This window comes from Azospirillum sp. 11R-A, assembly GCF_049472615.1.
GTDB classification, from domain to species: domain Bacteria; phylum Pseudomonadota; class Alphaproteobacteria; order Azospirillales; family Azospirillaceae; genus Azospirillum; species Azospirillum palustre.
In genome coordinates this window covers 115344-230515 of sequence record NZ_JBCEBL010000009.1, presented here as the reverse complement: position 1 = coordinate 230515, position 115172 = coordinate 115344, and the positions used below count along the sequence as shown (strand labels likewise).

General features: G+C 69.4%; 78 protein-coding genes and 1 rRNA gene (1 of these 79 only partly in view). 57 read left to right on the top strand and 22 right to left on the bottom strand.

Annotated elements, in window-relative coordinates:
* Together VH569_RS15275 and VH569_RS15270 are read right to left on the bottom strand one after the other, a co-directional pair.
* A 16S ribosomal RNA gene (locus VH569_RS15275) occupies positions 1–195 on the bottom strand; the annotation flags it as partial.
* A 547-nt stretch (positions 196–742) separates the two neighbouring features.
* Positions 743–1663 carry a LysR family transcriptional regulator gene (locus tag VH569_RS15270; RefSeq protein WP_423316112.1) on the bottom strand — a complete coding sequence of 307 codons (921 nt, stop codon included), beginning with the start codon at positions 1661–1663 and terminating at the stop codon, positions 743–745.
* A gap of 209 nt (positions 1664–1872) precedes the next feature.
* Between VH569_RS15270 and VH569_RS15265 the strand changes: the two genes are divergently transcribed.
* The 9 genes from VH569_RS15265 (at position 1873) to argE (ending at position 13313) form a co-directional block, all read left to right on the top strand.
* On the top strand, positions 1873–3282 hold the full coding sequence (locus VH569_RS15265; RefSeq protein WP_423316111.1) for an MmgE/PrpD family protein: 1410 nt from the start codon (positions 1873–1875) through the stop codon (positions 3280–3282).
* Between the two features lie 291 nt (positions 3283–3573).
* The gene (locus VH569_RS15260) at positions 3574–5076 is read left to right on the top strand and encodes an ABC transporter substrate-binding protein (protein ID WP_423316110.1); all 1503 of its coding nucleotides are present in this window, start codon (positions 3574–3576) and stop codon (positions 5074–5076) included.
* A 72-nt stretch (positions 5077–5148) separates the two neighbouring features.
* A complete protein-coding gene (locus tag VH569_RS15255; RefSeq protein WP_098738323.1) occupies positions 5149–6105 on the top strand; it encodes an ABC transporter permease in 957 nt (318 codons plus the stop codon).
* A gap of 1 nt (position 6106) precedes the next feature.
* The gene (locus tag VH569_RS15250; RefSeq protein WP_423316109.1) at positions 6107–6991 is read left to right on the top strand and encodes an ABC transporter permease; all 885 of its coding nucleotides are present in this window, start codon (positions 6107–6109) and stop codon (positions 6989–6991) included.
* Between the two features lies 1 nt (position 6992).
* Positions 6993–9134, top strand: coding sequence for a dipeptide ABC transporter ATP-binding protein (locus VH569_RS15245; protein ID WP_423316108.1), 2142 nt, complete (start codon positions 6993–6995; stop codon positions 9132–9134).
* A 110-nt stretch (positions 9135–9244) separates the two neighbouring features.
* Entirely contained in the window at positions 9245–9664 is a 420-nt protein-coding gene (locus VH569_RS15240) for a RidA family protein (RefSeq protein WP_109049875.1), read from the top strand.
* Between the two features lie 54 nt (positions 9665–9718).
* On the top strand, positions 9719–10678 hold the full coding sequence (locus VH569_RS15235; protein WP_098738319.1) for an agmatinase: 960 nt from the start codon (positions 9719–9721) through the stop codon (positions 10676–10678).
* 30 nt (positions 10679–10708) lie between these two features.
* The gene (locus VH569_RS15230; protein ID WP_423316107.1) at positions 10709–12106 is read left to right on the top strand and encodes a formimidoylglutamate deiminase; all 1398 of its coding nucleotides are present in this window, start codon (positions 10709–10711) and stop codon (positions 12104–12106) included.
* 43 nt (positions 12107–12149) lie between these two features.
* Positions 12150–13313: an acetylornithine deacetylase gene (gene argE, locus VH569_RS15225; RefSeq protein ID WP_423316106.1), complete on the top strand. Its 1164-nt coding sequence runs from the start codon at positions 12150–12152 to the stop codon at positions 13311–13313.
* Between the two features lie 33 nt (positions 13314–13346).
* Here the strand turns inward: argE and VH569_RS15220 are convergent, their stop codons facing one another.
* From VH569_RS15220 to VH569_RS15165, 12 genes are all read right to left on the bottom strand, one after another.
* Complete coding sequence (locus tag VH569_RS15220) at positions 13347–14054, bottom strand: ABC transporter ATP-binding protein (RefSeq protein ID WP_423316105.1); 708 nt, start codon at positions 14052–14054, stop codon at positions 13347–13349.
* A gap of 5 nt (positions 14055–14059) precedes the next feature.
* Positions 14060–14833 carry an ABC transporter ATP-binding protein gene (locus tag VH569_RS15215; protein WP_423316104.1) on the bottom strand — a complete coding sequence of 258 codons (774 nt, stop codon included), beginning with the start codon at positions 14831–14833 and terminating at the stop codon, positions 14060–14062.
* Positions 14830–15870, bottom strand: coding sequence for a branched-chain amino acid ABC transporter permease (locus VH569_RS15210; RefSeq protein WP_423316103.1), 1041 nt, complete (start codon positions 15868–15870; stop codon positions 14830–14832). The genes VH569_RS15215 and VH569_RS15210 overlap by 4 nt, the downstream gene beginning before the upstream one ends.
* Positions 15863–16756, bottom strand: coding sequence for a branched-chain amino acid ABC transporter permease (locus VH569_RS15205; protein ID WP_098738313.1), 894 nt, complete (start codon positions 16754–16756; stop codon positions 15863–15865). The genes VH569_RS15210 and VH569_RS15205 overlap by 8 nt, the downstream gene beginning before the upstream one ends.
* A 26-nt stretch (positions 16757–16782) precedes the next feature.
* Positions 16783–17967: an ABC transporter substrate-binding protein gene (locus VH569_RS15200; protein ID WP_423316102.1), complete on the bottom strand. Its 1185-nt coding sequence runs from the start codon at positions 17965–17967 to the stop codon at positions 16783–16785.
* Between the two features lie 58 nt (positions 17968–18025).
* Positions 18026–18835, bottom strand: a complete 810-nt coding sequence (locus VH569_RS15195; protein WP_423316101.1) for an enoyl-CoA hydratase/isomerase family protein — start codon at positions 18833–18835, stop codon at positions 18026–18028.
* A gap of 28 nt (positions 18836–18863) precedes the next feature.
* On the bottom strand, positions 18864–20435 hold the full coding sequence (locus VH569_RS15190) for an AMP-binding protein (RefSeq protein ID WP_423316100.1): 1572 nt from the start codon (positions 20433–20435) through the stop codon (positions 18864–18866).
* Entirely contained in the window at positions 20428–20958 is a 531-nt protein-coding gene (locus VH569_RS15185) for a (2Fe-2S)-binding protein (RefSeq protein ID WP_423316099.1), read from the bottom strand. The genes VH569_RS15190 and VH569_RS15185 overlap by 8 nt, the downstream gene beginning before the upstream one ends.
* Positions 20946–21782: an FAD binding domain-containing protein gene (locus VH569_RS15180; protein WP_423316098.1), complete on the bottom strand. Its 837-nt coding sequence runs from the start codon at positions 21780–21782 to the stop codon at positions 20946–20948. Before VH569_RS15180 ends, VH569_RS15185 begins: the two co-directional genes overlap by 13 nt.
* Entirely contained in the window at positions 21779–24838 is a 3060-nt protein-coding gene (locus tag VH569_RS15175) for a xanthine dehydrogenase family protein molybdopterin-binding subunit (RefSeq protein ID WP_423316097.1), read from the bottom strand. The genes VH569_RS15180 and VH569_RS15175 overlap by 4 nt, the downstream gene beginning before the upstream one ends.
* 124 nt (positions 24839–24962) lie before the next feature.
* Positions 24963–25838: an AraC family transcriptional regulator gene (locus VH569_RS15170; protein ID WP_423316096.1), complete on the bottom strand. Its 876-nt coding sequence runs from the start codon at positions 25836–25838 to the stop codon at positions 24963–24965.
* Positions 25839–25980: 142 nt separating this feature from the next.
* Positions 25981–26892, bottom strand: a complete 912-nt coding sequence (locus VH569_RS15165) for a LysR family transcriptional regulator (RefSeq protein WP_109051129.1) — start codon at positions 26890–26892, stop codon at positions 25981–25983.
* Between the two features lie 273 nt (positions 26893–27165).
* Between VH569_RS15165 and VH569_RS15160 the strand changes: the two genes are divergently transcribed.
* The 30 genes from VH569_RS15160 (at position 27166) to VH569_RS15015 (ending at position 80022) form a co-directional block, all read left to right on the top strand.
* On the top strand, positions 27166–27951 hold the full coding sequence (locus VH569_RS15160) for a 5-oxoprolinase subunit PxpA (RefSeq protein ID WP_377806175.1): 786 nt from the start codon (positions 27166–27168) through the stop codon (positions 27949–27951).
* An 89-nt stretch (positions 27952–28040) separates the two neighbouring features.
* Positions 28041–28277, top strand: coding sequence for an acetyl-CoA carboxylase (locus VH569_RS15155; RefSeq protein WP_098738303.1), 237 nt, complete (start codon positions 28041–28043; stop codon positions 28275–28277).
* A 5-nt stretch (positions 28278–28282) separates the two neighbouring features.
* Positions 28283–29662 carry an acetyl-CoA carboxylase biotin carboxylase subunit gene (locus tag VH569_RS15150; protein ID WP_423316095.1) on the top strand — a complete coding sequence of 460 codons (1380 nt, stop codon included), beginning with the start codon at positions 28283–28285 and terminating at the stop codon, positions 29660–29662.
* A 9-nt stretch (positions 29663–29671) separates the two neighbouring features.
* The gene (locus VH569_RS15145) at positions 29672–30547 is read left to right on the top strand and encodes a 5-oxoprolinase subunit B family protein (RefSeq protein WP_423316094.1); all 876 of its coding nucleotides are present in this window, start codon (positions 29672–29674) and stop codon (positions 30545–30547) included.
* Positions 30537–31508, top strand: a complete 972-nt coding sequence (locus VH569_RS15140) for a biotin-dependent carboxyltransferase family protein (RefSeq protein WP_423316093.1) — start codon at positions 30537–30539, stop codon at positions 31506–31508. Before VH569_RS15145 ends, VH569_RS15140 begins: the two co-directional genes overlap by 11 nt.
* Before the next feature lie 104 nt (positions 31509–31612).
* A complete protein-coding gene (torT, locus tag VH569_RS15135; RefSeq protein WP_423316092.1) occupies positions 31613–32689 on the top strand; it encodes a TMAO reductase system periplasmic protein TorT in 1077 nt (358 codons plus the stop codon).
* Between the two features lie 66 nt (positions 32690–32755).
* Complete coding sequence (locus VH569_RS15130) at positions 32756–34303, top strand: sugar ABC transporter ATP-binding protein (protein WP_423316091.1); 1548 nt, start codon at positions 32756–32758, stop codon at positions 34301–34303.
* Positions 34300–35349, top strand: a complete 1050-nt coding sequence (locus VH569_RS15125; RefSeq protein ID WP_423316090.1) for an ABC transporter permease — start codon at positions 34300–34302, stop codon at positions 35347–35349. Before VH569_RS15130 ends, VH569_RS15125 begins: the two co-directional genes overlap by 4 nt.
* A 148-nt stretch (positions 35350–35497) precedes the next feature.
* Positions 35498–41476, top strand: coding sequence for a hypothetical protein (locus tag VH569_RS15120; RefSeq protein ID WP_423316089.1), 5979 nt, complete (start codon positions 35498–35500; stop codon positions 41474–41476).
* Between the two features lie 136 nt (positions 41477–41612).
* Entirely contained in the window at positions 41613–43037 is a 1425-nt protein-coding gene (locus VH569_RS15115) for a TolC family protein (protein WP_423316088.1), read from the top strand.
* Positions 43034–44716, top strand: coding sequence for an ATP-binding cassette domain-containing protein (locus VH569_RS15110; protein WP_423316087.1), 1683 nt, complete (start codon positions 43034–43036; stop codon positions 44714–44716). The genes VH569_RS15115 and VH569_RS15110 overlap by 4 nt, the downstream gene beginning before the upstream one ends.
* On the top strand, positions 44713–46116 hold the full coding sequence (locus tag VH569_RS15105; protein ID WP_423316086.1) for an HlyD family type I secretion periplasmic adaptor subunit: 1404 nt from the start codon (positions 44713–44715) through the stop codon (positions 46114–46116). The genes VH569_RS15110 and VH569_RS15105 overlap by 4 nt, the downstream gene beginning before the upstream one ends.
* A 46-nt stretch (positions 46117–46162) precedes the next feature.
* On the top strand, positions 46163–49252 hold the full coding sequence (locus VH569_RS15100; RefSeq protein WP_423316085.1) for an ABC transporter substrate-binding protein: 3090 nt from the start codon (positions 46163–46165) through the stop codon (positions 49250–49252).
* A 14-nt stretch (positions 49253–49266) separates the two neighbouring features.
* Complete coding sequence (locus VH569_RS15095; RefSeq protein ID WP_423316084.1) at positions 49267–49650, top strand: hypothetical protein; 384 nt, start codon at positions 49267–49269, stop codon at positions 49648–49650.
* 2 nt (positions 49651–49652) lie between these two features.
* A complete protein-coding gene (locus VH569_RS15090) occupies positions 49653–50129 on the top strand; it encodes a hypothetical protein (protein ID WP_423316083.1) in 477 nt (158 codons plus the stop codon).
* Positions 50126–50896: a hypothetical protein gene (locus tag VH569_RS15085; RefSeq protein WP_423316082.1), complete on the top strand. Its 771-nt coding sequence runs from the start codon at positions 50126–50128 to the stop codon at positions 50894–50896. Before VH569_RS15090 ends, VH569_RS15085 begins: the two co-directional genes overlap by 4 nt.
* On the top strand, positions 50884–54201 hold the full coding sequence (locus tag VH569_RS15080) for a type VI secretion protein IcmF/TssM N-terminal domain-containing protein (protein ID WP_423316081.1): 3318 nt from the start codon (positions 50884–50886) through the stop codon (positions 54199–54201). Before VH569_RS15085 ends, VH569_RS15080 begins: the two co-directional genes overlap by 13 nt.
* Positions 54202–54591: 390 nt before the next feature.
* The gene (locus tag VH569_RS15075) at positions 54592–55095 is read left to right on the top strand and encodes a YcjF family protein (protein ID WP_423316080.1); all 504 of its coding nucleotides are present in this window, start codon (positions 54592–54594) and stop codon (positions 55093–55095) included.
* A 34-nt stretch (positions 55096–55129) separates the two neighbouring features.
* A complete protein-coding gene (locus VH569_RS15070; protein ID WP_376962733.1) occupies positions 55130–55300 on the top strand; it encodes a hypothetical protein in 171 nt (56 codons plus the stop codon).
* 8 nt (positions 55301–55308) lie between these two features.
* Entirely contained in the window at positions 55309–56067 is a 759-nt protein-coding gene (locus VH569_RS15065) for a substrate-binding periplasmic protein (RefSeq protein WP_423316079.1), read from the top strand.
* A gap of 7 nt (positions 56068–56074) precedes the next feature.
* Positions 56075–57826, top strand: a complete 1752-nt coding sequence (locus VH569_RS15060) for an ATP-binding cassette domain-containing protein (RefSeq protein ID WP_423316078.1) — start codon at positions 56075–56077, stop codon at positions 57824–57826.
* A gap of 1 nt (position 57827) precedes the next feature.
* A complete protein-coding gene (locus VH569_RS15055) occupies positions 57828–59138 on the top strand; it encodes a prohibitin family protein (protein WP_423316077.1) in 1311 nt (436 codons plus the stop codon).
* A 7-nt stretch (positions 59139–59145) separates the two neighbouring features.
* A complete protein-coding gene (locus VH569_RS15050) occupies positions 59146–60819 on the top strand; it encodes an ATP-binding cassette domain-containing protein (RefSeq protein WP_423316076.1) in 1674 nt (557 codons plus the stop codon).
* A 56-nt stretch (positions 60820–60875) separates the two neighbouring features.
* Positions 60876–62030: an SDR family oxidoreductase gene (locus VH569_RS15045; protein ID WP_423316075.1), complete on the top strand. Its 1155-nt coding sequence runs from the start codon at positions 60876–60878 to the stop codon at positions 62028–62030.
* A 31-nt stretch (positions 62031–62061) separates the two neighbouring features.
* Positions 62062–62475, top strand: coding sequence for an SET domain-containing protein (locus VH569_RS15040; protein ID WP_423316074.1), 414 nt, complete (start codon positions 62062–62064; stop codon positions 62473–62475).
* Positions 62472–63218, top strand: a complete 747-nt coding sequence (locus tag VH569_RS15035; protein WP_423316073.1) for a hypothetical protein — start codon at positions 62472–62474, stop codon at positions 63216–63218. The genes VH569_RS15040 and VH569_RS15035 overlap by 4 nt, the downstream gene beginning before the upstream one ends.
* A 42-nt stretch (positions 63219–63260) precedes the next feature.
* Positions 63261–64436 (top strand): porin, encoded by a 1176-nt coding sequence (locus VH569_RS15030; protein ID WP_423316072.1) that lies wholly within the window; start codon positions 63261–63263, stop codon positions 64434–64436.
* A 305-nt stretch (positions 64437–64741) separates the two neighbouring features.
* Entirely contained in the window at positions 64742–66235 is a 1494-nt protein-coding gene (locus VH569_RS15025; protein ID WP_423316071.1) for a PfaD family polyunsaturated fatty acid/polyketide biosynthesis protein, read from the top strand.
* Positions 66236–66292: 57 nt separating this feature from the next.
* Positions 66293–71608 carry an SDR family oxidoreductase gene (locus VH569_RS15020; RefSeq protein WP_423316070.1) on the top strand — a complete coding sequence of 1772 codons (5316 nt, stop codon included), beginning with the start codon at positions 66293–66295 and terminating at the stop codon, positions 71606–71608.
* A complete protein-coding gene (locus VH569_RS15015; protein ID WP_423316069.1) occupies positions 71605–80022 on the top strand; it encodes a beta-ketoacyl synthase N-terminal-like domain-containing protein in 8418 nt (2805 codons plus the stop codon). Before VH569_RS15020 ends, VH569_RS15015 begins: the two co-directional genes overlap by 4 nt.
* A gap of 18 nt (positions 80023–80040) precedes the next feature.
* Here the strand turns inward: VH569_RS15015 and VH569_RS15010 are convergent, their stop codons facing one another.
* Both VH569_RS15010 and VH569_RS15005 read right to left on the bottom strand, forming a co-directional pair.
* The gene (locus VH569_RS15010; RefSeq protein WP_423316068.1) at positions 80041–81240 is read right to left on the bottom strand and encodes a cyclic nucleotide-binding domain-containing protein; all 1200 of its coding nucleotides are present in this window, start codon (positions 81238–81240) and stop codon (positions 80041–80043) included.
* 128 nt (positions 81241–81368) lie between these two features.
* Positions 81369–82310, bottom strand: a complete 942-nt coding sequence (locus tag VH569_RS15005; protein ID WP_423316067.1) for a helix-turn-helix domain-containing protein — start codon at positions 82308–82310, stop codon at positions 81369–81371.
* 743 nt (positions 82311–83053) lie between these two features.
* Here VH569_RS15005 and qhpG point away from each other — a divergent pair.
* The 9 genes from qhpG (at position 83054) to VH569_RS14960 (ending at position 94767) form a co-directional block, all read left to right on the top strand.
* Positions 83054–84415, top strand: coding sequence for a flavin-dependent monooxygenase QhpG (gene qhpG, locus VH569_RS15000; RefSeq protein ID WP_423316066.1), 1362 nt, complete (start codon positions 83054–83056; stop codon positions 84413–84415).
* Between the two features lie 15 nt (positions 84416–84430).
* The gene (peaA, locus tag VH569_RS14995; protein ID WP_423316065.1) at positions 84431–86065 is read left to right on the top strand and encodes a quinohemoprotein amine dehydrogenase subunit alpha; all 1635 of its coding nucleotides are present in this window, start codon (positions 84431–84433) and stop codon (positions 86063–86065) included.
* Between the two features lie 11 nt (positions 86066–86076).
* Positions 86077–87510, top strand: coding sequence for a quinohemoprotein amine dehydrogenase maturation protein (gene peaB / locus VH569_RS14990; protein WP_423316064.1), 1434 nt, complete (start codon positions 86077–86079; stop codon positions 87508–87510).
* Positions 87507–87827, top strand: a complete 321-nt coding sequence (gene qhpC, locus VH569_RS14985; protein WP_423316063.1) for a quinohemoprotein amine dehydrogenase subunit gamma — start codon at positions 87507–87509, stop codon at positions 87825–87827. The genes peaB and qhpC overlap by 4 nt, the downstream gene beginning before the upstream one ends.
* Positions 87828–87862: 35 nt before the next feature.
* A complete protein-coding gene (peaD, locus tag VH569_RS14980; protein ID WP_423316062.1) occupies positions 87863–88975 on the top strand; it encodes a quinohemoprotein amine dehydrogenase subunit beta in 1113 nt (370 codons plus the stop codon).
* Positions 88976–89035: 60 nt separating this feature from the next.
* On the top strand, positions 89036–90739 hold the full coding sequence (locus tag VH569_RS14975; RefSeq protein ID WP_423316061.1) for an ABC transporter ATP-binding protein: 1704 nt from the start codon (positions 89036–89038) through the stop codon (positions 90737–90739).
* Complete coding sequence (gene qhpE, locus VH569_RS14970) at positions 90724–91374, top strand: subtilisin-like serine protease QhpE (RefSeq protein WP_423316060.1); 651 nt, start codon at positions 90724–90726, stop codon at positions 91372–91374. Before VH569_RS14975 ends, qhpE begins: the two co-directional genes overlap by 16 nt.
* A gap of 144 nt (positions 91375–91518) precedes the next feature.
* Positions 91519–92934, top strand: coding sequence for an aldehyde dehydrogenase family protein (locus VH569_RS14965; protein ID WP_423316059.1), 1416 nt, complete (start codon positions 91519–91521; stop codon positions 92932–92934).
* Between the two features lie 123 nt (positions 92935–93057).
* A complete protein-coding gene (locus VH569_RS14960; protein ID WP_423316058.1) occupies positions 93058–94767 on the top strand; it encodes an AMP-binding protein in 1710 nt (569 codons plus the stop codon).
* Positions 94768–94816: 49 nt separating this feature from the next.
* Here the strand turns inward: VH569_RS14960 and VH569_RS14955 are convergent, their stop codons facing one another.
* The 5 genes from VH569_RS14955 to VH569_RS14935 all read right to left on the bottom strand — a co-directional run bounded on the left by VH569_RS14955 (position 94817) and on the right by VH569_RS14935 (position 101223).
* The gene (locus VH569_RS14955) at positions 94817–95671 is read right to left on the bottom strand and encodes an SH3 domain-containing protein (protein WP_423316057.1); all 855 of its coding nucleotides are present in this window, start codon (positions 95669–95671) and stop codon (positions 94817–94819) included.
* Positions 95668–95904, bottom strand: coding sequence for a hypothetical protein (locus VH569_RS14950; protein ID WP_109451626.1), 237 nt, complete (start codon positions 95902–95904; stop codon positions 95668–95670). Before VH569_RS14950 ends, VH569_RS14955 begins: the two co-directional genes overlap by 4 nt.
* 19 nt (positions 95905–95923) lie before the next feature.
* The gene (locus VH569_RS14945; RefSeq protein ID WP_423316056.1) at positions 95924–99037 is read right to left on the bottom strand and encodes an efflux RND transporter permease subunit; all 3114 of its coding nucleotides are present in this window, start codon (positions 99035–99037) and stop codon (positions 95924–95926) included.
* Positions 99038–99086: 49 nt separating this feature from the next.
* Positions 99087–99692: a hypothetical protein gene (locus VH569_RS14940; RefSeq protein ID WP_423316055.1), complete on the bottom strand. Its 606-nt coding sequence runs from the start codon at positions 99690–99692 to the stop codon at positions 99087–99089.
* A 91-nt stretch (positions 99693–99783) separates the two neighbouring features.
* Positions 99784–101223, bottom strand: coding sequence for an efflux RND transporter periplasmic adaptor subunit (locus VH569_RS14935; RefSeq protein WP_423316054.1), 1440 nt, complete (start codon positions 101221–101223; stop codon positions 99784–99786).
* Here VH569_RS14935 and VH569_RS14930 point away from each other — a divergent pair.
* The 9 genes from VH569_RS14930 (at position 101216) to VH569_RS14890 (ending at position 112310) form a co-directional block, all read left to right on the top strand.
* Positions 101216–101395: a hypothetical protein gene (locus VH569_RS14930; protein WP_423316053.1), complete on the top strand. Its 180-nt coding sequence runs from the start codon at positions 101216–101218 to the stop codon at positions 101393–101395. The two genes, VH569_RS14935 and VH569_RS14930, sit on opposite strands and share 8 nt — an antisense overlap.
* 881 nt (positions 101396–102276) lie before the next feature.
* A complete protein-coding gene (locus tag VH569_RS14925; protein ID WP_423316052.1) occupies positions 102277–103227 on the top strand; it encodes a mitofilin family membrane protein in 951 nt (316 codons plus the stop codon).
* Positions 103228–103342: 115 nt separating this feature from the next.
* The gene (locus tag VH569_RS14920) at positions 103343–104962 is read left to right on the top strand and encodes a peptide ABC transporter substrate-binding protein (RefSeq protein WP_423316051.1); all 1620 of its coding nucleotides are present in this window, start codon (positions 103343–103345) and stop codon (positions 104960–104962) included.
* 75 nt (positions 104963–105037) lie between these two features.
* Entirely contained in the window at positions 105038–106126 is a 1089-nt protein-coding gene (locus VH569_RS14915; RefSeq protein WP_395456261.1) for a tetratricopeptide repeat protein, read from the top strand.
* 43 nt (positions 106127–106169) lie between these two features.
* Complete coding sequence (locus tag VH569_RS14910) at positions 106170–106646, top strand: hypothetical protein (RefSeq protein ID WP_423316050.1); 477 nt, start codon at positions 106170–106172, stop codon at positions 106644–106646.
* A 105-nt stretch (positions 106647–106751) separates the two neighbouring features.
* Positions 106752–107939, top strand: a complete 1188-nt coding sequence (gene alr, locus VH569_RS14905) for an alanine racemase (RefSeq protein ID WP_423316049.1) — start codon at positions 106752–106754, stop codon at positions 107937–107939.
* A gap of 14 nt (positions 107940–107953) precedes the next feature.
* The gene (locus VH569_RS14900; RefSeq protein WP_423316048.1) at positions 107954–109114 is read left to right on the top strand and encodes an ABC transporter substrate binding protein; all 1161 of its coding nucleotides are present in this window, start codon (positions 107954–107956) and stop codon (positions 109112–109114) included.
* A gap of 32 nt (positions 109115–109146) precedes the next feature.
* Positions 109147–111579, top strand: coding sequence for an MFS transporter (locus VH569_RS14895; protein WP_423316047.1), 2433 nt, complete (start codon positions 109147–109149; stop codon positions 111577–111579).
* 23 nt (positions 111580–111602) lie between these two features.
* Positions 111603–112310 carry an N-acetyltransferase gene (locus VH569_RS14890; RefSeq protein WP_423316046.1) on the top strand — a complete coding sequence of 236 codons (708 nt, stop codon included), beginning with the start codon at positions 111603–111605 and terminating at the stop codon, positions 112308–112310.
* Between the two features lie 17 nt (positions 112311–112327).
* On the opposite strand, the gene VH569_RS14885 is transcribed toward VH569_RS14890, so the two are convergent.
* A protein-coding gene (locus tag VH569_RS14885; protein ID WP_423316045.1) for an ABC transporter substrate-binding protein crosses the window boundary here: on the bottom strand, positions 112328–115172 show its 3' portion. 488 nt of this gene lie beyond the right edge of the window; the window shows 2845 of its 3333 coding nt (coding positions 489–3333); its start codon lies off the right edge, out of view; the stop codon is at positions 112328–112330.

The following is a 115172-nucleotide window of genomic DNA, read 5'->3' as shown; positions in this document are numbered from 1 at the left end:
ATCTGGTCGAGCACCGGGAAATAGCAGTCCACCACATAGTCCATGATGGTGTAGACGATGAAATCCTCGCCATGCTTCAGCAGGTGCGGCGCGCTTTCCACCCGTGCGCCACTAAGGCCGAAGCCTTCGTTCGACTTGCATGTGTTAGGCATGCCGCCAGCGTTCGTTCTGAGCCAGGATCAAACTCTCAGGTTCAGATCGCCARCMRAAGCCNRCGACTGACAGGACCGCCTAGGCGATCTCCTGAAACGTCGATACTGATACAGTTTCTCTGCTCAAAAGATGCACAGACGATCCTCNATTGTGCCGATCCCCAACTGAGAACCAGCACCCCAAGGCCGCAACGACTACCAACTGCCGCCGCCTGCGCATCCCTTCTCACAACACGGTATAAACTTGTCAAAGAACCCGCAACGCTGAGACGCGTCGCTTCCGAACATCTCGGCGACGATCCGCTCTGGATCACCGCGTCGTGTTCGGCTTATTTAGCGGTCTTTACTTTCGCTGTCAACCTCTTTTTTTCGAGGCGCTCGGCAGTTACTTGGTCGGACCGCTGTTTCCCTTGAAGCGCCACTGCTCTTTCGAACCGTGCTGCGTCGCGGGAGGCGGTGTATAGGCCGGTTGACCGATGCCGCGCAAGCGCTTTTTTCGGCCTCACGACGAGTTTTTGAGGAGCGCTGAAATCCGCGAGGCTTTACCGCCCCGCAACACCGCAGCCTCGCCGGATGGCCACGGTCGGGGCTCAGCGTCGAATGATCGCCTTGAGCCAGGGCGAAATTGCAAAGACGTCGGTGAAATAGCCCTGCTGGATCACGGCACGCCCGGCCTTGTGGATGTTGGCGGGCAGCTTCCCCAGCTCTCCCTTGCGGGTCACCACATGGATGGAGCGGCGGAAGCCGGAGGTCGGCAGCGGCAGCACGCGCATATGGTTGAGGTGCTGGCGGCTTTTCACCAGGGCCGTCGGCGGAAGCAGGCTCCATCCCATTTCCTCCGCCACCATGGCCATCACGGTGTCGGTCGCATCGAAGGCGAAGCTCCGCGGCACCTCCATACCCAGCCGGCGCAAATGCTGGTCCACCAGCCGGCCGAGCGCGCTGTCCGTCGTGCTGCGGATCAGCGGCAAGGTTTGGGACAGGGTCCGCAGGGCGGCCTCATCGACCACCTCGGGGCAACTGCGTGGCAGAAGCAGCACGAAGGGCTCGGTGAGCAGACACAGGCTGTCCACCTGATCCATGTCGTCGAAGCTGTCGTTGGTGAAGAGGACATCCAGCCGGCGGGCGAGGAACTGCTCGCGCAATTGCCCGCACAGGCCCGACGCGATGCTGAAGGACGGCACATGGTCGCGCAGCCGTTGCAGCAGCCGCGGAATGAACGGTGCCGCCAGCGTGTCGATGCAGCCGATGCGCAGTTCCGGCATGAAGGCGCTGTCCGTGCCGCCGATTGCCGCCGGCAGTTGCCGCGCGTCGGTCAGGATGCGGTTGCTCCAATGCCAGAGCCGCTGTCCGGCCGCCGTCAGCGCCATCGGCCTGATGCTGCGGTCGAGCAGCTGGGTGGCGAAGGCGGTTTCCAGTTGACGCACGACATGGGAGACGGCCGATTGGGTCAGACCGAGCCGGCCGGCCGCACGGGTCATGCTGCCCAGTTCGGCGACGGCAACGAACACCTCCAGGGATCCCAGGTCAAAGTCTCGGTGATGCATGGGGCTCCGATCTGCGACGGTTCGGGACAACTGCAAACTGCATGCTATCTTATGTTGGCGCTGGTCATGAACGCAGCTCATCCCGACCATGAAAGAAATTTCTCCAACTGACCGGAGCCAAGGTTTCCGCGGCAGCCTCAATGCCTGCCTGCAATCAAGCCGAGGTTCCTGCCATGACGCCTCCCTTCGACGAACCCACCCCGCCGACGGCCGCAGCCCGACGGATCGGCGATTGGGTTGCCGGGTTGCGGCGAAGCGATGTTCCTGACGCGGTCGCCGCGGTCGCACTGGACTGCATTGTCGACACGCTCGGGGTCGCGCTCGCCGGCACCGGCGAAGCGTCCGCCCGGCTGGCGGCCGACGAGGCGTTCGCGAGCTATGCCGCCGGGCCATCGCAAGTGCTGGCCGGGGACCGTCTGTGCGCGGAGGGCGCCACCTTCGCGAATGTCGCAGCCGCCCATGCGCTGGATTTCGACGACAACAGCTATGCCGGCTTCGTCCACGGCTCCGCCATCGTGGTGCCGACAGCGCTGGCGATGGTCGAGGAGGCCGGAGGCACGGGACGCGATCTGCTCACCGCCGTCGTCGCCGGCGCGGAAGCGCAATATGCGCTGGCGGAGGCGGTCGGCAACGGCGTGTACCATGACGGCTGGTGGACCACGGCGCTCTTCGGCACCGTCGGCGCGGCAGCGGCCAGCGCCAAGGCGCTTGGACTGGACGGACGGACGGCAGCGGACGCCATCGCCTTCGCGCTCTGCGGAACCGGCGGCCTGCGTGCGTGCTTCGGCACCGGGGCCAAGCCGCTGCTGGCGGCTCAGGCCGCAGCGAACGGGGTGCGCGCCGCCCGGCTGGCCGCGCGGGGCCTGACCGTGCCCCATGGGGTGGTGGAGGACCCGCGCGGTTTCGCAACGCTGATGGCGGCGGGCCGCTTCGACCCGGCCGCCCTGGATCGGCTCGGCCGGCGCTGGCGCCTGCTCGATCCCGGCATCGACACCAAGCTCTATCCGGTCTGCCTGTCCGCCCACGCCGCCATCGACGCGGTGCGCGACCTGATGGCGGAGCATGGCTTGAAGCCGCAAGACATCCGGACCGTCCACTGCCGCGTCCCGCCGGTGGTGGACGCCAACCTGACCTATCGGTGTCCGGCGACGGCGGGAGAAGCCCGCTTCAGCCTGCCCTTCGCCGTCGCCTGCGCGATGCTCTACGGAACGCTTGGGCTGGAGCATCTGGACGATGCGACGCTCGCCGATCCGGACCTGCGCCACGCCATCGGATGCGTCTCCATGGCGGCCGATCCGGACTGGAAAGCCGATCCCGACCGCGCCCACATCGCCCCCGAAGGCGCGGAGGTGAGCGTCGAGACAAGGACGGGAGAGCGCCATAGCCGCTTCTGCGCCTCGGCACGCGGCACGGTGGCCCGCCCGTTGTCGGCGACGGAGCGTACGGCCAAGTTCCGCGGCTGCGCCGCCCGCGCCGTCGGGGCCGAGACGGCGGAGCGCCTCCATCGAAAATTGTGCCGGCTTGAGGCCGAGGACAGCCTGTCGTGCCTGTTCGACCCCGCACACCATGGAAACTGTTCATGATGTCGATGAATATCGATCATGCTGCATAGCGGCTGCCCTGGGAGCGGCCCGTATTTTCATCATGCTGATCCGGCCAATCATCTTGGGAAAAACATAAGGAAACCAGGGATTTCTCCGGGAGTGCGCTGCACAAATTTTGCTCGCCCCGGCCCTTTGCCCAAATCTTAGCCCCTTCGTTGCCCGGTTCGCCGTCCTTCCGGCGTCCTTTCCTCCGGCCGCGGCCTTGTGAGACCGTTTCGGTCGAGCAGGAACCAAGGTCCGCCGCAAGGACCGGCAAACAGAGAGGCTTTCATGATGATGCGACGTTTGGTGGCACGCGCCGTGCTCTCGGCGATCCTCCTGTCCGGGACGGCGATGTCGGTCCAGGCCGCAGGCACGCTCAAGGTCTCGGTGGATTCCAACCTGAACACGCTGGATCCGGCCAAGATGAAGGGCGGCCAGGAGTATGTTGCCGCCTATCTGATCTTCAACGGTCTGACTGTCATCGGCCATGACATGACGGTGAAGCCCGATCTGGCCGAACGCTGGGAGCGCAGCGACGACCTGAAGACCTGGACCTTCCATCTGCGCAAGGGCGTGAAGTTCCACAACGGCCGCGAGCTGGAGGCCGAGGACGTCGTCGCCACCATCGCCCGCATCCAGGACAAGGCGACCGGCTCCACCGCCCGCGTCAATTTCGAGATCGTGGACTCGATGAAGGCGCTGGACCCGCTGACCGTCCAGTTCCAGCTGAAAAGCCCCTATGCCGGCTTCGCCGAGCTGTTCGGCGAGCGTCAGGCCCGCATCGTTCCGCGCGACGCCGTCGACACGCTGGCCTCCAAGCCGGTCGGCACCGGCCCGTTCGAGTTCGTGTCCTTCGCCCCCGGCGACCGCATCGTCCTGAAGCGCAACGCCAATTACTTCGAGCCGGGCCTGCCGAAGCTGGACGAGGTGATCGTGCGCATCCTGCCGGAATCGGCGGCCCAGGTGGCGGCGCTGACCACCGGCGAGCTGGATCTGGTGTGGAACCTGCCGCTGGAGGCCATCGACAAGGTCAAGGGCGACCCAAAGCTGAAGATCGATTCCGTCCCGACCTCGACCTGGGACGGCGTCATCATGAACAACACGGTGAAGCCCTTCGACGATCCGCGCGTGCGCAAGGCGGTGGCGATGGCGCTCGACAAGCAGGCCATCACCCAGATCGCGCTGTTCGGCAACGGCACGCCAACCCACTCGCCGATCCCGCCGAGCCATCCCTACTACAACAAGGATCTGAAGATCGCCAAGGGCGACCCGGCCGGCGCCAGGAAGCTGCTGGCCGAGGCCGGCTATCCCAACGGCTTCGAGGTCACGCTGCACACGCCGGCTGGTCGCGCCACCCGCGAACGTCTCGGCCTCGCCGTGCGCGAGCTGCTGAAGCCGGCCGGCATCACCGTCAACGTCCAGCGCGTGCCCTTCGACGTCTTCCTGAAGGACATCGAGGGCAAGGCCGGCTTCTACATCGACGGCTTCTTCAGCCGCCCGACCATCGATACCTCGGTCTACCCCTGGTACCACTCGCGCGGATCGTGGAACACCGCGTTGTGGAGCTATTCCAACCCAAAGATGGACACGCTGCTGGACGGCGCCCGTCAGGCCAAGAGCGAGGATGAGGCCAAGGCGCTCTACACCCAGGTCCAGGCGCTGGCGGTGGAGGATTCGCCGGGCGTCATCCCCTACGTCATCAACCACATCAACGGCCTGAGCGCCAAGGTCCACGGGTTCCACTCGCACCCGATGATGTTCCTCGACCTGCGCGACGTATCGGTCGACTGAGGTCGTTTTGGGGGTCGTTCGGGGGCCGGTACCAGACGCCGGTCCCCTCCTCTTCCCGCAGGGGATGCTGCCATGTTCGCCTACACACTGACCCGTCTCGTCTATCTGGCGCTGGTCCTGGCCGTGATGTCGGTCCTGATCTTCCTGGTGACGCAGGCGATGCCGGGCGATGTCGCCTCGATGATCGCCGGCCAGTTCGCCTCAAAGGAGGTGGTGGACGCCATCGCGGTCAAGCTCGGCCTCGACCAGCCGCTGATCGTCCAGTACGGGCATTGGGCAGCCGGCATCCTGCGGGGCGACCTCGGCCGCTCGCTGGTGCTGGAACAGCCAATCGGCCCGATCCTGATGGAAGCGCTGGCCCGCTCGCTGGTGCTGGCCGTGGTGGCGCTGTTCGTGGTCGCGGTGGTCGGCATCGGGCTCGGCGTCCTGGCGGCGGTGCGGCGCGGCAAGCTGACCGACCAGCTGGTTTCCGGCGTCTCCTATCTCGGCATCGCCGTGCCGGACTTCTTCTGGGCCATCGTGCTGGTGCTGGTCTTCGGCAGCTACATGAAGCTGCTGCCCACCGGCGGCTATGCGCCGATCGCCGACGGTTTCCTGCCCTGGGCCTCGCATCTGGTGCTGCCGGTCGTCACGCTGGTGCTGATGCTGCTGGCCCGCATCGCCCGGCTGACCCGCTCCAGCATGATCGACGTGCTGCAAACCAACTACGTCAAGTTCGCCCGCGCCAAGGGCATGCCTGAATCGGTGGTGATCCTGCGCCACGCGCTGAAGAACGCACTGTTGCCGACCATCACCGTGCTGGCCATCGATTTCGGCCTGATCCTGGGCGGCGTCGTGGTGATCGAGACGATCTTCTCCTATCCCGGCATGGGCCGGCTGCTGCTGTTCGCCATCCAGCGCCACGACCTGCCGCTGATCCAGGCGACGATCCTGATCGTGTCCGCCGCCTACTGCCTCGCCAACCTGACCGCCGACCTGCTCTACGCCTTCGTGAACCCGAAGATCCGCCACGGCATGAGGGCCTCCTGAGATGACCGACGCGACCCCCGCCCGGGCCCCTGTCCAACCGGCCCCGCGCCGCGGCCTTCTCGACCGTCTGCCGTCCCTGCCCGTCTCGTTCCTCGTCGGCATCGTCCTGCTGGCTCCGCTGGTTGTGGCCGCCGTCGCCGGCTCCTGGATCGCCCCCTACCCTTATGATGAGATGAACATCATGAGCCGGTTGCAGCCGCCGGGGACCGAGTTCTGGTTCGGCACCGACGAGTTCGGCCGCGACGTGTTCAGCCGCACCCTGGTCGGCACCGGCAGCTCGCTGGTGATGGGCGTCGCCGCCACGGCGCTGAGCCTGCTGGCCGGCGTACCGCTGGGGCTGATCGCCGGCTACAAGGGCGGACGCACCGGCGAGGCGATCATGCGCGCCATGGACGTGCTGATGTCCTTCCCGCCGATCCTGCTCGGCATCCTGGTTCTGGCCGTCACCCCGCCGGCACAGTGGAAGGCCATCGTCGCCATCGGCATCGTCTATGTGCCGCAGGTGGTCCGCCTGACCCGCGCCATCACGCTGGAACTGATGCAGGAGGAGTTCATCACCGCCGCCCGCCTGCGCGGGGAGAGCGCCGCCTACATCCTGTTCCATGAGATCCTGCCGAACATCTGGCCGCCGCTGGTGGTGGAAGCCAGCCTGCGCGTGGTCTTCGCCATCCTGCTCGGCGCCTCGCTCAGCTTCATCGGCATGGGGGCGCAGCCGCCCTCCTCCGACTGGGGCCTGATGATCAGCGAGGCGCGGCCCTTCGTGGAACAGGCGCCGTGGATCGCGCTGTGCCCCGGCTTCGCGCTGGCGACCGCGGTGATCGGCATCAACCTGCTGGGCGACGGGCTGCGTGCCCTGCTCGACCCCCGCAACACGGGAGCGCACTGAGATGATGACCGCTCCGCAAGCCCGTCCGGCGGTTCCGCCGGTGGTCAGCCCGGCGATCGCGCCCGAACCGGCGCCGCTGCTGGATGTCCGCGGCCTGACCATCAGCTACGGCAATGCCCGCGGCACGCTGCGCGCCGCCAGCGACGTCAGCTTCGCCATCCGTCCCGGCGAGGTGATGGGTCTGGTCGGCGAGTCCGGATCGGGCAAGAGCACCGTCGCCATGGCGATCCTCGACCTGCTGGGCGGAGGGGGCCGGGTGGACTCCGGCGAGATCCTGTTCGACGGCGTCGACCTGCGCCGCCTGTCGCCGTCCGAACGCCAGGCGTTGCGCGGCGACCGCATTGCCGCCGTCTTCCAGGACCCCTTCACCTCGCTGAACCCGGCGCTGACCGTCGGCCACCAGATCGCCGAACCGCTGATCCAGCACAAGGGCCTCTCCCCCCGGCAGGCCGCCGCACGGGTGCAGGATCTGCTGGCCGAGGTCGGCATCCGCGATCCCCGCCGGGTCGCCGCCGCCTACCCGCACGAGCTGTCGGGCGGCATGCAGCAGCGGGCGCTGATCGCCACCGCGCTCGGCTGCGAGCCGAAGCTGCTGATCCTCGATGAGCCGACCACGGCGCTGGACGTGACGGTCGAGGCCCGCATCATCGAACTGCTGGCGAAGCTGTGCGACAGCCACCGGCTGAGCGCCCTGTTCGTCTCCCACAATCTCGGCATCGTCAACCGCATCTGCCAGACCGTCACCGTCCTCTATGGCGGTGTGGTGGTGGAGACCGGGCAAACCGGCCGCGTGCTGTCGCGCCCGGCCCATCCCTATGCCAAGGGTCTGGTCGCCGCCCTGCCGCGCATCACCGCGGAGCGCCGCCACCGCCTGCCGTCGATCCCCGGCACCGTCGCCAAGCTGGCTGGGCCGCCCGCGGCCTGCGTCTTCGCCCCGCGCTGCCCCTTCGCCGAGGAGACCTGCCGCAGTCAGCCGCAGGCGATGCTGACGGATGGGGCCTGGGGCGGAGACGGGGACGGCGTGCGCTGCTGGAAGGCCGATGCGCTGGCCGGCACGCCCTGGCCGGACGAGGATGCCGGCATTGCCCGCGGTCCGAGAGCAGCACAGCCACGCTCCGCCCCGCTGGTTGAGGTCGACCATCTGCGCAAGATCTACGGCGCCAGCCGGTCCATCCTGCCCTGGCTGCGCCGGTCCGGCACCGTGGCGGTGGAGGATGTGTCCTTCACCGTCGGCCGCGGCGAGGTTGTCGGCGTGGTCGGCGAAAGCGGCAGCGGCAAGAGCACCATCGGCCGCGCCCTGCTGGCGCTGACCGAACCCAGCGCCGGCACGGTGACGTTCGACGGCGCCGACCTGACGCAGCAGGTCAGGCGCGGCGACCAGACCCTGCGCCGCCGCGCCCAGCTGGTCTTCCAGAACTCCGCCGCGTCGCTGAACCCGCGCAAGACGGTGGGGGCGGCGATGGACCGGCCGCTGGTTCTGGCCGGCCGGGCGGATGCGGAGGAGCGGCGCAAAACCGTCGCCAGCCTGCTGACGCGCGTCGGGCTGCCGGCGGCCTACGCCGACCGCTATCCGCACGAGCTGAGCGGCGGCGAGCGCCAGCGCGTCAACATCGCCCGCGCGCTCGCCACCGATCCGGACTTCGTCGTCTGCGACGAGGCGGTGTCGGCGCTCGACGTCTCGGTCCAGGCCAACATCCTGAACCTGCTGGCCGAACTGCGCGACGAGATGGGCCTGTCCTATCTCTTCATCACCCACGACATCGCCGTGGTGTCGCACATCGCCGACCGCGTGCTGGTCGTCTATGGCGGCACCATCTGCGAGGAAGGGCCCATCGGCCGCGTGCTCCGCCCGCCCTACCACCCCTACACCGAGGCGCTGCTCTCCGCCGTGCCGCGGCTGGCGGAGGACGGGCAGGAAGCGCCGCGCATCCTGCTGGAGGACGCGGCCCCCGCCCCCGGCGGGCGGGGCTGTGTCTTCGCCGGACGCTGTCCGCGCAAGCTGGGTTCGGTCTGCGACGAGCAGGCCCCTCCCGTCCACGAGACGGCCGACGGCCACCGCATCGCCTGCCACATCCCGCTGGCGACGCTGGCCGAACGCGCCGCGGTCTTTCCCGAACTGGCCGACGGCGACACCCGGCACTGACCGGGTTGCTTCCGACCGGCCACCCTGCCGGCGCTCCTGGGTGGAGGCGCCGGACGCCGCCCCCTTGCCTTATCGATCACCAAACCTCAACCGAGCCGGGACTTTCCGCCATGACCGTCCACACCCGCATCCGTCAGTTCAACACCAAGAAGACCTATCCCGAGCAGACGCTGGACAACGACCTGTGCCAGACCGTGGTCGCCCGCGGCACCATGGTCTTCGTCCGCGGCCAGATCGGCCAGAATCTCGACACCAGCGAGAGCGTCGCCATCGGCGATGCCGCCGGCCAGACAGAACAGGCGATGGCCAACATCAAGATGCTGCTGGAAGAGGCCGGCTCGCAGCTGGAGCACATCTGCAAGATCACCGTCTACATCACCGACCCGCGCTACCGCGAGCCGGTCTACCGCACCATCGGCAAGTGGCTGAAGGGCGTCCACCCGGTGTCGACCGGTCTCGTGATCAGCGCGCTCGCCCGCCCGGAATGGGTGGTGGAGGTCGATGCGATCGCGGTGATCCCGGACGCCTGAGGCTCCGCAACCCGCCGCCAACCGTCAAGCCAACCGACAAGAAGAACCGCCACCATGAGCACCAGCCTGACCAACCCGCCGCGCCGCGAGCTGCAAAGCTTCCTCGATTTCCCGATCTGCACGGACCTCGACCAGCTCGACGGCCATATCGGCATTCTCGGCATCCCCTACGGCGATCCCTACTCCATCGACGAGGTGACCAACGACCAGACCAACGCCCCGACCTGGGTGCGCCGCTACACCGAGCGGGCGCTGCGCAAGCTGGAGCGCTGGGATTTCGACATCGGCGGTCCGCTGCTGGGCGGCAAGGACATCAAGGTGGTGGATTGCGGCGACGTGAAGGCCGACCCCCGCAATCTCGACCTGCATTACGCCAACGCCGAGGCGGTGGTGCGCCGGATGCTCGCCAAGGGCATGCTGCCCATCGTCATCGGCGGCGACCATGGCATCCCGATCCCGGTGCTGCGCGCCTATGACGACCAGGGACCGATCACGCTGGTCCACATCGACGCCCATCTCGACTGGCGCGACGACGTGAACGGCGCCCGCAACGGCTATTCCAGCCCGATCCGCCGCGCCGCCGAGATGGACCACATCGGCCAGATCTTCCAGATCGGCCTGCGCTCCGCCGGCAGCGCCCGGCCGGAAGAGGTCGAGGCGGCGATTGCCTACGGCGCGGTGCTGGTGCCGGACGTGGAGTTGCAGGACATCGGGATGAAGGCGGTGCTCGACCGCATTCCCGACGGCGGCCGCTACTACCTGACCATCGATGCGGACGGCATGGACCCGACCATCATGCCGGCGGTCAACGGCCCGGCGCCGGGCGGCGTCACCTATCCGCAGATCCGCACCCTGATCCACGGGCTGGTGGCCAAGGGCCGCGTCGTCGGCATGGACATCGTGGAGATCACACCGAAGAAGGATCTCAACGGCATCACTGCGATCACCGCCGGCCGCATCATCTGCAACCTGATCGGCAAGACCATCCAGGCCGGCTATTTCGACGCGAAGTGAAAATAACCGAGTGATGGGGAGCATGGAGCGATGACCGCCGCGCGCCGGCTCGACCGGCTTTTCTGCGACCGGGCGCTGCTGGCCGGCGGCTGGGCGTCGGGGGTGCTGCTGCGCTTCGACGCCCAGGGGATGATCGCCGCCATCGAAACCGGGGTGGACAGGCCGCCCGCCGGGGTGGAGCGGGCAACCGGACCGGTCATCCCCGGCATGCCCAACCTGCACAGCCACGCCTTCCAGCGGGCGATGGCCGGGCTGACCGAGCGGGCCGGCCCGGCCGAGGACAGCTTCTGGACCTGGCGGGAGGTGATGTACGGCTTCGTCCGCCGCATCGATCCCGACAGTCTCCAGGCGGTGGCGACGATGGCCTATGCCGAGATGCTGGAGCGCGGCTACACGTCGGTGGCGGAGTTCCACTATCTCCACCACGATGCCGACGGCCGGCGCTATGGCGATCCCGCCGAGATGTCGATGCGCATCCTGGCGGCGGCGGACGCCACCGGGATCGGGCTGACCCATCTGCCGGTGCTGTATGCCCAGGGCGGTTTCGGCGGGCAGCCGGCGGGCGAGGGCCAGCGGCGCTTCCTCAACGATCCGGATCGCCTGCTGGGCATCGTCGAGGCCTGCCGCGCCACGCCCGGCGGACACCGCGTCGGTTTGGCCCTGCACTCCCTGCGCGCGGTGTCGCCCGAGGCGATGGCGGCGGCGCTGGACGGCATGGCGGCACTCGATCCCACGGCGCCGATCCACATCCATGTCGCCGAGCAAACGGCGGAGGTGGACGCCTGTCTCTCCTGGTCAGGACAGCGGCCGGTGGAATGGCTGCTCGACCGTGGCTGGCTCGGGCCGTCCTGGTGCCTTGTTCATGCGACCCATGTCACCGCCGGCGAGGTGGCGGGAATCGCGGCGTCGAGGGCGGTGGCGGGGCTTTGCCCGACGACCGAGGCCGATCTCGGCGACGGGCTGTTCCCGGCGCGCGACTTCCTGGCGCAGGGTGGCCGGTTCGGCATCGGGTCCGACAGCCAGATCGTCATCGACGCCGCGGAGGAACTCCGCCTGCTGGAGTTCGGGCAGCGGCTGGCCGCAAGACGGCGCAATCTGCTGGCCCCGCATCCGGACAGCTCGACCGGTGCGGCCCTCTACCGGGCGGCGGTGACCGGCGGCGCGCAGGCGCTGGGACAGCCGGAGCCGGCAGGCGGCCTCAAATCCGGGCAGCGCGCCGATCTGGTCGTGCTCGATCCGGACGATCCGCGCCTCTACGGCCGCAGCGACGACACGCTGCTCGACTCCTATGTCTTTGCCAGCGCGCGCAATCCCGTGCGCGATGTGGTGGCGGCCGGGCGGCTGGTGGTAAGGGACGGCCGGCATGTCGATGCCGATGCGATCCGCACCGGCTGGCGCCGTGCCGTCGACCGGCTGCACGCCGCCTGAGCGACGGCCCCGAACGAAGCCTAAAAGGAACAGGGACATCCCGATGACGGCGACCATCGACATTCTGGAACGGCTGGTGGCCTTCAACACCGTCAGCCGCGAAAGCAACCTCGATCTGATCCGCTGGGTGCAGGAGAGGCTGGAAGCCGCCGGCGTCGCGACCTGGCTGGTGCCGAGCGACGACGGGCGCAAGGCCAACCTGTTCGCGACGCTGGGGCCGGCCGACCGCCCCGGCGTCCTGCTGTCCGGTCACAGCGACGTGGTTCCGGTCGAAGGTCAGGCATGGACCAGCGATCCGTTCCGGCTGACCCGCCGGGATGGCAAGCTGTTCGGCCGCGGCACCGCCGACATGAAGGGGTTCGTCGCCGCCGCCCTCGCTTTGTTCGACCGCGCCGCCAGCCGGCAAGCCGCCGGCCGGCCCCTGTCGCAGCCGCTGCATCTGGCTTTGTCCTATGACGAGGAGGTCGGCTGTCTCGGCGTCCGCCGGCTGATCGAGATGATGGCGGCATTGCCCGTCCGTCCGCGCTTCTGCATCGTCGGCGAACCGACCGGCATGCAGGTGGTCACCGCCCATAAGGGCAAGACCGCCCTGCGTGCCGAATGCCACGGCGTCGAATGCCATTCCAGCCTGGCGCCGCAGGGCCTGAACGCCATCCACATGGCGAGCGACCTGCTGACCGGGCTGCGCCGCATTCAGAACCAGTTGCGAGAGAACGGGGCGCAGGACGATGCCTATGACGTGCCCTGGACCACGATCCATGCCGGGGTCATCCAGGGCGGGGAGGCGCTGAACATCGTGCCGAACCGCTGCCGCCTCGACTTCGAGATCCGCCACCTGCCGCAGGATCCGGTCGGGCCGCTGCTGGACAGCATCCAGGCGGAGGCCGATGCCATCGTCCAACGCCTGCGTGCCGATTTCCCGGCGGCCGGGCTGACCGTCGCCGAGCTGTCGAGTTATCCGGCGCTCGACACCGACAGCACCGCCGAGGTGGTGGCCTTCGTCAAGGCGCTGACCGGCGGCAACAGCACCGGCAAGATCTCCTTCGGCACGGAGGGCGGGCTGTTCCAGCAGCGGCTGTCGATGCCCACGGTGGTGTGCGGTCCCGGCAGCATCGGCGAAGCCCACAAGCCCGACGAGTTCATCGCCGAGGACCAGCTTGCGGCCTGCGACCGCATGCTGGATGCCCTGCTCGCCCGCCTGACCTGACGGCCTTCCGCCGGCGGGGGTGGGGCCGCCCGATCAGACGGCAACCATCTCCATCAGCCGGGCACGGTCGGCGGACGAGGCTGCTTCGCCATGCAGGGTGATGCGGCCCCGCTCCACCGCGTAGAAGCGGTCGGCGACGTCGAGCGCGCGGTGGATGTTCTGTTCCACCAGCAGGATGGTCAATCCCGCCCGCTTCAGCTCCGTGATAATCGCGAAGATCTCATCGACGATCATCGGCGCCAGCCCCTCGGTCGGCTCGTCGATCAGCAGCAGCCTGGCGGTCCCCACCATCACGCGGGCCATCGCCAGCATCTGCTGCTCGCCGCCGGACAGGGTGGTGCCGAGCTGCCGCCGCCGCTCGGCCAGCCGGGGGAAGCGGGCGAAGGCCTGTCCGATTGCCTGCTCGTTCTCCCGGCGCGCCCGGCCGGGGCATTGGCGCAGTCCCAGCCGCAGATTTTCTTCGACGCTGAGGCCGGGGAAGATGCGGCGGTCCTCCGGCACCAGACCGAGCCCGAGGCGGGCGATGGTATCGGGCGTCTGCCCGGCCAGATCGACGCCGCCGAAGCGGATCGTGCCAGAACTGGCCGGCACCCAGCCGGCGATGGATTTCAGGATGGTGGTCTTGCCGACGCCGTTGCGGCCGAACAGCCCGATCACCTCGCCCGGACCGGCCTGGAGGGACACGCCCTGCAGGACATGGCTGAGGCCGTAATGCGCGTGCAGGTTCTCGATGGAAAGCATGGCTGTCACCCGTGTCCGAAATAGGCGGCCTGCACCGCGGGATCGGCGCGCACCGCCGTGGGCGTCCCCTCGGCGATCTTGCGGCCCTGGGCCATCACGACAACATGGTCCGACAGGCTCATCACCAGCCCGATGTCGTGTTCGATCAGCAGCACGGTCAGTTCGCCGGCCAGCGAGCGGATCAGCGCGCCGGTGTCGGCGGTGTCGCCGTGGCTCATGCCCTGGGTCGGCTCGTCCAGCAGCAGCACCCGCGGTTCGGCGGCCAGCGCGACCGCGATCTCCAGCCGCCGCTGTTCGCCGTGGGAGAGGTTGCCGGCAAGCTCGCGCGCCTTGGCCGACAGGCCGAAGCGGTCCAGCAGCGCCTCGGCCTTGGCGAGCGCCCGGCGGCTGTGGCCGACCGGACGCAGCGCGTGCCAGGGCCGCTCCAGCACCTGCGCGGCAATCCGCAGGTTCTCCAGAACCGGCAGTTCGAAGAACAGGTTGGTGATCTGGAAGGACCGGGCCAGCCCGGCGGCGAGCAGCCGGTCGGGCGCCTGCCCGGTGACGTCGGCACCGTCCAGGGTGACCCGGCCGCCGGTGGGGCGGATGGCGCCGCTGATCAGGTTGAACAGCGTGCTCTTGCCCGCCCCGTTGGGACCGATGACCGAGGTGATCCGCCCGGCGGCGGCATCGAAGCCGACGCCCGCCACCGCCTGGAGTCCGCCGAAATTCACCGACAGGTCGCGGACGCCGAGCGCGCAAGCGCTACCCGCCACCGTCTTGAGGGAGGCTGCCGTCATGGCGTCGCCCTCCCCTGTTCGCCGCGGCGGCTCAGCCGCGCCAGCAGGGCGCCGACCAGCCCCTTGCGCAGGAAGATGACGGACAGCATGAAGATGACCCCCACGACGATCAGGTGATGCTCGGTCCAGGACCCGACGACCGAGCGCAGGGCGGTCAGCAGCAGGCTGCCCACCACCGGCCCGACCAGCGTTCCGACGCCGCCGACGATGACGGTGATCACCGCGTTGCCGGAGGTCTCGAAGAACATCAGTTCGGGCGAGACGAAGCCGCGCAGCATCGGGTAGAGCGCGCCCGCCAGCGCCGCGACGCAGGCGGCCAGCACATAGACCGCCAGCTTGTAGCGCCAGGCGTTGAAGCCGAGGAACGGCACGCGCTTCTCGTTGGCGCGGATGGCGGCCAGCGTCCGGCCGAACGGTGCGTCCATCAGATAGGCCAGCCCGGCATAGGCCGCGACGGTCAGGCCCAGCACGAGCAGGAAGAAGGACAGCGGGTCGGCGGTGTCGAGGCTGAACGGCCCGAAGCCGATGCTGATCTGCGGGATGCCGATCAGCCCATCCGACGCGCCGAGCGCACGGGTGTTGTAGACCGACTTGGCGGCGACCTGGGCCAGCCCGAAGGTGATCAGCGCGAAATAGACGCCCTTCACCCGGTTGGCGATGACGCCGCCGATCAGGCCCGCCACGCCGCCGGCCAGCAGGGCCGCCGCCATCGCCAGCCAGAAGCTGGGCGCGACGTCGCGCAGGACGAGCGCCGAGACATAGGCGCCCAGCCCGAAATACAGCGCCTGCCCGAGCGACAGCAGGCCGGTGTAGCCGAGCAGCAGATCGACGCTCATCGCCAGCCCGGCGAAGATCAGAGCCTCGGTCGCCAGACGCAGGTAGAAGCCGTTGCCGGTCGCCCAGGCGACGGCGGCGAATCCCAGCGCCGCCGCCAGGAAGGCCAGTGCCAGCCAATGGACCGGGGCCAGACGGGAAAGCCGGGATGCCGGACCGGCGCGGCCGGGATCGGAGAGGGTGCGCAGAGTGGCCTCAGGCATGTCCCAGCCTCCCGAACAGGCCCTGCGGCCGGACCATCAGCACCAGCACCATGATCCCGAACACCAGCGGGTCGGACCAGACCGGCGAGATGTAGAGGCTGGACAGCGCCTGCACCTGGGTCAGCAGCAGGCCGGCGATCACCGCCCCCTGGATCGACCCCATGCCGCCGACGATCACCACGGTGAAGGCCATCAGGATGAAATCGCGCCCCATGGTCGGGAACACCGAGTAGATCGGCGCCAGCAGCACGCCGGACAGCCCGGCCAGCGCCACCCCGAAGGCGAAGGTGCCGGCATAGACCCGGCGCACCGGCACCCCCAGCGACGAGGCCATGTCCTTGTCGAAGGCGGCGGCCCGCACCATGGCGCCCAGCCCGGTGCGGAAGACCACAACCCAGACCGCGGCGATCAGGGCGAGGCCGAAGCCGATCAGGAACAGCCGGTAGTTGGGCAGGAACATGCCGAGGATCTCGGTGCCGCCCTCGATGGGGTTCTCGGGCCGCTGGGTGTTGGGGCCGTAGACCAGCTTCAGCAGGTCTTCCATAATCATGCCCAGCCCGAAGGTCAGCAGCAGGGTCAGGATGTGGCGGTCGCGGCTGTGGAAGACCCTGGCGATCAGCCAGCGCTCGGCCAGCCAGCCGATGGGCAGCATCAGCAGCGGCACCAGCACCAGCAGCGCCCAGAAGCCGACCCCCAGCCCGGCCAGCGTCAGGGCCAGGAAGGCGCCCATGGCGTAGAACTCGCCATGGGCCATATTGATGACGTCCAGCAGCCCGAAGATGATGGTCAGGCCCAGCGCCATCAGGACGACGGCGACCCCGAGCGACAGACCGTTCAGCGCCTGCGGCGCCAGGACGAATTGCAGATAATCGATGAGATCGGCCATGGGCGTCGGCTCCCTGGAAACGGTCCTCAGAAGCGGGTGCACTGGTCGGGACCGATGGCGGCGTCGCCCGGAACGGTGCCGACCACGTCGAAGCGGTTACTGCCACCGTCCGCCGCGATGCGCACGGCATACATGTCCTGGATCGCCTGATGGTCGCCGGCCCGCATGGTCTTGGCTCCCTGCGGCGTCGACCAGCTCAGCCCTTCCATCGCCTTGCGCAGCGTGTCGGTGTCGGTGCTTCCGGCCTTCTCGACGGCGGCCTTGAAGAAGCCGATCAGGCCGTAGCTGTCGGCGCCGTAAAGGTCGGGCGCGGTGTCGTAGGCCTTGCGGAAGGCGGCGACGAACGCCTTGTTCTCCGGCGTGGTGAGTTCGGCGGAATAGCCGACGCCGGTGACGAAGCCGTCGGCCGCCTTGCCGATGGCGCCGATGTTCTGGGCGGTGACGGTGCCCGACGCGCCGACGATGGTCAGGTTGCGTAGCAGCCCGTATTCGTTCATCTGCGTCAGCAGGCGGACCGTGTCGTTGCCGGCGGTGGAGGTGTAGAGCACGCTGGGACGGGCGGCACGGAGCTGGCCGAAATACTGCGAGTAGTCCTTGCTGCCGAGCGGCGCGAACACCTCGCCGGTCGATTGCGCGCCGGTCTTCTCCGCCGCCTGCTTGAAGGCCGCGACGGTGGAACGGCCCATCTCGTAATCGGGGCCGAGATAATAGACCTTGGCCTTCGGCTTGTCCTTGGCCAGCCATTCCGCCAGCGCCGCCGACTGCTGCCCCGCCCGCGCATTCACCCGGAAGACGTTGAGCGAGCATTTGTCGGTGGTGATGGCGTCGGAGAAGGAGACGGTGGTGGCGATCAGCCGGCCGTTGCGCTCGGCAAGCTGCCCGACCGCCAGGGTGGAGCCGGAATTGACGGTGCCGGTCAGGAAATCGACCTTGTTGACCTGGAACAGCTTCTCCGCCTTCTGGGTAGCGACGGCGGGGTTGGCCTCCTCGTCCTCGAACAGCAGTTCGACCTGACGGCCGAGGATGCCGCCGGCGGCGTTGACCTCCTTCGTCGCCAGCTCCAGTCCCCAGCGGACCTGCTGTCCGATCGGCGCGTAGGTGCCCGACAGCGGGGTCACCACCCCGATGCGGATCGGATCGGCGGCGGACGCGATCCCGCCGAACCCGAGCAGGACGAGCGCGGCGGTGCCGAGAAGCGTGGTCTTGGTCATGATTTTTGGTTCCTCCCTATGCTGTCCATGGTTTGTTGCCCATGCTTGGAGGCGTCGGTCAGACGCCCGTAAAGACCGGCTTGCGCTTCTCGTGGAAGGAGGCGACGCCTTCCTTGAAGTCCTCGGAGCCGCGCAGGCGGCCGTAGGCCTGCCCCTCGATCTCGATGGCGCCGTTGACCGAGACGTTGTTGCCGCTGTTCAGCACGCCCTTGATGGTGCGCTGGGCAAGCGGCGAGAAGCCGCGCAACTCGTCCACCAGGGCGGCGACCGTCGCTTCCAGTTCGGCGTCGGCGACGCACTCGGTGACGAAGCCCCAGTCGGCGGCCTGCCGGCCGGAAATGCGCCTGGCCCGCATCACCATGTCCTTGGTCCGGCAGATGCCGATCATGTGCAGCAGGCGGGCGGAACCGCCGGAGCCGGGGATCATGCCGATGCGCATCTCCGGCAGGGCGAACTGCGCGGTCTCCGACGCGATGCGGAAATCGCAGGCCAGCGACAGCTCGAAGCCGACGCCGAAGCAATAGCCGCGGACCTGGGCGATCACCGGCTTGCGGCAGCGCTCCGGGGCGGCGATGTTGACCGCCAGTTCCGACACATGCTCCGCCGACTTCTCCATGAAGCCGGCGATGTTGCCGCCGGACGAGAAGTTCTCGCCCTCGGCGCGCAGGACGATCACCCGCACCATGGGGTCGCGGTCCAGCACCTTGAACACGGCGGCGAACTGGTCACGCTGGAGCATGCTGACGATGTTGAAGGGCGGGCGATGCAGCACGATGTCGGCGCGCTCCTTGACCTCGTCGAGTTCCACGCGGAAGCCGTCGAGGTCGGCGAGCAGGCGGTCGGTGCTGTCGAAACGATAGGGGGTCACGGTCGAAACTCCATGGATAAGGCTGAATTCAGGAGAGGGTCGGGCTGCGTTCAGGCTGGCTGCGCTCGGCCGGGCCGCTCTCAAGGGCGAACTCGCCGGCCTGCAGCTTGCGGCGCAGGATCTTGCCGACCGGCGATTTCGGGATTTCGTCGAGGAAGACGTACTCGCGCGGCCGCTTGAAGTTGGCGAGGCCGGAGGTGCGACAATGGTCGTCGAGGTCGTTGGCATCGACGCCGCGGGCGCGCTTGACAAAGGCGACGACCCGCTGGCCCCAGCGTTCGTCGGGCAGGCCGGCGACCGCCACCTCCAGCACGCCGTCATGCAGGGACAGCACGCTTTCGATCTCGACCGGCGAGACGTTCTCGCCGCCGGTGATGATCATGTCGTCGACCCGGCCGGTGACGAAGAGGTCGCCGTCGCCGTCGAGGAAGCCGATGTCGCCGGTGAAGTACCAGCCGGCATGCAGCGCCTTGGCGTCGGCGTCCGGCCGTTTCCAGTAACCTTCGAAGGACTCGTCGCCCGACAGGTCGGCGGCGATCTGGCCCTCCTCCCCGGCGGCGGCACGCTCGCCGGGATCGAAGCTGCCGAGGCGGACGATGCGGATGCGCTGGTTCAGCGCCGCCTTGCCGGCCGACCCCGGCTTGGCCGGCGCGTTCTGGTCGATGGTGAAGGTGTAGATCTCGGACGAGCCGTAATGGTTGACGAACAGCTCGGGCCGGAAGGCGGCGTCCAGCCGCTTCAGCAGGCCATCCGTCATCGACGCCCCGGCGAAGCCCAGCTTGCGCACCGACGACACGTCGGTGTGCGCGAATTTCGGGTCGGCCAGCAGGTCGTGATAGAGCGTCGGCACCAGATAGAGGCAGCTCAGCCGTTCCGCCGCGATCAGGTCGAGCGCCCGGGCCGTGTCGAAGCGCGGCAGGCAGACGAAGCAGCCGTCGACCAGCGCCATCGCCAGCAGCGAGCGCACCCCCATCGTGTGGTAGAGCGGCATGACGCCCAGCGTGCGTTCGCCCCGGCGGTAGCAGTTCTGGGCGACATGGGCGATGGCGGCGGCCCGCTCCGTCCGGTGGCGGCGCGGCACGCCCTTGGGCTTGCCGGTGGTGCCGGAGGTGTAGAGGAACAGCGAGACATGTTCCGCCGTGGCGCGCGGCTGCGCCGCAGCCGGATCGCCGTTCAGCAGGTCGGCGAAGCGGCGCTCCCCGGCATCGACCGGATCGCCAACCGCGATGCGGGGCAGCGCCTGCGCCGCGGCGGAGGTCCGGACGGCGTCGGCCGACACGTCCTGATAGAACAGGGCGCGCACCTCGGCGTCGGGCAGGCAGTAATCCAGCTCGTCGGGCTTCACCCGCCAGTTCAGCGGCACCACGGCGATGCCGGCCAGCTGGCAGGCCCAATGGATGGTCGCCATCTGCCAATTGTTCTGCAACGCGGTGGCGATGCGGTCGCCGGGGCGCAGGGCCAGCCGGTCGAAGGCGCCGACCAGCCGGCGGATGCGCTCCAGCCATTGCGCGTAGGTCAGCCGCAGGTCGCCGTCGACGATGGCGAGCGCGTCCGGGCTGCGCTCCGCGCTGGCCAGGATGCTGCGGCCGAGGTCAAACATGGGCGACCTCCCTCACCGTCCGGCCGGTGACGTCCATCACGGCGCGGACGATGCCGGCATAGCCGGTGCAGCGGCAAAGATGGCCGCTCAGCATGTCGCGTAGCTCCTCTTCGGTTGGCTTGGGATTGCGGTCCAGGTAATCGGTCAGCGACATCAGGATGCCGGCGGTGCAGAAGCCGCATTGCAGGGCGTGATGCCGCCGGAACGCCTCCTGGAGCGCGGTCATGCGCCCTTCGTTGGCCTGGGACAGACCTTCGACGGTGTCGATGCGCCGGCCGTCGGCCTGCACCGCCAGCGTCAGGCAGGCGCGGACCGCCACGCCGTCGATGCGGATTGTGCAGGCGCCGCAGACGCCGTGTTCGCAGCCGACGCGAGTGCCATGGGCGCCCAGCTCGTGGCGCAGGAAATCGCTCAGCAGCAGGCGCGGATGGGCATGGCCGGTGCGCGGCGTGCCGTTCAGGACGATGGAGACGGCGTGGCGCGCCTCCGCCGTCAGCGCGGATGTGGATTTCAGCGGCGGCATGACAGGGCCTCTTCAAGAACGGTGCGGCCGATCCGGCGGACAAGGTCGCGGCGGTAGCGGGCGGTGGCGTGCTGGTCGTCGTCGCCGCCGAGGTCCCAGGCGAAGGCATTCAGCGCCTCGTCGAGATCCGGCGGCAACCCGCCCTCGACCAGCGGCCAGGAACGCATCGTCGGCCGGTCCGCCACCCCGCCGACGGCAAGGCTGGCGCGGTCGCCGTCCACCGTGGCCGCACAGGCGGCGATGGCGAAATCGCCGTGCCGCATCGACTGCTCGCGGAAGGCATGACCACAGCCGGGACGGGCGAGCGGAAAGCGGATGCATTCGACGATCTCGTCCGCCGCCTTCACCGTGGTCAGCGGGCCCAGGAAGAAATCGGCGGCGGCGATTGTGCGGCGGCGCTTCGCGTTGCGCAGCACCACCTCACCGCCGGCGGCGACCAGACAGAGCGGCGTCTCGGCGCTGGGATCGGCATGGGCGACCGAGCCGCAGAGCGTGCCGCGGTTGCGGGTCTGGAAATGGCCGACCCACGGCAGGGCGGCGGCCAGCAGCGGCACTTCGCGCGCCAGGGTCGGGCGGGCCAGCACCTCGGCCTGGGTGACGGCGGCGCCGACGGTCAGCCAGCCATCCTCGGCCCGCAGCGTGCGCAGCTCCTCCAGCCGGCCAAGGTCGATCAGCAGGCGCGGCTGGACCAGCCGCATGTTCAGCATCGGCAACAGCGACTGGCCGCCGGCAATCACGCGGGCGTCGTCGCCCCCGTCCGCCAGCGCCGCCAGTGCGTCGGCCACCGTCGCCGGCCGCAGATAGTCGAAGGGTGCGGGCTTCATCGGTCGAATCCCAGAAGGCGCAGCAGGCGCGTCAGAAGCGATGGGGAGCCGGCGGGCACCTCGGTGCCGCCGGCACGGGCGACCAGCTTTTCGAAGAACTGGCCGATCAGCAGGCGCGACGCGCTGTCGAGCATCCGACCGCCGACCGCGGCGACCTTGCCGCCGACCGACGCGCTGTAGCGGTAGGTGACGCGCGTGCCGGTGGCGGTGCGTTCCAGCGTCACATGCCCGGTGCCGCTGCCAGAACCGAGCGCGCTGGTGCCGCTGCCGGTCAGGGTCAGTGCGCTGGGCGGATCGAGGTCGGACAGCGCCACCTGTGCGGTGTAGCGTCCCCTCACCGGTCCGATTCCGACCACCACCTCCGCCCGGTAGGCGTTGGGGCCGACGAGGTCCAGCGCCTCGCAGCCGGGCAGCAGCGCCGCCAGTTCCTTGGGGTCGAGCAGGATGGCCCAGACCTGTTCCGGCGTCGCCGGCACCTCGCGGCTGCCCTCCCCGGTCAGGCCGCGCCCACCCTTGACGGCGGCCGGCGGAGTCTCCATGGCACTGGCGGCGGAGGCCGGGCGCGGCGGCTCCGGCGGATGAATCAGCGCCGCCAGCTTGGCCGGGGTGATCGGCAGGGACGGCGGCTCTGCCACCGATACACCGGCCACGGACATGCCCGACAGCGCGTCCGCCACCGCGTTGGCGAGGCAGACCGGGGTGCTCATGCAGTTCCCCTCCCCCACCCCCTTGGCGCCGAGCGGCGTCACCGGCGACGGGCTTTCGCGATGGAGGATGACGGGAACCGGCACCTCGCAGGCGGTCGGCACCAGATAGTCGGCGAAGGTGCCGGACAGGAACCGGCCATCGTCGCCATAGGCGTATTCCTCGTACAGCGCGGTGCCGACGGCATGGGCGAAGCCGCCGAGGATCTGGCCCTCCACCAGCAGTGGGTTCAGCAGCCGGCCGGCGTCGTGCATGGTGACGTAGCGGTCGATCCGCAGCGAACCCGTGGTCCGGTCGATCTCGACCCCGCAGAAGTCGAAGATGAAGCCGTAGCAGGCGGAACTGTTGATGTGGTCGGCGTCGGTCGGCGCCTTCAGCGGCTCCGGCGTCCAGAAGGCGGTCTCGCGCAACGCCGCCTCCTGCCCGTCGGGCAGCGTTCCCGGCGCCCAGTGGCCGGCGGCGGCGACGCGGGAGAAGGACAGGCCGTTGTCCGGGTTGGCGTCGGAGAAGACCTTGCCACCGGTGAAGCGCACATCCTCCGCCCGGCAATTCAATTGCCCGGCGACCAGCGCCGCCATGCGGCCGCGCAGCCGGGTCGCCGCCACCTGGGCCGCCCCCGCCACCGCCCCGGCGAAGCGGCTGGAATAATTGCCCGACGCGATCGACCAGGCATCCTTGCCGGTGTCGAGGTCGGTGTTGACGCGGATGTCCTCGAAACGCAGGCCGAAGACGTCGGCAACCACCTGGGCCAGCACGGTGCGGTGACCCTGTCCCTGGGGGGCGGAGGCCACCGTCACCGACACGCCGCCGGTGGGATCGACGGCGACGCTGGCGGTCGCCTGCGCACCGTTCTTCGGCCCGGCCTTGCGCCGTTCCACGGCGGTCAGCACGGTGGTGATGTAGCCCATGTTGGAGATCGACGGCTCGACCACTGCGGCATAGCCGATGCCGTAGAGCCGCCCCTCCGCCCGCAGCGCCTCGCGCCGGGCCTTCAGCGCGTCGAGCGCCCCCTCGCGCACCGCCTGCTCCAGCGTCGCGCGGTAGTCGCCGCTGTCGAGCGTCCCGCCCGACGCGGTGCGGTAGGGCATGGCGTCCGCCGCCACCAGATTGCGGCGGATGACGTCGAGCGGATCCAACCCAAGCTCCGCCGCCACCCGGTTCATCAGCCGTTCCAGCCCGTAATAGAGCTGCCCGCCGCCAAAGCCGCGGTTGAGGCCGGTCGGCGTCTTGTTGGTGACGACGATGCGGTTGGTCACCGTCAGGTTCGGGATGTCGTAGGCGCCGGTCAGGTTGCCGTGGTTGCGGTAGAGCGAGGCCGGCTCCGGCGCCCGCAGATAGGCGCCGCAATCCTCGGTCTGCTCCATCCGCAGCGCCAGCACCCTGCCGTCCGGCTCCACCGCCGCATCGATGCGCATGCGGCGCGCGGTGGCCGAGGTGGCGGCCATCAGATGCTCCAGCCGGTCCTCCACCCACTTCACCGGCCGGCCGGCGACGCGGGCGCACAGCCCCATCAGCACGACATAGGGGAACACCGCCTGCTTGTTGCCGAAGCTGCCGCCGGAATGGGGCGGCGTCTTCAGCCGCAGCCGCGATCCCGGCACGTTCAGCGCCCGCGCCATCACCGGATGGACGGCGAAGGGACCGGAGAAGTTCGACAGCACCTCGTACGCGTCTTCGGCCGCGTCGTAGTCGGCGAGGACGACGAAGCACTCCATCGGGGTGCAGGAGTTGCGGGGATACTCGACCTCGACCGACACGGCATGGGCGGCACGGGCGAAAGCGGCCTCGGGGTCGCCATAGCGGAAGCTGCGGCTGTTGACGAGGTTGGAGCCCACCGCCGGATGCAACAGTTCCGACTCTTTCTCCAGCGCCTGGGCAATCGAGGTCACCGGCGGCAGCGGGCGATAGCGCACCTCGATCCGGTCGAGCGCGTCCTCCGCGACATAGCGGCTGTCGGCCAGCACCACCGCCACCGGTTCGCCGACATGGCGCACGCGGTCGATGGCGAGGCACCAATGTTCCATCGGCGCGCGGATGCCGACCAGGAAGGCGCTGGCAAGGCGTTTGGCGTCGGCCCCGGTCACCACGGCGGCGACGCCGGGAACCGCCAGCGCGGCGGCAAAGTCGATGTCCAGCAGGTCGGCGTGGGCGTGCGGCGAGCGCAGGATCGCGGCGTGCAGGGTGCCGGGCTTCACCGGCAAATCGTCGGCATAGCGGGCGACGCCGGTCAGCAGTGCGGCGTCCTCCACCCGCGGCATCGCACGGCCGACGAACGGCACCGCGGCCGGCTGCGGCTGCGGCGAAACGCCTTCGCTGTCAATGGTGTGGGCGGCGGTCTGCGTGGCCGTCATCGTCATCCTCCCGTTACCGGAGGAGACTAGACCGTTTGCCAAGCGAAGCTTTTACCGTGGAGTGTCGCGATTTACCCTAGCGTCTCATTTTTATGGGCGTCTCATTTTTACGCGCGTCCCATTGTCATGCATGCCCGGCTTCCGGCCGCCCTCCGCCGGGCCGGTCCACCAGATTGACGACGCGGCGGTATTCGGTGGGCGTCACGCCCTGGTGGTTGCGGAAGAAGCGGCTGAAATGGCTGGGGGCAGAAAAGCCGAGCCGGCCGGACACCTCGGTGGCGCTCTCCAGCCCGGCGGCCATGGCGTCGATGGCCGCCTCCATCCGCAGCACGTTGAAATAGAGTGCCGGGGTAATCGCCATCGTCTGCTGGAACAGCCGGAACATGTGGGCGCGCGACAGGCCGGCGGCGGCGGCAACACGGGCGGCGTCGAACTCCTCGCCCAGGGTCCCCCGCATGAACAGGATGGCCTGACGGATGCGGAAATCGCCGGCCATCGGCGCGGCATAGCGTGCGCCGCCGAGCGTCCGCCATTCGGAGAAGCGGTCGATGATGGCGATCATCAGGTCGAACAGCGCCTCTTCCATCCGCTCGCCCGATGGGTCGTCATAGAGCAGTTCCGCCGCCATGCGGTCGGCCAGCCGGCGGATGTAGGGCGTCAGCTCGCCGCAGGACTGCGCGAAGAAGCCGGGGTTGCCGCTGGCGTTGAGTTCCCGCTGCATCGCGCCGAGCCAGCGCGGCTCGATGTACAGAGCCAGGATCACGGTGCGCGGGGCGCCGGGTTGATGGGCATAGGAATGGGCCTCCCAGCTGTTGACCAGCACCGCGGTGTCGTCGCGCAGCGGATAGAGCTGCTCCCCGACGGCAAAGCGGGTGTCGGCGCCGGATGCCTTGATCAGCACATGGCAATGGGGATGCGCGTGATGGATCAGCGCATTGTCCATGTCCAGCAGGGCGACGCGGCCGAAGCTTCCCTGATGGATGCGCATCGCTTTCGACATGGCTTCCGGTCCCTTCCTGCCCATCGGCGGCAAACGGCCGCCGGGATGCTCTTCAATGGTTTGCTTTACAAGCTAATCGTCGGCGATCCCCTTTACCAGTTCCATACAGGCGCAACCCTGCTGCCATCGCCGGAGCGGCCGGTCACCGCGGCATGCGGCTTTGCGGAGTTTGGTAGACTTCGCTGAAATGCGTGCGGAACAGACGCATGGCCGGCGTCAGCTCGACCCCCTGCCGCCAGGCGAGGCCGACATCCATCGCCGGAACCCGCTCGCGCATGATGATCGTTTCGATGCGCCTCCCCTCCAGCGACCATGGCCGGTAGACCATGTCGGACAGGATCGTCACCCCCTGGCCGTTGGCCACGGTGGAGCGCACCGCCTCGATCGACGAGGTCCGCAGCCGGACATTGGGACGGAAGGGGGAGGCGCTCCAGTAGCGCGTCGTCCAATGGGCGGCCTCGTCCACGGTCAGCATGATGTAGGGGTGCTCGGCGACATCCTGCAACCCCACGGAATCGAGGTCGAGCAGCCGGTGCCCGGCCGGCACCCACAGGCGACGCTGGCTTCCAATCAGCGTTTCGGTCGTCAGTTCCGGATTGCTGATGTTGGAGGTCAGGACCACCGCCATGTCGAGCCGGCCGGTGATCAGATTGTCCTCGATCATCTCGCGCGTCAGCTCGTGGATGTGGATGCGCAGGTTGGGGTAGCGCCGTTCCAGCCGCTCCAGATGCTGCGGCAGGAAATATCCCAGCACCGTGTAGCTGGCGCCGATGGTCAGGCTGCCGGCCACCTCCGCCGCCGTGTCGGCGGGGTGCAGCGCCTCCTCCACGCTCGCCATGATGCGGTGGCTGGCGGCCAGGAAGCGGCGGCCGGTGTCGGTCAGTTCCATGCCCTGTGCGGTGCGGACGAACAGCCGCCCGCCGATCTCGGCCTCCAGTTCCTTGATGGCGGAGGTGATCGCCGACTGGGAAATCGACAGCTCGCGCGCCGCCCGCGACACCTGCCCGAGATTGGCGGTGGCGACGAAGTATTTCACATGACGGAAATTCAGCATGCCGAACCCCGGAATTTTGCGTGAATAGATATCGAAAAATCAGAACATGCCTAAATCCTATACAGGCTCCACCAGCCCGAATTCGGCAGAACCTTGCCGGAATGCCTGATTTACGGGCGGATTTTGTCATCGAAAAAACAGATAAAGCAATCTCAAAAATTAGAAATTGCAAAGGGTCGGAAACAACATACGCTCATATGGCAAGGCAGCCATTCCGCGGACTCATCCCTGGGGCTCGACGTCCCCGGTTCCGCGAAGCAAGGGAGTAAGGCGTTGGCTCGTACAATGGTCGATCTCAACTGTGACCTCGGCGAGGGGTACGGCCAGTGGACGCTCGGCGAGGCCTCCGACGATGCGCTGATGGACCTCATCAGCTCGGCCAATGTCGCCACCGGCTTCCATGCCGGCGATCCCAACCTGATGGACCGCGTGGTCCGGCTGGGCGTCGAACGCGGCGTGGCGCTGGGCGCCCATCCCGGCTACCGCGATCTCCAGGGCTTCGGCCGCCGCGTCATCCAGGCCAAGCCTGAGGAGCTGGTGAACGACATCCTCTATCAGGTCGGCGCGCTGCGCGAATTCGCCCGCCGCCACGGCACCCGGCTGCAGCACGTCAAGCCGCACGGCGCCCTCTATATGGAAGCGGCGAAGGACGAGACGTTGTCGCGCCTGATGGTCGAGGCGCTGCTGAAGTCGAGCCCCGACACGCTGCTGTTCTGCATGGACGTATCCAAGACCTGCGCCGTCGCCGAGGCGGCCGGCCTGCCGGTCATCCGCGAATTCTATGCCGACCGCGACTATGACCGCAGCGGCTCCATCGTCTTCGCCCGCCGCATGCGCCCGCTCGATCCGGCGGAGGTCGCCGACAAATGCGTCCGCGCCTGCCGCGACGGCAAGGTGCGGACGGTGGAGGGCGACGACATCGACATCGCCTTCGATTCCATCTGCTTCCACTCCGACACGCCGGGCGCGCTCGCCATCGGAACCGCGGTGCGCGACGCCCTGCTGAAGGACGGGCTGCGCATCGTCGCCGCCGCCGACCTGCACCCCCAAACCCGCTGATCCACTCCCCCCGCTTAACACAGCCCGCCGACATCTCCTGATTTCTCCCCCCCTCGCCCCAGGCGGCCCGTTGAAGAAGGATTGATTCGATGCCCGAGATCCGTTCCCCCCTGCCCGGCTCCTTCTACCGGCGCCCCGCCCCCGGCCAGCCGCCCTTCAAGGAAATCGGCGACCGGGTGGAACCGGGCGACGTCATCGGTCTCGTCGAGGTCATGAAGAGCTTCAACGAGATCCGGGCCGATGTCGGCGGAACCATCCTGAGCTTCGCGGTCGAGGACGAGGAACCGGTGATGGCCGGCGCCGTCCTCGTCGAGCTGGAAGGCTGACCCCGATGACGATCCGCCGCCTGTTCGTCGCCAACCGCGGCGAGATCGCGGTGCGGATCATCCGCGCCGCCAAGAGCCTGGGGATAGAGACGGTCCAGGCCTATTCCGAGGCCGACCGCGAGATGCTGGCGGTCAAGCTCGCCGACCAAGCGGTCTGCGTCGGCCGCCCGGCCGCCCGCCACTCCTATCTCGATGCGGCGGGGCTGGTGGCCGCGGCGCGGACGGCAGGCTGCGACGCCGTCCATCCCGGCTACGGCTTCCTGGCCGAGAATGCCGAGTTCGCCGACATGGTGGAAAGCTTCGGCATGGTCTTCGTCGGGCCGAAGGGTGAAACCATCCGCCGCATGGGCGACAAGGCCGCCGCCCGCGAGGCCGCCATCGCCGCCGGGGTGCCGGTGGTGCCGGGGTCGCAGGGCCGCGTCGCCGACATCGACGCCGCACTCGCCGCCGCCGGGACCATCGGCTATCCGGTGATGATCAAGGCGGCGGCGGGCGGCGGCGGGCGCGGCATCCGCATCGCCGAGACGCCGGACGAGTTGCGCCGCCTCGCCCCGCAGGCACAGTCGGAGGCCCAGGCCGCCTTCGGCGACGGCGGCCTCTATCTGGAGCGGGTCATCGGGAACGCCCGCCACATCGAGGTGCAGATCCTCGGCGACGGCGAGCGGGCGATCCATTGCTTCGAGCGCGAATGCTCACTTCAGCGCCGCCGCCAGAAGGTGTGGGAGGAGGCGCCGGCCGCCTGCCTAGACGAGGCCACCCGCGCGCAGATCTGCGCGTCGGCGGTGGCGCTGGCCGAAAGCGTCGGCTACCGCGGCGCCGGCACGCTGGAGTATCTCTACGACGAGCCGTCGGGCGCCTTCTACTTCATCGAGATGAACACCCGCATCCAGGTCGAGCATCCGGTGACCGAGATGATCACCGGCATCGATCTGGTGGCGGCGATGATCCGCATCGCCGGGGGCGAGCCGCTGCCCGTCACCCAGGACCGGGTGACCCGGACCGGCCACGCCATCGAGGTGCGCATCAATGCCGAGGATCCGGCCGCGGGCTTCCTGCCCTGCCCCGGCACGGTCGAGCGGCTGATCGTGCCGACCGCCCCGGCAATCCGCTTCGATGGGATGATCTACGAGGGCTACACGGTCCCGCCCTTCTACGACTCCCTGCTCGGCAAGCTGATCGTGCATGGCGCCACCAGGGACGAGGCCATCGACCGCCTCGCCGATGCGCTGGAAGGCTTCGCCGTCACCGGGCTGAAGACCACCGTCCCGCTGCACAAGGCGCTGGCCGCCGATCCGGATGTCCGGGCGGGCAAGGCGCACACCCGGTTCCTGGAAGGCTGGCTGGCCGGGAACCCCGCTTTCAATTCCCAGAAGGCCGCGCAATAGGAGCACCGGATGCAGACCCGCTATTCCTACGGTGGCGACGAGCACATCTTCGTCGAGATGGACGAGGAGATGTCGCTCGAAGCTTTCTTCAAGAGCATGTCGATCACCAACGCGCTCCGCTCCGCCTATATCGAGGGCGTCACGGAGATCTGCCCGGCCAACGGCAGCTTCCAGGTCAAGTTCGATCCCGACCGCATCGCTCCCGACGACCTGATGGGCCGGCTGCGGGCGCTGGAACAGGCGGCGGACCGGGCGGAGAAGCGGCTGGAGACCCGGATCGTCGAGGTGCCGGTCTATTACCGCGATCCCTGGACCACCGAAACGCTGATGCGCTTCCGCGAGCGGCACCAGGATCCGCAGAGCACCGATCTGGAGTATGCGGCACGGGTGAATGGCTACGACACGGTGGAACAGTTCATCCACGCCCACCACGCCTCGCCCTGGTTCGTGTCGATGGTGGGGTTCGTCGCCGGCCTGCCCTTTCTTTACCAGCTGGTCGAGCGGTCGCGGCAAATCCAGGTGCCGAAATACCTGCGCCCGCGCACCGACACGCCGAAGCACACCATCGGCCATGGCGGCTGCTTCGGCTGTGTCTATTCGGTCCGCGGCGCCGGCGGCTACCAGATGTTCGGCATCACGCCGATGCCGATCTACGACCCGACCCAGAAGGTCTCCCACCTGCGCGACTTCATGGTGTTCTTCCGCCCCGGCGACATCGTGAAATGGAAGCCGATCGACCGCGAGGAATACGACGCCATCACCGCCGACGTCGCGGCCAACCGCTACGAGCCGCGCATCCGCAAGGTTACCTTCGACCTCGACGGCTTCAACGCGGACATCGACGGCACCAACCAGCGGCTGATGGAGACCCTCCATGGCGTTTAAGGTTCTCAACCCCGGCCTGCTGACCACCGTCCAGGATCTCGGCCGGCCCGGCTATTTCCATCTCGGCATCCCGATGTCGGGCGCCATGGACCGCTATGCGCTCCGCGCCGCCAACCTGCTGGTCGGCAACCCGGAAGGAGCCGCCGCCCTGGAGGCGGTCTTCATGGGGCCGCAGCTGGAGTTCGAAGTGGACGCCACCGTCGCCGTCACCGGCGCCGACCTGCCCGCCCGCGTCGACGGCGAGCCGCATCCGGCCTGGACCGCCTTCCCGGTGCGCGCCGGACAGGTGCTGTCCTTCGACTATCTGAAGGGCGGCGCCCGCGCCTACATCGCGATCTCCGGCGGCATCGACACGCCGCCGGCGCTGGGCAGCCGTTCCACCTACATCATCGGTGCGCTCGGCGGCTATCACGGCCGGGCGCTCGCGGCGGGCGACATGGTGCCGCTGGGCAGGCCGGGGGCGTTCCGCCACGGCACCGAGGTTCCGGAGGCACTGCGCCGCACGGTGGGCAAGAGCGCCGAACTGCGCGTTCTACCCGGCCTCTACTGGCGTCTCATCACCGAGGAGGCCGGGCGCAACTTCTTCGAGGACAGCTGGAAGGTGGCGCCGGAGGCCGACCGCATGGGCTACCGGTTCCGCGGCGGCCGCCCCTTTACCTTCGAACCGCGCGAACAGCCCTTCGGCGCCGGCTCCAACCCGTCGAACATCGTCGATGCCTGCTATCCCTACGGCTCGATCCAGGTGCCGGGCGGCACCGAACCCATCGTTCTGCACCGCGACGCCGTGTCGGGCGGCGGCTATTTCACGCTGGGTGCGGTGATCTCCGCCGACATGGACCTGATCGGCCAGATGCAGCCCCACACCGGCGTGCGCTTCGTCAAAATCGACATGGAACAGGCGCTGGCCGCCCGCACCGACGAGGCTCGGCGGCTGGGCCTGCTGCGCGACGCCCTCGCCTGACCGGCCGGAAGGCGGCAGCGGCCCGCCGCCTCCCCCCAGCTCTTTTATAGCTCTTTTAAAAACATCCCCCGTCCGTCCCATCCCATGCCGTGGAGACCACTCGCATGAACGCCCTCGCTCGCGCTCTTGTCGCCGCCACAGTCCTTGGAAGCAGCCTTGCCGCCCTGCCGGCGTCAGCCGCCGAGTGGTTCCCCTATCCGGCGGTGGAGGTGACGCCTGCCTTCTCCGCCGACGGCCAGCCGAAGGACGTCTCCTACAGCCCGCTGCCGAAGGCCACGAAGAAATGGGACATCTGCGTGTCCTTTCCGCACATGAAGGACGCCTATTGGCTGGGCGTCGATTATGGCGTGGTCGAGGAGGCCAAACGGCTGGGGGTGAAGGTCAATGTGGTGGAGGCCGGCGGCTACACCGAGCTGAACAAGCAGATCAGCCAGATCGAGGACTGCGTTGCCCGCGGCGCCAACGCCGTGGTGATCGGCGCCATCAGCTTCGACGGGCTGAACAATCTGGTCGCGGAGCTGGCGAAGAAGAACATCCCGGTGATCGACGTCATCAACGGCATCTCGTCCCCGGCGCTGACCGCCAAGTCGCTGGTCTCCTTCCACACCATGGGGGCCGAGGCCGGCCGTTATCTTGCCGCCAGGCATCCGGCGGGCAGCCCGCCGGTGAAGGTCGGCTGGTTCCCCGGCCCGGCCGGCGCCGGCTGGGTCGAGGCCGCCAACAAGGGCTTCATGGAGGCGGTGGCCGGCTCCGCCGTGCAGGTGCTGGAACCGCGCTATGGCGACACCGGCAAGGAGGCGCAGCTGCGGCTGGTGGAGGACGTGCTGCAAGCGACGCCGGACATCAAATATGTCGCCGGCACCGCGGTGACCGCCGAGGCGGCGCAGGGCCTGCTGCGCGAACGCGGACTGACCGACAAGGTCGGGCTGATCGCCTTCTACATGACGCCCGGCGTCTACCAGGGCATCAAGCGCGGCTTCATCCAGGCGGCACCGGCCGATTCCATGGTCATCCAGGGCCGGATCGCCATCGATCAGGCGGTGCGCGCGCTGGAGAAGACCGATCTGGTCAAACATGTCGGCCCGAAGATCTTCGTCGTCGACAAGGGCAATGTCGGCACGGTGTCCCGCGACACCATCCTGCCGCCGGACAATTTCGCCCCCGTTTTCAGCGTGAAGTGACCTCCCAGCCCCCATGCGGACGGGCCCGACGGTCCGCATGGGCGGCATTCCACCCGGAGCACGCGCATGTCCCCTCCCATCCTGATCCGGACCGTTGCCCTGACCAAGCGCTATCCCGGCGTCACCGCGCTGGATCGCGTCGATTTCGATCTGCATGCCGGCGAGGTGCATGTGCTGTTCGGGGAGAACGGCGCCGGCAAATCGACCCTGATCTCGCTGCTGGCCGGCGTGTCCGTCCCCAGCGAGGGCGAGATTCTGGTGCGCGGCCATCATGCCCGCTTCACCGGCGTCGCCGACGCCCGTGCCGCCGGCATCTCCGCCGTCTTCCAGGAATTCTCGCTGGTCCCGACCCTGACGGTGGCGGAGAACCTGTTCCTGGGCGACGAGCCGCGCAAAGGCCCGTTTCTCGACCGCCGGGCGATGCGGCGCAAGGCCGCCGCCCTGTTCGCCGACCTCGATTTCGCCATCGACCCCAGGCGGCTGGTCGCCACGCTGAGCCGCGCCGAACAGCAGATGGTCGAGATCGCCAAGGCATTGCACGGCGAGGTCGGCATCCTGATCCTGGACGAGCCGACGGCCTCGCTGACCGACCGCGAGGTCGATCATCTGTTCGCGGTGATCGCCCGCATGAAGGCCCGCGGCGTCGGCATCGTCTACATCTCGCACCGGATGCAGGAATTCGCCCGCATCGCCGACCGTGTCACCGTGCTGCGCGACGGCCGGCGGATCGGCACCGTGGCGATGGCCGACACCAGCGAGGCGGCCCTGCTGGAGATGATGGCCGGCCGCGCCATCGCCGAGATCTACCCGTCCATCGCCCGCAATCCCGGCGAGGTCCTGCTGCGGATGGAAGGACTGCACGCCTGGGGTGTCCATGGCGTCGATCTGGAGGTCCGCGCCGGCGAAGTGCTGGGCGTGGCCGGCCTCGTCGGCTCCGGCAAGTCGCGCAGCTTCCGGGCGTTGATGGGCCTGCTGCCGGTCCAGGCCGGCCGGGTGACGGTGCGGGGACGGGACGTCACCGGTGCCTCGACCCGCGACCTGATGCGGGCCGGCCTCTGCTATGTACCGCCCGACCGCAAGACCGAGGGGCTGCAGCTGGCCTTCAGCACGCGGGACAATCTGGCGCAAGGGGAGCTGGCCGGCACGCCGAGCCGCTTCGGCCTGCTGCCCTGGCCGCGCATTCGCAGACGGTGCGAGGCAACCGCCGAACGGGTCGAGCTTCCGGTCACCTATCGCGGCCGGGCGGCCGGCCAGCTGTCCGGCGGCAACCAGCAGAAGGCGCTGTTCGGCCGCGCGCTCGGCCGCGACTACGACCTCTATATCTTCGACGAGCCGACCGTCGGCGTCGACATGGGCGCCCGCGCCGCGATCTACCGCCTGATCCGCGAACTGGCGGAGGCCGGCAAGGCGGTGGTGGTGATCTCCTCCGACCTGCCGGAGGCGATGAACCTCGCCCACCGCTTGGCAGTCTTCGCCCATGGCCGCATCGCCGCCGAACTGGAGGGCGACGCCATCGGCGAGGCGGCCATCCTCTCCCATTTCTTCGACCCTGTTCCATCGGCCTCCGCCCCATCGGTACCCGCCATCGACCAAGAAGCGAGACTGCCCGCATGAGCGCCACCTCCGCCGCCTCCCCGCCGTCCGGCACCGCTCCCGCTCCCGTCCCCGCCACCGTCCGGCTGCGCATGGCCGGGCGGGCGCTGTTCATCCGGCTGGGCGTGCTGCCCTTCTTCCTGGCTGCCGCGCTGATCGTCTTCGCGCTGGCATCCGACCGTTTCCTGACCGCGGACAACCTCGTCAACGTGATGCGCCAGTCGGTCTATCTGGTCCTGGTGTCGCTGGGGCAGATGATGGTGCTGATCACCGGGGGCTTCGATCTGGCGGTCGGGGCGACGGTCGCCCTCACCTCCGTCGTGTCGGCGCTGGCGATGGCGGCGCTCGGCCAGATGTTCCCGGACGTCCCCATCCTGGTGATCGCGCTCGGCGCGCTGGCCGGTTTCGCGGTGGCGGCGCTGGTCGGTCTGGCGAACGGGGCCGGCGTCGCCCTGTTCGGCGTCTCGCCCTTCATCATGACGCTGGGCGTCAGCTCGGTGGCGGCCGGCGGGTCGCTGTTCCTGACCGGCGGCGTCCCGGTGTCGGGACTGCCGGCCGAGTTCGCCGACCTGTTCGGCTTCGGCCGCTGGCTCGGCATCCCGGTGCCGGTGCTGGTCGCCGCCGTGGCCGTCGCCATCGCCTGGGTGGTGATGACGCGCACCCGCACCGGCGCTCACCTCTATGCCGTGGGCGGCAACATCAAGGCGGCGAAGCTGTCGGCCATCCACACGGGCCGGACGCTGATCGTGGCCTATGTCCTGTGCGCCCTGATCGCGGCGCTGACCGGCCTGCTGCTGACCGCGCGGGTGGAGTCGGGCGAGGCCAATCTCGGCGGGACGCTGGCCCTGGAGTCCATCGCCGCCTGCGTGATCGCCGGCGTGTCGCTGCGCGGCGGCATCGGCCGGGTCGAAACCGTGGTGCTGGGCGCCTTCTTCATCGTGCTGGTGCAGAACGGCATGAACCTCGCCCAGATCGGATCCTATCTGCAGATGGTGCTTCTCGGCGGGTTGCTGATCCTGGCGGTGATCTTCGACCAGATCCGCTATCGCATGATGATGACCGCCTGAGCGACGTTGCCCGGCCGGTCGCCGGCCGATTCCGTAGAAAAACCACTTCAGTATCCAAACTGTTATCGGAGCGTTTAGATTTTCTTCAGTGAATTGCTGTGTTATCGCAGTTGCCACAAGCAAATGCAGCGCCGGCGAAAGGTCCCAGATGCCTGACACCCTGAAGGCCGACGCCCCGTCCGCCCCGCTCCTGACCATTCCCGACGCACTCGCTTCGGAAGCCGCGGCGGTGATGCTGAGCGGCGACCCGGGCGCGTTGAAGGCCGTTCAGGGGAAAATGGCGGCGGCCCTGGCCGGACAGGGCCTGCCGGAAGCGTCGGCGGGCACGCTGGTCGATGGCTGGATGCATGACTTCACCGCCGGGCTCGGCGCGCAGGCGACGCCGGATGCCGCCATTGCCCAGGCGAACCGGATCGCCGCCGGTGCCGCCGAGCGGATGGCCCAGGCGACGCAGGAAGCGGCCTCGCTGACCGGCGAGCAGCGCGTCGCCAGCGCCTTGGCGCAAGGGCAGGGACACGGAACGGACGCGCTGACCGCAAAGGGCACGGCGTCCGACCTGTCCGCCGCCCTGTTCAACGGGGTGATGGACCCGCTCGCCCGGCCGGCGGGTGCGGCGGACCCGATTGCCGCCCTGTCGCAGGCCCTGAATTCGCCGCCATCCCCCACGGTCACGCCGGCGGCGGCACCGCTGTCCCCGGCCGAGCAGCTGACCGCCGCCCTGGCCTCCGGCTCCGGCGTTCAGGAGGCGGTGAAGGCGGTGGGGGCCGGGCAGAACGGCCACTTCGCCGACACGCTGGAACGCGCGCTGTCCAGCGGCACCGACTCCACCGCCGCCGTGACCGCGGCGAAGGAAACGAGTGCCAACAGCGAGGCACTGGCCCACTCCACCACGGTCGGACAGTCCGATGGCGCCCGCATGCTCGCCGCCCTGGCCTCCGGCAGCGCCGAGGCGCACACCGCCACGAACGGGGCCGCGAACGGTGCCGCCTTCGCCAGCGTGCTCAACGATGCCCTGACGCAAGGGGGATCGCCGGACGCCGCCCTCGCCGCGTCGGTCAGGGCGCAGACGGAGATGACCGCCAGCCAGAACGCCGCCGTCGTGCCGCCGAAGCCGACCGACGCGCTGGTGGCGTCGCTCGCCTCCGGCCGCAATGTCGGTGAAACCGTCAAGTCCTTCGCCTCGGCCGCCGGCATCGACCCGACCGCAGCCGGCGGATTCGGGCAGGCCCTGGGCAGCGCCCTGTCCAGCGGGCACGAGCCGTCCGGCGCCCTGGGCACGGCACGCCAGGACGTCGCCGCGGCATCGTCCCTGTCGGCCGAGACGGCGAAGGGGGTGAAGGCCGATCCGCTCGTCACGGCTCTCGCCAGCGGACAGAATGTCCAGCAGGCCGTCCAGGCCCTCGGCGGCTCCGGCGCCGCCTTCAGCGCGGCGCTCGGGCAGGCCCTGGCGGAGGGACGGCCCGCCGGGCAGGCGCTGGCGGCAGCCCGTCAGGCCGCCGACACCGTCCAGCAGAACACCCAGGCCAGCGAAGTCCCGGTGTCGGCGCAGGACAAGGCGATTGCCGACCTCGCCAACCCGGACAAGGCGGCAGCCCCCAAGGAGGCCGGCGAAACCAAGCAAGCCGCCAAGGATGCTGCCAAGGACGGGGCCCAGCACAGCGACAGCGCCGACGGCAAGGCCGCCGAACAGGTGGCCGATGCCCAGGCGAAGGACGACGGCGGAAAGGAAAAGGACGGGAAGGACGCCAAGGCGGACGATAAGGCGGGCGACAAGGGCGATGCGAAAGCCGACGCCAAGGAGAGCACCGGCGACAAGGCCGCTCCCGATGCATCCGCCGATGGAAAGCCGGCGGCACCGGACGCCTCCCCGCAGGCGGCAAAACAGGCGGCGATGAGCGATGCCGCCCCCAAGGCCATCAGCTTCGATCTGCCCGGCGCGACGGACAAGGGCACCGCCACGAGCGACAGCGCCGCCCACTCCGCCGCATCGACGGACGCACGGCCGGCCGCCTCCGCCCCCTCGGTGACGAAGGCGCTGAGCACCAGCGATGCCTTCGCCGTCGCGGCGCAGAGCCAGCAGCGGGCGGTGCAGTCGGTGGTCCGTGCCGTCGAGAACGCGTCGTCCGACACCTCGGGCACCACCACGCCGACCGTAACGCCGACGCTGCCCGCCACCCCCACCGTTCCGGCCGAGCACCACGCCGCGGCGCCGACCCTGTCGGCATCCTTCGACGCGGCGGCCATGGCGAAGGCGCTGGCGATTGCCGAGGGAAGCGCCGCTCCGGCCGGCTTCACCGTCTTCCACCTGATCGAAGCGATGTTCCGGCCCGGCGAGACCGGCAGCAGCGTGGTCGGCGTCGCGGTGGTGGCGAACCAGGGGTCGCAGCTCGGCATCTGGCAGTACAGCGTCGACGGCACCAGCTGGAGCGCGGTCGGATCGGTTGCCGAAACGGCGGCACTGGTGCTGCCGGGCAATGCCCTGCTGCGCTTCCTGCCGGCGGCCGGCGCCTCCGGCCAGGCGCCTGCCCTTGAACTGCGGGCCGTCGGGAACGAGTGGACCGGCGGCTTCAGCGGCGCCGAGCACCGGCTGTTCACGCTCGATGGAACCGGCGGCACCACGCCCCTGTCCTCCGATGTGGCGAAGCTGTCCATCGACGTCACCTCCGTCAACGGCGCCCCGGTGGCGACCGGCGTGCAGGCCGTCCTCGACGCCGTGGCGGAGGACAGCGGCAACCCGGCCGGCGCCTCCGTCTCGACCCTGTTCGGCAAGCTGTTCTCGGACCCGAGCGATGCGGTGTTCGGCGCCACCGGCGACAGTTTCGCCGGCATTGCCGTGGTCGCCAATCCCGGCAACTCCGCCCAGGGCGAATGGCAGTACTGGAACGGAAGCAGCTGGGTCGCCGTCGGCGCGGCGTCGGACGGCAATGCCCTGCTGCTGTCCGCCGAAACGATGCTGCGCTTCCTTCCCGTCGCGAACTGGAACGGGCAGCCCCCCAGCCTGACGGTGCGTCTGGTCGACGATTCGGCAGGCGCCCTCGTCAGCGGCGACCGCGTCGACCTGAAGAGCCTCGGCGTCGGCGGCACCACCCCCTACAGCGTGTCGGCCATCCAGCTCGACACCCGCGTGACCGCCGTCAACGACGCCCCGATCGCCACCGGAACGACGGCTACGCTGGCGCACATCGCGGAGGACGCCGCCAACCCCGCCGGTTCCACCGTTTCGACCCTGTTCGGCGGCCTGTTCTCCGACCCCACCGATGCCGTCGCCAGCGGATCGACGGCGAACGCCTTCGCCGGGGTGCTGGTGGTCGGCAACGCCGCCACGGCGACGCAGGGCTTGTGGCAGTACTGGACCGGAAGCAGCTGGGCCGACATCGGTGCGGCAAGCTCCGGCGACGGCCTGCTGCTAGCCGCCGGCACCGCCCTGCGCTTCCTGCCCGCCGCCGACTGGAACGGCACCACCCCGGCCCTGACCGTGCGGCTGGTGGACAATTCGCTGGGAGCGATCACCAGCGGCGAGCACGTCACCGCGACCGCGGGCGGCGGAACCAGCCGCTTCAGCGCCGGCACCATCACGCTGACCGGCAGCGTCGATGCCGTCAACGATGCGCCGGTCGCCACCGGCACCGCGGCCACCCTGCCGGCCATCGCCGAGGACACCGCCGATCCGGCCGGGGCCACCGTCACCAGCCTGTTCGGCAGCCTGTTCTCCGACGCGGCCGACGCCGTGACCGGAGGATCGTCGGCCAACGGCTTTGCTGGGATCGCCATCGTCGGCAATGCGGCGACAGCGACGGAAGGCGTCTGGCAATATTGGACCGGCACCGCCTGGGCGGCCGTGGGCACGGTGTCGGAAGGGTCGGCCCTGGTGGTCGCCGCCGCCGACCGTCTACGCTTCGTGCCTGCGGCCGACTGGAACGGCACCACCCCGGCCCTGACCGTCCGGCTGATCGAACAGGGCGCCGGCACCGCCGCCACCGGCGGCCATGTCGACCTGACGCACGGCGTCGGCGGCAGCACGGTCTACAGTGCCGAGACCATCGCCCTGACCGGCAGCGTCACGCCGGTCAACGATGCCCCGCAGGTCACCGCCGACACCACGGCGCTGTCGGCGGTGAAGGGCGTGGCGGTCGCGGTCACCGGCCTGTCGGTGTCGGACATCGACGCAGGTTCGACCCCGCTGCTGGTGACCCTCTCTGCCGGACACGGAACGTTGACGCTCGCCGATGGCGGGACGGACGCCGTCATCACCGGCAACGGCACGGACACCGTCACCATCCGGGCAACGCTCGCCACCATCAACAGCCTGCTGGGCGCCACCAACGGACTTCTTTATACCGCGACCTCCTACACCGGCGCCGACAGCATCCATGTCGTGGTCGACGACCAGGGCGGTGGCGGAGCCGGCGGACCGCTGACCGCCAGCACGTCCGTTGCCGTGACGGTGGCGCCGCCGAACGCCTCTCCGGTCCTGGCCGACACCGATCTCTCCCTTTCCGTCGCAGGCGAGGCCCTCGCGGCACCCACGGCAGGAACCGCGGGCATCGCCGTGTCGCAACTGGTCGGCCTGAACGGCAGCGGCCCAGCAAACGTCACCGACGGCGACACCGGTGCGGTCACCGGCATCGCCCTGGTCGGGACCAACGAAGCCTACGGGCACTGGTGGTTCTCGACCGACGGCGGTTCGACCTGGAGCCTCGTCGGCACCGTCAACGACAGCGATTCCGCCCTGCTGCTGCGCTCGACCGACCGGCTCTATTTCCAGCCCAACGCCTCGGTTCCCGGCACCATCAGCGGTGCCCTGACCATCCATGCCTGGGACCAGACCAGCGGGACCGCCGGCAGCAAGGTGACGATGGACACCGGCGCCGGCAGCGCCTTCTCCACCGCGACCGACAGCGTGACGCTGCACCCCGGCGTGCTGATTCCGAACGGCTCCTTCGACAACGGGCTGACCGGCTGGACCTACACCGGCGGCACCAGTGTCGGTTCGACCGGCGACGGCCATGAAGCGACGCTCACCTCGGCGAGCGGCCAGACGCCGACCCAGCTGGAGGATTTCCTCGGCCTCAGCCACGGTTCCATCGCCAGCGCGACCGGAACGGTGCCGTCCGCCGGCCACGCGATGAAGCTCGGCACGACCGTGACGGTGACGCAGGACACGACGCTGACCTTCGACTGGTCCTTCACCTTCACCGACAGCGGTTCCTACCACGACTTCGCCTTCGTCAGCGTCAACGGCGTGGTGACACTGCTGGCCAAGGACGCGAGCGCCAGCGGCAGCTTCAGCGTGGTGGTTGCGGCCAACAGCACCGTGTCGCTGGGATTCGGCGCCTCCGACACCGGCGACAACAGCGTCAACCCGATCCTGCGCGTCGACAACATCAAGCTGACGACGGTCGCCAGCGATCCCATCGTGCTGGACATGACCGGTCACGGGCTGGCGCTGCGGCCGCTGTCCGACGGTGTCCATTTCGACGTGACCGGCGACGGCGTCGCCGACAGCACCGGCTGGATCGGGTCCGGCAACGCCCTGCTGGTGCAGGACAGCAACGGCAACGGACGGATCGACGACGCGCACGAACTGGTCTCCGAACAGTTCGGCAGCGGCTTCAACAGCAGCCTGGAAGCGCTCGCCTCCCTCGACCGCAACCATGACGGCCGCCTGGACGCGACCGACGAGGCCTTCGCCACCCTGAAGGTCTGGCAGGATGCGAACGGCGACGGCGTTAGTCAGGCAGCCGAGCTGCGCGGACTTGCGGAGGCCGGCATCCGCTCCATCGCCACCACCGCGAGCCCGAGCGACGCCAGCCTGGCCGGCAGCCGCATCCTCGGCACCACCAGCATGACGATGGCCGACGGCAGCAGCCATGCGGTGGCCGGCGTGGCCTTCGACGTGAAGGCCGCCTCTGCTGCGCAGGTTCAGGTCCAGCCGCAGGCGACGGCATCGGGCACCAATTTCACGGCTCTGCTGACGTCAGGCCTGGGCTTGCCTGCGGAAGGTATAGTTGCACCGCAGGACGGTTTCTCTCATTTGTCGGATTCGACTGCGGCATCTCACGTCTTCGATCAGCATCATGCACAAAACGCTGATACACAAAGCGTGCATCATATCACAACACCCTAATGCGACTGACAGATTTAGAGGATTTATTAGGAATTTGAACACTGTTTTGTCTTAAAGCCCTATAAGGGTTGTCGGCTATGTTCGCCATTGTCGCAAGCCCATAAGCTTCGGTCGATGGCGAGCCCCAGGACCCCCCATGCGTAAATCCTTCATTTCTGCTGCGGTCTTGCTTCCGCTGATCGCCTGGGGTGCGCAGCCTGTGCTTGCGTCTCCGCGCGAGGACGTGGTTTCCCTGATCGGCAAGGTGACCGAAACCCATGACCGGCTGAGGGGGGCGGAGGCTGCGGCCGAGTCCGCCCGCAACGCGCTTCGGATCAGCCATGGCGGCTGGTACCCGACGCTCAGCCTGTCCGCCAATGGCGGGCGGGAGACCACCAACAAGCCTGCCGGCCTTCCCAACACCGACCTGAACGCCAAGCAGCTGTCGGTGCGCGCGACCCAGCTGATCTGGGATTTCGACGCGACCAACGCCGACATCCGGCGGGCGCAGGTCTCCGTGGTCCGCGCCGACATCGCCGTGGAGCGCACCCGCCAGGAATTGCTGGTGGAAGGATTGAGCGCCTACGCCACCCTTGTCCGCGCCCACCGGCTGCTCGTCTTCTCCCGCCAGTCGGAAGACAACATCCGCCGGCAGACCGGCCTGGAAGAGGTCCGCCTTCAGGAAGGCTACGGCTTCTCTACCGACGTTCTCCAGGCCAAGAGCCAGCTTGCCGGCGCCCAGGCCCGCCGCGTCGCGGCGGAAGAGGCGATGCAGACGGCCCTCAGCCGCTTCCAGGCCTATTTCGGCCATGTGCCCTTCCAGCTCGACGGCGCCGAAGTGCTGGCGATGACCAAGGCCGCGCTGCCGCTGTCGATGGACGCGGCGGTGGACGAGGCGCGACGCCACAATCCGCGCCTTCAGGAACTGGCCCTGACCACGGCCGCCGCCCAGGAAGCGGTGGCGTCGGTGCGCGGTCGCACCCTCTATCCGCGGGTGGAAGGCTATGTCGAGCGCAACATCAAGAGCGACGTCGCCGGCCAGCCGGGGCGGCAGGACGAACTGCTGTTCAAGCTGCAGGTCACCTTCTCGCTGAACACCGGCCTGACCGCGATCAACAGCGTCCGCCTCGCCGAAGCCGACCTGCGCGCCGCCGACGCCAACTGGGCCGATCAGGAACGCACGGTGCTGGAAACCGTCCGCAACAGCTGGAACCGGCTGGAGAGCGCCCGCTCGCAGGTGAAGCTGCTGAACGATCAGGCCAGCCTCGCCGCCGGCTTCCTCGACGTGGCGCGGGCGGAACGCGAATTGGGCTCGCGGTCGCTCATCGACATCCTTTCGGGCGAGACGACGCTGATCAACGCGCGCAGCGATGCCGCCGCGGCGGAGACGGAACTGGTTCTCGCCGGATACCGCCTGCTGGCCGCCATGGGGCGTCTGACTGCCGCCGACATCCAGACCAAACCGATGCCGAAGCTGGCGGCGATGGGGCGCGGCCTGTTCGACGGCTCCGGCAAGACCGAGCCATCACCTCCCGCCAACAGAGACACCAAGCGCAAGCGTGGGAAGGGAGACCAGCAATGACCGGCGGCGCCATCGGACTGCTGCTCCTGCGGCTGCGCTCCAACCTGCGGCTGACGACCCGCGTCTTCGCGGCTTCGCTCGCGGCGAACCTGCTCGGCCTCGCCTCGTCCTTCTACACCATGCTGGTGCTGAACCGGTACGTGACGCACGGCGTCGATTCGACGCTGGCGGCGCTGACCGTCGGGGTCGTGCTGTCCATCGCCTTCGAACATCTGTTCCGCCATGTCCGCCTCGGCATCGCCGGCCGCATCGGCCGCGCCGAGCATGACCGTCTGGCGACCGGCGCCTTCGGCATCCTGCTGACCGCGCGCAGCGGCGCCGGCTCGGCGGAGGGCGACGCCGCCCGGCGCGAGGCGATGCGGGCGCCCGAGCAGATCGACGCGGCGCTCGGCTCCGCCAATCTGGCGACGCTGTTCGACCTGCCTTTCGCGCTGGGCTTCATCCTCGTGGTGGCGCTGGTCTCCTGGCCGCTGGCGGCGATCTGCGTGCTGTTCACTCTGCTGTCGATTGCCGCCGGCCTGCTGGCCCAGGCCGACATGCGGGCGGTCGGCCGCGATCTGGCCCAGGCCGGCGCCGATGCGCAGGGTCTCGTCACCTCCGCCATCGTCGGCCGCGACGCGGCGGCCCTGTTCGGCGGCGCCAAACCGCTGCTCGGCGACTGGCAGCGCGCGGCGAAAACGCTCCGGAGTTTGCGCGAACGCATGTCGATGCGACAGGGCCGTGCCCAGTCGATGGCGCAGAGCCTCCAGGCGCTCCAGGGCGTCGCGGTGATCGCCACCGGCGCCGTGCTGGTGGTGCGTGGCGAGCTGGATGTCGGGTCGCTGATCGGCGTCAACCTGCTGGTCGGCCGGGCGCTGGCCCCCTTCACCCGGCTGGCGCAGATCGGGGAATCGCTGGCGATGGCCCGGCAGGCGCAGAGCCGGCTGGAGCAGTTCGCCCGCACGGCGGTGGAGCCGCCGACCGGCACCAGCCTGCCCCGCTATGGCGGCACGCTGGAACTGCGCGACCTGACCTACACCCCGGCCGGCGCGGTCACCCCGCTGCTGCGCCGCCTGTCGCTGTCGGTTCCCGCCGGCAACATCCTGGTGCTGAAGGGGCGGAACGGCTCGGGCAAATCGACGCTGATCCGCCTGATCGCCGGGCTTGCCGACCCGCAGGAGGGGGCCGTCCTGGCCGACGGCGTCGACATCCGCAAATTCGCCCCCCTCTGGTGGCGCCAGCAGACCGGCTACCTGCCGCAGGAGCCCGTCTTCCTCAACCGGACCATCCGGGAAAATCTGCTGCTCGCCAACCCGCGCCTGTCGGAAACGGACTTGCAGGCCGTCCTGCACCGCGCCGGTGCCGAGCGCGCGGTGGCCGACTGCGCCCAGGGGCTCGACACGCCGCTGCGCAACTTCGGCCAGGAGCTGCCGGTCGGGCACCGGCGCCGGCTGGCGCTCGCCCGTGCGCTGGCGGTCGGCGGCCGGCTGATCCTGCTGGACGAGCCGACCGACGGTCTGGACGCCGAAGGCACCGCCGTCGTCTACCGCACGCTGATCGAACTGGCGCGCGCCGGCCACACGGTGGTCATCGCCTCGCACGATCCGCGCATCCTCCAGGGCGCCTCCCTGGTGCTCGACCTCGATCAGTCGCAGGATTTGGCCATGAGCCGTGACCCGGCCGGACTGGTGGCATCATGAAGCCGCTTCCCCTGCTGACCCGCAAGCGGGCCGCCAGCCCCACCCTGCCCCCCGGCCTTTCCCCCAGCCTTAACCTGGGCGCAGCGGCAGCGGCAGCGGCACCGGCACTGCCCTTCGCCACCGCCACGGCGCCGGAGAGCGAAAGCCGCTTCGGCGACGGGCTGTTCGCCGTCAGCATCGCCGCCTTCCTCGCCGCGCTGGGCTGGGCCTCCATCGCCGAGCTGAACGTCTCCAGCAGCGCGCCCGGCGACGTGGTGCCGCTGGCCTACAACCAGTCGGTCCAGCATTTCGAAGGCGGCATCGTCCGCGACATCCTGGTGCAGGAAGGCGATTCGGTGAAGGCCGGGCAGGTGCTGGTCGAGCTGGACCAGACCAAGACCCGCGCCGACCTGGAAGAGCTGCGCCTGCGCCTCGGCTCGCTCTCCGCCGACATCGCCCGGCTGGAGGCCGAAGTCACGCGGCGCGACAGCATCGACTTTCCCGAGACGCTGACCCGCGAGCGGCCGGATCTGGTGGCGCAGACCCGCGACCTGTTCCGCGCCCGGCGCGACCGGCTGGCCTCCGACATCGACATCCAGCGCCAGGACATCGTCCAGCGCGAGCAGCAGATGGCCGCCGTCCGCGCCCGCATCTCCGGCTCCCAGGTGGCGCAGGGCCTGATCCGCGAACAGCTGTCGATCAGCGAAAGTCTGCTGAAGCGCGAGATCACCAACCGCATGAAGCATCTGGAGCTTCTGCGCGACGACGCCCGCATCACCGGCTCCATCGCCGAGGACCGCGCCACCCTGGCCCAGGCCGAAGCGGCCCTGGCGGAGGCGCGCAGCAAGCTGGTGTGGATCGGCCGCAAGTACGAGGAAGAGGGCCGCAACGCCCTGGACGAGGCGCGGCGCAACCACAACGAACTGTCGCAGCGCCTGACCCGTTATCAGGACAGCCTGGACCGCTCCAGCATGCGGGCGCCGATGGATGGCATCGTCAAGACTCTGGCCGTCTCCACCAAAGGCGCCGTCGTCAAGGCCGGCGAGACGGTGGTGGAGCTGGTGCCGCGCGACGGCAATCTGGTGGTGGACGCCCGCCTGCCGGTGCAGGACATCGGCTATGTCCGCGCCGACCAGCCGGTGGTGGTGACGCTGGCCGGCAGCGACGCCTCGCGCTTCGGCCATATCGAGGGGCGGGTGCGGACGATCAGCCCCGACACGCTGCTCGATGCCAACAAGCAGTCCTACTACAAGGTCCGCGTCGAACTGCCGGTGACGCGCTTCGACTATGGCGGCAAGACCTACGAGCTGTTCCCCGGCGTGCGGGTGACCTGCAGCATCCTGACCGGGCGCCGCACGATCCTCGACTACGTCTTCTCGCCGGTCCTCAACGGCCTCCAGCATGCGATGCAGGAGCGGTGAGGATGGCTGCGATCACGAGACTTATCCCTCCCCCGAGGATCCCCCGATGCTGAGTTCGCTCCAGCCCCGTTCCCGGCAACCGCTGCGCTGGTCGCACATGACCAAGAAGGCGCGCTTCGCCCTGATCCTGGCGGCGGCGATGCTGGTCACCGTTCTGGTGTCGCTGGTGGTGCGCGCCGGCTTCCTCGGCGAGCGCGCCGGGGAGCCGCTGGCGCTCGCCGTGGTGGGACCGCTGAGCGGACCGGACGCGGCGCTCGGGCTGGCGCTGCGCAAGGGTGCGGCGCTGCGGGCCGACACCATCAACGCGGCCGGCGGCATCGGCGGGCGCCCGGTGGAGGTCAGGCCTTTCGACGACGAGGGCGACAAGGGCAAGTCGCTGGAGATCGCCCGGCGCATCGCCAACGATCCCACCATCGTCGCGGTGGTCGGCCACACGCCGGACGCCACCGACAGCGCCGCCGCCATCTATGCGCAGAAGAAGATCCCGCTGATCGCACCGCGCCCGCTGGTCCGCCCGACGGACGGCACGCCCAGCCCGTGGCTGTTCAGCATCGGCTTCGACCGCACCCATGAAATCCGCTTCCTCGCCAACTATGTCCGCAACGTGGTGGGCGAGCCGACGGTCGCCATCATCCGCGAGGACAGCGAGCAGGCGGCGGCGCTTGCCGGCCAGTTCGACAGCATCCTCCAGCGCTTCGGCACCAAGCTGGTCAACCAGTGGACCTACGCACCCGGACGCGGCGGGGCCGGCGCCCTGCCGGTGCTGGCCCAGGCGGTGAAGGAGCGGATGCCGACCGGCGCCATCGTCGTCATCGGCTCGGCGGTGGACAGCGCGCGCGTGGTGGTCGCCTTGCGCGACGTCGGCGTGCGCAACCTGATCGCCGGCAGTTCGGAGATGGCGACCGCCGCCTTCCGCACCGAGATCGTCGCCCAGACCCAGGCGAACCCCAAGGCGCTGACGCCGGAGGCCTACGGCCATGGCCTGCTGGTCGCCTCGCCCGTGCTGTTCGACACCGCGAACGAGCGGGCGCAGCGCTTTTACGGCCAGTATGTCAAGCGCTTCAACGCCGTGCCCGACTGGGCGGCGGCGCTGGGCGCCGACGGCGTCGATCTGATCGCCGGCGCCATCGCCGCTTCCACCGCCGGCACCGGCAAGCCGGACGGGGACGCGCTCCGTCTTGCCATCGCCGGCCATGACCGTGCCGAGACCGCGGTCCAGTCGACTGCCGGAACCTGGACCTTCGACGCCCGCGGGCAGGCGACCCTGCCGGTGATGATGGCGACCTACAACGGCCTGAACCCGGTGGCGGCGCTGACCCAGCTGCAGCCGATCCGCGAGGCCGGCGTCTCCAACTTCCTGGAGGAGGTGCAGCGCGGGCGGGCGCTCTACGTCAACGACCGCTTCATGTACAAGACGGACGTCATCTACACCGGCGTCCAGCTGCACGAGATCCGCGACCTCAATCCGGACGCCAACGAAGCGACGCTGAACCTGACCATCTGGTTCCGCTACCGCGGCGCCTTCAACCCGGCCGACGTCGTCTTCACCAACGCAGTCAAGCCGGTGGAGCTGGGCAAGCCCTACCGCGAGGAGCGCGGCGAGGTCACCACCTACGTCGCCTACCGGATCGAAGGGCGCTTCTCGCTGAACTTCTCCGACCAGCGGCCGCCCTACGGCAGCCATTCCGTCGGCGTCAGCTTCCGCCACCGGACGCAGAACCGCAACACGGTGATGTTCGTCACCGACGTGCTCGGCATGTCGCTGGTGAACACCAACGACTTCGTCGAGAAGCTGAAGGCGATGGCCGCGGCGGAAACCGCGTCGGCTGCCGACCTCAGCCTCGCCGACCGCTTCCGCCGGGCGCTGGAAGGCGAGAGCGAAAGCTCCACCCTGCTCGACCAGCTGCGCGCCAAGCGGGTGCTGGCCCCGTCGCCGGGCTGGCGGCTGTCGCGCGCCTGGATCTCCCAGGACGTCACCAGCGTCAGCAGCGAGGGCGATCCCAACTATGTCGGCTTCGGCCGGCCGCAGCCGGACTTCTCCCGCGTCGATTTCGGCGTGGTGGCGACGCCGGACGCGCCTGCGGCGCGCGACTTCATCCACCGCGACTTCTTCGTCTACATCGCCATCTTCAGCGCGGTGCTGGCGGTCTTCGCAGCATTCATGGACCGGCGCGACCGCGGCCAGTTCTGGAAGATCCAGACGCTGTTCATGCGCATCCTGTCCTGGCCGCTCCTGCTGATGTCGGCCGGCAACATCGTGCTGGATCAGGCGGTGGCGACGCTGCCGGCGAGCGGCATCGCCATGGTGGTGAACGGCATCAACGTGCTGTGGTGGATCGTGCCGGCGATCCTGGTCGACCGCACGATGGAACGCTTCGTCTGGACCCCGCTGGAGATCCGCACCCAGCGCCGCATCCCGGCCATCGTCCGCCGCTTCTCCACCCTGATCGTCTTCGGCTTCGCCGGCTGCGGCATCATGGCCTTCGTGCTGAAGCAGCCGATCACCAGCCTGCTGGCGGCCTCCGGCCTCGTCGGCATGGTCATCGGCCTCGCCATCCAGGCCAACATCGCCAACGTCTTCTCCGGCATCATCCTCAACATCGAACGGCCGTTCCAGATCGGCGACAGCATCCAGATCACCGACGTCGTCCGCGGCGTCGTGGTCGACATGACGTGGCGGACGGTGCGGGTGCGCAACGTCGCCGGCTTCATCGTCGCGATGCCGAACGCCAAGGTGTCGGAAGCGACCGTGGTCAATTTCAGCTCGGTCGAGCGCGTTTCGATGAAGCTGGAATATTTCGCCGACGCCAGCATCGACCCCGGCCACATGGGCGGCCTGCTGACCACGGCATTGCGCGCCACCGACCGGGTGATGCCGAGCGACACCGGCGGGCTGCCCTTCGTCCGCTATGACGGCTTCCGCGCCGTCAACGGACAGTGGCTGTGCAAGTACAACCTGTTCTTCTGCGTCAAGGACCACGAGGCCAGCTTCGCCGTGCCCGAACTGGTCTGGCGCTCGGTCTACCGGACGCTGGCCGACGCCGGCATCGACCCGACCCCGCCCGACCTGTTGGAGGCGGGCGCCGCCGCTGCGGTCGTCACCGCAGCCATCCCGCACGCGACCGTTCCGGCATGAGCAGGAGCATCCCGATGACACGCCCCTTCCGCCGCTGCCTCGCCGCGGCGACGCTGCTGCCGGTCCTGCTCGCCGGGTCGGCCTGCGCACCCTTCGGCAGCGAAAAGTCCGCCGCGATCCTGGAGCGGGTGGGCGACGGCGATTACGACGTCGGCATCCGCTACCCGTCCAAGCGCACCCGCTACGTGATGATCGTCGAGGAGGACGAGGAGTCCTTCGCCCTCGCCAACCGTCCCGTGACGGGCCGGGCTGCCGACGGCACCGCGCCGGCTCCGGCAGCAGAACCGGCCGCCCCGCAGCAGAACGACCGGGTGCTGACCCCCTGCACCGGGGCGGCAGGCAACTGGTACCGCCACACGCCGGCCGGCTATGTCTGTGCCGGTGGGGCGGGCGGCTGACCATGAAGCGCACGGCTCTGACAATCGCCCTGCTGCTCGCCGGCTGCGCCGCCGACGGGTCCATGAATCGCGTCACGGATGGCGGGACGGATCCGGCCCCGGTGCTCCGCATCGTCGCCGATGCCGAGGCCAACGGCCGGCGTCCGGTGGCCGTCGACGTGGTCCGGGTGGCCGACAGCGCCCTGGCGCGCCGGGTCGGCTCGCTCGACGCCGCAGGCTGGTTCCGCGAGCGGGCGGCCCTGAACGGCGAGGCTGCCGGGCGGATCGCCATCGCGTCCTGGGAGCTGGTTCCCGGACAGAGCGTGATCCTGCGCAGCCTTCCCCCCTTTGCCGCCGCACCCACCGCAACCATCGTCTTCGCGCGCTACGGCATGCCGGGGGTCCACCGCCAGTCGCTGGACGGCATGAGCGCGCTCGACATCCGGCTGGGACGAGACGGCTTCACCGTGGCTCCGCTGCCGAAGGACACCGCACCGTGACCGTACGGCCCGCCCCCTCGCCCTCCGCACCTCCGGCCGCGCCCGCCGCCGCCGCCGTCGTTGCTGCCGCCGATACGGCACGCGCCGCCGGTCCGGGTGTCCTGGCCCTTTTCCGCGCCTTCCACGCCGATCTGCTGGCCGCCTGCGCACAGGACCAGGCCCCGGCCGGGTCGGTCGCCGAACGGCTGGTCGCAATGCTCCACGGCATGAGCGCCTCGGCGACCGCCCAGGGTCCCGCCGCCCATGGCACGGTGGTGAAGGCTGCCTTTGCGATGGCGATGCTGGCGGACCGGGCGCTTGCCCAGGTGAAGCCGGCCGACGCCGTCGTCGCCGGCCGCCTGTTCGGTGCGAACGCCACCCTGCAGACCCTGTTCGTCCAGGCCGACGACCTGATCCGCCAGGGCGCCAAGGCCGACCGCGGGCTTGCCGCGGTTTATCTGGCGGCCCTGGCCCTCGGCTTCCCCGACGATGCCCAGGCGGCGGCGCGACGCTCGCCGCTGCACCGGATCGTCACCGGCAGGGAGGGCGGAACCGAGCAGCCGCAGGCCGGCCTCGCCAGCCGACGCGCCTACGATCCGCCGATGGGTGCGGTGGTCGGCGGCTTCCGACCGTCGGCGCGGCGCTGGTGGATGGCGGTCGGCGGCGTGGCGGCCCTGTTCCTGCTGGTGTCCCATCTGCTGTGGTCCACCGCCGTCAACGATCTCCAGCGTGACCTGCGCGGCGCCCGGTCCGCGGTCGAGGATATGGGGCAGTCATGGTCCTACTGATCCTGACGATTGAACTCGTGATCTCCAGCATCGGTTCGGCCATCGGCTGGATCCTGTCCTTCGTCTTCGCCTACCTGCCCTTCCTGCTGGCGGCCCTGCCACTCTACATCCTCTATCGGGTGGCCCGGTCGGTCTGGCCGACGCTGCGCGCCCGGCTCCGCCGCCGGCGCAAGCCCGCCAAGGCCGCGGCCCGTGCCAAGGCTCCGGCGCGCAAGCCCATGCCGTCCTCGGCGCTCCATGTCCGGGCGGAGGCGCCGCCGCCGTCGAAGGCCGCCGCCGGCAAGCCGCCGCTGGCCCGCACCTACAACGAAGGGCTGGACATTCTGGCCCGGCAGATGCGCGGTCCCCTGCGGCGCGGCGACATTCCCTGGTTCCTCGCCTTCGGCGTCGGCGGCCCGGCGCTGCTCGCCACCGACCCGACCCATGTGCGCTGGCCGGAAGACGGCAACACCGAGAACGGCTGCTGGTGGTTCTGCGAAGGGGCAGCGATCCTGCATGCCGGCGCCGATTCCGCCGATGGCACGAAACTGGACGCCTCCTGGCCGTCGCTGGTCGCGGCGGTCCGCAAACGGCCGATGCGCCGGCCGCTGGACGGCATCCTGCTGTTGGTCGGCGCCGACGAGCTGCGCGCCGCGGCGGAACGCGAGGCACCGCGCCGGGCGCTGGCCAAGCGGGCCGAGTCCCTGCGCGCACGGCTGCGCTCGATCCGCGACGAGCTCGGCATGGTCTGCCCGGTGCATGTGGCGGTGGTGCGCGCGGAGTCCCTCGACGGCTTCGGCGACCTCTGCGCGACGATTCCCGCGGCCATGCTGGACAGCGTGCTGGGATGGACCAGCCCGTATGACTGGCTGGCGCCTTTCGAGCCCGCCCGTATGGCGGAAGCCTTCGACGCCATCCAATCCGACCTCGCCCTGCTGGAGGCCGACGCGCTCGCCGGTGTGACCGCCGCCGGGACCGCCTGCGTGCGCCTGCCGCTTCTCCCGGCATCGCTGGAGACGCTGCGCCATCCGCTGGCGCTGTTCCTCGACGGCGCGCTGGGGGGAGACGAGGCTTCCGAGCCCTTCCCGCTGCGCGGCATCGCCCTGACCGGCGCCTGTGCGACCGCGACGGGGGGACGCCGCCCGGCCTTCGCCCGCGACCTGCTGCCCGGCCGCGCCTTCGCCGAACCCGGCTATGGACGCCCGTCGGAAACCGCTTTCCTGCAAGGCCGCCGGCATCGCCGGATCGCGCAGGCCACGCTGGCCGCCTCCGTGACGGTCCTGTCGGTCGCCGCCTGGCAGGGCTTCGCCGGCGTATCGGCCGGAAGCGCTGCGGTGGCGGCACCGGTTGCCGACCTGCGGCGGGCGCTGCTGTCACGCGACGCCCTGGCGGATGGCCCCATGGTCGGCCCGATGGTCGGCCGTGTGATCGCCGCCACCGCCGTGATGGAGCGCGACCGGCTGGCGACGCCGCTGCTGCCGACCTCGCTGTTCAGCGGGGTCGACGAGGACAAGCGGCGGCTCGCGTCGGTCACCCTGCGCCGGGCGGTGCTGAGGCCGATCCGCGACGCCCTGCTGCCCAGCTCCGCCCTGACCGACCTGCCGCCGGTCACCAATCCCCGGCGCGTCGAGGATCTGCCGGCCTTCCGCCGGCTGGCCGCCCAGCTGGACCGCATCGGCGGCCGGCGCGGTGCGCTGGAGCGTTACGACCGCTTCCGCCGCAACAGCGGGTTCGACGAGCTGCTGGCGCTGGCCGAAAGCGTCTATGACGCCGTGCCGCGCCCGCCCATCGCGGCGACCGACGGCTTCATCACGCGCATCGCCGCCGGGGCCGACCTTCCCAACCTGGATGCCAGGACCATCGCGGTCGCCCTGCGGGCGGAATCGGTGCAGCTCGCCGCTCCGCTGGCCGAGGAACTCTGCACCCGCAACCCCCTGCGTCTGCGGGCACAGGCCTTGGCCGACCGGCTGCGCGACCTGCCGCAATCGCCGAGCGAAGAGGATGTCGTGGACCTCGGCCGACTGGTCGATGCCGTCACCGAGGCCGCCGGCTGGCCGATTGCCGCCGCCTTGCAGGATCCCGCGCGCGGCTTGCCGGATTCCGTCAAGCTGGCGCTCCAGAAGGCGGCGATGGCCGACCTTCCCGGCCGCGACACCACCGACCGCATCACCGAGGCACTGTCCACCGCGGCCACCGCGGCCCGTGCCGCCGTCCTGGCGCTCGACACCCCGTCGGCCGGACGCCTGCTGACCAGCGGCGAAGGCGGCGCACTGTCCCTGAACCCTGCGGTCGCCGCCCTGCCGTCGCAACTGGTTGCTGCCGTGGCGGTCAAGCCCAAGGACGAGCCGCCGCCGGCCAAAGCCGCCGCTTCCGAAAGCAAGCCCGCGGCCCCCGCTCCGGCGGCGCCGGTCGTCGAGCAGCGCCCCGCGCCGCCCGCGCCGACTCCCGAGCCCGTTCCCGCGCCCGTTCCCGCACCGCCCAAGCAGGTGGCGGTCGCCAGCCCGCCGCCTGCGCCGTACGAGGCTCCCCCGCCGGCCCGGCTGCCCCCGCTGCCGCCATTGCCGGCCCTTCCAATCCTGCCCGCGGAGCCTGCGGCGCCTGCGCTGCCTGCCCCCGAGGCGGCGGTGGCGCGGCTCGACGCCGTGTTCTCCCAATCGCTGGCCGGACGTTTCCCCTTCGTCCGCCCGGATCTCGCCCGCGGTGCGCCGGATGCCGATCCCAAGGACGTGCGCCGCTTCTACGAGCAGCTCGACGAGAACCGGGCGGCCGTCATGAAGACGGCGACGCCTGAAGTCGCTACCTTCCTCGAAAAAATGGAGGCGGTGCGTCCCCTGTTCGACGCGGTCTCCCGTTCGGCACCGGTCAGTGTCCGTTTCAGCTATGGCACCAACCGGGCGCAGGAACTGGGGGCGGAACACATCATCGACTGGTCGGTGCGGTCGGGGACCAGCGCGGTCGGCGCCTCCGCCGGTTCCGACGCGCTGGTCTGGAAGGCTGGGCAACCGCTGCTCCTCAGCTTCCGCTGGGCCGCCGGTTCGCCCTATCGCCCGAAGAACGCCATGGCGAGCGAAGCGGAAGCGGCGGCCGGCGACACGCTGACGCTGGTCGAGCGCGGCCCCTGGGCATTGCTGCGGCTGTTGAAAGGGCGGTCGTCCTCCACGAGCGGCGACGGCGCCCTGCTGCGCATCGTCCTGCCGACCCAGACCATCGGCGGCGAGCCGGTGCGCGATACGGTCCTGTTCATGACGGCGTCCATTGCCTCCGGGTCGCGATCCGCCCTGCCGGCGAAGACCTTGGACCTGCCTTCCCGTTTCCCTTCAAGGTAGAGCGAAGCGCCAGTCACAGGAAAGGCTAATGACATCTTTGGTCACATATCGCGACAAGCCGATCCATGTCTCTGCAAAAATTCTAATAACCCCAACAGTGACTTAATAGGTTTTTAATCAATAAAACCGTATCAACAGACTATCCGATATAGACCTGCGGGCAGATATTTCCTGCCGAGCTTACGATCTAATCATCATTAGCTAATTTTATCGCTGCCGCGGGCAGCCAACGCCTTTCGTTTGTCAATTGCCGTGCCTGCAATTGACGATCGGCTGCCGCCTTCCACCGGAAGGCTCGGCCGAGCGGCGCCGATCGAACGGAAACGTGTGGTCGACGCCGTGGTTTCCACCGCAGATCAACTCTTCCCGACCCGAGAAAGGCTTCGGATCATGGTAGACCGTAAGAAGCGCGCCCAGGACCTGATCAAATATCACAGCTACGCCTCGGGCGCCTTCGGGCTGATCCCCGTTCCGGGCGCCGACGTCGCCGCCGTCAGCGCGGCGCAGCTGAACCTCGTCCACAAGCTCGCCAAGCTCTATGGAGTCGAGTTCGCGCAGGAGCGGACCCGCGCCATCGTCGGCGCCCTGCTGGGTGGCGTCATGCCGGGGGCTCTCAGCTCCAGCGTCCTGGGCTCCGCCGTCAAGGCCGTCCCCTTCATCGGCACCGCGCTCGGCGTGGCGGTGATGCCAGCGCTGTCGCTGGCGGCGACCCGGGCCCTGGGCCAGGTGTTCGCCCAGCATTTCGAGACCGGCGGCACGCTGCTGGATTTCGACATCGATGCGATGCGCGAATATTTCCGCAAGGAGTTCGATGCCGCCAAGGGTGAGGCCGCCGCCGACGCTCCGGCCGCCGCACCGCAGATGGACGAGCAGCCGGTCCAGAAGGCCGTCTGACGCCTGAACGCCGGGCAAAGAAGGAAGCATCGCCGTGTTCGAGCTGATCTATATCGGTCTCTGCCTGCTGGTCGGGTTTCTGGGGATCGGCCGCCGCGGCGGCTTCCTGCTTTACGCCTTCCTGGCGGTGGTTCTGACGCCGCCCGGCGCCCTCCTCGTCATGATCCTGCTCACCGGCCGCCGCAAGAAGCTGGCCAAGGCGTGACCGCAGCCATGACCATGCTCCCTCCCAACGCGCCTCGGCGACTGCCGGCCCTGCTGCTGGCCCTGCTGGCGCTGCTCGGGCTGTGCACTCCGGCCCGCGCCGAATATTGGACCGTCGCGTCGGAGGACCATTTCCCGCCCTACAATTACTCCTTCAACGGCAACCGCACCGGCATCGACACCGAGATCGTCAACGCGCTGCTGAAGGAACTCAACGTCACCCCGGTCCATCGCCCGCTGTCCTGGACCGAGGTGGTCCAGTCGATGGACGAGAACACCGCGGACATCGGCTTCCAGTTCATCGCGTCGCCGACCCGCTTCGCGCAGTACAACATGATCGGCCCGTTCCGCACCGGCACGACCGTGTTCATGGTGCGCAAGGACTCCAACATCACCTTCGACCGGCTGGAGGATCTGACCTCCTACCGCATCGGCGTGGTCGACGGCTTCTCCTACGCCGCCGACTTCGACGCGGCGACATATCTGGAAAAGGTGGCATCGAGCAGCAACGTGGTCAATTTCCGCCGCCTGATCCTCGGCCGGGTGGACGTGATCGTCGGCGACCTGCATGTGCTGAACTACATGGCCAAGCAGGACGGCCGGCTGAAGGACGTGCGCGTGCTGCCCAAGCCGGTCGGGCTGATCCCCCGCTACATCGCCCTGCCCAAGGCGCGCAAGGAGAAGGCGGAACGGCTGCAGGCCGCCTTCGTCAAGCTGCGCGACAACGGAACCATCGCCCGCATTCTCGACGGCTGGCTGGCGGAGTGACCGGACGATGGCCAAGCGCATGCCCCCTCCCAGCCGACCGCCGTCCTCGCTGCTGCCGCTGATCGGCCTTGCCGACCGCAGCATCCTGACCCGGCTGGTCATCACCGGCTGCGTCGCCGCCACCGCCAACCTCATCAGCCTGATGAGCCTCAGCGCGGAGCTGAGCGGCTGGATGCGCGGCGAGGTGCTGGACACCCCCTTCCTGATCTTCTGCCTGTCGCTGCTGGTCTCCTACGCGTTTGCCAAGCGCTTCGTCTCCCTGACGCTGACCACCGCCTTCAGCGCGCTGGCCGGGGTGCGGCGGCGCTTCCTCCGCCACGTCACGCTGGGCGGCCACGCCGACATCCTGGATTTGCAGGCCAAGCGCTCCTTCGATCTCGGCAACCATCATCTGGAGCGCATCGCAGCATTGCTGCCCAACCTGTCCATCGCCGCCAACATGATGCTGGTGGCGGCGGTCGCCTACCTCTACCTGTGGACCCTGTCCACCGTCGGCGCCACGCTGCTGCTGGTGGCGGCGCTGCTGGTCGGCGGCTGGTACGTGCGCGAGGCGCAGCGGACCCGCTTGCTGCTCGGCGACGCCAAGGAGTCCGAGATCCGGATGCTCCAGGGCTTCTCCGAGCTGGTCGGCGGCAATGCCGAGGTCAAGCTGGGCAAGGCGCGCCGCGACGAGCTGACCCAGGCCGTGGAGGCCGACGTCGCCCGCTGGGAAGAGCTGAAGCGCCGCCACGGCCGCAATCTGGGCGAGCTGTTCTCCTGGATCGCGACGATCATCATCGGCTTCTCGGCGGTCTTCGTCTTCATCTTCCCGCGCATGGGCGCGATGTCGGTGTCGGAACTGCCGCTGGTCACCTCGGTCATCCTGTTCCTGGCCCGCCCGCTGTCGAAGTTCCTCAACGCCGTTCCCGACTATGTGGCGGCGGAGGATGCGGCGGCACAGCTGACGGCCCTGCTCGGCACCATGCCGGCGCTGGAATACGAGCCGTCGCGCACCGCCCGCGCCCCGCGCCGCTTCTCCAGCATCGAGCTGCGCGGCGTCAGCTTCGCCTACCGCGCCGGTCTGCGGCCGGAACCCTTCGTGATCGGTCCCATCGACCTGACCATCCCGGCGGGCAGCGTGGTCGGCATCGTCGGCTCCAACGGGTCGGGCAAGTCCACCCTGCTGCGCGTCATCCCGCTGCTGTTCCGCCCCGACGAGGGTCAGGTGCTGCTCGACGGGCAGCCGGTGGAGACCGACCGGCTGGAAGCCTACCGCGACCTGTTCTGCGCCGTGTTCCAGGACCATCACCTGTTCACCCGGCTGCCGCAGGGGCCCGGCTTCGATGCCGAGCTGTTCCGCGAGATGCTGGCCTATCTGAAGATCGACCATCTGGTTCCGGACACCGGCAACGGGCTGCTGAACCGCGACCTGTCGAAGGGGCAGCGCCGGCGCGTCGCCCTGGCGGTGGCGGTGGCGGAAGGCCGGCCGGTCGTCATCCTCGACGAATGGACATCCGACCAGGATGCCGAATTCCGCACCCGCTTCACCAACGAGATCATCGGCAAGCTGCGGGCCCTCGGCCGCACCGTGATCTTCGTGTCGCACGACGGCGACGTCTCGTCGGTCTGCGACGTCACGATCCGAATGACGAATGGCCGGATGACGAACACCGAAACAATCGACGGGGCAACGGACATGCCGGCCGCGACGGCCGCGTCCCGACCCGACATGGGTTCCGCTTCGGACCCCGCCATGGCTTGCTTGCAGGAGACCGCGTGATATGGCTGACCAGGCCTTCACCATCGACGACGCCGATGCGCTGCCGAAGCCGAAGTCGCGCCTGCGTGCGCTGCTGGCCCACTGGTACGACGAACACCGCCGCTCCCTGCTGTGCACGCTGCTGGTCGGCATCCTGATCTTCCTCTATTTCGCTCCGTCCATCGTCGTCTTCATCCCCGCCGGCCATGGCGGCGTGCTGTGGAAGCGGTTCCACGAAGGCACCCAGATGGGTCCGGCGCTCGCCGAAGGCGTGCATGTCATCTTTCCCTGGGACAAGATCGAGGTCTACGACCTGCGCCTGCAGGAGGACACCCGCTCCTATTCGGCCATCGCCAACGACGGCCTGAACGTCAGCATCGAGATCACGGTCCGCTACCGCCCCTATGCGGAGATGCTGGCCGCCCTGCACAAGAATGTCGGCCCGCGGTATCTGGAAGTCCTGCTGGTGCCGGAAGTCGGCTCCGTCTCGCGAGAGATCGTGTCGCGCTTCAAGGCGGACGAACTCTACGCCCACCGCCGCCTGCGGGTGCAGACGGAGACCTACGAGCAGGTCGCCGACCGCGTGATGTACGCCCAGCTGATCGGCGCCGAGAATGTGCCGAAGCCGGACGGGCGGACCAAGACCGGTTATCTGCTGATCCAGGACATCCTGATCCGCAACGTCTCGCTGCCCGAAGCGATCATGGCGTCGATCGAACGCAAGATTCAGCAGGACCAGGCGGCGCAGGAATACCAGTTCCGCCTCCAGCGCGAACTGTTCGAAAGCCAGCGCAAGCAGCTGGAAGGCCAGGGCATCCGCGCCTTCCAGGAAACCGTGCAGGCCAACCTGACCGAGAATTATCTGCGCTGGCGCGGCATCGAGGCGACGCTGGAACTGGCCCATTCGCCCAACGCCAAGATCGTCGTCATCGGCAACGCCGCCAGCGGCGGGCTTCCGCTGATCCTCGACGCCGCCTCCAACCCGAACCCCCTGCCGGCACCGGGGGCCACCGCCGCCGCGCCGGGCGCGCCGCCGGCCTCGCCGAACGCCAAGCTGACATCGGTGCCCACCAGCACCGCCGTGCCGCCGGTCTCGCAGCTGCCGTCGCTGAGCGGAGAGGGCACGCCGGGCCAGACCCCCATCGGCCAGATGCCGAGCCTGAACACCGGCGGCGGCAAATCCGCCCCCGCGGCCGGACATCCGGCGGCCCCTGCCCCGACTCCGGCCGCCAAGCCGGAACCCGCGAAGGACGGCTCCAAGACCGCGGCCTCGGCGCCGATCCTGTCGAAGGTGTCGCCGTCCAAGCTCCTCGACATGATCCAGTCGAAGTGAGGCGGCGATGGATCTCTGGCGCATTCTGAGACGCGAGGCGCTGCGCAACATGCAGCCGCTGCTGCTGCTGGCGGTGCTGGCGGCGGCGCTCAACCTCGCCCTGCTGACCTCGCTGAACGACGCGCTGCTGGCACTGGACGATCCGGAGGGCCTGCAGCGTCTGCTGATCGTCTTCCTGCTGTCGGCCTTCCTGTGGCGGATCGCCCAGGGCTGGATGATGAACGCGGCGTCCAAGCGCATGCAGGCCGCGCTCGCCATCCTGCGCGTCGACCTGCTGCGCCGGGCCGTGGCCGCCGACCTGCCGGACGCGATGGCGGTCGGTTCCTCCCGCCTCGCCCAGGTGGCGGGAGGGGAGTTGCAGATGCTGGCCCAGGCGGTTCCGACGCTGGTCATCAGCTTCCAGTCGGTCGCCGCCATCCTGCTGTGCCTGCTGTATCTCTCCACGCTGTCGGGTGCGGCGGTGCTGATCGTGCTCTGCTTCCTGGTGGTCGGCGGCATCCTGATCGGACGCTCCGTCATCCGGCTGGAACTGATGTCGGAGACGATCCACGAGGCCGAAGGCGCCCTGTCGGAACGGTCCGAGCACATCCTGCAGACCTTGCGCGAATGCAAACTGAACCGCCGCCGCGCCGCCAACGCGCTGGCCGACGCGACGACGTGCGCCGAAGCCCTGCGCAAGGAACGCCACCGCTTCGGCGCGGAGTACAGCCATTACTTCACCATCAGCGAGCTGACCTATTACGCCGCACTGGCCGGGATCATCTTCCTGCTGCCGGCGGTCACCAACACCGACATCGCCACGGTCATCCTGGCCGGCCATGCCGCCGCCTTCATCGCCTATCCGGTCATCACCATCGTCGCCTCCTACCCCTCCTACATCAGCGCCGAGACCGCCGCCCGCTCCTATCTGGCGGTGGAAGCGGAGCTGAAGGCGGGGCCGCAGGCGGTGGTTCCGGGCCGCGGCAGCGGCAGCGACGACCCCTTCTCCACCATCGCCCTGGAGGGCGCCATCTTCCGCCATGCCGGGCGGGACGGCACGGGCTCCTTCACCGTCGGCCCGGTGGACATGACGGTCGAGCGCGGCAGCGTCGTCTTCATCACCGGCCACAACGGTGCCGGCAAGAGCACGCTGATCCACATGCTGCTGGGCCTCTATCCGATCCAGCGCGGCAGCCTGTCGGTCGACGGCGTGACGGTCGGGCCGGACGGCCTTGCCGCCCACCGCGACCGCTTCGCGGTGGTCTTCTCCGACAGCCATGTGACCCGCCAGCTCTATGGCGCGGTGACGCTCGACGACGGCTTCGCCGAAGAGCTTCTCGACCTGCTGGAGATGTCCGACAAGGTCGCCATCGACGGCCGCGCCTTCACCACCGTCGATCTGTCGCAGGGCCAGAAGAAGCGGCTCGCACTGATCGCCGCGCTGCTGGAGCGCAAGCCGGTGCTGGTGCTGGACGAGTGGGCGGCCGACCAGTCGCCCTATTTCCGGCGCAAGTTCTACCGCGAGATCATTCCCTGGATGAAGGCGCGCGGCATCACCGTGATCGCGGTGACCCATGACGACGCCTATTTCGACGCGGCCGACGTGCAGTTGCAGGTCGACCGCGGCGGCATCCGCCAGCTCATCGCCACGGTTCCCCCGGGCGGCATTCCTGCCCCCGACCTTCTTCCCGTCTCTTCCTGAGGCGGGTCCATCTCCTCCCCTGCCCCCATCACCCAGACGCGAGACAGAGGCACACCATGATCCTTCTCACCGGCGGCACAGGCTTTCTCGGCGGTTCCTTCTACCTCGACGCCGTGCAGAACGGGTCTGCGGCGGACTGCCTTCTGCTGATCCGCGGCGCCGACGAGGCCGCCTGCCGCGCCCGTCTCGCCTCCAACCTCGCGCGCTGTGTCGACCGCGCCACGGCCGATGCCTATGCCGGCCTGTGCCAGATCCTGCCGGGCGACCTGCAATCGCTGGCGACCAGCACCGACCCGCGGCTGGACGCGGTGACCCACATCGTCCATGTCGCCGCCGATACCTCCTTCGACAGCCGCCATTCGGTCTGGCAGATCAACGTCGACGGCACGCTGGCGCTCGCCGCCCGCGCCCGCCGGATGAAGCATCTCCAGCGCTTCCTGCACATCGGCACCGCCTTCTGCTGCGGTGAGACGCCGTGGCTGGAGATGGTGAGCGAGGCCCCGGCCCCCGGCCACGACACGCCGCACATCGTCGAGTACACCCGCAGCAAGGCCGCGGCCGAGCGCGCTCTGGCCGCCGGCTTCCCCGACCTGCCGATCGTCGTCTGCCGCCCGTCCATCGTCGTCGGCCACACCCAGCTGGGCGTGCGTCCCAGCGCCAGCATCTTCTGGTTCTTCCGTCTGGTCGACCGCACCGGCATCCTGCCCTGCTCGCCCGACGGCTTCATCGACATCGTCCCCGTCGACTGGGCGTCGGCCCGTCTGCACGACCTGCTGCGCAAGCCCGACCTGAAGCACAACCTCTACCACATCTCCGCCGGCCTCGGCAGCCGGACCACCTGGGTCGATTTCGAGGAAGCCTTCGCCAACCACGGCCATGAGGGCACCCGCCCCTACAGCTTCTTCGACCCGAAGGGTCCGGAAGGCTGGAAGCCCTTCGACCGCGCCTATCGCCTAGCATTCCCGCAGCGCGACATCCTGCACCGGACGATGGCCGCCGGCGGCCGCAAGTACCACCGCTTCACCGCCCAGGACATCGCCTTCGACAACAGCCGCCTGCTGGCCGAAGGCTTCGCCCCGCCGCCGCGCTTCGCCGACTACATCGGCGTCTGCCTGCAGCAGCCGCGCACGACCGTCGAGGAGCAGTTCGTCGACGACGCCGCCAGCTTCGAGTTCGACGAGTCGCTGTCCCCCGCCAACGCCGCCGCCTGACGCACCAACGGGTCCGCCGGAACGAAACGCCATGCCGCTCCTCATTCCCACCCGCCTCGCATCCAGCCCGATCCACGGGCTGGGTCTCTTCGCCGAGGAGCCGGTCGCGGCCGGCACGCCGGTGTGGCGGTTCGATGCCCGCATCGACCGCCTCTTCGCCCCCGACGACGCGCTGCTGGACGAGTTCCCCCAGCTTTCCCGGCTGGTGGATTTCCATGGCTGCGTGATCGACGGGGTCGGCGTCCTGCTTCCCGGCGACGACGCCCGCTTCCTCAACCATGACGACGAGCCGTCCATCGGCCGGGCCGACTCCGGCGACTGGCGGGTCTTCGTCACCCGCCGCGCCATCGCCGCCGGCGAGGAGATCACCTGCAACTACGAGGACATTTGCGCCGATGTCCGCGACGCGGGTGCGGCCAGCTATCTGTCTGGAGGGCCGGTATGACGCCGCGCGCGTCGCATCACCCACTGATGACCAGCATCGTCGAACCCGCCGCCCTGACTCCTGAGCGGCGGGCGGTGATGTTCGCCCTGCTCAGCGTCTGGTTCGAGGGGTACGGCGAGGAATATTTCAACGAGGAGCTGGGCGACCTCGACCACTGCGTCCTGCAAGAGGATCCGGAGACCGGCGAGCTGGTCGGCTTCGCCACCATTTACCGTCAGGAAACGGAGATCGCCGGTACCGCCGTCGGCGCCTTCCACACCGCCCATTGCATTCTGGAGCGGCGCTACTGGGGGTCGAACGGGCTGGTGCGCGCCATGGTCGCCGAAATGGTCGGGCGGGCGCGCGCCGACCGGTCGGGGCGGCTCTGGTACTGGAGCTACAGCGCCGTCGGCTACCGCTCCTACCGCTACATGCCGATGCTGTTCATCCGCCACACGCCCAGTGCGGACCGGACGCTCGATGACCTCGACCGGGGCTTGCGCGACCATATCGGCCGCGAGTGCTTCGCGCACTACTACGATCCCGGCACCGGGACGGTGGACTGGAAATGGCAGGGCTACGGCCTGACGGAGGAGGCCCGCGCCATCAGCGAGGCCAAGCTCGACAGCCCGGCGGTCGCCCAGTTCCGCCACCTCAACCCGCGCTGGGCCGACAGCGTCGAAATCCTCTGCCTCGCCCGCCTGACCGACGACAACCTCACCCCGTTCGGCCGCCGCTGGTTCCCGATTGACCAGACGGCCTGACGCCTGCCGCCCTTTCCCGGAATGACCATCCCGATGCGCCCGATGTCCCAGATCTCCCTTCTCCGCACCGCAGCCCTGGCCGGCACCGCTGTCGTCGCGCTTCAGGCCGCCCCGGCCCTTGCAGAGGCCGAGTTCAGCCTGACCATCGGCGGCGACGCCTATTTCCAGGGCGCCTATGTCAGCCAGAAGCAGGACAGCGGGCTGCGCTCGACCGAGTTCTCCAACCGCCTGCGCCTGACCGTCACCCCGTCGGCCACCACCGACAACGGGCTGACCTACGGCGCCCGGTTGCGTCTGGTCTCCGGCAACGGCGACCCCTCGGTGTCGAGCCGCACGGTGGAGAACGACCGCGCCTTCCTCTTCGCCAACGGGTCCTTCGGCACCATCCAGGCCGGCGTCATCAACGGGCTGTCCGACGAATACGGCATGATCGGCCCCAACACGGAGGGCATCGCCGGCAGCCCGGACAGCAACGGCATTCTGTTCCTCCACGGCTCGTCCACCTACGCCGCCCTGCCGCTGGCGGCGACCAGCCTGCGCACGCTGGTGTCCTACGACACCGGGACCAAGTTCATCTACATCAGCCCCAGCTTCGGCGGTTTGCAGGCCGCGGTGTCCTACACCCCGCGCACCGGCGATTCGAACACGTCGATCAACCGCCGCAAGGTGGATGCGCTTGGCGATGCGCTCGCCTTCCGCGACGTGGTCGAAGCGGGTGCCGCCTTCCAGAACAGCTTCGGCGACGTGACGGTGGAGGCCAGCGCCTTCTACCAGACCGGCAAGGCGGTGCGGCAGAGCGACGGCATCGCCAGCCAGTCCTTCGAGGATCTGAACTCGTTCCATGTCGGCGCCAATGTCGGCTACGGCCCGGCGAAGGTCGGCGTCAGCTACGCCTACAGCGGCGACAGCGGCTATGCCAAGGGGACCGCGCAGTCACGCGACCAGCAGAACCTGATCGTCGGCGCCCAATACACCAGCGGCCCGCTGCTGTTTGCCGCCAACTACATGCGCGCGCTGGGCAACGACATGGCGACCATGACGACGCCGGCCAAGGCCGATGTCTGGCAGGGCGGCGTGACCTGGACCGTCGCCCCCGGCCTGACCACCGGGCTGGAGTATGATTATGTCCGCTCGACCCTGTCGGGCGGCGCGGCCAGCGGCGGCGACCTGACCGACCGCGCGCACATCCTGATGCTGGACACCCGTCTGGCGTTCTAAGGGTCCGGACAAGCGCACCCTGACGGGCCGGCCCGAATGCCGGCCCGCCGGAACCCCGGAGCTTTCACGGCACTGCACGCCACGCACCGGTTTCCGTTCCGCTCATACGCTCGCAACCCGTTTTCGCGGCACTATATCTGTGGTAGAAGCCACCCGCTGTTTATAAAGAAAAAAGATAATCAGGGGTTGGTGTGGATATGACCTGTCTGGAGCCGGCAATGCCGCCACTGGCGTCGCCGACGGCAAGCTTCGATCCGTCACAGCTCCTGGAATTGACTCAGAAGGCGCGGGAACCGCTTTACATCTTGCGAAACCGGGACGGCCGGCTGGGAGCTTCGAGCCTTCCGCCGGATCTTGCCGGCGGCGAGCTTATCCCTGTCGCCACCCTGCCGCCGCTTTATCCGGAGTGGCTGGGCGACCGCGCTTTTCCGGAAACCCATGGTTGCCGCTTCGCCTATGTGGCCGGCGAGATGGCGCGCGGCATCGCCACGCCGGCGATGGCGGTGGCCGCGGCCCGTGCCGGCCTGCTGGGCTTCTACGGCAGCGCCGGCCTGTCGCCACAGCGCGTGCAGGAGGGTATCGCCGAAATCCACGCGGCCCTTGGCACCCAGGTGCCGAACTGGGGCGCCAACCTGATTCACAGCCCCAACGACCCGTCGCTGGAAACCGCCGTCTGCCGCCTGTTCCAACAACAGGGCGTGCGCCGCGTCTCGGCCTCCGCCTTCATGGCGCTGACCCCGTCGGTGATGGAACTGGCCGCCAGGGGGTTGAGCCGCGATCCGGCCACCGGTGCGGTCCACCGGCTGACCCACCTCTTCGCCAAGGTCTCGCGCGCCGAGGTCGCCCGCCAGTTCATGGCCCCGGCCCCGCAGCGCATGCTGGCCGATCTGGTCACCCAAGGTCTCCTCACCACCAATGAAGCCGACCTTGCCTCCACCATCCCGGTTGCCGAGGACATCACGGTGGAGGCCGATTCCGGCGGGCACACCGACAACCGCCCGCTCTGCGTCCTTTTCCCGATCGTCCAGCGGCTGCGGGACGAGCTGGTGGCCGCCCACAATTATGACCGCAACATCCGCGTCGGCGCCGCCGGCGGGCTCGGCACCCCCGCCGCCATCGCCGCCGCCTTCGCCATGGGCGCCGCCTATGTCGTCGTCGGCTCGGTGAACCAGTCGGCCGCGGAATCCGGTCAGCCGCTGTCGGTTCGCCGCATGCTGGCCGGCCTGTCCAGCACGGACGTGACGATGGCGCCGGCCGCCGACATGTTCGAAATGGGCGTGAAGGTGCAGGTAATGAAGCGGGGCACCCTGTTCCCCTTCCGCGCCCAGCGCCTGTACGAGCTGTATTGCCGCCATTCCGGCCTGGAGGATCTGCCGGCGGCCGAACGCGCCACCCTGGAACGCGACGTCTTCCAGGCCCCGCTGGAGGAGATCTGGCGCCAGACCCGCGAGCATTTCGCCGTCCGCGACCCGGCGGAACTGGGCCGGGCCGAGGCCGATCCCCGCCACCGCATGGCGCTGGTTTTCCGCTGGTACCTGTTCAACGCCGCGCGCTGGCCGATGCTGGACGATGCCGCCCGGCGCCACGACTTCCAGGTCTGGTGCGGCCCGGCCATGGGCGCCTTCAACGACTGGGTGAAGGGCAGCTTCCTGGAGGCGGCGGAGAACCGCAGCGTCGAACAGATCGCCCGCAACCTGCTGGAGGGTGCCGCCGTGGTGACCCGCGCCCAGCAGATGCGCACGGCCGGCCTGCCGGTCCCGGCCGCCGCCTTCACCTGGGTGCCGCGTCGGCTCGCCTGACCCGCCGGCGCACCGGTTTCGCCCCCCTGATCCTCCTTCCGAACCTCCGAGACGGCCTTGAAGAACCGCCATCCCATCGCAATCGTCGGCATCGGCGCCATGTTCCCCGGTTCCGGCACCACGCACGGTTTCTGGCGCGACATTCTCGCCGGACGGGATTGCGTCGGCGACGTGCCGGCCACCCATTGGCTGGTGGAGGATTATTACGACCCCGATCCGACGGCGCGGGACAAGACCTATTGCCGGCGCGGCGCCTTCCTGCCGCCGGCCACGCTGGATCCGCTGGAGTTCGGCATCCCGCCCCAGGCGCTGGCCGCCACCGACACCGCGCAGCTTCTGGCGCTGATCGTCGCCAAGGAGGTGCTGGACGAGGCCTGCCGCTCCCAGTTCCGCGACATCGACCGCGGCCGGACCAGCATCGTGCTGGGCGTGGCCTCCGCCACCGAACTGGTCGGCACCATGGGGGCGCGGCTGCAACGGCCGGTCTGGGTCAAGGCCCTGCGCGAAGCCGGCCTGCCGGAAGCCGAGGTGACCGCCCTCTGCGACCGCATCGCCTCGCACTATGTGGAATGGCAGGAAAGCACCTTCCCCGGCGTGCTCGGCAACGTTGTGGCGGGGCGCATCGCCAACCGCCTCGACCTTGGCGGCACCAACTGCGTGGTGGACGCCGCCTGCGCCAGTTCGCTGTCGGCCCTGCTGATGGCGATGAACGAGCTGGAGTTGGGCCATTCCGACATGGTCATCAGCGGCGGCGTCGACGCGCTGAACGACATCTTCATGTACATGTGTTTCAGCAAGACGCCGGCCCTGTCCAAGAGCGGCGATTGCCGGCCATTCTCCGACGCCTCCGACGGCACCATCGTCGGTGAGGGGCTGGGAATGCTCGCCCTGCGCCGGCTGGAGGATGCCGAGCGTGACGGCAACCGCATCTATGCCGTCATCCGCGGCATCGGTTCCTCGTCGGACGGGCGCGCCACCAGCGTCTATGCCCCTCGCCCCGAAGGTCAGGCGGTCGCCCTGCGCCGAGCCTATGCCGACGCCGGCTACGGTCCGCGCAGCGTCGAGCTGGTGGAGGCCCACGGCACCGGCACCCGTGCCGGCGATCTGGCGGAGTTCACCGCCCTGACCCAGGTGTTCCGCGAAGCGGATGCGGAAACGGACTCCTGGTGCGCCATCGGCTCGATCAAATCGCAGATCGGCCACACCAAGGCCGCCGCCGGCTCCGCCGGCCTGCTGAAGGCGGCGCTGTCGCTGCACCAGAAGGTTCTGCCGCCCACCATCAAGGTCGAGCGGCCCGACAGCCGCCTCAATCTGGAAACCAGCCCCTTCTACCTCAACACCCGCGCGCGCCCCTGGGTGAAGGGTGGAGGCCCCCGCCGCGCCTCCGTCAGCTCCTTCGGCTTCGGCGGCAGCAACTATCACGTGGCGCTGGAGGAATATACCGGGTCCCACCCCCCCTCCCGCCTGTGGTCGGGCGGTGCGCTGGTGCTGGCCGGCGCTGCCGACACACGATCCCTTGCCGACGCGGCCCGTACCCTCGCCGAGCGCGTGAAAGCGGAAGGGCTGGAAGCGGTCGCCCGCGACAGCCGGATCGCCTTCGATCCTGCCGCACGCCATCGCCTTGCCATCGTCGCCGCCGACGCCGCACAGTTCGAGGCGCGGCTGGCGACGGCGCTGGGCCAGTCCGGCCCCTTCTCCGCCCCCGGCATCCATCTGGCGGTGGGCGAAGCCACCGGCGGCAAGGTCGCCTTCCTGTTTCCCGGCCAGGGCAGCCAGTATGTCGGCATGGGCGCCGATCTGGCCGTCGCCTTCGACGAGGCGCGGGCCATCTGGGATGCCCAGGCGACGCTACCCGCCGCCCCCGGCCAGCCGCCCTTGCACCGCGTGGTCTTCCCGCCGCCCGCCTTCACCCGCGAGGAAGCCGATGCCCAGGATGCCCTCCTGACCCGGATGCTGCACGCACAGCCCGCCATCGGGACGGCGAGCCTCGCCCTGCTGGCGGTGCTGGAACGCGCCGGCCTCCGCGCCGATGCCGTCGCCGGCCATTCCTTCGGCGAGATCACCGCACTCTGCGCCGCCGGAGCCATCGACCGGCACACCGCCCTGACCCTGGCCGGCGAGCGCGCCCGTTGCATGGAGGCCGCGGCGGCCGGCAGCGACGGCACCATGATCGCGGTGGCCGCCGGACGGGAGCGCGTCGCCCCTCTTCTGCACGGGCTGGACGTGGTTCTGGCCAACGACAACGGCCCGGAACAGGTGGTCCTGTCCGGTGCCCGCGCAGCGGTCGAGAGCGCCGTCGCCCGGCTGGAGGCCGAGGGGCTGAGGGTCGTCCGCCTGAAGGTCGCCAGCGCCTTCCATTCTCCGGTGGTGGCGGAGGCGTCGAACAGCTTCCGCACCGTCCTCGAAAGCACGCGGTTCGGCGCCGCCACCATCCCGGCCTATGCCAATCTCACTGCCGCCCCCTACGGCGATAGCGAGACCCGCGACCTGCTGGCCGAGCAGATCGCCGGGACGGTCCGCTTCCGCGAAACCATCGAGGCGCTGTATGGCGACGGCATCCGCAACTTCGTGGAAGTCGGCGCCGGTGCCGTCCTGACCGGTCTGGTGGCGCAATGCCTGGACGGCCGCCCGCATCTGGCGGTGTCGCTGGACCGGCGTGGAGCCAACGGCGTCCTCAGCCTGCTGGACGGGTTGGGCGCACTGGCGGTGCATGGCGTGCGCCTGGATTTCGAAGCGCTGTGGGCCGGATTCGCCGAGGAGCGCAAACCCAAAAAGCCGTCGCCGGCCGCGGTCCAAATCTCCGGCGCCAATTTCGGCAAGATTTATCCGCCCCAGGGCGGCGCTTCCGCAGTGCCCAAGCCCAACCCGCCGCGGCCCGCTCCCACACCGGCCGCGCCAATTCCGGCCGCGCCGGCTTCCCCGGCACCGGTCCGAACCGCCGCCCTCCAGTCCCAGCACATCGAAGAAGCCCCGATCATGGTCACGAACTCCCCCGCTCCGCAGCCGGCGCCCATCCCCGTCGCCACCGCGTCGGTGGAGACGATCTATCACCATGTCGCCGATGCCCACGCCGCCTTCCAGCGCGCCATCGCCGAAAGCCATCAGGCCTTCCTCGCCGTCGCCGGTCAGGCGATCCAGAGCCTCAGCGGCGTTCCGGCGCAGCAGCCTGCGTTCACCACCGCGCCTGCGCCGGTCATGCCGGGCGCACCGGTCATCGCCGCTCCGCCGCCGATGCCGGCCCTGGCTCCCGCCCCCGTGGTGGCGCCCGCACCGCCGATGCACCGGCCGGCGCCGGCTCCGCAGCCCGTCGCCGCGCCCAGGCCGCAACCGGCGGCAGTCCCCGCCGCTCCCCGGCCGATCCCCGCTGCCGTCCCGCCTGCGGCCAGCGCCCGCGGCACGGTTCTGGCGGTGATCGCCGACAAGACCGGCTACCCGGTCGAGATGCTGACGGCGGAGATGGAGCTTGAGGCCGGCCTCGGCATCGATTCCATCAAGCAGGTGGAAATCTTCTCCACCCTGCAGGAGCGCATCCCGGCACTGGGCACTGCCGACATGCGCGAGTTGAACGCGCTGAAGACCATCGGCCAGATTCTCGCCCTGGCCGACAGCCGCGGCGGCGCTCCGGCCCTGGCGCCCGTCACGGCAGCGCCCGCAGCCGTGACGCCAGTGACCGAACCGGCCGCGCCCTCCGTCGATGTCGGCGCGCTGTTCATGGGTCTGGTCGCCGAAAAGACCGGCTACCCCGTCGAGATGCTCAGCCCGGAGATGGAGCTGGAAGCCGGCCTCGGCATCGATTCCATCAAGCAGGTGGAAATCTTCTCGGCTCTGGTCGAACGACTGCCGGCCCTCGCCTCGGTCGAAATGCGCGAGTTGACCGCGTTGAAGACCGTCGGCGCCGTGATCGCGCGCATCAGGGGCGACGCTCCCGCCGCCCCGCAGACGCCGCAGTCGCAGGCCCTGCCCGCGTTATCGGCCGGCACCCTCCGCACCTGTTCGGTGCTGGAGGACCAGCAGGCCTCCGGAACCGACATGCTGCGCGACCTGAGCAGCATCGCCGTCATCCCGGATTCAGCGGGCGTCGCGGCCGAGCTGGTGACGCTGCTGTCGGCCAGGGGCATCGCCGCCCGCCTCACCCAAGAGCCGGGCGCGCAGGACGACGGCGTGCTGTTTTTGGCCGGCCTTGACGGCGCCGATGCCGCGTCGAGCGCCGACCTGCACTGGCGCGCCCTTGCCGCCGCCAAGGCCGCCGCTCCCCGCCTGGGCGAGGCCGGCGGCGCCTTCGTCACCGTCCAGAACGGCCGGGAGGAATGGCTCGGGCTCGGCGGCCTCGCCCTGACCGCCGCGCATGAATGGCCGGCAGCGCGGGTCAAGGCCATCGATCTGGAGGCCGGAAACCGCTCCGCCGCCGAGCTGGCGCAAATCCTGGCGGCCGAACTCACCGGCGGCGACGGCGATGCCGAAGTGCGGCTGAGCGCCGACGGCCGACGCCTCGTTCGCACACTCCGTCAGGAGGACGCGGCCGACGGCCCGCTGCCGCTTCCCGAGGGTGCCGTGATCGTCGTTTCCGGCGGCGCCCGCGGGGTGACCGCGGTGGCGCTGGAACAGCTGTCCCGCCATATCCGTCCGACTCTGGTCATCCTCGGCCGCAGCGACCCCGGCGCCGCCCCGCTCCTGCCCGGCCTTTCCGAGGATACTGACGAGGCGGCGGTGCGCCGGGCGCTGATCGCCGGCCCCGGCGCCGGCAAGCCGCCGCGCGAGATCGAGGCGATGGTCAGAACCATCCTCGCCGCCAACGAGGCCCGCGCCACGCTCCGCCGGCTGGAAGCGGCCGGCGCCCGCGTCCGCTACTGCCGCGCCGACGTGCGCGACGCCGCCTCCGTCGCCCAGGCGCTGGCGACGGTCCGGGCGGAGGCCGGCCCGATCTCCGGCATCGTCCATGGCGCCGGGGTGCTGGCCGACAAGCGCATCGGCGACAAGACCCGCGAGCAGTTCGACGCCGTCTTCGGCACCAAGGTGGACGGGATCGCCAACCTGCTGGAGGCCACCCGCCAGGACCCCGTGCGCGTCATCTGCCTGTTCTCCTCCATCGCGTCGCTGCACGGCAATGCCGGCCAGTGCGACTACGCCATGGCCAACGCCGTCCTGAACGCCGTGGCACGGGCCGAAGCGGCGCGCCGTCCCGACTGCACGGTCAAGGCCATCGCCTGGGGGCCGTGGGACGGCGGCATGGTCGGACCGGCGTTGAAGCAGCATTTCCGCCGCCTGTCCGTCGGCCTGATCGCCCCGGACGACGGTGCCGCCTTCATGCTGCGCGAACTGTCCCAGCCACCCGCCAAAAACCCGGTCGTCTCCTGCATCGGCCGCCCGGCATGAGCCGCGTCCCGCCCATCGCCATCGTCGGCCACGGCTGCGTGCTGCCGGGCGCCCTCAGCCCGGCGGAGCTGTGGCGGGCCGTGGTCGAGGGGCGGGACCTGCTGCGCCCGGTGCCGCCCGGCATCTGGCGTGTCGACACCGCGCAGGCGCTGTCGCCGCAGGCGCTGGAACGCTCGGCCACCGACCGCGGCGGCTATGTCCAGGGCTTCGATGCCGTCTTCGATCCCAGCGGCTTCGCCTGCCCGGCCGGGGATCTGGCCGGCCTCGACCCGCTGGTGCTCTGGCTGGTCCACTGCGGGCGCGAGGCGTTGCGCGAGGCCGGGCTGACCGTCGCGCCGCCGGAGCGGTGCGGCCTGATCGCCGGCAACCTGTCCTACCCCACCGCCAGCCTCAGCGCCTATGCCGAGGCGGTATGGCTCGACCGCGAGCGGCCCAATCCGGCCAACCGCTTCTCCTCCGGCCTGCCGGCCCGGCTGGCGGCCCGCGCGCTCGGCCTTGACGGGCCGGCCTTCTGCCTGGACGCCGCCTGCGCCTCCTCGCTCTACGCCGTCAAGCTCGCCTGCGACCAGCTGCGCGACGGCCATGCCGACCTGATGATCGCGGCGGGCGTCAACCGCGGCGACGATTTGTTCCTCCATATGGGCTTCACCGCCCTCAACGCCCTCAGCCCGAGCGGCCGCAGCCGCCCTTTCCACCGCGAGGCCGACGGGCTGATCCCCGCCGAGGGGGCGGCCTGCGTGGTGCTGAAGCGGCTGGACGACGCCGTGCGCGACGGCAACCGCATCCTCGGCGTCATCCGCGGCATCGGGCTGTCCAACGACGGGCGCAGCCGCGGCTTCCTGGTCCCCGATGCCGGCGGGCAGGAACGCGCCATGGCCGCGGCCTATGCCCAGGCCGGCCTCGGTCCGGAGGCGGTGTCGCTGGTCGAATGCCATGCCACCGGAACCGCGCTGGGCGACGCCACCGAGATCGCCAGCATGGGGCGGATTTTCCGGGGGCTGGACGGCGTCCCCATCGGTTCGCTGAAATCCAACCTGGGCCACCTGATCGCCGCCGCCGGGCTGGCCGGCATGGTCAAGGCGATCCAGGCGATGGCGGCCGGCATCCGCCCACCCACCCTGCACGCCGACGACGCCCCGCTGGACGGCATCGCCGCCTCGCCCTTCCGCCTGCTGAACCGGGCGGAGCCTTGGGAGGTGGACGGCCCCCGCCGCGCCGCCATCAGCGCCTTCGGCTTCGGCGGCAACAATGCGCATCTGATCCTGGAGGAATGGCAGCCCGCCACCCCGTCCGTGCAAGTGCCCGCCGTCGCGCCGCCACCCCTGCGCGTGGCCGTCGTCGGGCTGGCCGTCGTCACCGCCGCGGACGATTTCGCCGCCGCCCTGGCGGCAGCCCCACTGGCCGGGGACGGCCAGCGCGCCCTGGACAGCATCACGCTGGACCTCGCCACCGCCCGTGTTCCTCCCGCCGACCTGCGCCATGCCCTGCCCCAGCAGTTGCTGGCGATGAAGGCGGTGGCGCAGGCGGTTGCCGACGCTCCCTCCCTGGCGGCGGCCACCACCGGCGTGCTGATGGGCATGGGCTGCGATGCCGAGGTGGCGCGGCGCGGACTGGGCGTGCGGCTTGCCGGCCTCTGCGGCCCGGAGGCCAGCGTCGAACTCGGCCCGCCGCTGAACGCGGCCGGCGTCATCGGCACCATGCCGAACATCGTCGCCAACCGTTTCAACGCACAGTTCGACTGGCGCGGCCCCAGCCATTCGGTATCGGCGGAGGAGCTGTCGGGGCTGGCCGGGCTGCGCATCGCCGCCCGTGCCCTGGTCACGGGAGAGCTGGACGCCGCGGTTGTCGGCGCGGTCGACCTGTCCTGCGAACCGGTCCATCGCAGCGCGCTCGCCGCCCTGCGCCCCGACCTCACGACCGCTGGAGATGCCGCCGTCACCCTGGTGCTGCGCCGGGTGGAATGCGCCGAGGCGGCAGGGGAGCCGATCCACGCCATCCTCGACCTGTCCGAGGCCGGTGACGCCGAGTACGCCGATTTCACCGTCGCCGGCCCGCAGGGTGCCAGCCCGGTCACCCGCCGCTTCGGCCATGCCCATGCCACGTCCGGCCTGCTGCATGTCGCCGCCGCCATCGTCGCCTGCCGCGGACGCATGCAACCCGCGGACGGCTCCGCCCGCCCCCGGCTGGGCGCCGGACCGTTGCGCACCCGCGTCACCGTCGAGGCGCTGGGCGGAGCTACCGACGGCCTGCTGGTCGAAAGCGGCGGCATCGTCTGGCCGGCTCTGCCTCCGCCCGCCGTCCGCCTGCGCTGGTTTGCCGCCGGCAGCCGGGCCGAGCTGTGCGGTCGCATCCGGCGCGGCGCGGATGGCGGGCAAGGTCCCGTCCGCCTGTCCTTCGTCTGCTCCTCCGGCAGGGAAGCCGATACCCTGTCCCGCGCGCTCGCCCTGGCCGAAGGCCGCGCGGCGGTCGCCGACGGCATCCATTTCCGGGAGCAGCCGCTGGGCGGCACGCTCGCCTTCGCCTTCACCGGGGCCGCTGCGGCCTACGAGGGCATGGGCCGCGATCTGTTCCTGTCGATGCCCGACGTCGGCCGGGCCGTCACCGCGCGTTTCCCCGTCCTGGCCCACGCGGCGGAGCGGCTCTACGGTTCCGCCGCCCCGCTCGACGCCATGGCGCAGTTGCAGACCTGTGCGCTGCTCTGCCAGACCCATGCAGAGGTCAGCCGCAGCATCCTCGGCCTGTGGCCCCAGGCGATGCTCGGGCTGTCCTCCGGCGAGACCAACGCGCTCTTCGCCGCCGGTGTCTGGACCGACATGGACGCCATGTTCGCGGAGATCGACGCGTCGGGCCTCTATGGCCGCCACCTGACCGGCGACTGCCTCGCCGCCTCCCAAAGCTGGGGACGGACGGGCGCCGCGGACTGGCGCAACTGGCGCCTGCTCGCCCCCGTCGAGGAGGTCGAAGCGGCACTGACCGGCCTGCACCGCGTCTCGATCACCATCGTCAACGCGCCGCAGGATTGCGTGATCGGCGGTGATACCGAATCCTGCCGGCAGGCCATCGCCCGCCTCGGCGCCCACCGCGCCCTGCCGCTCGGCCAGGACATGGTGGTGCATTGCGCCGAACTGGAGCCCTGCGCCCCGGTCTGGCGCCGCATCCACCGGCGCGCAACCACCCCGCCCGAGGGCGTCGCCCTCTACGCGAACGCCTTCGCCCAAGCCTATCCGCCGTCCATCGAGCTGTGCGCCGAGGCCCTGACCCGTCAGGCGGTGGAGCGGGTGGACTTCCCCCGCACAATCCGCCGCGCCCATGACGACGGCGTGCGCATCTTCGTTGAGCATGGCCCGCGCAACGCCCTGACCCGCTCCATCGCCGCGACCCTGTCCGGCCGCGACCATCTGGCGGTCAGCCTCGACCATCCGGGCCGCGCGCCGCTGGAGCAGTTGGCCCATGTCGCGGCCGAGCTGTTCGCCGCCGGACTTGACCCTGCCATGGCCGAAGTCGCCCGCCGCCTGGAGCGCCCGGTTGCGGCACCGCCGGCCCAGCCCCTGATCTTCCCCGCCCATGCCGCCCCCGTGGTGGTGACGCTCGGACAAGTAATGCCCCCCGCACCGCCCCTGCCGCCGGTCGCCGGCCTTCCGCCCCCCGATCTGGCCGCACGCCGCCCCCTGGACGAGGTGCCGGAGCCGGTCGCGTCCGCAACGGTGCCAGCGCAGGCCCCGCCGGCCGACAGCCCGATTGCCCGCATCCTCGCCCGCACGGCGGAGCTTCACACCGGTTACCTGACCATCGCGTCGGACCTGCACCGGACCTACCTGCACGGCTTCGGCGTGCCGACGCCGCAGTCAATCACAAGCGTCCTCTCCCGCACCGGGAGAGGGAGAGGACCCACCGAAGGTGGGGAGGGTGAGGGGCAGGGCGAGAATCAAGGACCGCATGGTTCCCATGGTTCCTTGGATCACCCCTCACCCTTCCCGCCGCTGCGCGGCGGGCCCCTTCCCTCTCCCGGGACGGGAGAGGGAGCGCTTTCTCCCCTCTGGGACCGCGCCCAGCTGGAAACCCTCGCCTCCGGCAAGGTCTCCGACATCTTCGGCCCGCTGTTCGCACAGCAGGACGGCTACGCCCGTCAGGTCCGCATGCCGGAACCGCCGCTGCTGCTGGTCGACCGCGTCGTCTCCATCGCCGGTGAGCCGGGCAGCATGGGCCAGGGCTCCATCGTCACCGAGACCGACGTCACGCCCGACGCCTGGTATCTGCACGACGGCCGCATGCCGGTGGGCATCGCCATCGAATCCGGGCAGGCCGACCTGTTGCTGGTCTCCTGGCTGGGCGCCGATTTCCGCAACAGGGGCGAGCGCGTCTACCGCCTGCTCGGCTGCGAGATGACCTACCATGAGGGCGGCCTGCCCAAGGTCGGCGACACCCTGCGCTACGACATCCACATCGACGGCCATGCCCGCATGGGCGAGGTCGGGCTGTTCTTCTTCCATTACGACTGCCGCATCGGTGACCGGCTGGTGCTGTCGGTCCGCAACGGTCAGGCCGGCTTCTTCACCGACCGGGAACTTGCCAATTCCGGCGGCGTGCTGTGGAGTGCCGAGGAGGATCGGCCCAGGGACGGCGCCCGCCTCGACCCGCTGCCCTGCCCGTCGCGTCACCGCGCCTTCACCGCCGAACAGCTCGACCTTTGGACCGCCGGCCGGGCCTTCGCCTGCTTCGGTGCGGGGTTCGAGCTGGCCGGCAGCCACCAGCGCACCCCGGCCATCCCGCAGGGCCGCATGCGCCTGATCGACAGCGTGACCGTCTTCGAGCCGCAGGGAGGTCCCTGGGGCCGCGGCTATCTGCGCGCCGTAAGCCATGTACCGGCCGATGCATGGTTCTATGCCGGCCATTTCAAGAACGACCCCTGCATGCCCGGCACCCTGATGGCCGAGGGCGCGGTGCAGGCGGTGGCGACCTTCATGGCGGCGGGCGGTTTCACCATCGGCCGCGATTCCTGGCGGTTCGAACCGGTGCCGGACGAGCCGGCCCGCTTCGTCTGCCGCGGGCAGGTGATCCCCGACGCTGGCCATCGTCTGGTCTACGAGGTCTTCGTCGAGGAGATCGAGGACGGGCCGACGCCCATCGTCCGCGCCGCCCTGCTGTGCAGCGCCGACGGCTTCAAGGTCTTCCATTGCCGCGCCTTCGCGGTGCGGCTGGTGCCCGACTGGCCGCTCGGCCAGGGCCGCCACGCCCTGCCGGCCCGGCTGGAAGCGCCACGCATCGTCGGCACCCGCGGCGACGTGCGCGGCGATCACGAAGCCCTGCTGGCCTGCGCCTGGGGGGCGCCGTCCGCCGCCTTCGGCAGCATGTATGCCCGCTTCGACGCCGGCCGGGTGCCGCGCCTGCCGGGGCCGCCCTATCACTTCATGACCAGCGTGGTGTCGGTGAATTGTCCGGCCGGGGAGCCGACCGTCGGCGGCACCATCCTCGTCGATTGCGCGGTGGAGCCGGACGCCTGGTATTTCGCCGAGAATGCCGCCCCGGTGATGCCCTTCTGCGTGCTGATGGAGGTGCTGCTCCAGCCCTGCGGCTGGCTGGCGTCCTATATGGGCTTCGCGCTCGCCTCCACCGAGGATCTGGCGATCCGCAACCTCGACGGCGACGACGCCCGCCTGTTCGCCGAGGTGACGCCCGCCGACGCCTGCGTCCGGACCGAGGCGACGCTGACCCGCTTCTCCCGCGCCGGGGGCATCACCCTGATCGCCTTCAAGGTCCGCGCCTGGGTGGACGACCGGCCGCTGATGGAGTTGGAGACCGCCTTCGGCTTCTTCGCCGCCGCGGCCCTGGCGAAGCAGAACGGCCTGCCGCCCCTGCCCGACGACACCGCCCGCGGCATTCCGCCCGCGACGCCGCCCGCCGAACCCCGCCGCACCAGACTGGCGGCGGGCAAGCTGCGCATGGTGGACGAGGTCACCGGCTGGTGGCCGCAGGGGGGAGCCGCCGGCCTGGGGCTCGCCCGCGGCCGGCAGGCGGTCGATCCGGAATCCTGGTACTTCAAGGCCCACTTCTTCCAGGATCCGGTGCAGCCCGGATCGTTGGGCGTCGAAGCGCTGCTGCAATTGCTGGAACGCGCCATGCTGCTGTCCGGTCTCGACAGCGAAGTGCCGTCGCCCCGCTTCGAAGGGGCTGCGCTGGACGAGCCGCTGCGCTGGAAATATCGCGGTCAGGTCGTGCCGACCAACCGCACCGTCTCCACGGAGATCGAGATCTTGCGGATCGAGCGCGACGAACGCGGCATCCTCGCCGTTGCCCGCGGCAGCCTGTGGGCGGACGATCTGCGCATCTACGAGGTGGACGGTCTCGCCGCCCGCCTCGTGCCCGGTGACGGCGGCGATGAACCGGGGGACCTCCGCCTGGATCTGGACAGCGCTCCGTGGCTCGGCGACCACCGCCCCACCCACACCGCTCCGGCGGTCCCGCTGACCTGCCTTGCCGATGCCATGGCTGCCGCCGTGCCGGGCGGGCGGATCGTGGCCCTTGAGGATGTGCGGGTCCAGCGCTGGGTGACAATACCGGTGACGCTGCGCCCCGAAGCGGAGCCCGATGGCCGCGTCACCCTTCGGGACGGCGGCGCGGCCGTGGCGACCGGGCGGGTGATCCGGGCGGCGGACTGGCCGGTCCCGCCGCAGCCCTTCGCCCCGCTGGACGACGCCCACCCCTCCCCCTGCCCCTACAGCGCCGGCGAGCTGTTCCACGGACCCGCCTTCCAGATCCTGAGCGACCTGCGCACCGGCCCGCGCGGCGCGTCCGCCACGCTCGACGCGGTCAAGGCGGCGCGGGTGCCGGGGTTGATCGGCCCGGCGCTGCTCGATGCCGGACTGCATGCCATGCCCCGCCATGCGCCCGAACTCTGGTGGGGGGACAAAGCGGCCGGGATGCTGGCCTATCCCAGCGCCATCGAACGGCTGAGCCTGTTCGGCCCGACGCCGTGCGACGGCCTGATCCGCATCGAGGTGCGCCCGCTGCCGCTCGACGGCCAGGGCCGCGCCCGCTCCCGCCTGCAATGGCTGGCCGGCGGCCGGGTCTGGGCCGAGATGGAACTGGCCGACGTGCTGTTCCCCAAGGGCGCGCTCGGCAAGGCCCCCGCCCTGGCCCGGCAGGCGTTCCTGCGTGACCGCCAAGCCGTTCCCGGCCTGCGGCTGTCCCGGTCGGAGGACGGCATCACCCGCCTGAACGCCCGCGAGGTGGCGGCCAGCAACTGGCTGCCGGGGACGCTGGAAGCCATTTACGGCGTGTCCGGCAGCGCCGCCGAGATGGCCCGCGCCATTGCCGCCAAGGAGCTTGCCGCCGCCCATCTCGGTGTCCACCCCGGCACCGTGACGGTCGAGGACGGCATCGCCCGCTGCCCTGCCGCGCCGCTCACCCCGGTCCCTCTGTCGATCACGCAGGAGGGTACCGACTGGCTGGTGGCCGGTATGGCTTCCGCAGCCCCCGACCTCGACCCGCTGCAACGGTTCTGGCGCTCGCATCTGGGGACCGGCGACTGGCCGGTGGAGGATCTGTTCCTGGCGCTGGCAGGCGAGTTCGTCGGACAGGTCCGCGTGGCGGATGCCGACCAGCTCGCCCGCATCGGCGCGCGCGGCGCGCTGTTCCTCGGCAACCATCAGGTGGCGGTGGAATCCCTCACCTTCGCGCTGGTCGGCGCAGCCCTGACCGGACGGCCGATCCTGACCGTCGCCAAGGCCGAACACCGCGACACCTGGCTCGGCCGCCTGCTGACGCTGAGCGGCAGCGCTCCCGAGCTTCGCCTGCCGCCCATGATGATGCTGTTCGACCGCGAGGATCCCGCCGCCATGCTGGGGCTGATGGAACAGGCGCGCACCGCGGTGACGCGGGACGGGCTGTCCATCATGGTCCATGCCGAGGGCACGCGCTCGCTCTCCTGCCGCACGCCGGTCACCCGCCTGTCGGGGGTCTTCCTCGATCTGGCGGCGCGGCTGGAGATCCCCATTGTTCCCGTCCGCTTCGCCGGCGCCCTGCCGGTCGAACCGGCAGCCGGCCGGCTGGACGTCCCCCTCGGCTTCGCCCGCCAGGACATCCACATCGGCCGGCCGCTGTGGCCGGAGGAGCTGGCGAGCCTGCCGCTGGCGGAGCGCAAGAGGACGGTACTCGACGCCATCGACGGGGCCGGCCCCGCCTTGGCCGACGAGCTGCCCAACCAGCCGCGCCCGGCATTCGAAGCAAGGGCGACGGCGCTTGCCACGGCCTGTGGGCTGTCCCCGACCCGCGCGGCGATCCTGCAGGCGGTTTTGAACGCGATCCCGCCGGACCGCCCGCTGGCCGGCCTCGCCCGCCGGATCGCAGCGGGCGAGAACGGCAGCGAAAACGACCTGTGGCTGTCGGCGCTCTCCCGCTGGTTCCGGGCCGGATGAAAGCCGGGCGATTTGGCCTCAGAAAACCGGAATGCCGACGATCATCAGGCCGAAGACGCCCAGGAGGGCGTGGGACACGCTGCTGCCGACCAGCGATCCCTGGCGCGCGAAGATCCAGCCCCAATAGAGACCGAAGGGGAACACCGCCAGCGCCAGCAGGATCGACACATGCAGATGGGTGGCGCTGAACAGCATGTTGGACAGGAGGATGGCCTCCAGCGTCTTGTATTTGCTGGTCAGGAACAGCTGGAACGACGCCTGGGTGCCGCGGGCGATGGTTTCCTGGATCGGCGTGAAGGCGCAATAGGCGCTGCCATAGAGCAGAACCTCCCCCACCGACAGGCCGGTGGAGCGGGCGAAGTCGAACACCGCCTGCCCCTGGAGGGCCGGGATGAAGGTCACGCCGATCCATTTCAGCAGCACGATCAGCACCGCGACAGGAATGGACAGCACGATGCCTTCCAGCGCGTTGCCCCGCCAGTTCTTCAGCGTGAAGCCATAGGTCCTGGGCGGCCACGGGCTGGTCTTGACGGTGCGGTAGACGCCGAAGGCGAAGCCGGTCAGGATCGGCAGGCTGATCAGGGAGGTGTCGGGAACCACCTTGCTCAACGCCGTGGTGACGCCCAGCGCGAACATGTAGAAACACAGGCCGACCAGCAGGCGGAAGATGAACTTGCTCATCTCCACCCGGTTTTCCGCCTCGCTCAACCGGCTGCGCAGCGTCTCCACCGTCACCTCGTTGGTGCGGCGCAGGCGGGCGGCCAGTTCATAGGCCATGTTGATCTTCAGGCGGCTGTCGACGTCGAGCGGCGGATCGGGCTGCTCGCGCAGGCGAGCGATGGGAACCGCCATGACCTCGCTGTCCTCGACCGCGCGCACCGCGCCGGAACGGGGACCGCTGTCCAGCAGCGAGACCTCGCCGATGGACTGCCCCGCCGTCAGCAGGGCAAGCCGGTGGAGAGTATCGCCGCCGGCATCCCGCTTCAGAACCTCGAAACTGCCGGACAGGATGAAATAGAGAGCATCGCCGGGCGCCCCCTCCTCGAACAGGATCTGGCCCTGCGGGACGCGGATGGGACCGTCCATGATGGAGGCCAGCTGCCGGATGTTCTGATCCGAGAAACCCGTCAACAGGGGCGCCCCGTTCAGGCGCTCCTCCAAAAGCTCGGAGATCGTCGGATGCCGCGCATCGGCCGGCGCGCCACCAAGCTCCGCCATTTCATGCCCCTTCAGAAATACAGACGGGGGGCACTATAGGGCGACTCACCCTCCGACAAAAGCCGTGCACCACGAATGATGGCAGCGGCCGTTCGGTCGGTTGCATGGATGGGCGGCGCGAAGGCGCCTCATCCGAACGAAGCGTTCGCCCGCAGGGTGTCGGAGGGCTTTTCCCCGAACATCTCGCTGTAATAGGCGGAAAAACGTCCGAGATGCCAGAACCCGTGGTCCATCGCGATTTCGGCGACGGTCACCGTCCGCGGATCGGCAACGCGCAGGGCCCGGCGCGCCGCGTTCAGCCGCACCATCTTCAGGTAATCCTTGGGCGAAATGCCCATGACGTCGGCGAAGCTGTATTCCAGCATCCGCGTCGTCACCCCGATGGCCTGGGCGACCTGCGCCACCGACAGCCGGTCGTCCGGATGGGCCTCCACATGGTCGCGGAACTGGCGGACGAACTTCTGGCGCTGCGAATGACCGACGGTGGGGGGACGGACCGCCTGCATGATGCCGGCCTCCACCACCGACACGCACTGGTCCAGCAGGGGAAGAAAGACTTCGCTCTGCTCCAGCAGGACGGGCGACGCGGCTAGCACGCATTGCAGCACCGCCCGCAGTTCGCCGGCACGCGCGTATGAAAAGGAACTCGCCGGCACCTCGGCGGCGTCCGGCACCGTCACGCGCAGTTGCTCCGCCCGCCGGCGGTCGATGGCGAGCGCCAGCACCGACATCGGGCCGTTGCACAGGAACTCCGACAGGGTGCCGCCGCGCAGAAGCAGAACCTCGTTCTCGCCGACCGGCCGGCCGTCCAGCCGGGCCGGGGCCGAACCCGGCAGCGGGACGGCGACCACCAGCGTGTCGGGCGGCGGGGCCGTGTGCTGATGCAGGCGAAGGTTGGTGTCCTCCCGGAACACGCTGATGCCCGGGGCCACGACCTCCTTCAGCCGGCCGAGGAAACGGCCCGGCTGCAGTTGGCGGTAATGCTGGGTCCAGCCGACGAGAGCCTTTTCCTGCTCCCACACATCTTCCGCGATGTCGGTGTCCAGCCGGAGGGTCTTGGGTTCCACCATCCGCTGTTGCTCCAGGCACGGCACGATTGGGCCGGTTCGTGTGGCTATTGCGGCAATGTCCAGGCAGCGGTCTTGCCTGAACGCCCATGTTCCGCGCTTTCAAGAAGATGTCAAACACAGAGAAGGATGATCTCTTCCATTTCGCAAAACGGATAGGACTATTTTTTGAACAGTTCGCTGCCTTGTGAAAATATATCCTGCCAAAGCCGTGGGCAGAATGGCGAATACATGTATCCTTTATGACTAACGATTGATCGTCACAAAAATGCCGGCGGAGTTAAAAATTTTTAAGGCTCCCGCCCATTTTGCCGACCCTGCAAACCCATGTGCGATTTTCAAACGGCCAAGAGCGGTTTCAGGAGGGGGTTATTGCCGAACTCTCAAAACAATACGATAAGCAAACAAATTATCACCATGGCCCATAGTCTTCACAAGAACATCGAGAAAACTCAGAACAACAGAAATAAAATATTGAACCCACTTGCATCAGGAAATCTATGAGCGAGATAATCATCGGTTCTTTCAATATATCAGCGAAGATTACCATTAGAATATCGCTCACAGAATCTCATTTTCACTGAGGTTATTCAGAAAAATCCGTCGAGCAGCCGGAGATTTTCGCAAAGCGGATAGATCACACCCCAGTCGCCATTGCACGATCCCGATCACCCACAGCACTGCCGAAACAGACGGCAGGCCGGGGTGACCCCATGGGACATCGGAAGCGGCAGGGAGGGCACGGCATGACGGATGTGCTGATCCTGGGCGGCGGACCGGCGGGTGCGGTGCTCGCCCGTCGCCTGACGGGCCTGGGGCATGGCGTGACGCTGGTGACCTGCGCCCGGCGCCCGGCGGTGGAAGGGCTGTCCCTGCGGGCCGTCGAAGGGCTGCGGCGCGCCGGCTGCCTGGAAGCGGTCGCGGCGGCCGGCATGCCGGCGGCGCGCCGTGTCGATTGGAACGGGCAGCGCACCGCCCTGAACGGCGAACATCTGGTCGACCGCAGCTGCCTCGACGACGCCCTGCTGCGCGATGTCAGTACCTGGGCCAGTGCCGGAGCGGTTGGCCTGTCCCATGGCACGGTGGCAGCGGTCAGGCGCGGGAAGGACGGCTGGCTGGCGGTCGATGCGGCGGGCTCGACGCTGGGTTCCGGCAGCTTTCTGGTAGAGGCCCGCGGCCGCAGGGCGCCGAACGCGCCGGCGCGGGAGTCCGGCCCCCGCACACTGGCGGTCGGCCGGCTCTACCTCGGTCCTGCCGAACAAGCGGGCAGCGCCGCCTTCTCCTTCGCCGACGGCTGGGCATGGCTGGCTGCCTTGCCCGATGGACGGCGGATCGTGCAGCTCGTCATCGACGGCGCCGAAAGCCCGGCCCGCGCCGACCTGACCGCCTGGCACGCGGCGACGGTCGCATCGCTGCCGCAGGCGGCCGGATGGATCGCCGGCTGCGCCCCGATGGGCGAGGCGGAGGTGCGCGACGCCACAGCGATCCGGCGGTCGCCCGGCGTGGAAGCCGACCGGCTGCGGATCGGCGATGCCGCCTTCGCCGTCGATCCGCTGTCCGGCCACGGCGTCTATGCCGCGGTGGCCTGGGCTTTCGCCGCCGCTGCCGCCGTCAACACGCTGGCCGCCGATCCCGCGGCCCTACCGGCGGTCGAACGCTTCGTCGAGGATCGCTGTACCGGGCTGTTCGCCCACGCCGCCGACGCCGGCAAGCAGTTCTACCGGGCCGAGGAACGCTGGTCCGGCCGCCCTTTCTGGCGACGCCGCGCCGCTTGGCCGCCGGCCCCGCTGCCCACCGCCGACCGCGGCATCCGCCGCCGCGCCGTGGTGGTGAACGACCGGATCGAGGAACGCCCGGTCCTGGTCACGCCCGCCCTGCCGCGCGGCGTGCTGGCAATCGACGGGGTCGAGCTGGGCCCGCTGCTGGACAGCGTGGCGAGCGACCGAAGCCTCGACGGCGATCTGGCCCAGCGCTGCGGCCAGCAGCTCGGCCAGCCGCCGGGACGGGTGGCGGTCGCCCTCGCCTGGCTGGCGAACAACGGGTTCCTGCCGGGCGGGGCAAAGCCGCCTTCGGCAATGACGACAACGATGAAGAACGCCAACTCGTAAGAACGGGGAGTACCGATGGGACAGAAACCGAGAGGGCCCGGCCGCTGGCCCGGTCTTTTGCTGGGTGCGGTTGCCGGCGGCGTGGTGTTCGGCGGCGCGCTGACGACTGCCCAGGATGCGCTGGCCGAAGATAGCCGTACCCCGGACCGCGCGCTGGTCGAGGAACGCTGCTCCGCCTGTCACCAGAAGGAGGCCGACGGGTCGTTGCACCGCATCGATCATGTGCGCAAGACGCCCGAAGGCTGGACGATGACGCTGTTCCGCATGCGCCAGTTCCACGGCGTCGCCCTGTCGGACGAGGAACAGCGCACGCTGGTGCGCTATTTCGCCGACCGCCAGGGTCTGGCGCCGGAGGAGGCCGCCCCCTACCGCTATGTCCTCGAACGCCGTCCGTCGGTGGTGGAGGAGCCGGTGACCGACGGCGACCTGTCGGTGATGTGCGCCCGCTGCCACAGCGTCGCCCGCGTCGGGCTTCAGCGCCGCGATGAGGACGAATGGCGCCGTCTGGTCAACTTCCATCTCGGCCAGTGGCCGACCATCGAATATTCCGCCCAGGGCCGCGACCGCAAATGGTGGGAGATCGCCTCCACCGAGATCCCGCAGACGCTGGGAGGCAAGTTCCCCTTCAGGACCGACGCCTGGACCAGCTGGCAGGCAGCACCGAAGCCCGACCTGTCCGGCCGCTGGGCGGTCGCCGGACACCGGGCCGGCATCGGTTCCTATGGCGGCACCGCGACCGTCACCAAGGATGGGGACGGCTATCGCATCGCCTACGACCTGACCGATTCCGCCGGCAAGCCGCTGACCGGCGACGGCAGATCGACAATGTTCACCGGCTATGAATGGCGCGGCACCGGCACGCTGGACGGCAAGCCGGTGCGCGAGGTGTTCGCCGCGTCGCGCGACGGCAGCCGCCTCGACGGCCGCTGGTTCCTCACCCAACAGGACGAGGTCGGCGGCAGCCTGCATGCGGTGCGGGCCGGCGGTGCCGACAGCACGATCCTCGGCACCAGCCAGAGCTTCCTGAAGGCGGGGAGCACCGCCCGCGTCACCCTGTGGGGCAGCGGGCTCGACCGCGGCGAGGTCGGCTTCGGCCCCGGCGTGTCGGCGAAGATCCTGTCGCGCAGCCCGACCTCCGTAACGGTTGAGGCGACGGCCGCCGCGGATGCCGCCCCCGGTGCGCGCAGCCTGACGGTGGGCGGCGCCAAGGCCGCCGGCTTCGCGGTCTATGCCACGCTCGACAGCATCCGGGTGGAGCCGGACTTCACCATCGCCCGCGTCGGCGGCAATGGCGGGCCGGTGCCGCCGATGACCGCGCAATTCGAGGCGGTCGGCTATCTGAACGGCCCGGACGGCAAGCCCGGCACCGACGACGACGTGCGCGTCGGCCCGATGCCGGCAAGCTGGAAAGTCGAGCCCTTCAACGACGCCGCGGCGCAGATGGAGGACGTGAAGTTCGCCGGCGCCATGGGCGCCAACGGCCTGTTCACCCCCGCCGGTGCCGGCCCCAACCCACAGCGCCAGTTCGGCACCAACAACATCGGCGACCTGAAGGTGGTCGGCACGGTGATCGACGGTTCCGCGACGCTGACCGGCACCGGCCGCCTGATCAGCACGGTCCAGCGCTGGAACGACCCGCCCATCCATTGAGGAGCAGAGCCATGGCAACCCTTCATCTGGTTCGCGACGACCTGCGCGACGTGACGGTCGGCGACCGGCGTGTCCTGTTCCACGTCCCCACCAGCGGCCTGTTCGAGCTGGACCGCGTCGGCGGCGCCCTGATCGACCTGTTCGCCGAGCTGGGCGAGGTCAGCGAGGAGGATGTCCGCCGCCGCTTCGACGGTGTCGCCAATCCGGCCGAGGTGATCGACAGCCTGCGCGAGCTGATCACGCTGCGCATCGTCGAGAGCGGCCCGGCCGTCAAGCGGACGAAGCCGCCGGTGACCATCAGCGAATTCCCGCTCAGCACCGTCGTGCTGAACGTCAACACCGGCTGCAACCTCAGCTGCACCTACTGCTACAAGGAGGATCTGACCACCCCCGCCAAGGGCGAGCGGATGGAGTTCGACACCGCCGCCCGCAGCGTCGACCTGCTGTTGCAGGAAGCCAGGGGCCGCGACAGCGTCAATGTCGTCTTCTTTGGCGGGGAGCCGCTGACCAACCTGCCGCTGATCCGTCAGGTGGTGGCCTATGCCGAGGAGCGCGGGCGCGAGGCCGGGGTCCGCATGGACTTCTCGCTGACCACCAACGGCGTGCTGCTGACCGAGGAGACCGTCGACTGGCTCGACGCCCACCGCTTCGGCATCACCATCAGCATGGACGGGCCGAAGCCGCTGCACGACCGCAACCGCCGCACCGTCGGCGGCAAGGGCTCCTACGACGTTGTCGCGGCGAAGGCGCGGATGCTGCTGTCGCGCTACCGTTCCCGCCCGGTGGGGGCGCGGGTGACGCTGACCGCCGGGGTCACCGACGTGGTGGCGATCCACGACCATCTGAAGACCGATCTGGGCTTCTTCGAGGTGGGGTTCTCCCCTGTCACCTCCGGTGCGATGTCGGCCTTCAACCTGACCGGCGACGAGCTGGCGACCGTCTTCGACAACATGAAGACGCTCGGGCTGGCCTATGTCGAGGCGGCGAAGCGCGGCGTCAACACCGGCTTTTCCAACATGCACCAGCTGATGACCGATCTGACGGAAGGAACGACCAAGTCGCTGCCCTGCGGCGCCGGGCTCGGCATGCTGGCGGTGGACAAGGAAGGCGACCTGCATCTCTGCCACCGCTTCACCGGATCGTCGCAGCCGACCTACGGCAATGTCGATGACGGCATTGCCAAGGACAGCCTGGGCAGCTTCCTGGAAGGGATGGCGAACCGCACCGGCACCGATTGCGAGACCTGCTGGATCCGCAAGCTGTGCGCCGGCGGCTGCTATCACGAATCCTACGCCCGCTACGCCGATCCGGCGCACCCGACCTATCACTACTGCAACCTGATGCGCGACTGGATCGACTTCGGCATCCGCGCCTATGCCGAGATCATGGTCGCCAACCCGCAGTTCATCGAACGCTACGTCGCGCCGCGCAGGGGGATGAAATGAAGCATCTGACGCCCATCAACAAGAAGGCCCATCTGGTCGATCAGGCCGTCGAGAACGGCCATCTGGACGAGGTGGTGGCGATGCAGGTGGTGGTCGGCTGCGCCTCCACCATGGATCCCGGCTGGGAGGTCGATCCGTTCGGCAGCGTCGCCGCGCTGTGCGCACCGATGGAGGCCGACCTTTACGGCTGTTCCGACCCCTGCTGGTGGCCGGCGCAGGTGCCCGACACCATCAACAGCTACCCGGACTGGAACGCCAAGGCGGCCTCCGCCCAGAACGACTGGCGCGCCCTCCAGTCGGTGTTCCCGAAGGACTGACCGCCATGAAGACCCATGCAAACGGAGTCCGTCCGATGAGAAGCCGCCGCACCCAATACCGCCTGGGCGGCTTGCTCGCCGCCCTGCTGCTCGCCGCCTCTCCCGCCGCGGCGAAGGACTATCTGCTGACCGGCGCCAAGCCCGACAAGCTGGTGCTGGTCGATGCCGCCGCCCGCAAGGTGGAGCGGGTGCTGACCATCCCCGGCGGCGGGGTGGCGCCCGGCACCATCGTGCCCTCGCCGGACGGCCGCATCGCCTATGTCGTCAGCAACCACATGGGCAGCGTGTCCGGCATCGAGCTGGACAGCGGCAAGCAGGTCTTCCGCGCCGATTTCTCCACGACAGGTGAACCGGGCGGAGATCTGCGCGTCCGCAGCCTATTCGGCATGGACGTCAGCCCCGACGGCAAGGAGCTGTACGTCTTCCAGGCGCCGGTGCGCATGCTGCCCGGCGAGTACCGGGTGGAGGACACCCGCATCGCCGTCTACCGCACCGCCGACGGCGTCGGCGCCAAGCCGGTGCGCCTGCTGCCGGCGCCGCGCCGGGTCGCCGTCCTCGCCTTCTCCAAGGATGGCGGCACGCTGTGGGCGCTCGGCTGGGACCTCTACGGCCTCGATCCGAAGACCGGGGCGGTGAAGGAGACGCACAAGGTGCTGAACTGGACCCGCGCCAACCACAGCCCGCCCGACGTGCTCGACATCTGGCCGCAGTTCGAACAGGCGGCGACGCTTTCCACCCCCTACTTCACCGCCCGCACCGATCTGGCCGCGACCGATCCCGGCGCCTTCCGCACCGGCCTGATGACGCTCGACCTCGCCACCGGCCGGATGGACATGCGGGATTTCGAAGACACCAGCGCCGTCATCTTCTCGTCCGTCGTCAGCCCGGTGAAACGGACGGAGGCCTATTCCGTCTACACCCAGCTGACCAAGATCGACACCGACGGCGGCAAGCTGGTGAAGCGGGTGGACCTGCCGCACACCTATTACTCGATCAACGTCTCCAGCGACGGCAAGGAGGTCTATGTCGGCGGCACCGCCTGCGACATCGGCGTCTACGGCACCGATACGCTCGACCGCATCGGTCAGGTGGAGATCGCCGGCTGCCCCGACCAGGGCATCGCCTCCCTGCGGGTGATCCGGCGCTAGGTTAATGCCCTCTCCCTGGACGGGAGAGGGCGCCTTATCCCCTCCCCAACAGGCTCCCCCATGCCCCATTCCCTGCGTTGGGCCGGCGGCTTCGTCCGGCCGCACCGGAGCCGTCTGGCGGTCTCGGTCGTCCTGTCGCTGGCCGGCACCGGCATCGGGCTGGCGCAGCCCTGGCTGACCAAGCGCATCGTCGATGACGGGCTGACCGGCGGCGACGCCCGGCTGCTGGTTCTGCTGACGCTGGGCATGCTGGCAGCAGGGCTGGTTTCGACCCTGCTGTCGGGGGCGAACCGGCTGGTCTACACCCGTGCGTCGGCCGGCGTGCTGTTCGCGATGCGGGAGCATGTCTACGGCCATCTCCAGACGCTGCCGCCACGCTTCTACGCCCGCTGGTCGGCCGGCGATGTGCTGGGCCGGCTCGACGGCGATCTGGCGGAGGTTCAGCGCTTCGCCGTCGACGCCCCGCTGTCGGCGCTGAACGCGCTGCTGACGCTGGCCGGGGCGGTGGCGCTGATGCTGCTGATCGACCCGGCGCTGACCGTGATCGCCTTCCTGCTGCTGCCGGCGCAGGCACTGTTCCTGCGCAACGCCCGGCTCTGGGTGGAGCGCAGCGCCCGCGCGCTCCGCGACTCCATGGCGGCGTTGACCGGCTTCTTCGTGCAGCGCCTGTCGGCCATGAAGCTGATCCAGTCGCTGGGTGCCGAGAGCCAGGAGGCCGACCGCCTCGCCGCCCTCGACCGCGATTGCCTGGGCCAGCTTCTGCGCCAGCAGATGGTCGGTATCGTCACCGGCAGCGTGCCGGGCCTGCTGGGATCCGCCGGAACGGCGGCGGTGTTCCTGTGGGGCGGCCTGCGGGTGATCGACGGCGAGCTGTCGCTGGGCGCGCTGATCGCCTTCTCCGCCTATCTCGGCCGCGCCACCGGTCCGGTGCAGGGTCTGCTCGGCCTGATCGTCGGGGCGCAGCGCGCCCACGTGTCGCTGGACCGGTTGAGCGAACTGCTGTCCGAATCCCCTGCCGTGAACCGCCCGGCCCGGACGGTCATCCCGGCATGCCGGGGCGGTGCGCTGTCGGTCGAAGGCGTTGTCTTCGGCCATGGTCCCGGCCGGCCGGTGCTCGACGGGCTGTCCCTCACCATTCCGGCGGGATCCAAGGTCGGGCTGCTCGGCCCGTCCGGCGCAGGCAAATCGACGCTGACCGACCTGCTGCACCGCCATTACGACCCGGAGCGGGGCCGCATCGCGCTCGACGGCGTCGACCTGCGCAACCTCGACCCCGCCCTGCTGCGCCGCCGGGTGGCGGTGCTGGGCCAGGACGCGCCGCTGCTGCCGGGCAGCATCGCCGACAATCTGCGCTTCGGCCTGACCGCAGCGGAGAGTGCGGCGCTCGACCGGGACACGCTGGCCGAGGCGGTGGCCGCAGCCCAGCTCAGCGGCTGGATCGCCGGCCTGCCGCACGGGCTGGACACGCCGGTCGGCGCCTGGGCCTCCGCCCTCTCCGGCGGGCAGCGGCAACGGATCGCGCTGGCCCGCTGCCTGCTGCGCAAGCCGGACCTGCTGATCCTCGACGAACCGGTCTCCGCCCTCGACCCGGCCGCCGCCGAGCGGCTGAGCGCCGATGTGGACCGCCTGTTTGCCGGCCGCACCCGTCTGGTCATCAGCCACCGTGGCGAGGCGCTGGCCGGCTGCGATGCGGTGTACCGCCTGGAGCACGGACGCCTGGAGCCGGTCACCCAAACCCTGGAGGCCGCATGCGCATCGCAGTGATCGACAGCGGCATCTCGTTGCCCAACGCACCGGCGACCGAACGCGCGGCCTTCCGGCTGCGTGAAGACACGCTCGGCATCGAGCAAATCCCGGCCCACCCTGACCGCATCGGCCATGGCAGCGCCGTCGCCGCAGCGATCCTGGCGCAGGCCCCTGCGGCGACGCTGATCGACGCCCAGATCTTCCACGACCGCATCACCGCCTCTCCCGCCGCGGTGGCGGCGGCCCTGCGCTGGGCCGTCGGCTGCGGCGCCCGGCTGGCGACCCTCAGCCTCGGCCTGTCCGCCGACCGCCCGGTGCTGCGCGCCGCGGTGGAAGAGGCGCTGTCGCACGGCCTGCTGCTGGTCGCCGCCAGCCCGGCGCGCGGCGGTCCGGTGTGGCCCGCCGCCTATCCCGGCGTCATTGCCGCCACCGGCGATGCCCGCTGCGCCCCCGGCGAAGTGTCCGTTTTGCCATCTGCCTTCGGCACCTGTCCGCGCCGGCCGGATGGCGCCCCGCATGTCGGCGGCGCCAGCCTCGCCGTCGGTCATCTCGCCGGCCTGCTGGCCGCCGTCGCCCCGCCGTCGCGCGAGGCCGCGCTCGCCCATCTGCACAGCGCCGCCCGCTGGCACGGGCCGGAACGGCGTCTGGTCTGACGCCCCGGCCGCCGCAGCAGCGGGGAAAAGCATCCGCTCTATAATCAGTTCGCAAAGCGGATAGATCGAGCGCTTCGCGACGGCGATACTTCCGCCGCTTCCCACCGGGCACCGCCCGCCCCTCCACAATTCCGGAACATCCCGATGTCCGATTACAAACTGCTGATCGGCGGCCGACTGGTCGCCGGCGACACCACCATGCCCGTCGTCAACCCGGCGACGGAGGCGGTGATCGCCGACTGCCCGCGCGGGTCGGCGGCGCAGATGGACGAGGCGGTCGCCGCCGCCAAGACCGCCTTCCCCGGCTGGGCGGCGCTGCCCATTGCGGACCGCCGCGCGGCGATCCTGCGGCTTGCCGACGCGCTGAACCGCCGCGCCGAAGAGTTCGCCCGGCTGCTGACCCGGGAACAGGGCAAACCCCTGTCGGAATCCACCGCCGAGCTTGCCTATACGGAAGCCTTCCTGCGCAGCCTCGCCATGCTCGACCTGCCGGTCCGGGTGGTGGAGGACGGCGAGCGGCGGCGGGTCGAGCTGCACCGCCGGCCGCTCGGCGTGGTCGCGGCGATCATTCCGTGGAACTTCCCGCTGCTGATCGTCGCCTTCAAGCTGCCGCTGGCGCTGCTGGCCGGCAACACGATGGTCATCAAGCCGGCACCGACCACCCCGCTGACCACCCTGCGCTTCGGCGAGCTGTGCGCCGAGACCCTGCCGCCCGGCGTCGTCAACATCGTGACCGATGCCAACGACCTGGGCGCCCAACTGTCCAGCCATCCCGACGTGCGCAAGGTGACCTTCACCGGCTCGACCGAGACCGGGCGTCGGGTGATGTCCTCGGCCGCGGCGACGATCAAGCGGATCACGCTGGAGCTGGGCGGCAACGACGCCGCCATCGTGCTGGAAGACGCCGACCCCAAGGCCGTGGCGCCGAAGCTGTTCGCCGGCGCCTTCATGAATGCCGGGCAGGTCTGCCTGGCGATCAAGCGGCTCTATGTGGATGAGCGCATTTACGACGCCCTCTGCGCCGAGCTGGCCGCCCTGGCCGAGGCGGCGGTGGTCGGCGACGGGCTGCTGCCGGACGTGCGGATCGGCCCGCTCCAGAACCGCGGGCAGTACGACAAGGTTCTGGGTTTCCTGGAGGAGGCCGGCCGCGACGGCCGGATCATCGCCGGCGGTGCCGTCACCGGCGGGCCCGGCTGGTTCATCCGCCCGACCATCGTCCGCGACATCGCCGACGGCGCCCGGCTGGTGGACGAGGAGCAGTTCGGCCCGATCCTGCCGGTGATCAAGGTCACCGGCATCGACGATGCGGTGCGGCGCGCCAACGCCTCTCCCTACGGCCTCGGCGCGTCGGTCTGGTCGTCCAACGCCGAGCGGGCCTATGGGGTGGCATGCCGGCTGGAGGCGGGGACCGTCTGGATCAACACCCATCTCGATTTCGGCCCGACCATCCCCTTCGGCGGCGCCAAGCAGTCCGGCCTGGGCGTCGAGTTCGCCGAGGAGGGGCTGGCCGAATTCACCCAGCTGACGGTCATCAATTGCGCCATCGACCGGGCCAACTAGCCGAACGGGGGATCGACAGGCCGCCTCCGCGCGGGTTCAGTAGGGGAACCGCACCGCTCCCACCGGGGGCGGTGCCCATAAAGGACCGCCGGTCCATAAATCATCCGGGGAAGGAAAGCAGCCTTGAGTACCGACACCACGTCGCTGACCCAGAGCTATGTTCACGGGGCGGGCAACACCCCGTTGCTGGGCGAGACCATCGGCGCGCATCTCGACCGCATGGCGGCGCTGTCCCCCGACCGGCCTGCCCTGATCGTCCGTCACCAGAGCGTCCGCTGGACCTATGCGGAGTTCAAGCGCACCGTCGACCGGGTGGCGGCGGGGCTGGTGGCGCTGGGGCTGAAGTCGGGCGAGCGCATCGGCATCTGGTCGCAGAACAACGCCGAATGGGTGGTGACCCAGTTCGCCACCGCCAAGGCCGGCCTGATCCTGGTCAACATCAACCCGGCCTACCGCCTGCACGAGTTGGAATACGCCATCAACAAGGTCGGCTGCGCCGCCCTGATCCTGTCGCCGTCCTTCAAGTCGAGCGACTATCTCGGCATGATGGCCAAGCTGGCGCCGGAGCTGGCGCAGGCAGCGGCCGACAAGCCCTTGTCGCTGCAAAGGCTGCCCAGCCTGCGCCACCTGATCCGCCTGGGGTCGGAGAAGACGCCGGGCATGCTGAACTTCGACGACCTGCCGGCACTGGCCCGCCCGGCCGACGTGGCGGAGCTGGGACGGCTGGCAGGCACCCTGCAATTCGACGATCCCGTGAACATCCAGTTCACCAGCGGCACGACCGGCAGCCCGAAGGGCGCCACGCTGACCCACCACAACATCCTGAACAACGGCTTTTCCGTCGGCGAGGCGATGCGCCTGACCGAACAGGACCGGCTGTGCATCCCGGTCCCCTTCTATCATTGCTTCGGCATGGTGCTGGGCAACCTCGCCTGCGTCACCCACCGGGCCTGCATGGTGATTCCGGGCGAGGGCTTCGACCCCGTCGCCGTGCTGACCGCAGTGCAGGAGGAGCGCTGCACCGGGCTGCACGGCGTGCCAACCATGTTCATCGCCCTGCTCGACCACCCCGACTTCGCGCGCTACGACCTGTCGAGCCTGCGCACCGGCATCATGGCCGGCTCGCCCTGCCCGATCGAGGTGATGAAGCGCGTGGTCTCCGAGATGAACCAGCGCGAGATCACCATCGCCTACGGCATGACCGAAACCAGTCCGGTCAGCTTCCAAAGCTCCACCGACGACCCGCTCGAACGGCGCGTCTCCACCGTCGGGCGCATCCAGCCGCATCTGGAGGTGAAGATCGTCGATGCGGAGGGCCGCATCGTCCCGCCGGGCACGCCGGGGGAACTGCTGACCCGCGGCTATTCGGTGATGCGCGGCTATTGGGGCGACGCCGAGCAGACCGCCAGGGCCATCGACGAAGCCGGCTGGATGCACACCGGCGACCTCGCCACCATCGACAGGGAGGGTTACTGCAACATTGTCGGCCGGCTGAAGGATCTGGTGATCCGCGGCGGCGAGAACATCTATCCCCGCGAGGTGGAGGAGTTCCTCTACACCCACCCCGACATCGCCGACGTGCAGGTGTTCGGCGTTCCCGACCAGCAGTATGGCGAGCAGCTCTGCGCCTGGATCCGGCCGAAGCCGGGGACGGCGCTCACCGAACAGCAGGTGACCGCCTTCTGCCAGGGCAACATCGCCCATTACAAGATCCCGAAATACATCCGCTTCGTCGAAGAATTCCCGATGACCGTCACCGGCAAGATCCAGAAATTCGTCATGCGCCAGACCATGATCGAGGAGCTGAACCTGTCCCAGGACCGCACCGCCTGACGCAGCCTGCCCCCAGCCGGCGGACTGCCGGCTGCCGGGGCGACAGGGGTCATAACGCGCGCCCGCCCCATGGCAGCCAGGCGCCGATCCAGCCATACACGGTCCCGGTGGCGGTCGAGAACCATCCCTTCGCCTCCTCCGCCAGCGGCGGGGCCTTGTCCTTCCACTGCTTGATCCACTCGACGGCCGGCTGCATGTCCTCCTCGACCGACTTCAAACGGTCGCTGACTTTGCCGAATTCCTCACGCTGCTCGTTCAGCCGGGTCGATGCCTGTTCCTGCAACGCGGACAGGGTCTCCATCATTCCCTTCGCCATCTCGACGGTGGCGTTCAGCGTCTCCATCCGGGAGGTATCTCCGGCACCGCGATCCGCGAGGGCCTGGAGGTCGGGCAGCGCCGCCAGCTTCCGCTCGATCTCGTCCAGCCGGGCCTGGAGTTTGTCCAGCCTCTCCAGCAGGACCGGATCGGCGGGTACCGGCGCGGGAGTGGACGCCGCGGCAGCGGGAACCGGCGTGGAGGCGGGAACCGGTGCGTTTGCCGGGCCGGAGGCGCCGCCGGCCGCCGGAGCAGCCGCGCGCAGCAGGTCGGCCGAGACGAAACCGGTCCGGCCGCTCTGCGTCACCACGCTATACCAGGGGGCGTCGGCCACCTTGCCGGTCACCCGCAGGCGGCTTCCGCCATCGACCAGCTCGATGCGTGCCGCCCGCGCCGAGGGCTGCTCGCGCACATTGATCCGCGCGGTCGCCACGAAGTCTCCGTCCAGCGGCGTGACCTGCGCCGGCGGCATGTCGCGCGCGCTCTGCGCCCCGGCTGTCAGTGGCGAGGCCAGGAGGAACAGGGTCAAGGCGGCCAGGGCCAAGGCGTCCTGGGGAAGCGGACGAAGGGCCGGACGGGTCGAATTCATGGTTTCGCGCTTTCCTCGTTCACAAAGTCACTGGCCCTGATCAGCCGGTCGATTTCCGCCTCTTCGCGGGCGAGCTGGGCCTCCAGCTCCGGGCTGACCTTCCGGCTGCTCCAGAATGCGTCCTGATAAAAGGTGTCGTACCAGTTCTGGAGCGTGTTCATGCCCACGTCCATGGCGACGCCGCCAAGCAGCGACGCGGTGACGACCAGGACGGTCAGGGAGGTCGGCTCCATGATGCTGTCTCCTCGTGGGTCAGAAGGTCTCGCCGGCGAGGTCGCCCTCGGCCACCACGCGCAACCGCTCCAGCGCGTCCTGGCCGAAGCACTGGAACAGCACCGGGGTGGTCAGCGTGTCCAGCAGGGTGGAGCTGATCAGCCCGCCGAAGATGGCGACCGCCACCGGATGCAGGATTTCCGTTCCCGGCATATCGGATGAGAACAGCAGCGGGATCAGCGCCAGCCCGGCCGACAGCGCGGTCATCAGCACCGGCGTCAGCCGTTCCTCGCAGCCGCGCATGATCAGCACGCGGCCGGTCGGAACCCCCTCGTGCAGGGCGAGGTTGATGAAATGGCTGATCTTGAGCACGCCGTTGCGCACCGCGACACCGGTCACCGCGATGAAGCCGATCATGGCGGCAAGGCTCAGATCCTGGCCGAAGACGACCAGGGCGGCGACGCAGCCGATCAGGGCGAGCGGGATGTTCGCCATCACGATCAGGCTCAGCACCACCGAGCGGTAGCGCTGGTATAGGACAAGGAACACCAGGGCGATGGAGACCGCGCACAGCCCGGCCATCACCGGCCGGCTCTCCTCCTCCTGGCGGAAGCTGCCCTCCAGCAGGGTATTGTAGCCGGACGGCAAGGGTGTGGCGGCGATCTTCGCCCGCATCTGCGCGACGATGGCCGACATGTCCGACCCGTCGGTGTTGGCGGTCAGCACGATCCGGCGCATCCCCGATTCGCGCATGATCTGGTTGGGGCCGGCGGCGTTCACGATGGTGGCGACGGAGGACAGCGGCACATAGCCGGCCGGGGTTTCCATGCGCATCTGGGCCAGGGTTTCCGGCGTGCGGTCGGCATCCGACAGGCGCAGCACCACGTCGAACCGCTTGCCGCCGTCGATCACCTGCGACACCGTATGGCCGTTCGACAGGCTCTCCAGGGCCTCCGCCAGCTGCGCCGGCGTCACGCCGAACAGCTTGGCCCGCTCGTAATCCAGCGTGATCCGGATCTGCGGGACCTGGACCTGCTGCTCGACCAGCAGGTCGCGCAGGCCCGGAATCTCGTCGAACTTCTCGCGGAAGCGGCCCGCCAGCATGCGCAGCGTGCCCAAATCCTCGCCGAAGATCTTCATGACGATGGCGCCGCGCACGCCGTTCTGAGCCACCTCCATGCGCGAGGTCAGGAACTGGGTCACGGTCAGATCGACCGGCAGCACCGACAGGCGGTCGCGCAGATCCTCGATCACCTCGGCGCGGCTGCGGCCGTCCAGCCGGACGCGGATCGGAAACTCGCTGCTGTTGACCGGATCGGCGTCCTCGTCATCCTCGTTGCGGCCGGTGCGGCGGGCGACGCTCACCACCTCCGGCACCTGAAGGATGATCTGCTCCGCCATCGCCCCGACCCGGCTCGATTCGGCGAGCGAGATGCCGGGCCGGTTCAGCAGTTGGACATACAGCGTTCCCTCGTTGAAGGACGGCAGGAAGGAGCGCGGCAGCAGCGGCAGGGCCAGCGCCGACAGCACGACAAGCCCGGCGGTAGCGCCCAGCAGGGCGCGGGGATTGTCGAGCGACCAGCCGAGCACCCGGCCGTTCAGCCGCTTCAGCCAGCGGATCAGCCGGCCGTCATGCGACTCCTCCAGATGCTTCATGTTGGGCAGCAGATAGGCGCAGAGCGCCGGCGTCACCGTCAGCGACACCAGGAGGCTGGCGAAGATCGACACGATGTAGGCGATGCCGAGCGGGCCGAACAGCCGCCCCTGTTCCCCCGGCAGGGCGAACAGCGGCAGGAAGACCAGCAGGATGATCGCGGTGGCGTAGATGATGCCCGACCGCACCTCCTGCGAGGCGCGCATGATGACCTCGATCACCTCCAGCGGCCGGTGACGCCGCCGGTTGTCGCCCAGCCGGCGCAGCGTGTTCTCGACATAAACCACCGAATCGTCCACCAGCTGACCAATGCCGATGGCGATCCCGCCCAGCGTCATGGTGTTGATGGTGGATCCCATCAGCTTCAGCGCGATGATGGTGACGATCAGCGACACCGGGATCGCCAGCAGCGAGATGGCGGTGGTGCGCACGCTCCACAGGAAGGCGGCCAGCACGACGGCGACGATGACGATGGCGTCGCGCAGCACGTCCTCGACATTCTCGACCGATGAGCTGATCAGGTCGGCCTGGCTATAGGAGATCTTCCTCGCCTCCACACCCGGCGGCAGGGAGGGCGCCAGTTCCGCCAGCATGTCCTCGACCCGGCCGGCCAGCGCCACGCTGTTGGCGGCGGGATGCTTGAGGATCGCCATCAGGACGGCGGGCTCGCCGTTGAAGCTGCCTTCGCCGCGCTTCACCTTGGCGGCGAAACTGACGTCGCCGATCTGGCTCAGCAGCACCGGGCGGCCGTCGCGATAGGTGACGACGAGGCTGCGCAGATCGTCCAGGCTGCGGCTGCGGCCGACGTTGCGGATGATGAATTCGGTGTTGTAGAGGTCGTTGAAGCCGCCGCTGCTGTTCCGGCCGAAGTCGTTCAGCGACTGCTCGACCTGGGTCAGCGTTATTCCCAGCATGTTCATGGCGACGGGGTTGGGCGTGAAGCGGTACTGCCGCACATCGCCGCCCACGACATAGACCTGCGAAACGCCTTCCACCGCCATAAGCCGGGGACGGATCGTCCAGTCGGCCAGCTCCCGCAGGGTCATTGGGTCCATGCCGGGGGCCTGCACCACCAGCTGCATCGCCAAGCCCATCACCGACGACATCGGCGCCAGATTCGGGGTGATGTCGTCCGGCAACCGTTCCCGGGCCATCGCCAAACGCTCCATGACCAGCTGACGGTTGCGCAGCGGATCGGTGCCCCAGACGAATTCGACATAGATCAACGAAAAGCCGGGGCTCGACGCGCTGCGGATGCGCGACACCCCCGGCATACCGTTCAGCACCAGCTCCATCGGATAGGTGATGAGTTGTTCGACCTCCTCCGGCGCATAGCCGCCGGCCTCGGTGACGATCGTCACCATCGGCGGATGCAGGTCGGGAAGCAGGTCGATCGGCATGTCCCGCGCGATCAGGACGCCCCAGCCGGTGATCAGCAGCGCCGCGATCAGGACGAGGGGGCGCTGGCGCAGGCTGATTCCGACGAGAAAGGTGAACATGACGACGGGCGTCTCCGAAGGCGGCCGGAAGGCTGGAGGTGGCGAAGGATCAGGCTGCCTTGCCGGGCCAGCGGCGGCGGATGGCCACCGGATGCTGCCACAGCCACAGGAGGGCCACGATCAGGGCGACCGCCACCCCCGCCCAGAGGATCGGCCGGTGGGCGGATGCGGCGCCGGGGACGGTGTCCGCCAGTCGCGGCACCAGCAGGTCGGCGGCCCCGGTCGCGGTCGCCCCGGCCAGCGCCACCCTCACCGTCAGCGGCGTGACGCTGGCCGGCGGCAGGTAGGGTTCGGAGCGGTAGATGCCGGGAGAAACCTCGCTCAGCTCCAGCGTCTGCCGCGGGGTGTCGATCCGCAGTTCGGCTCCGCTCAAAGCCTCGCTGCTGTCATAGCGGTCGACGAAGGCGAACAGCCGCTTCTGGTTGGCGATCACCACGACGCTGACGGGTTCCGCGGCAGCCCCCCTCACCGTCGTCCGGGCGAGGTCCATGACCATCGCGACGCGCGGCGACGCGGCAGTCCCGGCCTCGTCGGCCAGCGCCCGGCCGGCGGAACCGGCGGTCAGCCCAGTCGCCAGACACACCGCCAGCACGGCGGACGCCGTGCCGGCGGCGGCGCAACGGAGCCAGTCTGCCGTCTTGCTGCGAAATTCCATGGCGTCCTCCACTGTATCTGCGTTCATTGTTTTGGCTTGGCATCGTCTCGGCCAGGCGTCGGTCTTGCCGGGCGCAAGCGGAAGGGCGGCGTTACTGGAACTGCGACAGCAGACGGGCACCGTGGGTGACGATCCGGGCGCCCGGCTCCAATCCCGCGGAGATCAGCACGCTGCGGCCATCGATCATCTCGGTCTTGACCGTATGCGGCATGAAGACCTCTGGCTCGACCAGTTCCCAGACCTGCTCGGCCCCGCCCGAATCGTTGACCACCGCCTCGCGGGCGATGGGAATGCCCTCGCGCATTTTCGATTCGTTGCGGACCGTGACGGTCACCGGACGGCCGACCCGAAGTCCATCCATCGGATTCTCGATCCGGAACATCAGGGGCACCGACTGCTGCTGCAACGCCAGCCCGCTGCCGATGAAAGTCAGGTCGAGCGCGTCGCCCTCCGGCGTCACCGCGCTGGCATTTTGGACCAGCTGCGTGCCGCGGGCGACCTCCGGGTCGGCGGCGACCGCCTCGATCCACAGGCGCTGCGGGTTGACGATCTCGAAAATCTTTTCGCCGGGATGGACGATGCGGCCGTTGATGGCGGTCGACGCGCTGATCACGCCGTCGATGGCCGCCCGCAGCACCTCCTGGGTCTGAAGCATCGGCAGCAGGGCCTCCCGCTCGCGGCGCAGACCTTCCAGCCGCACTTCCGCCTGCATCACCTTGCCGTCGCGGAAGGGCACGAACCAGAACTGCTTCAGGATCTCCACGCTCTCGGCGGTGATCCGGATCTCGTTGGTCAGCCGCGCGACCTCGCGCCTGACCTGGCTGCGGTCGACGACGCCGATGGCCGGTGCGACATAGCCGAGGATCTGTCCCTTGCGCACCGTTTCCCCCAGGACCGGCATGCCGGTCTTCGGCGGTTCGATGCGGCCGAGCAGGCTTGCCTCGACATCGCCATGGGCGTTCGGGTCCGGCACGATCCGGCCGGGCAGCTTGACCGTCAGCGGCGTGCGCACGCTGTCGGCCCTGTGCGTGCGGATGTCGAACATCCGCTGCAGCGGCTTCGGCACGAAGTAGGAGCCGTCCGGCCTGCGCTGAGGCTTGTCGACCGCCAGCGACGCCAGCAGCTTCGCATCCGTCGCGCGCGGTTGCGGCGCGGCAGCCACCGCTTCGGCCACGGCGGCCACCGGCGGCGTTGCCGGTTCGGATGTTGCGGCCGGGGGCTTCGGCGCGGTTGCTTCCGGCACCGGTTCGGACGAAGCCGGTTGGGACGACGGCGAAGCAACGGCAGCGGCCGGAGACGCGGCGTTCGGAACGGGTGACGGCGCTGCGGGAGCGGTCTGGCCGGCCTCCCGTGCCGAAGGATCCTGCGCCGATACCGCCGGCATCGCGGCGTCCGTGACATGGACCTGGCTGACCGGGGTGCGGTTGACCCCGAACATATAGGCGACTTCCCAGCTGAACTGGCTGAGGGCGTTCGATCCGCTGGAGATATAGCTGCCGACCGCCACCACCGGTGCGGTTGCCGTGTTCACCACCGTGCTTGCCGCCGAGCAGGCAGTCGAGCCGATCCATTGGCCGGTGCCCGACAGCCAGGCCCCGTCGGAGGGCGAGGCGGCGGACGAGGCAGCAGTCGAGGTGACGGCCGGAGCGGCGGACGGGCGCCGCACCCTGACGGGAGCCTCATCCTCCGCTTCCGCTCCGTGACGGCTCCAGGCCGCGGCGGGTGCCGCGGACAGCGATGCCAGAAGAATTGCGGCGGAAACCGCCGAGGACACCGCGCGGGACAGCCCCGCGCTCCGCACGAGCGCCATCGGCCGGCCGGGCAGCTGCCGGCCCCGCTGCCGGGGGCCCTTCGCCGGCCTTGCGGAGCCGACGGCATGAGGCTGTTCTTGGCCCGCCATGGTGCGATCCACCGTTCCAAACACATTCGGCATGTAGATTCCGGCGTTCGATGATGTCGGATCCGGTCGGCAAAGCAGCGAACGCACGACCGTCCCGGATATGGACCCGCTTCCGGACCCGCTTCCCTGGCCGGCGCGCAAACCTCGCCTGCCGTCATTGGACCCGAGGAAGCCTAACGAATTATGAATGACCATGTTGGGATGCGACGTTCTGAAATATAAACGGCAGGATTGCGAAATCTTCTAACAGGGATCGATCCGCCAAGACTGTTAAGAGCCGTAACTTTCCAAGGAATCCGGCGATCAAATCCTTGTTATCGCCGCCGATTACCTTTTCAACCTAACATGTTGCCAGTGATAAGCCACTGCATCCTTTGATGAAAATTTCTCGGATAGACAACAATAAGACTCTGATTCGGAACGAAAAGTTTCAACACCGCCGGAGTCTGCAAATTTCCCGTGAACGCTTTTCCGTTTACCCTGATTGAGGTAGCCTGTCCGATATGAGATATGCGGACTACTGGACACTCGAATCAAGGACCGCCTTTTCACATGCCGATGCCGCAGGAAGACGATGCCGCCCGGCACCGCCGGCGCCGCCCCTGTCGCCGGCTTTGAAATCGGTCGTCGACAGTGACTCGCGGACCGTAGCAGCCATGCCAAACCCGAGCGGAGCGTGATCGTATGCAAGACGTCCAATCCACAGAAGAAACCGGCAGCCGATCCGGCATTGACCGGCAGGCGTCCGAAACGGCCACGCCCGGACTCCAGGCCGCGCCCGTCATCGTGCAGCCCAGCCGCAGCAACGGTCCCATCGTCCTGACCATCCTGCTGGCGGCGGCGGCGGTGTGCGGCACCGTTCTCTATTCCGACGACCTGCGCTCGTCCTTCCTGTCTCCGAGCCGCACCCAGCTGAAGCTCGATACGCTGGAGCGGACCGTCGCGGGGCTGACGGCGATGCCGGAGAAGCTGACGGCGCTGGAACAGGCGGTCGCGGCGACCGGCAAGCGCATCGACCAGCAGGCCGTCACCGGCCGCGCGGTATCGGTGATCGCGGCACGCCTGCTGAAGGAGTCGCTCGGCACGTCCGATCCCTTCGCCGACGACCTCGCTCTGATGCGCCTCTCCGCTGCGGCGGATCCCGAACTCTCGAAGACGCTCGATTCGGTGTCGGGCTACGCGGCCAAGGGCGTGCCGACCCGGACCCAGCTCTATGCGTCCTTCGGGCTGCTGGTGCCGTCGGCTCTCCAGGCGGAGGTGCAGGACGGTGCAGGCGGACTGCGCGAAACCGTCTGGGGCTGGATGACCGGCCTCTCGACGGTCATCCTGGCGTCGGCGTCAGATTCGCCGCCGCAGGCGGCCGATACCACGGCTCCACAAGCGGCGGCTCCGCAAGCGGCGGCTCCGCAACAACCGGCCGAAACCAGGACACCGGCGCTGCTGGCGGCCACGGCGGCCCGGCTCGAAGCCGGCGAACTCGCGGCGGCCATCGACATCATGGCGTCGCTCGACGGCGTTGCCGCACCGGTGGCGGCCCCCTGGCTGGCCGACGCCCGCGCCCGGCTGGCCGCGGAGCGGACCGGCGCCGTCCTGGAAACCAGGATCCGCAGTTGGAGCGCCGCCGGCACCCAATAAGGACGTCGGCCCACTGCCGGGACGCGCGTCCGGCCGCTTGGCGGCCTGCGGCCCCGGACCGGTGGGCCGGACACCGATCATTTCCCGATTCCACCGCCAGATTGCGAGGCTACCGGTGACAGAGCTAAAGAAGAAGGTATCGGCGGTGATGGTTGCCGCCGGGCTTGCGCTTTTCGCCGGGACGGCGGCGCAGGCGGCAACGGTGCTGAACCGCGGAAACGGTGGCGAGCCGTCGACGCTGGACCCGCACCGCACGGACGGGCGCATCGAATCGAACATCCTGCGCGACCTGTTCGAGGGGCTGGTGGTGTATGGCCCCGACGGCCGCATCCTGCCGGGCGTCGCCGAAAGCTGGCAGGTCTCGGAGGACGGCAAGCTCTACAGCTTCCAGCTCCGGGCCGACGCCCGCTGGTCCAACGGCGATGCGGTGACGGCCGAGGATTTCGTCTACAGCCTGCGCCGCGCCCTGACGCCCAAGGACGGCATCCAGCCCTCCTCCAACATGCGCGTCATCAAGGGTGCCGCCGCCGTCATCGACGGCACCAAGCCGGCCGACACGCTGGGCGTCGCGGCGCCGAACCCGCGCACCGTGACCATCGCGCTGGAGGCGGCCACTCCCTATTTCCTCGACCTGATCGCCGCCGACAACAGCGCCCTGCCCGTGCATCGCGGCACCGTCGAGTCACAGCGCGAGCGCTGGACCGATCCCGGCAAGATGGTCAGCAACGGCGCCTATGTGCTTGAGGAATGGCGGGCCCGCCAGCAGATCGGCCTGGGCAGGAACGCCAATTTCCACGGCCGCAGCGGCGTCTCGATCGACAAGGTCAACTTCTTCCCCATCGACGACTCCGCCGAGGAAGTCGACCGCTTCAAGGCCGGCACCCTCCACCTCACCTACGAGGTGCCGCAGGACCGGGTGAAGTGGATTTCGCTGACCGAACCGAAGGTGTTCTGGAACAGGCCCTTCCTGGCCACCTACTATTACGCCTTCAACCTCACGGTCGAGCCGTTCAAGAGCAACCGCGACCTGCGCCGCGCGCTGTCGCTGGCGGTCAACCGCGAGAACATCGTCGACAAGGTGACGCGCGCCGGCGAGACGCCGGCCTATGGGCTGGTGCCGCCCATCGTCCCCAACTATCGCCGCCAGACCGCCGACTTCATCGCCGAACCGATGGACAACCGCCTGCGCGAGGCGCGCCGCCTGTTCTCGACCGCGGGCTTCAGCCCGATGCAGCCGCTGGCGGTCGAGATCCTCTACAACCAGTCGGAAAACAACCGCGTCATCGCCGACGCCGTCATTTCCATGTGGCAGGACGCCTTCGGCAAGGGCATCCAGGTCAAGCCGGTCAGCGTCGAACGCACCGATTATCTCAAGCGCCGCGCGCGGCGCGATTTCCAGATCGTCCGCGCCGCCTGGATCGGCGACTACGCCGACCCCACCGTCTTCCTCAACCTGATGCTGTCCACCGCCCTGCCGCCGCGCAACGATCCCGGATACCGCAGCCGCAAGTATGACGACCTGCTTGCTAAGGCGGCGGCCAGCGAGGATGCGGCCCAGCGTTCCTCCCTGCTCGGCCAGGCCGAGAAGGCGATGATCGACGACGACCCGGTCATCCCGATCTACCACTTCTCCACCAAATCGCTGGTCAGCCAGCAGATCAAGGGCTGGGTCTACAACGTGCGCGACGTCCATCCCAGCCGCTTCCTGTCCATCGCCGAGAAGGCCGCCTCGTGACCGCCGCCACGGCGTCCACGGCAGCCTGACAGCAGACAGACGGCACAGCGAAAGCAGAGCGACAGGGGGAAACACATGGATTTCGGCCTTCTCACCATTCCGCTGGTGACACTGGCGATGGCCTTCGGCTTCGCCGTGTTCACCGACACCCAGACCATCCATTTCGACTATGTCGACGTGCCCGATTCGATCTCCCAGGAAACCGGTCTGACGCCGGCCGTGGTGATCACCAAGCTGGCCGACGACATGCAGGAGATCGAGCGGCAGGCCTTCACCAAGGCCGAAGCCCGTCAGGTCGAACTGCATGCCGACCAGAGCGCCACCTCGGTGCTGGGCGAATATCTCGGCGTCACCCCGCTGATCCGCGTGGTGCAGGAATCGGCGCACATGATCCCCTTCACCTTCTCCGGGGAAATCGTGCGCCACGACCAGCAGGTCGAATTCATCCTGCGCAGCTACGACAGCCACCACAACAAGACGCGCATCTCGCGCAACGGCTCGGTCGACGACATGAAGGGCCTGATCCACGGCGCCGCCTATGAGGCGATGCGCGTGGTGAACCCCTACATTCTGGCCGCCTACCAGTTCAAGCGCGACCGGCTGTCGCGCGATTTCACCCCGACCCTGGAAATCCTGCGCCGGGAGCTGGAAGGGCACGACTCGCGCTACGCCCCCTGGCTGCACAATCTGTGGGGCATGGTTCTGTACCAGCAGAACGACCGCCACGGCGCCATCCACCAGTTCGAGGAGGCGGTGCATCTCGACCCCAACTTCCTGTCGCCGCGCCTGAACCTGGGCGTCGTCAATGCCCGGCTCGGCGAATACGATTCGGCCGTGCGGAACTTCACCGCGGTGGTGCAGCACCCCAACGTGGCGCAGAGCCCGGCGGTGAAGGCGGCGGCGCTGAGCGAATGGGGCTTCACCCTGGCCCTGACCGGCCGGATCGACGAGGCCTACGCCAAATTCGACGAGGCAAGCCGGACCGATCAGAATTTCTCCGACGTCTATTCGAGCTGGGCCGAGGTGCTGAGCGCCCAGGGACGCCGCGAGGAGGCGGAGCGGATGACCGCCAAGGCGCTGAAGCTTGCGCCCAAGGAGGTCGTCTACACGGAAAACCTGATCGGCACCGTCCAGAACGTGCCGGCCACCGCCAGCATGAACTGACCGGCGGCAGGACGTTGACGGTATGACGGAGGGGGGCCGAAGCATGAGGCGGAACGCACACTCCACAACCATCACCGCTGCCATCGCCGCGGTGGCGGCGGCGATGGCCATCCTGGTCGCGGCGGCTCCGGCCGTTGCGGCGGGTGGGCATGGCAGCGGCAGCGGGCACGGTGGCCGCCAAGTCCGCCATGCGGTGCCGGTCCATGCCGAGGTCAAGCATGCGTCGACGCACCGTGACAAGGGCAAGGGCCATGGCGAAAGCCACGATGACGACCATGGCGGCGGCCACAGCAGCAGCGTCCTGCTGCTGGTGATCTACGGCCTGCTCGGCGTCAACAACGACCATGGCGGAGATCACGGCGGCGGGCATTCCAGCCCGATCGCCTCGATCTTCGGAGGCGGTCATGGCGGTGGGCATGGGGGAGGCCATGGCGCCGATCATGGAACGGGACACGGCCCCGACCCGGCCGGAGCCCATGGCCCGGCCGACGCCGCGGTCATCCCTGCAGCGGCCCATTGATGGCGGCCAATTGCCGGTGAATGGTCCGGAACCCGCGGGTTCCGGTCGGATTTTCAGAGCGGAGACGATGCAAGCAACCGAAAACAGCGGTACGGGCCGGTCGTTATGACCGTTGATGTCGCAGGCTGCCATGCCGTCCTTCATATCGACCGGCTGACGTCCAATCTCGCGATGGCCAGATCGATGCTGGACCGTGGCGCCCGCATCCTGGGCGTGGTCAAGGCCAACGCCTATGGTCATGGCGCCCTTGCCGTGTCCCGGGCGCTCGAACGTGCAGGCATCGACGGTTTCGCCGTCGACAGCCCGGATGAGGGAATCGAGCTGCGGCAGGCGGGGATCGCATCGCCGATCCTGGTGATGAACCCGCTTTGCCCCGGCGACGCATCCCCGATGATCGGGTTCGGCCTGACGGCGACCGTCAGCGATGTCGAAGCGGCCGAAGCGCTGCAAGCCGCCGCCCGCCGGGCCGGACGCCCGGCGGACATCCATGTCAGAGCACGGTCCGACTGCGCCGGGCTGGGCGCGGACGGGGACGCGCTGGTCCCCCTCCTGCGCGCGTTGCGCAGCCTCGCCAATCTGCGGGTGGAAGGGCTGTTCACCCACATGATCGGTCCCTATCGGGACGACCCCGGCCAGATCGGGCGGGAGGTCGCGAGCTTCCACACCCTGATCGACCGGCTGCCGGCTGATTTGCCGAGGCCGCCGCTCGTCCATGCCGTCACCAGCCCCGGCCTGTTCAATGCCCCCGACGCCCGCTTCGATATGGTCCGGCTGGGCGCCGTGCTTTACGGCATCCGCATGGTCGAGGCCGGCGGCGCGCCCTTCCCGTTCCGGCCGGTGATGGAGCTGGTGTCGCGCGTCGCGCATCTCTGCCGGCTGGAGCCGGGCGATGACATCGGATACGGCCCGGCCGCCCGGCGACGGAGCGATGGACGGAGCGGGGGGCCGGCCGGGAGCGCGACCGGAGGACGGGCCGCGATGATCCCGGTGGGCTATGCCGACCTCCCCTATCTGCTGCGCTTCCGCGACAGCGCCGTGCTGATCCGTGGGCGGCGGGCTCCGCTGATCGGCGAAGCCTTCATGGGCAAGGTCCTGGCGGACGTCACCGACATCCCGGACGCCGCGCTGGGCGACGAGGCGGTGTTCGTCGGCGCCCAGGGCATCGAGACGATCACGGTGGAAGACATCGGCAAGGCCAACGGCATCCGCCCGTCGGCCATTCTGATGCTGGGGCCGCGCGTGGCGCGCCGGCTCTCCGGACATTTGGCCGGACAGATGGGGGGCGTGGAATGAGCCGATGCGGACAGATGCCGAACCGGCGCCAACTGATCGCCGGCGCCGGCACGGCGGTCATGAGCGCCCTTCTTCCGGGTGGCGCGCACGCGGGCCGCGCGACCGACAACGCGTTGCTGCCGAAGCTGACCGACGGGCGGTACTGGCGCATCGGCTATGCCGAAACGATGCCCTACGGCAATTATGCGGGCACGCTGGCCAGCATCGTGAAGGGGCTGGACGCCCTGTCCTGGCTGAACGGAGCGGCACGGATGCCCTATGACGCCGGCCAGAGCGACAGCGGGGCGCTGTGGCGCTGGCTGTCGGCGCGCGACCTGGGGCCGCGGATCCGCTTCGTCGCCGACGGCTGGTACGGCGGACTGGACCAGGCGTCGGCGGAACCGATCCTTCAGCGGCTGGAGGGCGGCGGCGACATCGACCTGATGATCGTCATGGGCACCATCGCCGGGCGGAAGCTGGCGCTGGACCGCCACGCCGTCCCGACGCTGGTGTTCTCCACGACCAATGCGGTCGCCGCCGGCATCGTCGCCGCCGCGGAGCAGTCCGGCCGCAATCATGTCTGGGCTCATGTCGATCCCCAGCGCTATCACCGCCAGATCCGCATCTTCCACGAAACCTTCGGCTTCCGCCGGCTGGGGATCGCCTACGAGAACAGCACGGCCGGCCGTGCCATCGCCTCCATCGCCGACATCGAGGCGATGGCGGGACAGCTGGGGTTCGAGCTTGTGGCGCGCCATGTCCAGGCACCCGCCGGGTCCGACGATCAGGAACGCTATTACGCCGACCTCGCCACGGCCTGGGGCGACCTCTCCCGGCAGGTCGACGCCATGTACATCACCTTCGGCCGCTGGAGCCTGGAGCGCTTCCCGCCCCTGGTCCGCATCTTCCAGGAGCGCGGCATCCCGACCTTCTCGCAGCTTGGACCGGAGGAGGTGGCGCAGGGCGCCCTGATGAGCGTCGCCCGCAGCGATTTCGATGGAATCGGCCAGTTCGGCGCGTCGGTGATCGCCCGGCTGGCCAATGGCGAGAGGCTGGCGGAGATGCGCCAGATCTATTTCGACACGCCGACCATCGCCTGGAATCTGGCGGTTGCGAACCGGATGGGCTACCGCCCGGCGATGTCGGCGCTGCTGGCCGCCGACAACATCTACACCAGCCTCGGTGCCATGCCTTGAGCGGCCCGCCATCAGCCGAGAGGACCCGTCACGTGCAACGCAAGACCGGCCGTTTCCTGGCGACCTTCCTGCCATCCGTGCTGCTGATCGTGGCGGCGCTGGTCTTCAGCGCCGGCATCAACCTCGGCACCTTCCGGCGGGATTGCGGCGACGCGCTGTTCTCCACCTTCGGGGTCGCCGGCCGGAAGGTGGTCACCAGCATCGAATATGCGGTGAAGTACGGCAAGACCATCGAGAACTTCTTCGGCATGGAGCGGGCGCTCAGCCAGTTGAAGACCTATCTGCCGCAGGCCGACGGCGTGGCGGTCGCGCTGCCGGACGGGCAGGTCGCCTATGCCATCGGCACCTACGGCTTCAAGGATCGTATCGGCGACCGGCTGACCGGCTATGAGCAGCGCAGGACGGCCGGCGAGTTCCAGCGTGCCACGTCCTTCAACTATCACGACACGGACAGCCGGTCGCACAAGCTGTTCCTGCCGATCCGTGATCCCGCCGATGGACGCTGGATCGGCACCCTGGTGATCGCCGCCGGCGATTCGGTGATCGACGATTACGTCCGCGCCTTCGAACGGCACACGCTGATCCTCGTCGGCGCGCTGGGTGGGGTCGCGATCCTCCTGCTGGGCGGCCTTGCCCTGCTGCCGGAACGCGGACGCGGCGGGCTCGGACGACCGCGCTCCGGGCGCGCGGCGCTCGCGGTGGCGGCGCTGGTGCAGATCGCGGTCGGCGTGACCGGCTACGGCGCCTTCAGCGACGCCTATCTGCGCACCGTGGAGAACACCACCGGGATCGTCGAGAACATCGTGGCGACGGACATCGGCTCCGTCATCGGGCGCGGGGCGACCTACCGCTCCTTCTCGGGCATCGACGATTATTTCCGCGAGATCATCGGCATCGTTCCCCACTTCAAGGGCATGTCGCTGGCCGTTCCGGAAGGGGCCGATCTGTCGGGCTCGCTCGGCTCCGGCCAGCCGGCGGCCAAGGGGGATCTGGTGACGGGACGGGCGCTGGCGACCGACGCGGACTTCGTGACGCCGACCCTGCGCATCGTCATCGACAGCGACTTCATCCAGCGCAACATGCTGGAGGTCGTCGCCAACAACGTGACGATCCTGATCATCTCGCTGATGTTCATCTATGAACTGCATGCCTTCGTCAGCCGGCGGATGCGGCCGACGGTGGAGACGGTAGCCGAGACAGAGGCAGTGGTAGTGGGCGCCGATGCCGCCGCCGCGACCGGCCGGTCCCTGGCCGGCCTCCGCTTCCTCACCTTCATGCTCTATTTCGGCATGTTCCTGTCGGCCTCCTTCGTGCCGGTCATCATGCAGACCTTCGACCGCGGCCTGTTCGGATTGGCTCCGCCCCAGGCGGCGGCGATTCCGGTGTCGGTGGAGATGCTGTGCGGCGCGCTGGCGATCCTGCTGGCGGGACGGATCAGCGCGCGGCTGCCCTGGCGGACGATGACCGCCGCCGGTCTGGCCGTCGCCGTGCTGGGCGCCCTGGTCTCCGGGATGACCGGCGACCCGGTCCTGTTCATCGTGGCGCGCGGTCTGGTGGGTGCCGGAACGATGACGGCGCTGATGGGGCTGTACCGCCTGATCGACCGCATCCGCCGGATCGATCCGGCGACGGGAGCCTATTCCGACCTGTTTTCCGGCATGTATGTCGGCGTCAATTGCGGCGCGGTCGTCGGCAGCCTGCTGGCGGACGCAATCGGCCCCCACGCGGTTTTCCTGATCGCCGCCGTCGTGCTGACGCTGGGCATCGGGCAATTGCTGCTTCTGACTCCCGAACCGGCGGGAGCGGCCGCCATCGCTGCCCTCGCCCCCGCCGCGGCGAAGCCGGACGGTGACACGGCACCCACGCGGCGGGTGTGGAGCGACGGTTCCTTCCTCGCCTTCCTGCTGCTGGTATCGGTTCCGACCTCCGCCTGCAGCATGTTCCTGATCTATTATTTTCCCCTGTTCGCCAGCGGGTTGGGACAGCCGGCCTCCACGGTCGGTCAGGCTTTCCTGCTCTATGGCCTGTGCATCGTCTATCTCGGCCCGCTGCTGTCGCGCCTGATGCGGTCGAGCGACCTCGCCCCCGGCCTGCCGGTCCTCGCCTCCGGCCTCATCATGGCGGCGGGGCTGACGACCTTCGCGCTGACCGGAAGCCTGGTCGGGGCGTTCCTGGCGATCCTGCTTCTCGGCCTCAGCGACAGTTTCGGCCTGACCGCGCAGCAGCGCTATCTCGAGCGGCTGCCTGTCGTGGGCACCCATGGGCTCGCGGTTCCGCAATCCTATCATCTGAACGCCCGGAAGATCGGTCAGGTCATCGGCCCGATGCTGTTCAGCGCCGCCGCGGTCGCCGGCGGGGCGGGCGCGACGCTGATCGGCCTCGGTCTGGCGGCGGCGCTGCTGCTTCATCTCGGACTGTCCGTCCTGGCCCTGCGCCGACGCCCGTTCATGGCCAAAACGGCATGAGGGACCAAAACGGCCTGAGGAAGATGACGGCACAGGCCCGGACGGAGGACAGTCCGCTGCGCCTGGCGATTCTCGACGGCGGCTGGGCGCCGGCCATCGCCGCGTTGCAGGACGCGGCAATCGGCGACCGCATGTATCCGGTCAGTGGCGACCAGATCGCCGAGATGCTCGGCCCCCGCGGCCTGACGGTGGGGGCGCTGGCCGGCGACCGGTTGGTCGGCTTCTTCTCGCTGCTGTTTCCCGGCCGGCAGCCCGATTCGATGGGCCTTCCCTTCGGGCTTGTGGATGGGGAACTGGACGCGGTGGTTCACTGGACCGCGGTGATCGTCGATCCCGCCTTCCGCGGGCAGCGGTTGCAGCAGCGGATGGTCGCGGCGGTCGACTGGCGGCTGTTTCCCGGGTCCCCGCAAGATTACGGCTTCGTCACCGTGCGCGCCGACAATCCGCCCAGCCTGCGCAGCATGCTGGCCTGCGGCTTCGCCATGGTCTGGACCGCCCCCAAATTCGACGGCCACCTGCGCCATACCCTGTTCCGCATCACGCCGGGTGACGGCGCGGTTCCCGACGGCGGGGAGATGGTGGCGCTGATGGATGTGCAGCGTCAGATGGACCTGATGGCGCGGGGATGGATCGGCTGGCCCCAGGATACCGCCCCCGGCCACGTCCGCTTCGCCCCCCCGGTTCCCGGCAGCCTCGTGGACCGCATCAGGGCGCGGAAGCGGTCGGGATAGCCTCCTCGGTCACGTCGTCACGCGTTGACGTCGCTGAAGCCGAAGGCGTCGCGCAGCCGGGCGAGCATGCCGGTTCCCTGCCCGCGCTGGCGGTCGTCCTCGTCCGGGCGGCCACTGCCGTGCCCGTCCGCCGAGCGGGTGGATGCGATGCGGCCCAGCAGGTCGCGCAGCGACGGCTGGCCGTCCAGCGCCTGTGCCAGCACCGTCTCGTCGATCTCGTACAGCAGCGCCGGCCCCAGGGTCCGCGCCGAACTCGTCCTCGCGGCCCCGTCCAGCAGGGCGCTCTCCCCGAACAGCGCGCCCGGTCCAAGGCGGGACAGCTCGATCTCGGTGCCGTCCAGGCCGGTGGTGCTGAGCGTCACGATGCCTTCCGCCACCAGGAACAGCGACCGGCCGGCATCGCCCTGGCGGTACAGCGGCGTGCCGATGGCGACCCGCTGCGGCCGGGCGCCGGCCGCCAGCCGCTCGCGGGCTGGGTTGTCGAGCGGCTGGAACAGGGGAGCGGCGGCGATCAGCGACGCCGCGTCCGGATGGGCGTCGGCCGCGTCGGTCCCCCCCTCCACCAGCCGGATGTTGGCGTGGCGCTGCGCCAGCGTCACCCCGGCATGGCGGAAAACCGAATGGATGCTGATCAGCACCGCATGCTCCTGCGATTGCAGGAGGGAGCGGTCGGTCAGGTCGAACGAAACCAGGAAGCGCATCCCGAATTCGTCGATGCCGTTGAACTTCACCCAGACCAGGCCGAGATGCTTGCGCCCATCGACGCTCTTCACCAGCCGCAGCGCGTCGGTCAGCAGATTGACGATCCGGTCGGGATCGTGGCCCAGCGTCACATGCAGCAGCATCTGGGCGATGAAGCGGTTGTTGGGGTGCGAGCAGTTCTCGATCCGCGTGCCTGCCGCGACCGCGTTCGGAATGCTGACCACCGTGTTGTTGAAGGTCTGGATCTTGGTCGAGCGCCAGGAGATGTCGATCACCTGACCGATGGGCGCATCCCCCACCTTGATCCAGTCGCCACGGCGGAACGGCCGTTCGAGGTTCAGCACCATGCCGGAGAAGATGTTGGACAGGTTGCTTTGCAGCGACAGGCCGATGATCATCGCCAGCACGCCGGAGGTGGCGAGCAGGCTGGTCAGGTCCTTCTGGAAGACCTGCGCGATCACGCCGAAGACCGCCAGGATCAGGATCAGCAGCGACACCGTGCTCTTGACCACCTGCGGGATCGCCCGTTCGCTGGACGCCTCCAGCGGATCCCAGGCGAAGCGGTGCAGGGCCAGATTGATGAACAGGGCGGGGACCAGCCACCATGCCACGTCGAAGGCGGTGACGGTGGCAGCCATCGCCCGTTCGGCGTCGATCCGCGCGAAGCCGTCGATCAGCGCCGATTCGGCGGCAAGCAGGCCGACTCCGGTCGCAGCCGACTCGACCAGCAGGAACAGGCGGGGGAAGCGGCGGTCCGACTGCCATGCCTCGGCCCCGCGCAGGGCCAGCAGCAGCAGACAGGCGCCCCATACCCCGATGAGGGCGGGTAGCCCACCGATCTGCCGGCGCAATCCGCGATCCTGCGGCTCGATCGACAGTTCGAAACGGACCGTCGGGGCGTCGCGCCCGGCGCGCCGTTCTTCAGGCCGGATCTGGGCACCGGGCACCGCCGCCGGAATGTCGGCGGTGAGAACCGCGTCCGTCACCGCCCAGCCCGCCCCGGCCACCTTGCGCCCGGCGAGCACACGCGCGAGGTCGCGGTGGGCGGAGCCGTCGCCTTCATCGGCGGCGAAGATCATCCGCTCATGATTGAGGTCGCGGCTGCGGAACCGCAGGCCGACCCGATGTCCGCCCAGCGGCGCGCGGGCGTCCTGCCACGCATCCATCAGGAAGCGGCCGGTGACATGGTAGAGCCGGTAATCCTCGTCGCCGTTGCGCGCCTGTTCGACGGGAACGCCCACCATCACCGGCTCCACGGTGTCGAGGAACTGGATGTCGGTGACCGCTTCCGGAGGCGGGCTGTCGGGAACGTTGCGGTAGCGGAACCACAGGTCGAACTCGATCCGCGCCGAACGGTTGACGGGATCGATGTCGGAAATGCGGCTGACCGACATGCCGACATGAACCACCGACAGTGGCCTCATCGCGCCGCGGTTGCCGTTTCCGCCGCTGCCGTCCGCATCGGCCGCATAGCGCAACTGGGTCAGCGCAGTGGTCAGCCCGTCATCCGGCCCGGCGCCGGTGGTGAACTGGCCGATGCCGAGCGCCCGCTCCGGCGTTCCGTCCTCGCCGAAATACAAGGGGCCGGTGACGCCGGGCACGGCATGCAGCACCGAGCGGATGGCGGCGAGCTGGTCGCGCACCATGCGCCGCGCCGACGCGCGCGTGCTCCAGCTGCCCGCCAGCCCCGCCCGCCGCACGGCGGCGACCAGAAGCTGCCCGGCATCGTAGGCGTAGAGCGCCGCCCAGTTGCCGAGCGGCCCGAATCGCGCATCGTAAGCCGCGAGCAGGCGGTTCGCCTGCTGGTTGGCGATGTCGGGCAGAAAGGAGCTGATGACGAAGAGCTTGCCCGTATAGAGGCCGGGATGGGACGATTCGCGCGGCAGACGCGACAGCTGCTTGCCGAAGGACGGCGCTCCCAGCCAGTTGGGGCCGAGAATGCGATTGGTCACACCCGCATCGCGCAGCGCCTGGATCAGCATGACCGCCGGCTCCTCCGTCGCCAGAAGGACGACGACGGTCTCGGCAGACAGCCCGCGCAGAGTGCCGACGAAATCGGCGATGTCGCGGGCGAAGCCGGCCGCCGCCGGATTGATCGCCGCATCCAGCCGCAACCCGACGCCACGCTGCGGCATGACGTCACGCAGGGGACCCGCAAGC

Coding starts and splice junctions, on each gene's coding strand:
- VH569_RS15265 (WP_423316111.1), top strand. CDS start 1,873: ATGACGCCTCCCTTCGACGAACCCACCCCGCCGACGGCCGCAGCCCGA.
- VH569_RS15260 (WP_423316110.1), top strand. CDS start 3,574: ATGATGATGCGACGTTTGGTGGCACGCGCCGTGCTCTCGGCGATCCTC.
- VH569_RS15255 (WP_098738323.1), top strand. CDS start 5,149: ATGTTCGCCTACACACTGACCCGTCTCGTCTATCTGGCGCTGGTCCTG.
- VH569_RS15250 (WP_423316109.1), top strand. CDS start 6,107: ATGACCGACGCGACCCCCGCCCGGGCCCCTGTCCAACCGGCCCCGCGC.
- VH569_RS15245 (WP_423316108.1), top strand. CDS start 6,993: ATGATGACCGCTCCGCAAGCCCGTCCGGCGGTTCCGCCGGTGGTCAGC.
- VH569_RS15240 (WP_109049875.1), top strand. CDS start 9,245: ATGACCGTCCACACCCGCATCCGTCAGTTCAACACCAAGAAGACCTAT.
- VH569_RS15235 (WP_098738319.1), top strand. CDS start 9,719: ATGAGCACCAGCCTGACCAACCCGCCGCGCCGCGAGCTGCAAAGCTTC.
- VH569_RS15230 (WP_423316107.1), top strand. CDS start 10,709: ATGACCGCCGCGCGCCGGCTCGACCGGCTTTTCTGCGACCGGGCGCTG.
- argE (WP_423316106.1), top strand. CDS start 12,150: ATGACGGCGACCATCGACATTCTGGAACGGCTGGTGGCCTTCAACACC.
- VH569_RS15220 (WP_423316105.1), bottom strand. CDS start 14,054: ATGCTTTCCATCGAGAACCTGCACGCGCATTACGGCCTCAGCCATGTC.
- VH569_RS15215 (WP_423316104.1), bottom strand. CDS start 14,833: ATGACGGCAGCCTCCCTCAAGACGGTGGCGGGTAGCGCTTGCGCGCTC.
- VH569_RS15210 (WP_423316103.1), bottom strand. CDS start 15,870: ATGCCTGAGGCCACTCTGCGCACCCTCTCCGATCCCGGCCGCGCCGGT.
- VH569_RS15205 (WP_098738313.1), bottom strand. CDS start 16,756: ATGGCCGATCTCATCGATTATCTGCAATTCGTCCTGGCGCCGCAGGCG.
- VH569_RS15200 (WP_423316102.1), bottom strand. CDS start 17,967: ATGACCAAGACCACGCTTCTCGGCACCGCCGCGCTCGTCCTGCTCGGG.
- VH569_RS15190 (WP_423316100.1), bottom strand. CDS start 20,435: ATGTTTGACCTCGGCCGCAGCATCCTGGCCAGCGCGGAGCGCAGCCCG.
- VH569_RS15185 (WP_423316099.1), bottom strand. CDS start 20,958: ATGCCGCCGCTGAAATCCACATCCGCGCTGACGGCGGAGGCGCGCCAC.
- VH569_RS15180 (WP_423316098.1), bottom strand. CDS start 21,782: ATGAAGCCCGCACCCTTCGACTATCTGCGGCCGGCGACGGTGGCCGAC.
- VH569_RS15175 (WP_423316097.1), bottom strand. CDS start 24,838: ATGACGGCCACGCAGACCGCCGCCCACACCATTGACAGCGAAGGCGTT.
- VH569_RS15170 (WP_423316096.1), bottom strand. CDS start 25,838: ATGTCGAAAGCGATGCGCATCCATCAGGGAAGCTTCGGCCGCGTCGCC.
- VH569_RS15165 (WP_109051129.1), bottom strand. CDS start 26,892: ATGCTGAATTTCCGTCATGTGAAATACTTCGTCGCCACCGCCAATCTC.
- VH569_RS15155 (WP_098738303.1), top strand. CDS start 28,041: ATGCCCGAGATCCGTTCCCCCCTGCCCGGCTCCTTCTACCGGCGCCCC.
- VH569_RS15150 (WP_423316095.1), top strand. CDS start 28,283: ATGACGATCCGCCGCCTGTTCGTCGCCAACCGCGGCGAGATCGCGGTG.
- VH569_RS15145 (WP_423316094.1), top strand. CDS start 29,672: ATGCAGACCCGCTATTCCTACGGTGGCGACGAGCACATCTTCGTCGAG.
- VH569_RS15140 (WP_423316093.1), top strand. CDS start 30,537: ATGGCGTTTAAGGTTCTCAACCCCGGCCTGCTGACCACCGTCCAGGAT.
- torT (WP_423316092.1), top strand. CDS start 31,613: ATGAACGCCCTCGCTCGCGCTCTTGTCGCCGCCACAGTCCTTGGAAGC.
- VH569_RS15130 (WP_423316091.1), top strand. CDS start 32,756: ATGTCCCCTCCCATCCTGATCCGGACCGTTGCCCTGACCAAGCGCTAT.
- VH569_RS15125 (WP_423316090.1), top strand. CDS start 34,300: ATGAGCGCCACCTCCGCCGCCTCCCCGCCGTCCGGCACCGCTCCCGCT.
- VH569_RS15120 (WP_423316089.1), top strand. CDS start 35,498: ATGCCTGACACCCTGAAGGCCGACGCCCCGTCCGCCCCGCTCCTGACC.
- VH569_RS15115 (WP_423316088.1), top strand. CDS start 41,613: ATGCGTAAATCCTTCATTTCTGCTGCGGTCTTGCTTCCGCTGATCGCC.
- VH569_RS15110 (WP_423316087.1), top strand. CDS start 43,034: ATGACCGGCGGCGCCATCGGACTGCTGCTCCTGCGGCTGCGCTCCAAC.
- VH569_RS15105 (WP_423316086.1), top strand. CDS start 44,713: ATGAAGCCGCTTCCCCTGCTGACCCGCAAGCGGGCCGCCAGCCCCACC.
- VH569_RS15100 (WP_423316085.1), top strand. CDS start 46,163: ATGCTGAGTTCGCTCCAGCCCCGTTCCCGGCAACCGCTGCGCTGGTCG.
- VH569_RS15095 (WP_423316084.1), top strand. CDS start 49,267: ATGACACGCCCCTTCCGCCGCTGCCTCGCCGCGGCGACGCTGCTGCCG.
- VH569_RS15090 (WP_423316083.1), top strand. CDS start 49,653: ATGAAGCGCACGGCTCTGACAATCGCCCTGCTGCTCGCCGGCTGCGCC.
- VH569_RS15080 (WP_423316081.1), top strand. CDS start 50,884: ATGGTCCTACTGATCCTGACGATTGAACTCGTGATCTCCAGCATCGGT.
- VH569_RS15075 (WP_423316080.1), top strand. CDS start 54,592: ATGGTAGACCGTAAGAAGCGCGCCCAGGACCTGATCAAATATCACAGC.
- VH569_RS15065 (WP_423316079.1), top strand. CDS start 55,309: ATGACCATGCTCCCTCCCAACGCGCCTCGGCGACTGCCGGCCCTGCTG.
- VH569_RS15060 (WP_423316078.1), top strand. CDS start 56,075: ATGGCCAAGCGCATGCCCCCTCCCAGCCGACCGCCGTCCTCGCTGCTG.
- VH569_RS15055 (WP_423316077.1), top strand. CDS start 57,828: ATGGCTGACCAGGCCTTCACCATCGACGACGCCGATGCGCTGCCGAAG.
- VH569_RS15050 (WP_423316076.1), top strand. CDS start 59,146: ATGGATCTCTGGCGCATTCTGAGACGCGAGGCGCTGCGCAACATGCAG.
- VH569_RS15045 (WP_423316075.1), top strand. CDS start 60,876: ATGATCCTTCTCACCGGCGGCACAGGCTTTCTCGGCGGTTCCTTCTAC.
- VH569_RS15040 (WP_423316074.1), top strand. CDS start 62,062: ATGCCGCTCCTCATTCCCACCCGCCTCGCATCCAGCCCGATCCACGGG.
- VH569_RS15035 (WP_423316073.1), top strand. CDS start 62,472: ATGACGCCGCGCGCGTCGCATCACCCACTGATGACCAGCATCGTCGAA.
- VH569_RS15030 (WP_423316072.1), top strand. CDS start 63,261: ATGTCCCAGATCTCCCTTCTCCGCACCGCAGCCCTGGCCGGCACCGCT.
- VH569_RS15015 (WP_423316069.1), top strand. CDS start 71,605: ATGAGCCGCGTCCCGCCCATCGCCATCGTCGGCCACGGCTGCGTGCTG.
- VH569_RS15010 (WP_423316068.1), bottom strand. CDS start 81,240: ATGGCGGAGCTTGGTGGCGCGCCGGCCGATGCGCGGCATCCGACGATC.
- VH569_RS15005 (WP_423316067.1), bottom strand. CDS start 82,310: ATGGTGGAACCCAAGACCCTCCGGCTGGACACCGACATCGCGGAAGAT.
- qhpG (WP_423316066.1), top strand. CDS start 83,054: ATGACGGATGTGCTGATCCTGGGCGGCGGACCGGCGGGTGCGGTGCTC.
- peaA (WP_423316065.1), top strand. CDS start 84,431: ATGGGACAGAAACCGAGAGGGCCCGGCCGCTGGCCCGGTCTTTTGCTG.
- peaB (WP_423316064.1), top strand. CDS start 86,077: ATGGCAACCCTTCATCTGGTTCGCGACGACCTGCGCGACGTGACGGTC.
- qhpC (WP_423316063.1), top strand. CDS start 87,507: ATGAAGCATCTGACGCCCATCAACAAGAAGGCCCATCTGGTCGATCAG.
- peaD (WP_423316062.1), top strand. CDS start 87,863: ATGAGAAGCCGCCGCACCCAATACCGCCTGGGCGGCTTGCTCGCCGCC.
- VH569_RS14975 (WP_423316061.1), top strand. CDS start 89,036: ATGCCCCATTCCCTGCGTTGGGCCGGCGGCTTCGTCCGGCCGCACCGG.
- qhpE (WP_423316060.1), top strand. CDS start 90,724: ATGCGCATCGCAGTGATCGACAGCGGCATCTCGTTGCCCAACGCACCG.
- VH569_RS14965 (WP_423316059.1), top strand. CDS start 91,519: ATGTCCGATTACAAACTGCTGATCGGCGGCCGACTGGTCGCCGGCGAC.
- VH569_RS14955 (WP_423316057.1), bottom strand. CDS start 95,671: ATGAATTCGACCCGTCCGGCCCTTCGTCCGCTTCCCCAGGACGCCTTG.
- VH569_RS14950 (WP_109451626.1), bottom strand. CDS start 95,904: ATGGAGCCGACCTCCCTGACCGTCCTGGTCGTCACCGCGTCGCTGCTT.
- VH569_RS14945 (WP_423316056.1), bottom strand. CDS start 99,037: ATGTTCACCTTTCTCGTCGGAATCAGCCTGCGCCAGCGCCCCCTCGTC.
- VH569_RS14940 (WP_423316055.1), bottom strand. CDS start 99,692: ATGGAATTTCGCAGCAAGACGGCAGACTGGCTCCGTTGCGCCGCCGCC.
- VH569_RS14925 (WP_423316052.1), top strand. CDS start 102,277: ATGCAAGACGTCCAATCCACAGAAGAAACCGGCAGCCGATCCGGCATT.
- VH569_RS14915 (WP_395456261.1), top strand. CDS start 105,038: ATGGATTTCGGCCTTCTCACCATTCCGCTGGTGACACTGGCGATGGCC.
- VH569_RS14910 (WP_423316050.1), top strand. CDS start 106,170: ATGAGGCGGAACGCACACTCCACAACCATCACCGCTGCCATCGCCGCG.
- alr (WP_423316049.1), top strand. CDS start 106,752: ATGACCGTTGATGTCGCAGGCTGCCATGCCGTCCTTCATATCGACCGG.
- VH569_RS14900 (WP_423316048.1), top strand. CDS start 107,954: ATGCCGAACCGGCGCCAACTGATCGCCGGCGCCGGCACGGCGGTCATG.
- VH569_RS14890 (WP_423316046.1), top strand. CDS start 111,603: ATGACGGCACAGGCCCGGACGGAGGACAGTCCGCTGCGCCTGGCGATT.